The 115,343-nt window shown below is 40.8% G+C and carries 98 protein-coding genes and 5 tRNA genes (1 of these 103 running past the window's edge); 63 read left to right on the plus strand and 40 right to left on the minus strand.

Translation table 11 applies throughout. The annotated features are described in order from the left end of the window. Positions 1 to 24: 24 nt before the first annotated feature. From hpaR to M1F05_RS04015, 4 genes are all read left to right on the plus strand, one after another. A complete protein-coding gene (hpaR, locus tag M1F05_RS04000; protein ID WP_206084687.1) occupies positions 25 to 480 on the plus strand; it encodes a homoprotocatechuate degradation operon regulator HpaR in 456 nt (151 codons plus the stop codon). 1,062 nt (positions 481 to 1,542) lie between these two features. Next, a complete protein-coding gene (locus tag M1F05_RS04005; protein ID WP_206084688.1) occupies positions 1,543 to 3,216 on the plus strand; it encodes a ShlB/FhaC/HecB family hemolysin secretion/activation protein in 1,674 nt (557 codons plus the stop codon). 24 nt (positions 3,217 to 3,240) lie between these two features. Further along, positions 3,241 to 8,415, plus strand: a complete 5,175-nt coding sequence (locus M1F05_RS04010) for a DUF637 domain-containing protein (RefSeq protein WP_206084689.1) — start codon at positions 3,241 to 3,243, stop codon at positions 8,413 to 8,415. Continuing rightward, entirely contained in the window at positions 8,390 to 8,674 is a 285-nt protein-coding gene (locus M1F05_RS04015) for a hypothetical protein (protein ID WP_206084690.1), read from the plus strand. Before M1F05_RS04010 ends, M1F05_RS04015 begins: the two co-directional genes overlap by 26 nt. Before the next feature lie 195 nt (positions 8,675 to 8,869). On the opposite strand, the gene M1F05_RS04020 is transcribed toward M1F05_RS04015, so the two are convergent. The 4 genes from M1F05_RS04020 to M1F05_RS04035 form a co-directional block, all read right to left on the minus strand. After that, the gene (locus M1F05_RS04020) at positions 8,870 to 10,876 is read right to left on the minus strand and encodes a BCCT family transporter (protein WP_206084691.1); all 2,007 of its coding nucleotides are present in this window, start codon (positions 10,874 to 10,876) and stop codon (positions 8,870 to 8,872) included. A gap of 430 nt (positions 10,877 to 11,306) precedes the next feature. Further along, positions 11,307 to 11,573: a DksA/TraR family C4-type zinc finger protein gene (locus M1F05_RS04025; protein WP_206084692.1), complete on the minus strand. Its 267-nt coding sequence runs from the start codon at positions 11,571 to 11,573 to the stop codon at positions 11,307 to 11,309. Between the two features lie 73 nt (positions 11,574 to 11,646). Further along, positions 11,647 to 12,087: a GNAT family N-acetyltransferase gene (locus tag M1F05_RS04030; protein WP_206084693.1), complete on the minus strand. Its 441-nt coding sequence runs from the start codon at positions 12,085 to 12,087 to the stop codon at positions 11,647 to 11,649. 192 nt (positions 12,088 to 12,279) lie between these two features. Next, on the minus strand, positions 12,280 to 12,603 hold the full coding sequence (locus M1F05_RS04035; protein WP_206084694.1) for a hypothetical protein: 324 nt from the start codon (positions 12,601 to 12,603) through the stop codon (positions 12,280 to 12,282). Positions 12,604 to 12,897: 294 nt separating this feature from the next. Here M1F05_RS04035 and M1F05_RS04040 point away from each other — a divergent pair, with 294 nt between their 5' ends. Then, positions 12,898 to 13,584: a DUF421 domain-containing protein gene (locus M1F05_RS04040; protein WP_206084695.1), complete on the plus strand. Its 687-nt coding sequence runs from the start codon at positions 12,898 to 12,900 to the stop codon at positions 13,582 to 13,584. Between the two features lie 49 nt (positions 13,585 to 13,633). Here M1F05_RS04040 and cptA read toward each other — a convergent pair whose 3' ends face one another. Beyond that, a complete protein-coding gene (cptA, locus tag M1F05_RS04045; RefSeq protein WP_206084696.1) occupies positions 13,634 to 15,343 on the minus strand; it encodes a phosphoethanolamine transferase CptA in 1,710 nt (569 codons plus the stop codon). 360 nt (positions 15,344 to 15,703) lie between these two features. Here cptA and M1F05_RS04050 point away from each other — a divergent pair, with 360 nt between their 5' ends. The 6 genes from M1F05_RS04050 to M1F05_RS04075 all read left to right on the plus strand — a co-directional run bounded on the left by M1F05_RS04050 (position 15,704) and on the right by M1F05_RS04075 (position 32,448). Next, positions 15,704 to 16,882: an ion channel gene (locus tag M1F05_RS04050; protein WP_206084697.1), complete on the plus strand. Its 1,179-nt coding sequence runs from the start codon at positions 15,704 to 15,706 to the stop codon at positions 16,880 to 16,882. Positions 16,883 to 16,906: 24 nt separating this feature from the next. Further along, a complete protein-coding gene (gene ccmA / locus M1F05_RS04055; RefSeq protein WP_206084698.1) occupies positions 16,907 to 17,539 on the plus strand; it encodes a cytochrome c biogenesis heme-transporting ATPase CcmA in 633 nt (210 codons plus the stop codon). Further along, positions 17,524 to 18,189, plus strand: a complete 666-nt coding sequence (gene ccmB / locus M1F05_RS04060; protein WP_206084699.1) for a heme exporter protein CcmB — start codon at positions 17,524 to 17,526, stop codon at positions 18,187 to 18,189. The genes ccmA and ccmB overlap by 16 nt, the downstream gene beginning before the upstream one ends. Before the next feature lie 425 nt (positions 18,190 to 18,614). Beyond that, positions 18,615 to 20,324, plus strand: coding sequence for a ShlB/FhaC/HecB family hemolysin secretion/activation protein (locus M1F05_RS04065; RefSeq protein WP_206084700.1), 1,710 nt, complete (start codon positions 18,615 to 18,617; stop codon positions 20,322 to 20,324). 11 nt (positions 20,325 to 20,335) lie between these two features. Continuing rightward, positions 20,336 to 32,116: a hemagglutinin repeat-containing protein gene (locus tag M1F05_RS04070; RefSeq protein WP_206084701.1), complete on the plus strand. Its 11,781-nt coding sequence runs from the start codon at positions 20,336 to 20,338 to the stop codon at positions 32,114 to 32,116. A gap of 2 nt (positions 32,117 to 32,118) precedes the next feature. Next, positions 32,119 to 32,448 (plus strand): hypothetical protein, encoded by a 330-nt coding sequence (locus M1F05_RS04075; protein WP_206084702.1) that lies wholly within the window; start codon positions 32,119 to 32,121, stop codon positions 32,446 to 32,448. 41 nt (positions 32,449 to 32,489) lie between these two features. Here M1F05_RS04075 and M1F05_RS04080 read toward each other — a convergent pair whose 3' ends face one another. Further along, positions 32,490 to 32,684, minus strand: a complete 195-nt coding sequence (locus M1F05_RS04080) for a SymE family type I addiction module toxin (protein WP_318825973.1) — start codon at positions 32,682 to 32,684, stop codon at positions 32,490 to 32,492. A 105-nt stretch (positions 32,685 to 32,789) separates the two neighbouring features. Here M1F05_RS04080 and M1F05_RS04085 point away from each other — a divergent pair, with 105 nt between their 5' ends. The 3 genes from M1F05_RS04085 to M1F05_RS04095 all read left to right on the plus strand — a co-directional run bounded on the left by M1F05_RS04085 (position 32,790) and on the right by M1F05_RS04095 (position 34,099). Then, positions 32,790 to 33,017, plus strand: a complete 228-nt coding sequence (locus M1F05_RS04085; RefSeq protein WP_206084703.1) for a hypothetical protein — start codon at positions 32,790 to 32,792, stop codon at positions 33,015 to 33,017. A gap of 109 nt (positions 33,018 to 33,126) precedes the next feature. Continuing rightward, positions 33,127 to 33,507, plus strand: a complete 381-nt coding sequence (locus M1F05_RS04090; protein WP_206084704.1) for a hypothetical protein — start codon at positions 33,127 to 33,129, stop codon at positions 33,505 to 33,507. Between the two features lie 184 nt (positions 33,508 to 33,691). Further along, entirely contained in the window at positions 33,692 to 34,099 is a 408-nt protein-coding gene (locus tag M1F05_RS04095) for a DUF3597 domain-containing protein (RefSeq protein ID WP_206084705.1), read from the plus strand. A 49-nt stretch (positions 34,100 to 34,148) separates the two neighbouring features. Here M1F05_RS04095 and M1F05_RS04100 read toward each other — a convergent pair whose 3' ends face one another. Beyond that, positions 34,149 to 35,024 carry a leucine-rich repeat domain-containing protein gene (locus M1F05_RS04100; protein WP_318825974.1) on the minus strand — a complete coding sequence of 292 codons (876 nt, stop codon included), beginning with the start codon at positions 35,022 to 35,024 and terminating at the stop codon, positions 34,149 to 34,151. Between the two features lie 172 nt (positions 35,025 to 35,196). Between M1F05_RS04100 and M1F05_RS04105 the strand changes: the two genes are divergently transcribed. The 3 genes from M1F05_RS04105 to M1F05_RS04115 all read left to right on the plus strand — a co-directional run bounded on the left by M1F05_RS04105 (position 35,197) and on the right by M1F05_RS04115 (position 37,649). Beyond that, positions 35,197 to 35,544 carry a thioredoxin family protein gene (locus M1F05_RS04105; RefSeq protein ID WP_206084707.1) on the plus strand — a complete coding sequence of 116 codons (348 nt, stop codon included), beginning with the start codon at positions 35,197 to 35,199 and terminating at the stop codon, positions 35,542 to 35,544. Positions 35,545 to 35,598: 54 nt separating this feature from the next. Then, positions 35,599 to 36,393, plus strand: coding sequence for a sulfite exporter TauE/SafE family protein (locus tag M1F05_RS04110; RefSeq protein WP_206084708.1), 795 nt, complete (start codon positions 35,599 to 35,601; stop codon positions 36,391 to 36,393). A gap of 248 nt (positions 36,394 to 36,641) precedes the next feature. After that, positions 36,642 to 37,649, plus strand: a complete 1,008-nt coding sequence (locus M1F05_RS04115; RefSeq protein ID WP_206084709.1) for a LacI family DNA-binding transcriptional regulator — start codon at positions 36,642 to 36,644, stop codon at positions 37,647 to 37,649. Positions 37,650 to 37,811: 162 nt separating this feature from the next. On the opposite strand, the gene M1F05_RS04120 is transcribed toward M1F05_RS04115, so the two are convergent. From M1F05_RS04120 to M1F05_RS04145, 6 genes are all read right to left on the minus strand, one after another. Further along, on the minus strand, positions 37,812 to 38,789 hold the full coding sequence (locus M1F05_RS04120) for an ABC transporter permease (RefSeq protein ID WP_375084037.1): 978 nt from the start codon (positions 38,787 to 38,789) through the stop codon (positions 37,812 to 37,814). A gap of 4 nt (positions 38,790 to 38,793) precedes the next feature. Further along, entirely contained in the window at positions 38,794 to 40,278 is a 1,485-nt protein-coding gene (locus M1F05_RS04125; protein ID WP_206084711.1) for a sugar ABC transporter ATP-binding protein, read from the minus strand. 156 nt (positions 40,279 to 40,434) lie between these two features. Continuing rightward, positions 40,435 to 41,295 carry an ABC transporter substrate-binding protein gene (locus tag M1F05_RS04130; RefSeq protein WP_370661211.1) on the minus strand — a complete coding sequence of 287 codons (861 nt, stop codon included), beginning with the start codon at positions 41,293 to 41,295 and terminating at the stop codon, positions 40,435 to 40,437. A 149-nt stretch (positions 41,296 to 41,444) separates the two neighbouring features. Continuing rightward, a complete protein-coding gene (locus M1F05_RS04135; RefSeq protein ID WP_206084712.1) occupies positions 41,445 to 42,518 on the minus strand; it encodes a zinc-binding dehydrogenase in 1,074 nt (357 codons plus the stop codon). 731 nt (positions 42,519 to 43,249) lie between these two features. Next, positions 43,250 to 44,551 carry an anaerobic C4-dicarboxylate transporter gene (locus M1F05_RS04140; protein WP_206084713.1) on the minus strand — a complete coding sequence of 434 codons (1,302 nt, stop codon included), beginning with the start codon at positions 44,549 to 44,551 and terminating at the stop codon, positions 43,250 to 43,252. A gap of 78 nt (positions 44,552 to 44,629) precedes the next feature. Beyond that, positions 44,630 to 45,361 carry an aspartate/glutamate racemase family protein gene (locus tag M1F05_RS04145; protein ID WP_206084714.1) on the minus strand — a complete coding sequence of 244 codons (732 nt, stop codon included), beginning with the start codon at positions 45,359 to 45,361 and terminating at the stop codon, positions 44,630 to 44,632. Between the two features lie 580 nt (positions 45,362 to 45,941). Between M1F05_RS04145 and hypT the strand changes: the two genes are divergently transcribed. Continuing rightward, entirely contained in the window at positions 45,942 to 46,850 is a 909-nt protein-coding gene (gene hypT / locus M1F05_RS04150; protein ID WP_206084715.1) for a hypochlorite stress DNA-binding transcriptional regulator HypT, read from the plus strand. 71 nt (positions 46,851 to 46,921) lie between these two features. Here hypT and M1F05_RS04155 read toward each other — a convergent pair whose 3' ends face one another. From M1F05_RS04155 to M1F05_RS04165, 3 genes are read right to left on the minus strand one after another with little or no spacing between them, the layout of a single operon-like run. Then, positions 46,922 to 47,635 (minus strand): MgtC/SapB family protein, encoded by a 714-nt coding sequence (locus M1F05_RS04155; RefSeq protein ID WP_206084716.1) that lies wholly within the window; start codon positions 47,633 to 47,635, stop codon positions 46,922 to 46,924. A 23-nt stretch (positions 47,636 to 47,658) separates the two neighbouring features. Further along, a complete protein-coding gene (locus M1F05_RS04160; RefSeq protein WP_206084717.1) occupies positions 47,659 to 48,906 on the minus strand; it encodes an MFS transporter in 1,248 nt (415 codons plus the stop codon). A gap of 12 nt (positions 48,907 to 48,918) precedes the next feature. Then, entirely contained in the window at positions 48,919 to 49,740 is an 822-nt protein-coding gene (locus tag M1F05_RS04165; protein WP_206084718.1) for an MBL fold metallo-hydrolase, read from the minus strand. A gap of 344 nt (positions 49,741 to 50,084) precedes the next feature. Here M1F05_RS04165 and M1F05_RS04170 point away from each other — a divergent pair, with 344 nt between their 5' ends. Then, positions 50,085 to 52,295 carry an extracellular solute-binding protein gene (locus tag M1F05_RS04170; protein ID WP_206084719.1) on the plus strand — a complete coding sequence of 737 codons (2,211 nt, stop codon included), beginning with the start codon at positions 50,085 to 50,087 and terminating at the stop codon, positions 52,293 to 52,295. 102 nt (positions 52,296 to 52,397) lie between these two features. Here M1F05_RS04170 and M1F05_RS04175 read toward each other — a convergent pair. The 4 genes from M1F05_RS04175 to mutY all read right to left on the minus strand — a co-directional run bounded on the left by M1F05_RS04175 (position 52,398) and on the right by mutY (position 55,110). Beyond that, positions 52,398 to 52,473: transfer RNA gene (locus M1F05_RS04175), tRNA-Phe, on the minus strand. 176 nt (positions 52,474 to 52,649) lie between these two features. Continuing rightward, on the minus strand, positions 52,650 to 53,723 hold the full coding sequence (gene mltC / locus M1F05_RS04180; RefSeq protein WP_206084720.1) for a membrane-bound lytic murein transglycosylase MltC: 1,074 nt from the start codon (positions 53,721 to 53,723) through the stop codon (positions 52,650 to 52,652). A gap of 54 nt (positions 53,724 to 53,777) precedes the next feature. Further along, a complete protein-coding gene (locus M1F05_RS04185; RefSeq protein ID WP_206084721.1) occupies positions 53,778 to 54,047 on the minus strand; it encodes an oxidative damage protection protein in 270 nt (89 codons plus the stop codon). A gap of 10 nt (positions 54,048 to 54,057) precedes the next feature. Then, positions 54,058 to 55,110 carry an A/G-specific adenine glycosylase gene (mutY, locus tag M1F05_RS04190; RefSeq protein ID WP_206084722.1) on the minus strand — a complete coding sequence of 351 codons (1,053 nt, stop codon included), beginning with the start codon at positions 55,108 to 55,110 and terminating at the stop codon, positions 54,058 to 54,060. A gap of 294 nt (positions 55,111 to 55,404) precedes the next feature. Here mutY and trmB point away from each other — a divergent pair, with 294 nt between their 5' ends. The 5 genes from trmB to M1F05_RS04215 all read left to right on the plus strand — a co-directional run bounded on the left by trmB (position 55,405) and on the right by M1F05_RS04215 (position 59,399). Beyond that, the gene (gene trmB / locus M1F05_RS04195) at positions 55,405 to 56,124 is read left to right on the plus strand and encodes a tRNA (guanosine(46)-N7)-methyltransferase TrmB (protein ID WP_206084723.1); all 720 of its coding nucleotides are present in this window, start codon (positions 55,405 to 55,407) and stop codon (positions 56,122 to 56,124) included. Continuing rightward, a complete protein-coding gene (locus M1F05_RS04200; RefSeq protein WP_206084724.1) occupies positions 56,124 to 56,453 on the plus strand; it encodes a YggL family protein in 330 nt (109 codons plus the stop codon). Before trmB ends, M1F05_RS04200 begins: the two co-directional genes overlap by 1 nt. Positions 56,454 to 56,557: 104 nt before the next feature. After that, a complete protein-coding gene (gene glsB, locus M1F05_RS04205; protein WP_206084725.1) occupies positions 56,558 to 57,484 on the plus strand; it encodes a glutaminase B in 927 nt (308 codons plus the stop codon). 27 nt (positions 57,485 to 57,511) lie between these two features. Then, positions 57,512 to 58,243, plus strand: a complete 732-nt coding sequence (locus M1F05_RS04210; protein WP_206084726.1) for a DUF2884 family protein — start codon at positions 57,512 to 57,514, stop codon at positions 58,241 to 58,243. A gap of 205 nt (positions 58,244 to 58,448) precedes the next feature. Then, positions 58,449 to 59,399 (plus strand): siderophore ABC transporter substrate-binding protein, encoded by a 951-nt coding sequence (locus tag M1F05_RS04215; RefSeq protein ID WP_206084727.1) that lies wholly within the window; start codon positions 58,449 to 58,451, stop codon positions 59,397 to 59,399. A 141-nt stretch (positions 59,400 to 59,540) separates the two neighbouring features. On the opposite strand, the gene hemW is transcribed toward M1F05_RS04215, so the two are convergent. The 9 genes from hemW to rsmE form a co-directional block, all read right to left on the minus strand. Next, the gene (hemW, locus tag M1F05_RS04220) at positions 59,541 to 60,680 is read right to left on the minus strand and encodes a radical SAM family heme chaperone HemW (RefSeq protein ID WP_206084728.1); all 1,140 of its coding nucleotides are present in this window, start codon (positions 60,678 to 60,680) and stop codon (positions 59,541 to 59,543) included. After that, positions 60,673 to 61,266 carry an RdgB/HAM1 family non-canonical purine NTP pyrophosphatase gene (gene rdgB, locus M1F05_RS04225; RefSeq protein ID WP_206084729.1) on the minus strand — a complete coding sequence of 198 codons (594 nt, stop codon included), beginning with the start codon at positions 61,264 to 61,266 and terminating at the stop codon, positions 60,673 to 60,675. Before rdgB ends, hemW begins: the two co-directional genes overlap by 8 nt. A gap of 16 nt (positions 61,267 to 61,282) precedes the next feature. Beyond that, on the minus strand, positions 61,283 to 61,867 hold the full coding sequence (locus M1F05_RS04230; RefSeq protein ID WP_206084730.1) for a YggT family protein: 585 nt from the start codon (positions 61,865 to 61,867) through the stop codon (positions 61,283 to 61,285). 18 nt (positions 61,868 to 61,885) lie between these two features. Beyond that, positions 61,886 to 62,707 (minus strand): pyrroline-5-carboxylate reductase, encoded by an 822-nt coding sequence (proC, locus tag M1F05_RS04235; protein ID WP_206084731.1) that lies wholly within the window; start codon positions 62,705 to 62,707, stop codon positions 61,886 to 61,888. A gap of 13 nt (positions 62,708 to 62,720) precedes the next feature. Further along, positions 62,721 to 63,413: a YggS family pyridoxal phosphate-dependent enzyme gene (locus M1F05_RS04240; protein ID WP_272516354.1), complete on the minus strand. Its 693-nt coding sequence runs from the start codon at positions 63,411 to 63,413 to the stop codon at positions 62,721 to 62,723. 147 nt (positions 63,414 to 63,560) lie between these two features. After that, positions 63,561 to 63,980 (minus strand): Holliday junction resolvase RuvX, encoded by a 420-nt coding sequence (gene ruvX / locus M1F05_RS04245; protein ID WP_206084733.1) that lies wholly within the window; start codon positions 63,978 to 63,980, stop codon positions 63,561 to 63,563. Then, positions 63,980 to 64,543 carry a YqgE/AlgH family protein gene (locus tag M1F05_RS04250; RefSeq protein WP_206084734.1) on the minus strand — a complete coding sequence of 188 codons (564 nt, stop codon included), beginning with the start codon at positions 64,541 to 64,543 and terminating at the stop codon, positions 63,980 to 63,982. The genes ruvX and M1F05_RS04250 overlap by 1 nt, the downstream gene beginning before the upstream one ends. Before the next feature lie 75 nt (positions 64,544 to 64,618). After that, positions 64,619 to 65,566 (minus strand): glutathione synthase, encoded by a 948-nt coding sequence (gene gshB / locus M1F05_RS04255; protein WP_206084735.1) that lies wholly within the window; start codon positions 65,564 to 65,566, stop codon positions 64,619 to 64,621. A gap of 9 nt (positions 65,567 to 65,575) precedes the next feature. Further along, a complete protein-coding gene (gene rsmE / locus M1F05_RS04260) occupies positions 65,576 to 66,307 on the minus strand; it encodes a 16S rRNA (uracil(1498)-N(3))-methyltransferase (RefSeq protein WP_206084736.1) in 732 nt (243 codons plus the stop codon). A gap of 428 nt (positions 66,308 to 66,735) precedes the next feature. Between rsmE and M1F05_RS04265 the strand changes: the two genes are divergently transcribed. After that, positions 66,736 to 67,395 carry a prepilin peptidase gene (locus M1F05_RS04265; RefSeq protein WP_241016856.1) on the plus strand — a complete coding sequence of 220 codons (660 nt, stop codon included), beginning with the start codon at positions 66,736 to 66,738 and terminating at the stop codon, positions 67,393 to 67,395. A gap of 40 nt (positions 67,396 to 67,435) precedes the next feature. Here M1F05_RS04265 and M1F05_RS04270 read toward each other — a convergent pair whose 3' ends face one another. Then, entirely contained in the window at positions 67,436 to 68,080 is a 645-nt protein-coding gene (locus M1F05_RS04270) for a DsbA family protein (RefSeq protein ID WP_206084737.1), read from the minus strand. Positions 68,081 to 68,218: 138 nt separating this feature from the next. Further along, complete coding sequence (locus M1F05_RS04275) at positions 68,219 to 69,091, minus strand: MBL fold metallo-hydrolase (RefSeq protein ID WP_206084738.1); 873 nt, start codon at positions 69,089 to 69,091, stop codon at positions 68,219 to 68,221. 132 nt (positions 69,092 to 69,223) lie between these two features. On the opposite strand from M1F05_RS04275, the gene M1F05_RS04280 reads away from it, so the two are divergent. Continuing rightward, a complete protein-coding gene (locus tag M1F05_RS04280; RefSeq protein WP_206084739.1) occupies positions 69,224 to 70,144 on the plus strand; it encodes a LysR family transcriptional regulator in 921 nt (306 codons plus the stop codon). On the opposite strand, the gene M1F05_RS04285 is transcribed toward M1F05_RS04280, so the two are convergent. Next, a complete protein-coding gene (locus M1F05_RS04285; RefSeq protein WP_206084740.1) occupies positions 70,118 to 71,053 on the minus strand; it encodes a LysR family transcriptional regulator in 936 nt (311 codons plus the stop codon). The genes M1F05_RS04280 and M1F05_RS04285 overlap by 27 nt on opposite strands. Before the next feature lie 125 nt (positions 71,054 to 71,178). Here M1F05_RS04285 and lysA point away from each other — a divergent pair, with 125 nt between their 5' ends. From lysA to M1F05_RS04310, 5 genes are all read left to right on the plus strand, one after another. Continuing rightward, the gene (gene lysA, locus M1F05_RS04290) at positions 71,179 to 72,438 is read left to right on the plus strand and encodes a diaminopimelate decarboxylase (RefSeq protein WP_206084741.1); all 1,260 of its coding nucleotides are present in this window, start codon (positions 71,179 to 71,181) and stop codon (positions 72,436 to 72,438) included. A gap of 245 nt (positions 72,439 to 72,683) precedes the next feature. Continuing rightward, complete coding sequence (locus tag M1F05_RS04295; RefSeq protein ID WP_206084742.1) at positions 72,684 to 73,247, plus strand: sel1 repeat family protein; 564 nt, start codon at positions 72,684 to 72,686, stop codon at positions 73,245 to 73,247. Positions 73,248 to 73,264: 17 nt separating this feature from the next. Beyond that, the gene (locus M1F05_RS04300; protein WP_206084743.1) at positions 73,265 to 73,549 is read left to right on the plus strand and encodes a hypothetical protein; all 285 of its coding nucleotides are present in this window, start codon (positions 73,265 to 73,267) and stop codon (positions 73,547 to 73,549) included. Further along, positions 73,546 to 74,499, plus strand: coding sequence for a hypothetical protein (locus M1F05_RS04305; protein ID WP_206084744.1), 954 nt, complete (start codon positions 73,546 to 73,548; stop codon positions 74,497 to 74,499). Before M1F05_RS04300 ends, M1F05_RS04305 begins: the two co-directional genes overlap by 4 nt. Beyond that, complete coding sequence (locus M1F05_RS04310; protein WP_206084745.1) at positions 74,496 to 75,188, plus strand: hypothetical protein; 693 nt, start codon at positions 74,496 to 74,498, stop codon at positions 75,186 to 75,188. The genes M1F05_RS04305 and M1F05_RS04310 overlap by 4 nt, the downstream gene beginning before the upstream one ends. Before the next feature lie 77 nt (positions 75,189 to 75,265). Here M1F05_RS04310 and fadE read toward each other — a convergent pair whose 3' ends face one another. Further along, positions 75,266 to 77,731, minus strand: a complete 2,466-nt coding sequence (fadE, locus tag M1F05_RS04315) for an acyl-CoA dehydrogenase FadE (RefSeq protein ID WP_206084746.1) — start codon at positions 77,729 to 77,731, stop codon at positions 75,266 to 75,268. A 391-nt stretch (positions 77,732 to 78,122) separates the two neighbouring features. Between fadE and lpcA the strand changes: the two genes are divergently transcribed. Then, positions 78,123 to 78,701 carry a D-sedoheptulose 7-phosphate isomerase gene (lpcA, locus tag M1F05_RS04320; RefSeq protein WP_206084747.1) on the plus strand — a complete coding sequence of 193 codons (579 nt, stop codon included), beginning with the start codon at positions 78,123 to 78,125 and terminating at the stop codon, positions 78,699 to 78,701. 27 nt (positions 78,702 to 78,728) lie between these two features. Further along, positions 78,729 to 79,496: a class II glutamine amidotransferase gene (locus M1F05_RS04325; RefSeq protein WP_206084748.1), complete on the plus strand. Its 768-nt coding sequence runs from the start codon at positions 78,729 to 78,731 to the stop codon at positions 79,494 to 79,496. On the opposite strand, the gene M1F05_RS04330 is transcribed toward M1F05_RS04325, so the two are convergent. Further along, the gene (locus tag M1F05_RS04330; RefSeq protein ID WP_206084749.1) at positions 79,467 to 80,204 is read right to left on the minus strand and encodes a L,D-transpeptidase family protein; all 738 of its coding nucleotides are present in this window, start codon (positions 80,202 to 80,204) and stop codon (positions 79,467 to 79,469) included. The two genes, M1F05_RS04325 and M1F05_RS04330, sit on opposite strands and share 30 nt — an antisense overlap. A gap of 415 nt (positions 80,205 to 80,619) precedes the next feature. On the opposite strand from M1F05_RS04330, the gene M1F05_RS04335 reads away from it, so the two are divergent. From M1F05_RS04335 to nqrM, 8 genes are all read left to right on the plus strand, one after another. After that, a complete protein-coding gene (locus tag M1F05_RS04335; protein ID WP_206084750.1) occupies positions 80,620 to 81,963 on the plus strand; it encodes a Na(+)-translocating NADH-quinone reductase subunit A in 1,344 nt (447 codons plus the stop codon). Between the two features lie 4 nt (positions 81,964 to 81,967). Then, complete coding sequence (locus tag M1F05_RS04340; protein WP_206084751.1) at positions 81,968 to 83,206, plus strand: NADH:ubiquinone reductase (Na(+)-transporting) subunit B; 1,239 nt, start codon at positions 81,968 to 81,970, stop codon at positions 83,204 to 83,206. Next, positions 83,199 to 83,993: a Na(+)-translocating NADH-quinone reductase subunit C gene (locus tag M1F05_RS04345; RefSeq protein ID WP_206084752.1), complete on the plus strand. Its 795-nt coding sequence runs from the start codon at positions 83,199 to 83,201 to the stop codon at positions 83,991 to 83,993. Before M1F05_RS04340 ends, M1F05_RS04345 begins: the two co-directional genes overlap by 8 nt. Beyond that, positions 83,986 to 84,615 (plus strand): NADH:ubiquinone reductase (Na(+)-transporting) subunit D, encoded by a 630-nt coding sequence (locus M1F05_RS04350; RefSeq protein WP_047756757.1) that lies wholly within the window; start codon positions 83,986 to 83,988, stop codon positions 84,613 to 84,615. Before M1F05_RS04345 ends, M1F05_RS04350 begins: the two co-directional genes overlap by 8 nt. A 4-nt stretch (positions 84,616 to 84,619) precedes the next feature. Then, positions 84,620 to 85,216, plus strand: a complete 597-nt coding sequence (gene nqrE, locus M1F05_RS04355; protein ID WP_206084753.1) for an NADH:ubiquinone reductase (Na(+)-transporting) subunit E — start codon at positions 84,620 to 84,622, stop codon at positions 85,214 to 85,216. 15 nt (positions 85,217 to 85,231) lie between these two features. Beyond that, positions 85,232 to 86,458, plus strand: a complete 1,227-nt coding sequence (gene nqrF / locus M1F05_RS04360; protein ID WP_206084754.1) for an NADH:ubiquinone reductase (Na(+)-transporting) subunit F — start codon at positions 85,232 to 85,234, stop codon at positions 86,456 to 86,458. A 242-nt stretch (positions 86,459 to 86,700) separates the two neighbouring features. Continuing rightward, positions 86,701 to 87,732 (plus strand): FAD:protein FMN transferase, encoded by a 1,032-nt coding sequence (locus tag M1F05_RS04365; protein WP_206084755.1) that lies wholly within the window; start codon positions 86,701 to 86,703, stop codon positions 87,730 to 87,732. A gap of 18 nt (positions 87,733 to 87,750) precedes the next feature. Beyond that, complete coding sequence (gene nqrM / locus M1F05_RS04370; RefSeq protein WP_206084756.1) at positions 87,751 to 87,978, plus strand: (Na+)-NQR maturation NqrM; 228 nt, start codon at positions 87,751 to 87,753, stop codon at positions 87,976 to 87,978. A 139-nt stretch (positions 87,979 to 88,117) separates the two neighbouring features. Here the strand turns inward: nqrM and M1F05_RS04375 are convergent, their stop codons facing one another. From M1F05_RS04375 to M1F05_RS04385, 3 genes are all read right to left on the minus strand, one after another. Beyond that, on the minus strand, positions 88,118 to 88,483 hold the full coding sequence (locus M1F05_RS04375) for a hypothetical protein (RefSeq protein ID WP_206084757.1): 366 nt from the start codon (positions 88,481 to 88,483) through the stop codon (positions 88,118 to 88,120). Positions 88,484 to 88,653: 170 nt separating this feature from the next. Next, entirely contained in the window at positions 88,654 to 89,010 is a 357-nt protein-coding gene (locus M1F05_RS04380) for a hypothetical protein (protein WP_206084758.1), read from the minus strand. A 183-nt stretch (positions 89,011 to 89,193) separates the two neighbouring features. Next, a complete protein-coding gene (locus M1F05_RS04385; protein ID WP_206084759.1) occupies positions 89,194 to 90,090 on the minus strand; it encodes a glycerophosphodiester phosphodiesterase family protein in 897 nt (298 codons plus the stop codon). 287 nt (positions 90,091 to 90,377) lie between these two features. Here M1F05_RS04385 and dinB point away from each other — a divergent pair, with 287 nt between their 5' ends. Next, positions 90,378 to 91,433, plus strand: coding sequence for a DNA polymerase IV (gene dinB, locus M1F05_RS04390; protein ID WP_206084760.1), 1,056 nt, complete (start codon positions 90,378 to 90,380; stop codon positions 91,431 to 91,433). Positions 91,434 to 91,479: 46 nt separating this feature from the next. Here dinB and pepD read toward each other — a convergent pair whose 3' ends face one another. Continuing rightward, positions 91,480 to 92,940, minus strand: coding sequence for a beta-Ala-His dipeptidase (pepD, locus tag M1F05_RS04395; protein ID WP_206084761.1), 1,461 nt, complete (start codon positions 92,938 to 92,940; stop codon positions 91,480 to 91,482). A 439-nt stretch (positions 92,941 to 93,379) separates the two neighbouring features. On the opposite strand from pepD, the gene gpt reads away from it, so the two are divergent. The 18 genes from gpt to luxS all read left to right on the plus strand — a co-directional run bounded on the left by gpt (position 93,380) and on the right by luxS (position 110,827). Further along, positions 93,380 to 93,844 (plus strand): xanthine phosphoribosyltransferase, encoded by a 465-nt coding sequence (gene gpt, locus M1F05_RS04400; RefSeq protein WP_206084762.1) that lies wholly within the window; start codon positions 93,380 to 93,382, stop codon positions 93,842 to 93,844. Positions 93,845 to 94,028: 184 nt separating this feature from the next. Next, positions 94,029 to 95,279, plus strand: coding sequence for an esterase FrsA (gene frsA / locus M1F05_RS04405; RefSeq protein ID WP_206084763.1), 1,251 nt, complete (start codon positions 94,029 to 94,031; stop codon positions 95,277 to 95,279). 71 nt (positions 95,280 to 95,350) lie between these two features. Beyond that, positions 95,351 to 95,752, plus strand: a complete 402-nt coding sequence (crl, locus tag M1F05_RS04410; RefSeq protein ID WP_206084764.1) for a sigma factor-binding protein Crl — start codon at positions 95,351 to 95,353, stop codon at positions 95,750 to 95,752. A gap of 116 nt (positions 95,753 to 95,868) precedes the next feature. Next, on the plus strand, positions 95,869 to 96,972 hold the full coding sequence (gene proB, locus M1F05_RS04415) for a glutamate 5-kinase (RefSeq protein WP_206084765.1): 1,104 nt from the start codon (positions 95,869 to 95,871) through the stop codon (positions 96,970 to 96,972). 2 nt (positions 96,973 to 96,974) lie between these two features. Further along, a complete protein-coding gene (gene proA, locus M1F05_RS04420) occupies positions 96,975 to 98,228 on the plus strand; it encodes a glutamate-5-semialdehyde dehydrogenase (protein WP_206084766.1) in 1,254 nt (417 codons plus the stop codon). Positions 98,229 to 98,340: 112 nt separating this feature from the next. Next, the gene (gene aroL / locus M1F05_RS04425; protein WP_206084795.1) at positions 98,341 to 98,838 is read left to right on the plus strand and encodes a shikimate kinase AroL; all 498 of its coding nucleotides are present in this window, start codon (positions 98,341 to 98,343) and stop codon (positions 98,836 to 98,838) included. Positions 98,839 to 98,986: 148 nt separating this feature from the next. Beyond that, positions 98,987 to 101,134 (plus strand): bifunctional acyl-ACP--phospholipid O-acyltransferase/long-chain-fatty-acid--ACP ligase, encoded by a 2,148-nt coding sequence (aas, locus tag M1F05_RS04430; RefSeq protein ID WP_206084767.1) that lies wholly within the window; start codon positions 98,987 to 98,989, stop codon positions 101,132 to 101,134. Between the two features lies 1 nt (position 101,135). Beyond that, the gene (gene lplT, locus M1F05_RS04435; protein ID WP_206084768.1) at positions 101,136 to 102,338 is read left to right on the plus strand and encodes a lysophospholipid transporter LplT; all 1,203 of its coding nucleotides are present in this window, start codon (positions 101,136 to 101,138) and stop codon (positions 102,336 to 102,338) included. Positions 102,339 to 102,353: 15 nt separating this feature from the next. Continuing rightward, on the plus strand, positions 102,354 to 102,857 hold the full coding sequence (pncC, locus tag M1F05_RS04440; protein WP_206084769.1) for a nicotinamide-nucleotide amidase: 504 nt from the start codon (positions 102,354 to 102,356) through the stop codon (positions 102,855 to 102,857). A 104-nt stretch (positions 102,858 to 102,961) separates the two neighbouring features. Further along, positions 102,962 to 104,029 carry a recombinase RecA gene (gene recA / locus M1F05_RS04445; protein ID WP_206084770.1) on the plus strand — a complete coding sequence of 356 codons (1,068 nt, stop codon included), beginning with the start codon at positions 102,962 to 102,964 and terminating at the stop codon, positions 104,027 to 104,029. A gap of 326 nt (positions 104,030 to 104,355) precedes the next feature. Next, on the plus strand, positions 104,356 to 106,983 hold the full coding sequence (gene alaS, locus M1F05_RS04450; RefSeq protein WP_206084771.1) for an alanine--tRNA ligase: 2,628 nt from the start codon (positions 104,356 to 104,358) through the stop codon (positions 106,981 to 106,983). Positions 106,984 to 107,214: 231 nt separating this feature from the next. After that, positions 107,215 to 107,400 (plus strand): carbon storage regulator CsrA, encoded by a 186-nt coding sequence (csrA, locus tag M1F05_RS04455; protein WP_004264815.1) that lies wholly within the window; start codon positions 107,215 to 107,217, stop codon positions 107,398 to 107,400. Between the two features lie 435 nt (positions 107,401 to 107,835). Continuing rightward, positions 107,836 to 107,928, plus strand: a tRNA-Ser gene (locus M1F05_RS04460). A gap of 11 nt (positions 107,929 to 107,939) precedes the next feature. After that, positions 107,940 to 108,016: transfer RNA gene (locus tag M1F05_RS04465), tRNA-Arg, on the plus strand. Between the two features lie 145 nt (positions 108,017 to 108,161). Then, positions 108,162 to 108,238, plus strand: a tRNA-Arg gene (locus tag M1F05_RS04470). A gap of 90 nt (positions 108,239 to 108,328) precedes the next feature. Continuing rightward, a tRNA-Arg gene (locus tag M1F05_RS04475) sits at positions 108,329 to 108,405 on the plus strand. Between the two features lie 186 nt (positions 108,406 to 108,591). Further along, positions 108,592 to 110,157 carry a glutamate--cysteine ligase gene (gshA, locus tag M1F05_RS04480; RefSeq protein WP_206084772.1) on the plus strand — a complete coding sequence of 522 codons (1,566 nt, stop codon included), beginning with the start codon at positions 108,592 to 108,594 and terminating at the stop codon, positions 110,155 to 110,157. A gap of 154 nt (positions 110,158 to 110,311) precedes the next feature. Then, a complete protein-coding gene (luxS, locus tag M1F05_RS04485) occupies positions 110,312 to 110,827 on the plus strand; it encodes an S-ribosylhomocysteine lyase (protein WP_206084773.1) in 516 nt (171 codons plus the stop codon). Between the two features lie 66 nt (positions 110,828 to 110,893). Here luxS and M1F05_RS04490 read toward each other — a convergent pair whose 3' ends face one another. Together M1F05_RS04490 and M1F05_RS04495 are read right to left on the minus strand one after the other, a co-directional pair. Next, a complete protein-coding gene (locus M1F05_RS04490; protein WP_206084774.1) occupies positions 110,894 to 112,180 on the minus strand; it encodes a CNNM domain-containing protein in 1,287 nt (428 codons plus the stop codon). Positions 112,181 to 112,220: 40 nt separating this feature from the next. Then, positions 112,221 to 113,012, minus strand: coding sequence for an inner membrane protein YpjD (locus M1F05_RS04495; protein ID WP_206084775.1), 792 nt, complete (start codon positions 113,010 to 113,012; stop codon positions 112,221 to 112,223). Between the two features lie 376 nt (positions 113,013 to 113,388). Here M1F05_RS04495 and ffh point away from each other — a divergent pair, with 376 nt between their 5' ends. The 3 genes from ffh to rimM all read left to right on the plus strand — a co-directional run. Then, positions 113,389 to 114,750, plus strand: a complete 1,362-nt coding sequence (gene ffh, locus M1F05_RS04500; RefSeq protein ID WP_206084776.1) for a signal recognition particle protein — start codon at positions 113,389 to 113,391, stop codon at positions 114,748 to 114,750. Positions 114,751 to 114,886: 136 nt separating this feature from the next. Next, positions 114,887 to 115,135, plus strand: coding sequence for a 30S ribosomal protein S16 (gene rpsP, locus M1F05_RS04505; RefSeq protein WP_004924887.1), 249 nt, complete (start codon positions 114,887 to 114,889; stop codon positions 115,133 to 115,135). A gap of 18 nt (positions 115,136 to 115,153) precedes the next feature. Beyond that, positions 115,154 to 115,343, plus strand: partial view of a ribosome maturation factor RimM gene (gene rimM, locus M1F05_RS04510; protein ID WP_047757188.1) — the beginning only. Its footprint extends 356 nt past the window's final position; only the first 190 of its 546 coding nucleotides appear in the window; the start codon lies at positions 115,154 to 115,156; its stop codon lies beyond the right edge, outside the window.

Consider the following 115,343-nt stretch of genomic DNA (forward strand, 5'->3'; position numbering starts at 1 on the left):
AATTAAGTGATGAGTTTTAAGCTTATGCATGAATCATTGACAATTGCATTATTGCAAGCGAGAGAAACCGCAATGGGGTTCTTTCGGCCCATTTTAAAGTCGTATAATTTGACTGAACAGCAATGGCGTATCATTCGCGTTTTAGCTGATAACCGTTCAATTGATTTTCATGAGTTATCGGTTCAAACCTGTATTCTCCGTCCAAGCCTAACGGGGATCTTAACCCGTATGGAGCGCGAAGGTTTAATTTTTCGCTTAAAACCACTGAATGACCAACGTAAACTCTACGTTTCGCTAACGCCAACAGGGCAAGAGCTGTACGATAAAGCTCGTCAGGAAGTCGAAGAAGGCTATCAAAAAATCGAACTGGCATTTTCTCCAGAGAAAATGCAACAACTGACCGCCTTGTTGGATGAGCTTATCGCTTTAGAGAGCCCAGATTATAGTAGTATCGTTGCTGATAAGAAAAAGAGCGCCTAATTTTCGTCATATTTCGAGCTCTAGCTGTGTTGGCTTCTTTCGGCTATTTGGGTCACATACTGGTGTATGCTCCCCAAACTATCCTCAATTGCCGCCTTGCTAGAGTTCGAACTATTTAGAAAATTAGTTTGCCTTCGTCATATTTCGCACTGTGACGTTGTTGCTGGCACTTGGTTAGTTGGGCCATATGTTGGTGTATGCCCCCCAAACTATCCTCAATTGCCGCCTTGCTAGAGTTCGAACTATTTAGAAAATTAGTTTGTCTTCGCCATATTTCGCACTGTGACGTTGTTGATGGCACTTGGTTAGTTGGGTCATATGTTGGTGTATGCTCCCCAAACTATCTTTAATTACCGCCTTGCTAGAGTTCGAACTATTTAGAAAATTAGTTTGTATCTAGGAAATTAGTTTGTCTTCGCCATATTTCGCACTGTGACGTTGTTGCTGGCACTTGGTTAGTTGGGCCATATGTTGGTGTATGCCCCCCAAACTATCCTCAATTGCCGCCTTGCTAGAGTTCGAACTATTTAGAAAATTAGTTTGTATCTAGAAAATTAGTTTGCCTTCGTCATATTTCGCACTGTGACGTTGTTGATGGCACTTGGTTAGTTGGGCCATATGTTGGTGTATGTTCATCAAACTATCTTCAATTACCGCCTTCCTGCAATTCGAATTATTTAGAGTATAGCTATTACTTAAATGATTTATTTTCCCTGTAGATTCACTGAAGTCGAGCTTCACTTATACTTATTAGATAAGCTCTAAATCCCTTACTGTCATATCCTTTTTGGCATTGTGAAATTACCTGTAGAGTGACTTGTGACAAATTCTTCAACGAAATCATTCTCAATAAAATCAATCAATTGATTTCTAGCATTTGACATTGATTTTTACGATTAAGGAGGGGTTAAACGAAATAATTTAATGAAAAAATACAAAAAACCGTATTAAACATGAAAATATTCAATTTTAGTTATGGTGGTTCTTTTTTATCTAAAAACAGATAATGATAATGAGTTACATTACGTAAAATTTACTATTAATGACGTAAACTCAAATAAAATGACAAATAATCAGGTTTTATGGTGTTTATTATTCTCAACGTTATTCATGATTTCGCCTTATGGCTATACAGAAAATCAACTGCTACCCTCGACACAAGAAAGCATTCAATTTGAACAGAAACAACGATTGGAGTCGGAGCTAAGCCAACGTAATTTATTGGAAAAACAAACTACCATCCCCATTGAGGGTGTTTTGCCTCCTCCTTCCCAAGATGAAATATGTTTCCCTATCAGCGAGATCCAATTTGTTGGTGCAACACGGCTTAGTCGCACAATACAAACCCAATTAACTTCACCTTACTTAAAACGCTGCCTCACGCTGGGTGAAATATACGAGCTCACCAAGCATGTGACTAATTATTATATGGAACAGGGGTTTATTACCTCTCAAGCCATCATTCCTGAGCAAGATTTATCCTCACATCAATTGCGCTTACAAGTCATTGAAGGGCATATTGAAACTATTGAGATTGAAAATTCCCCTGAGCGCTTAGTTCATCAAATATTTCCTCATCAACAAGGTAAAATATTAAATTTACGGAACATTGAACAGGGGTTAGAGCAACTCAACCGATTATCATCTGCCAAATACACTATCGATATCCAGCCAGGAACCCAGAATGGCTACTCTCGGATTATTATTCATCAGCAAGGGAAAAAATGGCCTATCACGGGCCAATTGAGCTTTGATAATTCAGGCATGAAAGCAACGGGAAAACAGCTACTTACTGGCAGTTTAACGGTGGACTCCCCTTTAGGGTTTGGTGAACAGTGGTCAGCCTCGGCCAATACAGATATGGATGGAAGCCCATCCCACCATAATCGTTATATTGTTGCGAATTTGAATGTGCCTTATGGCTATTGGTCTTACCGTTACCAATTTTACCGTAATAGTACGTTACAACCGTTTCAGGCATCGGGCCAGCAATACCGTTATGAAGGCAAAAACACCAATCAACAGTTTGATATCAGCCGCTTAGTTTATCGCGATGGGAAGCAACGGCTTACACTACAAAGTAGCTTAAAACATAAAAATGCGACTACGCAATTAGCGTCCCAAACCTTGACGATTAGCAGCCCAACCTTAACCGCCCTCTCGTTTACTCCGCAGTACAGCACCACGCTCGGGCAAGGTTACTTCACGTTTAACCCTGCGGCTGAATGGGGAATATCGGCCTTTGGCGCATCACCAGATACTCTCGCGAAAGACTCGCCACGCAGCCATTACTGCAAATTCAGTCTAAGCAGCAGTTATCAGTATTTTTTTCCCAATGGTTTGACCTATTTAACCTCATTTTACGGCCAATATTCCCCCGATAACTTATACGGTATTGAACGCATCAGCATCGGCGGGCAGTACTCTGTCCGTGGCTACCATGAGCAGTCTTTAAGCGGTAACCGTGGCGGGTATTGGCGTAATGAAATTAACAAAGACATCGCCAATACAGCAATTGGGCAATTGCGTTTTATCGGTGCATTAGATTACGGGTTTATTGGCTCAGATAAATACCAGGTTGAACATGACACTTTAGCAGGCGGAGCCGTTGGTCTCTCTTTTACCGGCAATAGCCTGTTTTATTCTCAGTTTCTACTCAGTAAGCCTTTGCATTATCCGTCACAACTTAAACCAGACAATTGGTCGGCCTATTGGTCTGTCTCATTTTCTCTGTAGCTTTACGTTTTTAAAGGATTATTTATGCTAAATGAACAGTTGCCTTCGCGCCCTAAGCGGCTATTAAGTTACACCATTATTTTCTTAACCGCTGTCTACCCCTTACATCCCGCTTGGGGAGCCGCCATGACAGCGGCAGATAAAAATACCCAAGTCAGCCAACAAAATAACGTCCCGATTATTAATATCGCCACACCAAATGGGGCAGGGATATCGCACAATAAATTTCAACAATTTAATGTTGATAAGCAAGGCGCGGTACTCAATAACGCCACTGCCAATGTGAATTCTCAAATCGCGGGGCAAATCAAAGCCAATGCCAATTTAAAGGGAAATGCTGCCAATCTGATTATCAACGAAGTCACAGGCAGTAGTCGCTCACAACTGCAAGGCAAATTAGAGGTTGCTGGCGCTAAAGCAAACGTCTTAATTGCCAATCCGAATGGCATTACCTGCAATGGCTGTAGCTTTGTGAATACCCCTGCGATTACCTTAACCACGGGGAAACCCATCCTGGATAACAAGGGTGCCTTGTCCGCGGTTGAAGTGAAAAAAGGCAGTGTGGTTATCGGTGCCAATGGCCTAAATGCCGAAGCACAAACCTATGCCGATATTATCAGCCGTGCCACCGAATTGAACGGGCAAATCAAAGCCAAGAATCTGACCTTAATGCAAGGCACCAACCGTGTTGATTTTCAAAAAGGCACCGTGACACCGATAGCAGGTGAAGGGGCAAAACCCAGTATTTCCGTAGATACCAAAGCACTGGGTGGGATGTATGCCAATCAAGTGAAATTGGTCAGCACCGAGGCTGGGGTGGGGATTAATCTCAGCAATGTGCAAACCAACCAAAATGACCTGACGTTAACCGTCGATGGCAAAATTACCCTTGCAGGCAATATTCAAGGGAAAAAAGACATCAATGTCAGCACCAAAAACCTACAAATTAACGCCAATGCCAACGTGAATGCCGCCAAAGACATCACATTAGCCACTAACACCCTGACCAATAACGGAAAAGTGACCGCAGGCAAGGATATGCGTGTCTTTGCTGACAAGGTCAGTAATACGGGTAATGGCGCTCTTATTCAGGCTCAAGATAATTTGTGGATGCAAAAGAATGCCAAGGGGGATTTGAGTACGCTGATTGAGAATAAATCGGGGACGATAAAGACCAATGCAGGGGATTTGGTTGTTAGAACCAAGAAATTGACCAACATGGCGCTAAATACGCACTACAAGGAAAATACGATACAACCGACCTCCACAAGTAAGAACTTATTAATAGACCGAGTTAGAGAAGGTGGCGGGAATTATGATGTGGTCATGAATGCAAAGTTGGTTGATCCACTTCCTAATAAGTGGTTTGGTGTAGCTGATTTTTCAAATGCATTTGATAAAGAGGGGGTATTAGTCAATACAGGTCAAAGTATTTACTTTGATGATGGTTCAGTTCGAATCGGAGAAATAGTTAGCGGTGGAAACGCTTATATTAATGGAAATGAAATTACTAACGATAACGGTATTATTTCAGCTAAGAAAAATTTAATTTTAACTGGTAATACTTTAGATAATAGGCAAAATATTGGCTGGAAAAAATACAACTATAAAAATTATGTCATTGATACTTCGAAAAATGGCAGTGAAATAGTTGATATTAGAAATATCAAAGAATTAGTTTTAGAAATAAATTATAAAACACAAGATTATGTGCTTGTTTTGGAACAGGTTGATAATTTAAAAACAAAAAAAGGATTACATTCAGGTGCTAATCTCATCCTTGATTTTAAACATTCAATTAACAGTGAGAATAAGCTACCTATCGCCTTATCACTAATATCAAAAACAAATCAAATTGCTGTACCTGCTTATTTAATGACAGCAAAAAACATTATTTTAAATTCTAATAATATAAATATTTCCTCCAACTTACAGTCTGGAAATGACCTGTCTATCATAGCAGGTCAAAATATCAATATTAATCATGCACAGCTCGTTGCAAAACAATCACAAAGCCTAATTGCCAACAACGATCTTACTCTCAAACAAACCAATTTAACGGCTAAAGACAGCACTTTAATTGCGAAAAATGGCAATCTTCAATATAGCTTAAATCCCGTCTCAGCTTTTAAAGACAGTGTATTATCCCCTCCAGTTATTAATGCTGCGAATTCGTTACATATTCAAGCAGGTAAAAACATCACATTCGATAATGCGCAATTAGCCAAAACGAATAAACTCACCCTCAGTGCTAATGGCAATATTGTTATTCGTCGCGATGAATCCAATTTAATGAAACTCGCGGCTTCAGAGCCTACCCAAAATATCAATGAGTTACTCACGAAAACAGGAAGTTGGGTGAGTTCAGGGGAAATAAACCTCACTGCAGGTAAAAATATTGAAGCGCGTGGCATTGCCTTCAACAGTGGAAAATCACTGACATTCAATGCAGGCCAAGATATTTTGTTAGGCTCAAAAGCGATTAAAGATGCCGACAATGTATTCAAGACCAATCGCTACCCAGAGCTACGCTCTCAACTTATTGCGAATGGTAATATTACGTTAAATGCCGCACGTGATATTGACTTGCAATCTGCTAATCTTCAATCCAAAGACAAAATTACTGCATTGTCAGGTCGTGATATTAAATTAACCGCTACCGCCTACTCTGCCATTCCCAACCCCAATGAAGATAACCAAGATGTACGTTATGTGACCTCGACACTTTCTGGTGATAAAGGCGTTACGCTGGCCACCAATGGCGCACTCACCGCACAAGGCAGCACAATCAAATCCCTAGGTGATATCACATTATCAAGCGGCGGAAATGTGCGCTTAGAGTCGGTCAAAACGAATTATCGAAAACAGTCAGGGAAAAAATTTGAAGAGCTATATCGCCAAATTGGAACTGAAATTAATAGTGGTAAAACCCTGACCATTTTGTCTGAGGGGAGCATCCTTTTCCAAGCGTCTCGTCTCGTTGCCAAAGGTGCGATGGATATTGCGGCAAAAGGTGGGTATCTCTATGCCCAAGCCATGGAGGAAAGCAGTTACTTCGAAGAGTATAAAAAGAAATGCAATAGATGGACGCTTTGTATTACGAAAAAGGAAGTGAGAAAAACACGCAGTGATAAAACTAATAAAGTTACTGAGTTTACCGCAGGTGGCGATATTAATTTATTGGCAAAAGATGATGTGACATTAGAGGCCACAAAAATAAATACAGGGAAAAATGCCAAAATTACCAGCCAAACGGGCAAGGTCAATTTTAAAGCTGTCAAAAATTCGCAATTTGAACAAGTGATTACAAATTCTAACGGTTTTTATATTACACAGCGCAATAAAGGATATACCTCAGATAAATGGGTTTTACCTGCATTGCATATTGGTGGAAAACTGACTGTTGATGCGAATAAAGGGATTACTGCGGATGTTAAAACCAAAGAAGGCAAGTCATTTGAGCAGGCATTAGTAATATTAAGTCGCACTCCTGGGTATGAGTGGCTCGGGGACGTTAAAAATAACAAAAACGTCAATTGGGCTGTTGTAAAAGATGCTTATAGCCAGTGGGATATAAAAACTGAAAGCCTTAATCCAATCGTAGGTGCTGTGATTGCCATTGCTGTAGCGGCTGCTACTTATGGGACCTCTACAGCCGCCAGTGTTGGTGGATTAGCGAGCTCGACTGCTACAACCATGGGCGCTTCAACGACAGCAGCGTCAATGGCTTCTGCTGCGGCACAGGCGGGGTTTGCCTCACTCGTTTCTCAAGCTTCTGTCGCGTTAGTCGAGAACAAAGGAAACCTGTCAAAAACCTTATCCAGCCTAGGGCAAAGTGATACTGCAAAATCAATTGTAACCAGTATGATTATTGCGGGTTCACTTGAAGGGTTTGATATTGCGTTATATGGCAAAGTCACTGATCCAGCCAAAGTGACCTTACCAAAACTTAGTGATGGAAATTGGACTCAAGTCGCGCAGCGTGTGGCAGGACAAAGCGCTATCAGCTCAACTATCGGAACAGCGATTCAAGGTGGGAGCTTCACGGACAACTTTAAAACAGCTCTACTCAGTAATGTGGCTGGGCAAATTCAAGCCGAAGGGGCTAACCTGATAGGCGATAAATTCCAGTATTTATATGTAGATAAACAGGGAAATATTCTAGGGCATACAGGGAAAGCTCTAAGTCATGCAGGGTTGGCGGCGCTAAGCGCAGAAATTAGTGGTGGTAATGTAAAAGGTGCCGCAATTGGCGCATTAGCCGCTGAATTGGCTGCGCTATCTCTTGATAACAAAAGTAAAAATAATTTAAATGCAGATACTCAAATAATCAAGGTGGTTGGGGCTTTATCCGGTGCTATTTATACAGGTGAAGCAAGTGGTGCATACAGTGGTGCTAATGCCGCGGAAAATGTATTTCTTTTTAATCACCATTACCATAACTTTTTTGGGAATACGGGCGATAACTTTTTCGCAAGTGGTTTTGAACTTGAAAAAGTATTAGCGAGTGATAGCAGCCTTACGGAGCAAGAAAAACGTAGTATTCGAAAAAATTATCTTAACGGTGCTGGGGGAGAAGACCCTGTAAAGTTAATATTAGAGCATCTTCCCGTTTCAGATACTATGATGGCATTAGCACAGGCCAAGGATACTAAAGATTACGCAATTGCACTATTAACATCGTTACCATTAGAACGAGCTGTAGCTGTTATGGGGCGATTGATCAAAACAACAGGCACGGCCCTTCAGCGGAAACCATTAAAAGGAGGGGCTGGAGGTAACTGGAATGTAATGAATGAAATCGTTGACCCAACTGTAGTGAAACAGGTGACTCCGACTAGTTGTGGCGCTGCATGTGGGGAAATGATATTAAAAGATCGTAATATTTTCACATCTCAGATTAAATTAGGTACAGAATTAACATCAATGAATTCACTTGCCAATAAACTAAATAAAGTTGATAGCGGTTGGGTTGCTAATAATGTTTCTTCCTCAAGTTTTGAGTCATTAAATCGTACCGGTTCTTGGAGCGCAATGATGTGGGACTCAGGTAATAAAGTTGGTCATTGGGTTGTTGTTAAAGGCGTAGACAATGGAGGTAATGTAATAATCAACGACCCATTTAAAGGAACACGGTACACAATGAAAGTTAACGAATTTAAGGATGCATGGAATGGACATAGTGTCTACAAACCATAATATAGTTTTATTATCAATAGATTATGATGATGAAATGAGAACTATTAGCTATGGTTTTAGTTTCAATAAAGAAACTAAATTTTTCATGGCAAGTATATTTGAGGCTAAAGGAATAAAAGGTATAAATTATACGGATGAACTCGATAAGTTAATAATGTCTATAATGCCATATAAACCAGAAATATCTAAATTTTTAAGTGAGATAACTTGGGATTATATCGAAGGCAGAAATATATCTCTACCAGCTAATTTAATTTAAAATATGGTTCTATGCTAGAATCATAAATCAATATAAAAAATCAGGTAATAACAATCAGTAAGCCCCAATGATAGGGTGTAGGTAGTTCTAAGTTCAATAGAATTGAGCAAAAAAGATGGAAAAAACAGGCGGCTATATTTTTAGCCGCCTGTGAATTTTTATCGACACATTTTAGGTAACGCTTCTCTTTTTAGGCTACTTACCCAACAAGTGTAAGAAGTGAATATGTTTTTCATATTGGTCGAGAATATCGTGGATGATCTGTTCTTTTGCCCAGCCCATCACATCGTAGTCTTGGCCGCCTTCTTTTAGGTGAATTTCGGCGCGGTAATAACGTTGTTCTTCACTCTTTTCTTCATCACTTTCTGTGCCCATACCGGCTAAGGCAAAAGACGGCTGAATATAATAACGGAGGCGAACTTCGTAGAAAAAGTTCATATCGTCGCCTAAATCCACTTCAAAACCAATACGGTCATCTTTGTCTGTGTGAATATGGCAAACTGTGCCTTGCTTCGCTAATTCCTCAGAAACCATCTCCATTGACGGCTTAACGGACTCTTCCATAAAGCGCTTCACATGGGCACGCTTAGGGAAATAGACAATATTACGTAAGCGGCGTTGCCATGGGATTGGGTTACGGCTTGCCGTAGGTGCAATGGTGGCTAATTGTTGGCTATCCCGTTTATAAGCATCTACTCGCAGTGCTTTAAATAACCCATAAATAGAGGCAAGCAAGACCATTGCAAACGGCAAGGCACTGGCAATGGTTAAAGTTTGCAGCGCTTGTAGCCCCCCCGCCAGCAGCATGGTGATGGCGACGACGCCCATTAATCCTGCCCAGAAAATACGTTGCCAAATTGGGGTATTGGAGTCGCCGCCAGAAGCCAATGTATCGACCACCATCGCCCCTGAATCCGCAGAAGTGACAAAGAACACCACAACCATCAACATGGCAAAAAATGATAGCACTGAAGAGAATGGGAAATAATTTAGGAATTCAAACAGGGCAAGGGAGACATCCGATTGCACGGTTTCGGCAAGCTTTACTGCCCCTTGATTTTTGATAAGGTCAATGGCGGTATTACCGAAGAATGTCATCCACATTAATGTGAACCCAGCAGGCACGAATAACACGCCCATAACAAACTCACGGATAGTACGACCACGGGAAATTCGGGCGATAAACATCCCCACAAACGGTGACCATGATAACCACCAACCCCAATACAGTAACGTCCAGCCACCTAACCAATCGCTTGATTTAGGTTCATAAGCGTACAAATTAAAGGTTTTGGTCACAATTTCAGAAAGATAACCACCTGTATTTTCCACAAACGATTTTAATAACAGAACAGTCGGCCCCAGTATCACAATCAGCAGTAGCAGCAAGAACGCGAGACCTAGGTTAAGTTCTGATAAAATGCGAATGCCTTTATCCAGCCCAGAGACCACAGAAAGCGTTGCCAGTGCGGTAAAGGTGACAATTAGCCCAACTTGTACCATCTCATTTACTGGCAACCCAAATAAGTGATTTAAGCCTGCATTGACCTGTAATACACCAAAGCCTAATGAAGTAGCGACACCAAACACCGTACCAACAACCGCAAAAATATCAACAGCATGGCCAATAGGGCCATAGATACGTTCACCGATAATAGGGTACAGAGCAGAGCGTAAGGTCAGTGGTAACCCGTGGCGATAGCTAAAAAACGCTAAAATTAAGGCAACAATGGCATAAATCGCCCAAGCGTGTAACCCCCAGTGGAAGAAGGTCAAACGCATGGCTTCCTTAGCTGCCTCAACAGTTTGTGCATCACCCACTGGTGGGTTGAGGTAATGCATCACGGGTTCAGCGACCCCAAAGAACATCAAACCAATTCCCATACCTGCGGAAAACAGCATGGCAAACCACGACACATAACTAAAATTTGGCTGCGCATGGTCTGGCCCTAGCTTTATTTGCCCATAGCGGGAGAGTCCCAGATAAGTCACACTCAGTAGGATGATGGCTACAGCAAGGATGTAGAACCAACTGGCGTTGTTAAACAAGTTTTGTTGAAGATGACTTAGATGAGATTCTGCGACTTTTGGCATTAGTGCGGCAAAGCCGACAATAACCAAAATGATAATAGCAGAGCTATAAAATACAGGGGGACTAATTTTAGAACGAACTTTTTTCGAATCAGTATCAATTTGACTCATAACAACCTTCTTTTGTTTTATTTTATTTTTGGCATACCAAGAGCGAGAACGGTATGCAACGACCAGTCCTTCTTAATGAAACAATGGATAATTGCGAAAATATTCCCTAAGGGAACGTAATAGAAAGAACAATAAAAACGCGTTATACGTGGTGTTGTTGGCAGTGAAAACGGCCGAAAAAAACATAAATGTCGAGTCTTTGCTACCTCAGTAAGTTAAAAAATAGTCGGTTATACTGCCATGATATGGATGAATGATCAACAATAGTGGGGAATAAGATTAGAAAGACAGATAAAATATCGTGTTAATTATCAATTTATTAATAATTAAGAATGATAAATTTATATGTTTTACCAATAAGTTAAAGAAGATAGATGAAAGAGGATATTAACTTGCAAAAAATAGCCAATTCTTTGATAAGAAAAGGGTGTTACCTTAATTGGCTATCCTTACTACCACGCCGATTGTAACCACTAAAGGCGGCTTGTTTTTTGTCTAGTTCATATTGGCAATTTAGACAGAGTTTCACGCCTAATACAGCCAAACGGCGCGCTTCAGGAATAGGTTCTCCACATTCCTCACAAAATTCAGCACTTTCACCTGAAGGCAACTGGCCACGTGCTTTCGCAATCGCGTCATCGAGCGTGGCATCAATTTGTTCCTGCACCGCATTTTCATTTGCCCAGCCGCTCGCCATAGTATACCTCTAATTGGTTAATAATTGACCTTATCTTAATATGGCGGCGAGAAAATTAATTTCAAGGGCAAAGTTAACGGTTTAAAGATAAGCTCATAAAAATATGATCCATGCCATCTTCATCGTACATTTCCCCTTCGGTTTGATAACCTAGGCTTTGGTAGAATGAGATAGCTGTGTGTTGGGCAGAAAGGCCGATTTTTTGATACTGGTTTGCAGTACCATATTGCTGGACAAACTTCATCATTTCACGGCCTAAGCCTTTACCGCGATGCGATTTTTGCACTGCAACACGGCCTACTTTGATCAACCCATTATCTAACAATACACAACGCAAAACGGCTGCAGGCTGCTGGTTTAAATATAAAACGACATGCAGTGCTGCATCATCATACTCATCAATATCGATTTCAGCGGGGAACCCCTGTTCTTGGGTAAAGACTTGCTGGCGTAGGTCAAAGGCATCTGCGACTAATGCAGGGTTTGCATGGCCAAGGCTGTGTTTGATTTCCATGGTGAGTCCTAGTATTGACGTCATAAAATGAAAGAAGGTTTACTATATAACGAGATAGCCGTTGGAACAGGTAGGTTTTGGTGCTTTTTAGTATGGGAATAGATAAAACAGGCAAATGCAGGCGAAAAAACCTGCATTTGGGGGAATGAGTCAGTGCGATTACAGCGTTTTACTCTCGCACTTTTTTAAACATTACTTATTCTCTGTTTTAGCATCATTTTCAGCTTTGATGGATTCTGTTTTCTCTTTCACATCAGTTGCAATTTCATCCGCTTTATTAATGGCATCAGTTTTAACTTCTTGGCTAAGATCAGAAGCATTTTGTTTCAGCTCCTCAGCTTTATTTTTTGTCTCTTCAGCAAGTTCATTGGCTTTTTGTTCACCATCAGCTTTGAGTTGCTGAGCTTTTTCTTCAGCTTGCTTAACAGTATCGCTGGGTTTAGATGAATCATCACAGCCTGTTATGACAGTAAATAGGCCGACAAAAAATAATGAAGCGATGATTTTCTTATTCATAAATATGTCCTTAGAATAAAATGAGTTTAAAACCATTTTTCAGCATTGATATTTATGCTTATATTTTAATATAGCTGGTTTTAAGATTTTTATAAAATCAATAGGTGAATTTTTGAAATATTAAAATGATGTTTGGTTGTCTGATATCATTAATTACAACCTTGTGCTGAATGTGCATGGTTTTTAATGACTAGTGAAGTCATTACATCTAAAGGGGCGTAAACAGGCTAAACTGATTGTACAAGCACAAGAAGTAAAAAATGTTTTGAATTAGATAATATAAAAGGTAGCAATATGACGTACTATTATTCGTTTATCATTTTAAAGTTCATTATTGGTTTCGCTATCGTTATTACTCATATGAATTTGTCTGGAAAAACGCAGCTCTCTCAAATGACACCAATTGATTTCATTGGTAATTTTGTCTTAGGGGGAATTATCGGAGGGGTGATCTACAGTGATACAATACCATTGTATCAATATATAACGATCTTAATAATCGGTGTTTTATTGATTAGTTCTTTGAATTTATTAACAAAGAAAGTGAATTTTTTCCGTAATGTCGCAATTGGTAACCCAATACCGATTATTAAAAAGGGGCAATTCATTATGGAAAATATATTAAAGAAAAAAAATAAAATAGATATCATCAATATCTCATCACGCATTCATGCTCAAGGTATTCATTCATTTCAAGAAATTTACTACGCACAAATCGAACCTGATGGGCAGCTCACCATCATTTGTGATGAAAAAAATATGCCTTCGGTGCTTTTAATGAAAGATGGCGTGATAAGAACCAGTGAGTTGGAATCGATAGAAAGGGATGAAGCTTGGTTAAAACAACAGATTGAATTTCAAGGTATTGAATCGCTCGATGATATTTTCTTAGCGGAGTTCTGGCGTGGTGAAGTCAGTTTTATTTTGCAAGATGGCAAAATAAACCGCGAAGGTACACATGAACTAAAAAGCATTGCTTAAGATAGGCAAGTAGATGAAATGCAATGCACTCCACCTACTTGTTATGACATTATTTCTTCAAATCATCATAAAGCATGATTGAGGATTTATTATCAGGGTCGCCGATGTAACGAGGCTGAGGTTTAAACTCTGTGCTAAACAAGCTCTTTTCTGGTTCATAACCTGTGTAGTTAAAGCCTGCTAGGTCAGACCATGCATAGATGAAATCCATCGTGCTGAATGGGCGAGTTGTTTTTTCTTTTAAATCAAACTGATGGGTACTTAACCATTCAGGTGATTGCCAAACAAGGAATGGCACATTGTAGATAACCTTGCTTGGTTTACCTTCGCTACGGCCTAACATTTCATGTGGTGGTGTATCATAGACATCTTCTCCGTGGTCAGAGAAAAAGACTAAGAAGCCATTTTCTTTAGAAGAATCAAAGTCTTTAATTAAGGTTGACACCACATAATCATTATAATGCTGTGCATTATCATACGCGTTGTAATCTTTGACTTGGTCATCTTTCAGGTTAGCAGGTACCAGGCTGTCTCTTTGCGTAAATATCGCTTTATCTTCTGGGTAGCGGAATTCATAACGCATATGTGTGCCTAGCAGGTGTACAACGATAAATTTCTTTTCCGCAGGGTCAGCAAGTGCTTCTTTGAAAGGATCAAATACCACGTCATCATAGATACGTGAACTCTGAGCCATATCATTATTGAGGTAATACTGCTTATCCGTTTGGCGAGAGAAGGCCGTCAGTAAGGTATTTCGCTCAGTCATAGTTTGCTGATTGGTGATCCAGAACGTTTTAAAGCCCGCTTGCTTCATCATATTCATGATAGAAGGGCGAGAGTTAAACAGTTCAGGCTCTGTCTGGGTGGCAAACGTCAGAATTTGTTGTAGCGCTTCAATGGTATATGGGCGTGGCGTTACCACATCATTAAATACCGATAAGTTAGCAGGATAGTCTTTTGCAAGTTCTACTAATTCTGGCGTCGTTGGGCGTTGATAACCGTATAAACTCATTCTATCGCGGCTGGTGGACTCACCAATCACTAATACAAAGGTACGTGGCGTGTTGCCATTGGCATCGACAAAGTTGGCGAGCGGTGGAATTTTACTGTTGTCTCTGATCAACTCCTCCATATTAGCTAACTGGTTTTTATAGAGAAAGTAACCACTAACAAACTGCCATGGTGCTGCATAGGCCAGTTTGCTATTTACATAAGAAGCCACATTGGCTAGTGGTCTATCTTGTTTGATGCCTTTGTTGTAATACGGCACACCAAACAAAATGATCAATATTAGCAAGGAAACAACCACGTTGCCTTTTTTCGGTATATAAACGGGTTTTAGGCGTGACCACAAGAAAATAGCCACTAAGGTGTAGGCAAGAATGATGCCGACGACTTTAAAACTAAAGTATTGTTTGAGGAATTCCCCTGCTTCATTGGTATTGGTTTCAAACATCACAAACATAACGCTCTGTGAGATTTGGTGGCCGTAAACCACAAAGTAAGCGAGGGCGACGACAGAAGATAGCCACAAGATAACCCCAATAACGCCTGCAATAAGCTTAATTTTCCGAGGGAAAAGTAGCGCGGGAATTAGCCATAAAGAGCTATACAGCAGTGAATCCCTTAACCCGATACTGTTACTTTGGCCTGTGACGACCACATATAGTTGCAATAACGACGAGAAATACCAAAAGTAGATTAATAGCCAGAGTAGTGATAACCAGCTAAATCTCTCTGTGCGTGTAGTGTTAAGCATAGTGTTTTTAAACTCTTATTTTCTTTAATCGCTAAGTAATATTGAAAAATAATTGAGAAATCGGTGTTTAGATTTACAGGTCAAACTTAAGTTCAAAATAGTTTGGCCATGATCACTAATATTTAAGTATTCTTTAATGTTTTGTTTTTTCAGCAAAATGGAAGTGAGATTAACTCATTTTAGCCCATCACCGAATGAGGTGACTTCCAATTATAGACGATGTTTTATCATTCATAATCTAAATGTCCCGATAACGAATGACGATTTGTTATCGGGCAAACGGAATTGATATTATCTTTTGTTATATTTATGGTATATAAAAAGTTTTAATGGTTTGCTAAAAAAGGATGAAAGTCAGTCATGTTAGATAACGCGTTTGTGGCTTTTTTGAGATCATCCTTAACGATCAGGATAGTGCTTTCTATCTTGATCATCATTGATGGTTCTATGATTTTAAAGCCTGTTTTAAGTGCTTATACGGACTACATTGACTGGCGTGAAAATGGTTTTACCGAGTGGTTGAAATCATTAGGGTTTATGAAATTATTAGATATTCCGCGTTTTTTACTTGGTATTTCACTCATTTTTCTTTCTCTCTTTATGTTAAATGGCGCGCGTATCGCGTGGATTTTCTCTCTATTTTTATTAGGGATCATTTCATTTGTTGATTTACGACTAGCCCAAGAAAATATTCACCAAGGTTATTTTTCTTTGGCCTTATTTGTTGCACTGGGGTTATTTTGGAAGCTTTACCATCATCACAGCTTAACCAGTGCGGGGTTTGTGGCAATTACCTGTATTATTTCATTATTGTTATATTCCATTTTCGGTACTTTATATATTGGCAATGAGTTCCTACCCGTCGTGAAAGATGGTACAACGGCCTTCTATTTCGCACTGGTGTGCATGACGACAGTTGGCTTTGGCGACATTGTGCCCGTGACGTTAGATGCTCGGGTATTTACCGTGACTGTCATTATTCTAGGTATTACTATTTTCACCACTTCAGTTGTGTATGTTGTTGGCGTATTGGCAAAAGGCACAAAAGAAATTGTGCGTAAGAGGTTTTCATATATGAAAAATCATTATGTGGTGATTGGTAGTACGCCAATGGCGGTCAATGTGTATCAAGGATTAAAAAAACGCGAGCTACCTGTAGCCGTTATTTGTCAAGAGAATCACCGTAGCCATTACCCTGAAAAAGACAATATTGTCACAGGTGATCCAACCAGTTCTGAGCTACTTGCCGCCGCCAATGTCAAACATGCGAAGTGTGTGTTGATCATGACTGACAGTGACTCACTTAGCACATTTGCTTTGTTAGGTGTGAGGGAGTTAGCGGGCAGCGATAGCACAGTAAAAACCGTTGTATTGATCAATCAAGAAAGCAATATGGATAAAATCCGCTTGCTTAAACCCGACATGTTATTTTCTCTATCCACTTTAGGCTCTGAAGTTTTGATGCAAGTGCTTTGCGGTGAAGCAATATCGAGTGACTCCATCAGTGATATGCTGTTGAACAAAATTGCCAAATCTTAGAATAAAAAACAGGAAATCAACGGCATGCTAAGTGCACAACAAGTCAGTTGCCATCGTCAAAATCGCATTTTATTTCAACAGCTCGATTTTACCGTTCAACCGAGTGAAATTTTGCAGGTTGAAGGGCCTAATGGCGCGGGAAAAACCACGCTTTTACGAATGATGGCTGGGCTACTTAAGCCTGATGAGGGCGAGGTATGTTGGCAAAATCAACCGATTGACAAACTTAAAGAAGAATTTACTCGCCATTTGCTGTATTTAGGCCACAAACCTGCTGTTAAATCGTTACTCACGCCGTATGAAAACCTCAAGTTTTATCATCAAATGCACCATAAAGGGCCTGAAGGGGATAGCATATGGCAGGCTTTAGAGGAAGTTTCGTTGATTGGCTTTGAAGATATTCCTGTGAACCAGCTTTCTGCAGGGCAGCAGCGCCGTGTGAACTTAGCACGCTTGTGGTTAAGTGAAGCACCATTGTGGATCCTAGACGAGCCTTTTACCGCAATTGATGTGGCAGGGGTTGAACGGTTAACGATGTGTTTTCATCAACATGCTAATCAAGGGGGGATTATTTTGTTTACCTCTCATCAGGCGATGTCAGGGCGATTTGGCTCATTAAAACTGACGGGTGGAGGTGAATCATGTTTTGGTTATTAATTAAACGAGAATTGAAAATTGCCTTTCGCAGTTTTTCTGAGTTAGTTAACCCACTGTGGTTTTTCTTGATTGTCATTACGCTTTTTCCGCTGAGTATTGGGCCAGAGCCACAGCTATTATCACGTATTTCTGTAGGGGTTTTTTGGGTTGCTGCCATTTTATCATCTTTACTTTCTTTAGAGCGTTTATTTAAAGATGATTACCTTGATGGCTCCCTTGAGCAGCTATTGTTGGCGCCTCATCCCTTGTTTATCACTGTTTTTGCAAAAGTGATTGCACACTGGTTAGTGACGGGTTTACCGCTGATTTTATTGTCACCAATCGCTGCATTGATGTTGTCATTTACTAGCGATACCCTAATGGTATTAGCGGGAACATTACTACTGGGAACGCCTGTGTTAAGCTTTATTGGCGCGATAGGTGCAGCACTGACGGTGTCATTAAAAAAAGGTGGTGTGTTAGTTAGTTTGCTGGTATTGCCTTTATATATTCCCGTGTTGATTTATGCGACAGGTACCATGGAAGCGCACAGTTTCAAAATGCCATTAGATGGCTATTTTGCCATTCTCGCTGCATTATTTGCCGCAAGTATTACTTTCTCCCCTTTAGCGATTGCAGCAGCGTTGAAAATCAATATTAGCAATAGCTAAAAATCACATCATTTATCTTTAAATAAGGGTGAATTATTGCCCTTATCGCCCTTTCTTAGTTATTTTCACTCATCAAGCTCTAGTTCACAATAAAATCTAAATCAATAAGATATATTTACTCATTTTTTGGGTGGCTATTAGTTATTTTTTATTTTTTTAGCGTAACAATAATGGTGGAAATAATTTTTATGCCAAGTTAATAAGGTTTATCAGTGAACTTAACGCCATTTAAATAAGCTGGTTTTTCTATTGTTTTTTTTATGAAAAACTTTTTTACAGTTTAATATTACATTTAAATCAATTCATTAAATAAAATACCAAAGGGTGTAATAAAAATGCAGGGGCTAGTCCGATTGTAATTTAAGTCAAATTGTGTAAAGTTGCGTATATTGACTTAACTCAAATCATAGTGATTAATAAAAATAATGTTTTTAAAGCGTAATTTTATCTATGGATCAATTTTATTTACCTTTTGTTTTCCTACCGTCGCAAAAGCCTCACTATTGAAGCCTGATAATACAGATAACTTATTTAATCGGCAGACGCAGCAGCAGCAAGCGCAACAACAACAATTTGACGCGAAGGCTCCTGATGTCAGCTTGCTTTCACCTATTGCAAAAACACAGTTGCAATTCCCTGAGGAAACCCCCTGCTTTGTGATTAGACAAGTTGAAATCACAGGGCAAGAAGGCTTACCTCATTGGGTTCCTGTACAACGTTTAGCCAATCAGGCGGTTGGGCATTGTATTGGTATTGATGGTATCAATCTCTTAATTACCGACGTGCAGAATCGTTTGATCAGTCATGGCTGGATCACTTCACGAGTGTTGGTACCTGAGCAAGATTTATCTACGGGCACACTTAAATTGGTGGTGCTACCTGGTAAGGTACAAAAAGTTCTCTTTACTGATAACTCATCTCAATACAGCACGTTATATACCGCGATGCCAGCGCATTCGGGAAATTTATTAGATTTGCGTGATATTGAGCAAGGCCTCGAAAATTTACAACGCTTACCAACGGTACAAGCTTCAATGGAAATGATCCCTGGGGATGGGCCAGGCGAAACGCAAATTGTGATTAATCGGCAACAATCACGCTATTGGCATGCGAGCGCATGGGCAGATAACACAGGGTCAAAAAGTACGGGTAAAAACCAAGCTGGTATCATGCTTGCCTTGGATAATCCGACCTCACTGAGCGATCTTTTCTACATTACTGCAACTCGTGACTTGAGCTTTTCAAGTAGCAAGGATACGACGAACTACAGTGCCCACTATTCTGTTCCTTTTGGTTATTGGCAATTTGCGACCACGGCGAGTGATTATGAATATACACAAACAATTGCTGGTATGAATGATGATATTCAATATCGTGGAAAAAGTAAGAGCTTAAACTTGCAGCTCAGCAATGTGTTATATCGTGATGCAACAGCAAAAACGACGGCAACGTATGATGTTAACTTACGCGAAACACGTAACTTTGTTCGTGATACCGAAATTGAAAACCAAAAGCGCCGTACTACCTCTTGGAAACTGGGTCTCAACCATCGTCAATATATCGGGCAGTCAACGATCACCGCTGGCGCAAGCTATCAACATGGAACGCGTTGGTTTGGTGCGATGCCTGCTTTTGAAGAAACGAACGATCCCAACTCAAGGGAATATGCCACTGCACTGGCAAAAGTGATGCAATTTTCAGCCTCCGCAAGTATTCCTTTTCGTGTTTCAGACCAACAACTGCGTTTTGAAACTCAATATTTACGCCAAATTAGTGACAGACAGCTAACTCCTCAAGATCAATTCAGTATCGGTAACCGCTGGACGGTTCGCGGCTTTGATGGGGAACGAACTCTCAGTGCAGACCAAGGATGGACGCTAAGAAATACCCTTTCATGGGTAACACCGCTCCCGAACCAAGAGCTCTATCTTGGGGCTGATTATGGGGAAATTGGTGGACACGGTACATACCGTAATCTTGGCAATCACCTTGCGGGGGGCGCAATTGGTCTGAGGGGAGCAATCAGTGCGGCTAACCTCAGCTACGACCTCTCTATTGGTACGCCATTCTCTAAACCTGACGGATTTAAAACGGATCCGGCGACGTTTGCATTTTCTGTTAATTGGAATTATTAAGGTATCTCAGGATGAATAAGTTATTTTACCGTTTAATTTTTAATGCAGCGCGCCAAATGGTGATGGTCGTTGCGGACATTACTCGCAGTCATCAAGCAGGGCCTGCGTGCCAAACAGAAAATCGTGTTAAAAAAACAGTAAATAGCCGAGTTCGTTGGTCAATTAAACCCATTGTTACTAGTCTTTGGTTGACGTTGGGTATGGTGAGCATTAGCGCCTCCGCATCGAACATTAAAGCGGATAGTAATGCGCCTAGTAATCAGCAACCGACGATTGTGAATACCCAAAATGGGTTACCTCAAGTGAATATTCAAGCGCCTAATCGTGATGGCGTTTCACGTAACCAATACAGCCAATTTGATGTTGATAACAAAGGGGTAATCCTGAATAACAGCCGCCACGATGTAAACACACAATTGGGTGGGATGATCCAAGGCAATGAGTGGTTGGCAAAGGGCGAGGCGAAAATCATCTTAAATGAGGTAAATAGCCGCGATCCGAGTCAATTAAACGGTTTTATCGAAGTTGCAGGGAAAAAAGCCGATGTGATCATCGCCAATCCAGCGGGGATCACCTGTAATGGTTGTGGGTTTATCAATGCGGATAAAGCTTTGCTATCGGCAGGCAAAACCTTGATTGAAAATGGCAAAATCAAAGGGTTTGAAGTTGATAAAGGCAGTATCAATATTGTTGGTAAGGGGTACAACGGTAATGGTACCAACTATACGGCGTTAATCGCCCGTTCAGTCAATATTAATGCTAAATTGCATGCTAAAGACTTAGCCATTACCACAGGGAAAAACACGGTTGCAGCGGATGGGAAAACCATTCTCAAAACGGATAATTCCACAACGGATGATAAACCTGAGTTTGCTTTAGATGTTGCTGCATTGGGGGGGATGTACGCCAATACCATCAAAATGCGTGGAACAGAAAATGGCGTGGGTGTACGAAATGCAGGGCATATTGGGGCAGAAGCTGGGGATATCACTTTATCAGCGAATGGTAAAGTGGGGAACTCGGGGGTGATCACGGCACGCCAAAACATTGCCATCGACAGCCAACAATCAATTCATAACCAAGGTACTGTTTTAGCTCAGCAAAATGTGAAGCTCAATGCAAAACAGGCAATTACCAACACCGATAAAGGCCAAATGGTTGCTGGACGTGATACGGCCTTAAATGCCGCACAAATCAACAGTGATAAAACAGCCTTGCTCGCGGCAGGGGTCGACAGCAAAGGAAAATTAACCTCGGCGGGCTCTTTAACGGTTCAAGGTGATAAAAACGTTACACTTCAAGGTGATATTGTTGCTAAAGAATCGTTAACAGCGACAGGGAGTGAACTCGACCTTTCGTTCTCAAATACCCAAGCTCAAAACATCACACTGACATCGACAATAAAAGATATTCGCACCAAAGAAGCGCATTTACAGGCAACGGATAAAGTCACATTAACGGCAAAAACAGGGATTGATAACCAAAAAGGGGAAATTGTTGCCAAAGACTTGTTGTTAATTGCCCCTGAATTTATCCATAACCAACAAGGTAAATTGGTCCAAACGGGCAATTCGAAAAACGCATTACAGACTCAACTGCTTGATAACCAAAATGGGGAAATTAACCTTGCGGGTGATACCGCAATCATCACGCAGCAGTTGAATAACCAGTCAGGGCAGCTGCTCAGCCGTGATGGCAAAGTGGATATTCAAAGTCAAAATGTGAACAACCAGCAAGGCACGATTTTAGCCTCTGGCAAACAAGGGCTATCCATCAAAACAGACAAGTTGGATGGAAAAAAAGGGGAAATTCTGACCAGTGGCGCCCTAAGCTTAACTGGGAAATCCATGAATTTGGATAATGGGAAGACTCAAGCTGAACAAATCACCTTAAAAGCCAATGCGTTCTCTCATCGCCAAGGAAATATCCTACAAACAGGCGATAAAGCCATGACGGTGGACGTTGCGACGACCTTGGATAACCATGGGGGAAGTGTGTCATCCAAAGGTGACCTGCACATACAGGCCGATAACCTTGATAACAGTGATGGTAAATTATTCACCAGTGCTAACAAACAGTTAGAGATCACTGCAACCACAAAATTGAATAACACGCAGGGCGTGATCCAAACTGATAAATATTTAGCTATCAAAGCCAATCAGCTGGTGAATACACAAGGAAAAATTAGCAGTTTATCAGGCGCTGCATTACTCACCGCAAACCAGGTGGATGGCCATAAAGGAACGGTTTTCGCACAAAACTCTTTGCACATTGAAAGTCAAGATATCAATTTAAATCATGGGCTTACGCAAGCTAATCAAATTACCATTTTAGCCAATAACTTTTCCCATCAAGGTGCAACGTTACTGCAAGTAGGGGAAGGGAAAACAGAACTACGCATTCAAAATCATTTTGATAATCAGCGTGGGGAAATCTCCAGCAATGGGCAAATTGAGATTTCAGCCAATGCGTTGAATAACCAAGACGGCAAAATTATTGCAGCGAAATTAGGGCAATTATCCCTAAATATTCAACAAGCATTGAATAATACTCAAGGCACATTATTAGGTAATCAAGGTATTAAACTTGCAGCAAATCGTTTGATTAACCAATCAGGTAAACTTATTGCGAGCTTTGGAGATAACCAGCTAACACTTAAGCAGCTAGAGGGCGAGAAAGGCGAAATACTCTCGAAAGGCAAGCTGACTTTAACGGCAGATAATCTCAACCTTAATGACGCAATTACCCAAGCTGACAATATTCAGATAGACGGGAAAAATCTTTCTCATCAACGTGGGAAAATGCTGCAAACGGGCAGTGAAAAAGGCCAAATAAAACTGACTCAAGCCCTTGATAACCAAGCGGGTAATATCAGTAGCCAAGGTGCTTTACATCTGGATGTGAACGCGTTGGCTAACCAACAAGGTACTGTCGTTGCTGCGAAAGTGGGGGCATTGTTTATTCATGCACAAGACAGCGTAGATAACACAGCAGGAACGCTGTTTGCCGAACATGATTTCACATTGAACGCCTCGCAACTCACTAATGTGGATGGCAAGGTGATTAGCAAGCAAGGAGACATGTTCATTGTTGCTGAAAATGTACAAGGCCAGCGCGGGGAAATTATCGCGGATGGGGAGCTTGTACTGCATGGACAAGACATTGACTTGAGCGCAGGAAATACACAAGCCAATCACATTCAGCTGACAGCGGAAAACCTAAACCATCAGCAAGGGACAATGACTCAACTTGGAGAGCAACAAGGTTCACTTCTCGTTTCTCAACACCTAAATAACCAAGCGGGTAACATCAGTGGTAATGGTTCTTGGCAGATAACGGCAAATACGTTAGGAAACCAACAAGGCAAAATATTCAGTGCAAGAATGGGGGCGTTAAACCTACAAATTCAACAGGTACTGGATAATACAAGCGGCACCTTAACTGGACGCCAAGGGGTATTCGCCGATACTCAATTACTGATTAACCGTACAGGTAAAGTGATTGCGAGTATGGGGGATGTTACCTTAAACAGCCAATCTCTTGATGGTGATAAAGGCGAGCTACTGGCTGCAAATACCTTGAATATTCAAGGTGAAACGCTGTCATTAAACCAAGGGGTTACTCAGGCAGATCAGGTTTTTCTCACGGCAAACACCCTCGAACACCAAAATGGCAAATTATTACAAACAGGTGATAAAGCAGGAAAAATCACGCTGCAAGGGCGGTTAAACAACCAAGCAGGTGAAATTGGCAGTAATGGCCACTTTACGATAACAGCGGATTCCCTTGATAACCAAGATGGCCAGATTTTAACAGCAAATAATGGTCACTTATCCATTGATGTAAAAAATGAGTTAGTTAACCAAAATGGTGCTTTGGTCGGTGAAAATGGCTTGAAAATCACAGCGAGTGAACTGAATAACCAGCAGGGTAAGGTTGTCGCACGCCATGGGAATAGCACATTAGATATTGCGGGTCATATCAATAACCAAGCGGGACTTATTGCGGCAGAGCAAGTATTGCAGATGCGTAACCAAGCACTGCAAAACCAGCAAGGGTACATTCAGGCCAATAGCATCAATATCAATACCCAAAACCAGTTATTTGATAACACACAAGGGGCATTGTTAGCGCAACAAAAACTCACGTTAAATAGCGGTAAAATTGAAAACCAGCAGGGCACCATTCAGTCAGGTAGTGACATGCTGATTGATACTCATGGTGAGCAATTAAACAATACACAAAGTGATGATAATAAAGGTATTTATGTACAAGGCGGGCTAACGTTAACCACGGGGGGGCTCGATAACGAAAAAGGCCGTATTGTGGCAAAAGGCCAGTTGGCGCTTAATAGCCAAGCGTTAACTAACCAGCAAGGTTTGATTGGCAGCCAATCTGCTATCTCGATGAAAACTCAGCAGTTGGATAACATCGAAGGCACGATTAAGGGGCAATCTATCACCCTTGATACTCAAGGCCAACGTTTAACCAACACCGCAAAAACAGACGATCAAGGGATTTTTGCTAGCCAAAAACTGGCGTTAACGGTTGGTGAGCTGATTAATCAACAAGGCCATATTCAAGCGAGTGATATTAGAATCGATACACAGAAAAACCGTGTCGATAACTCCCAAGGGGAAATTTTAGCCAGTTTCGGGTTAAGCCTGAACAGTGGGGAGTTTGATAACCAGCAAGGGCGGGTTCAAGCAGGTCTGCAGTTAGCCTTGGACACTCATGGGCAGCTTCTCAACAATAGCTACACACAAAAAAGTGGTGGGTTGTTAAGTGGTGGGAACCTCACGCTCAACAGCGGCAAATTAACGAACCAGCAAGGGCAAATCCAAAGTGCGGGGGTAAATGTATTAACCTCTCAGACCTTGGATAACCAGCAAGGGCGGATTTATTCGGGTGGCTTATTGGATATCAATACTCAGAAAAATGATGTATTGAACCAAGAGGGCGTGTTAGCGAGTGAAGAAAAACTCACCCTAACAGCCAATGATCTGAAGAATCAGCAAGGGTTCGTGCAAGGTAAACAAGGCTTAAATGTCGATGTTAATCATATCGATAACCAAAAAGGCACACTCTTAAGTCAATCTTCAGCGAAAATCACAGGCACCACCCTGAATAACCGCGAAGGAACATTGCAATCACAGGGAAATAGCCACCTGACGATTACGCAAGGTGTTGATAACCAACAAGGGCAAATTTTATCAGGGGCAGATTTACAGGTTGCTAGCCAATACCTGAATAACACCAAAGGCACTCTTCAAGGGCTAAACAACGTTGAATTGCTTTTAGTGCAACAGCTTGATAACCAACAAGGCTGGATTAAAGCTAATGGTAACCTGAATATCACCGCAAAGAATATTGATAACCAAAATACCGCCCAAGCAGGGCAAGGGATTGAAGGGCAAAATACCACGCTAAAAGCGACTGAATTGAATAACCAACGTGGCGCAGTGCGCGCAGGGCAAGCTATTCAGGCAAATATCGCTCAATCCTTAAATAATAACCAAGGCATGGTATCCGCAGGGTCAGATTTGACCATTACTGATAATGTGAAAGGAAAAGCTTTAACGCTGACAAACCAGCAAGGGGTCATCGTTAGCAATGGTTCTGCGAGTGTATCAGCGAACACATTAACAGGCGAAGGGAAACTTATTGCCCAAAAAGCACTGACATTCGCTATTAATCAAGCATTTGAAAATCATGGGCGTATTCAGGCGGGCGAACGCTTAACCGCTAATTTTGCCCAAGGTTTCACAAATTATGGGCTAATGTCTAGCCTTGGTGAGCTTGCTTTAAGCACGACGGCTGTCATTAATCAGCTATCTGGGGAAATTAGTGGGCAAAATACGCGAATCAAGGCCAGTGGCAACGTCCTCAATACTGGGATAATTGATGGTACCTTGACCCACATTGTTGCAAAAAATCTCAATAACGTAGGTACAGGGCGTATTTATGGCGATTTCTTATCAATAGCAGCCAATGCCTTATTGAATGATAAACAAGGGGATAAATCGGCGGTTATTGCAGGGCGTAAAGAGGTTAATCTCGCAGTTTCTGAGCTGGTAAACCGCGATCACGCTTTAATTTACAGTGACGGTGATTTAGCCATCGGCAATGTGCTCAACGACAAGCTACAAGCCACAGGCCATGCTAAAAGTGTGAAAAACCACAGTGCAAATATTGAAGCGGATGGCAATCTTACTCTCAAAACTGATCTACTGGAAAACAAAGATATTCACTTAGAGCTGACTGAAAAACCAGTTGAAGTTAGCCGCGAGCACTTTGATTGGTACGATTACGGTAATGGTAAGCGCTATAAAATTCAGCCACGTAATGGTAACCAAACCCGTTATGCGATTAATGACGATGGTACGCTCAACAAAGAAGTGGGTATTCACTATGAAAAATCCAATCGCTGGCGGATGTTTGAGTATGGTAATTGGACTAAAAATTTCTATGAATATGATTACGACCGTATAATTTATGAAACGCAAATCATCAAACGCGATGCAGCATTAATCACCAGTGGTAAACACTTAACGATTGATGGACAGCAACTGAATAATGAAAATTCACGCGTTGTTGCGGGGCAAAACCTGATCTTAACAGGCTATGAGCTAAACAATAAAGAAGCACAAGGTGTTCGCCATATTTTTGAGGATGGAAATACGATTTATCGCTATAAAGGCGGTGGTAAATGGAAAACGCGTACTAGTACGTCAAAATACCAAGGTATTAATAGCGAAGAAGATTTACCGCTACATTTACTGGAGGTAAAAGAGCAAGCGGGGGGAATTAATAAAACTCACTTGGATGGTGTGAAAGTCAATCCGCTCGATGGCGCAGCGGATACCGTGTCTGAGTCAACGATAACGGATAACCAAGGGGCGTTGCTGGCGGAAACTACATTAAAAGACAGTCAAAATACGCCTCTTGAGCTTACAGCAGGCCAACAGGCTGAAGTAACGCAATTACCTTCGGTTTCGGCGAAAGCTGACGTGAGCGATGATAAAACTGTTGGCGCGACAGCGCAGACAGGTGATGCCAATGTGGGGAATGGTACTGATATTCAAGGCCAAACTGACGTAGGTAAAGGGCAAAATATCACGGCAGAAAAAGCGCCCCAAGGTAAAGACAACCTCGATACCGTGATCAGAACCGTTGGGCCAAGTACCCAATTGCCAGATAACAGCTTGTTTAACGTCATACCAGGCACGGATAGCCAGTTCTTAATTGAAACGGACTCTCGCTTCACTAATTACAAAAAATGGTTATCCAGCATTGATATTGTCACTAATGAGCAGCTACATAAGCGCTTAGGTGATGGCTATTATGAGCAACGCTTAGTTCGCGATCAATTGATTGAAACTACAGGGCAGCGCTTATTAGGCAACTACAATAGTGATGAAGAACAATACCGTGCGCTGCTGACGAATGGTGTTGCGTTTGGTAATCAATTTAACCTGACTCCAGGTATTGCATTATCACCAGAACAAATGGCGAACTTAACAACCGATATTGTGTGGATGGTAAATAAAGAAGTCACCTTGCCAGATGGACGTGTTGAGATGGTAAGTGTGCCCCAGGTGTATGTTCGTGCACGCCAAGGCGATCTAAACGGCAATGGCGCACTACTTGCAGGGCGCAATGTGTCTGCCAATATTACGGGTGATTTGCTCAATAGTGGTGAAATTAACAGCCGCGAATTAACAGATTTACGCGCAGAAAATATTGAAAACAGCGGGCGTATTCAAGGGAAGGATATTCAGCTCAACGCATTGAAAGATATAAAAAATGTGGGTGGTGAAATCCGTGGTTTAGATAGCGTATCACTCTTAGCGGGGCGCGATATTCTCAGCGAAACCGCGCAGCGTGGAGATGGCCAATCACAATGGCTCGACCGCCCTGCCAGCATTTATGTTACGGGTGATAACGGTCAGCTTACCTTAAAAGCCGTGCAAGATATCAACCTGATCGCTACAGATGTTGGCAATTTAGGCGTTGATGGTAAAACCTCCATTATTGCGGGTCAGGATATTAGTTTAGAAACGCGCGATGTTAGCTCAGCGTTTGATTACACACATAATTCAAGCAATTACTATCGTGGCGCTAATAGCACAGAAGTGGGCACACAAATCCAAACTCAAGGGGATTTAACACTGTCTGCAGGGCAAGATCTCTCCGCTCGCGCAGCGAATGTGTCCAGTGGCGGCGAATTAGCTGTGAATGTGGGGCGTGATATTAACCTGACCTCAGGGGTGGAAAGCAGTGACTATGCTAAGCACACCAAACACACGGACAAAGGTTTTCTATCGAGCACCACAAAAGAAACCCATGATGAAGTCAACGCGCGTACTGCGATCAGCAGTACATTAAGTGGCGATAGCATCAAAATGACCGCAGGTAATGACGTGAATATTCAGGGCAGCAATGTTCTGGGAACTAACGATGTTGCCGTCAATGCAGGTAACCAGCTGAATGTCACTACGTCTGATGAGGCGTTACATGAAACTCATATGTCCAAGACGAAGAAATCAGGGCTGATGAGTACAGGCGGCTTGGGTTTAACTGTCGGATCAACGTCTCAAAAAGTCACGACTGATAGTGACAGTAACTTGAAAAAAGGCAGCGTAATCGGCAGCTCCGCAGGTGATGTGACACTGGAGGCTGGTGGTTCAGCGAACATCCATGGCAGTGATGTAATCGCCGCGAAAGATATTAATATCACAGGCAGTGACGTGAATATTACGGCCGCTGAAAATAGCCGAACCGATATCACGACGGTGGAAAGTAAGTCCAGTGGCCTCACGGTGTCATTAGGTGGTACTGCGGGCAGTATGTTAGACGGTATGGCGCAGACAGCGAAATCGGCGAAACAGGAAGACGATGGCCAATTAGCGGCACTTAAAGGGATGAAAGCGGGTCTGCAAGGTGTTCAAGCAGAACAAGCCGGTGAGTTGGCTGGGCTGAAAAAAGGCGGCAGTGTCACAGATGCCTTTGGTGTGAACGTGTCTTATGGCAGTAGCTCGTCAAAATCCACGACAAAAACGCAGCAAAATACCGCATCTGGTAGCAGCCTGAGCGCTGGGGATAATATTAACCTTACAGCCACGGGCAAAAAAGAAGGCAGTCAAGGCAACTTGGCAGTACAAGGCAGCCAGTTAACCGCAGATAAAGACATCACCTTAACAGCCAAAAATGATATCAACCTGACCAGTGCCACCAACAGCCAAACCGTGGATGGTAAGAACGAAAGTAAAGGCAGTTCAATCGGTGCGGGTATTAGTACGGGCGGTTGGAATGTTAATGCGAGCGTGAATAAAGGCAATGGCTTTGAGAAAGGCAATAGCCAGTTCTATACTGATACAGAGGTTAATGCGGGCAAACAACTGACGCTTAACAGTGGTAAAGACACCACGTTAACCGGTGCGCAGGTGAGCGGTGAAACCGTGAAAGCCAATGTGGGTGGGGATTTGACCCTATCTAGCCAGCAGGTGACGGACAAATATGACTCGAAACAACAAAGTGGCAGTGTATCTGGCAGCATTGGAACAGGGTTAAATACCACGGCTTCGGTGAATGCCAATAAAACCGAGATGCACAGCGATTATCAATCGGTGGATAAACAAACGGGTATCAATGCCGGTAAAGGTGGCTTTGATATCATGGTCGGCAAGCACACTCAACTCGACGGCGCGGTGATTAGCAGTACGGCAGAGGCTGAGAAGAACAAACTCGACACGGGCACACTGGGCTTTGGGGATATAAAAAACAAAGCGGAGTACAAAGTGGAAAGCCACAGTGGCGGGTTTAGCACAGGTGGCTCGCCATTTGAAGACCAGTTAGCGGGTAATGCGGCAGGTTCGTTATTGACCAATGTGAATAACAAAGGGAAAGACAGCAATAGCACGCATGCGGCGGTGTCGGGAGGTGAGATTGTTATCCGCGATAAGGATAATCAGAAACAGGATGTCAATACGTTAAGCCGTGATACTGATAATGCCCACGAGAAGCTGAACACGATTTTTGACAAAGAAAAAGAGCAGAAACGGATAGAGAAAACGCAGCTAGTCGGCGAGTTAGGTAAGCAGATTACGGATATTGCGGTGACGGATGAGACCATAAAAGCCACGAAGGATGTAGATAGAGCGCACCCTGAGTTGAGTGGCAAGGAAAGAGAAGATGCTATTCAAGCTCAAGTTAACAAATCTGAATGGGGCGTGGGAGGCGATAAACGCCGCATAGTGGAGTCGGGCACAGCGTTAATCCAAGGCTTGGTGAATGGGGATGTAAATAAAGCGGTGGCGAATGCGAGTGCGCCGTATATCGCGAATCAAATAGCGCAACATATCCCAGCTGAAAATAAAGAGGGTCGTATAGCGGCGCACGGTATTGCGAATGTTGCATTAGCACTGGCAAAAGGTGAAAATGCAGGAGCACAATCGTTAGGTGCGATGACGGCAGAAGCGGTGGGAATGCTGTCGCAAGAGCTGTATAAGAAAAAGCCAAGTGAGCTAACGGAAGATGAAAAATCGACGGTAAGTGCGTTTGCGAGCCTGGCCGCGGGTATAGCGGGAGGGCTAGTTGGCGGGGATACGTCGAGTGCGGCAAATGCCGCAGAGGCAGGGAAGACCACGGTTGAGAATAACTTATTATCGAATAAATTTGGTGTTGATAAGTTAGATGATAAAGGCAAGGCTCTTCAGAAAAAGCTAGAAGACGCTGGTATTGGTGGCGTTGATGATTTACAAACCAAATTTGTCGGTTGTAATGGAAATGCTGACTGTGAACGTAATGTTCGTAACGAATACCGAAATCAAGAAAAAGCCGCAGGTGAAAAACTCGTTGGTCTATATCAATCAGGTCAGTTGAGCAAAGACGAATTTAATTACCTTGTCACCGAATACACAACCGCGATGCTTTTAGGGATAGAGCAAGGCGAAAAACTCAGTGATACTGGATTTGATTGGATTGGTGATATTTACCGCCTGTCAGGAAGTGACTGGACAGTAGCAGGACAAATAAATAACCCTTATTTCAATGAAATTAGAACCACTGAACTCATTGTAGAATGGAAAGCTCAAGGGATGAGCGATGAAAAAATCCAAGAAAAACTACAAAAAGATAGTACATTTGGCGGTTTGATAGCTCCTGTTGATGTCAAAAGTATCCTTAATTTAGTGGATAATGGGGCGAGTAAAGAAGATCTGGCTAAGGCAGCTACAGGGATAGCACTTGCTAAGGTTCTTCAAGGAAAGAAAAATAATACAAGCAAGCCTGATACAGGGGAACATAAGGTTGTTGAAATAAAGTCAGGCGGTAAAGGTGACTGGAACAAACAGTTAAATAAACCTGAGCCAAATACGATTTATAAAGTAGATGGTAACAACACCTATAGAACAGACTCTCAAGGAAGAGTGCAAAGTGTAGAGGCAAAACTTTCATTAAATACAAATGATAGAAATAGCTATCAGCAGTGTAAAGCTGGAAAGTGTGGTATTGCAGGGGATGAAGGTGGACACTTAATTGGTACCCGATTTAATGGACCAGGAGAGAAAATTAACATTGTTCCAATGAACTCTAATTTAAATAGAGTGGAATGGAAAAAAATGGAGAACTCGTGGGCTGAAGCGTTAAAGAACGGTAAACAAGTTAATGTTAAAATAGAGCCGGTATATTCAGGAAATAGTGCACGACCAACTAAATTTAATGTTAAGTATACGATTGAAGGGGAAAGACCAGTGATCAAAAACTTTACTAATACTCAAGGAGGAAATTAGATATGAATGATCAGATTATATATCAAAAAATTGGACAAATACTCGTAAGTTCAGGCCCATCAAATGCTAAAAAAGTTATTGTAAGAGCTGATCTTTTTCGTGAAAGAGATGGTTGTACTTATGAATTTGATTATATAAATAAAAGCAATGAATTAAATTGGTATGACCCTGATAGTAAAGCTGTTAGTGAGTTAACAGATGCACTAGAAGAACTGAGAAGCTTTTACATTGATAACATACAGCCTAGAAAAAAATCATTTTGGAGCGGCTGTGAAATTACTTTGAATCTAGAAACAATGAAAATAAACATAGATTTTAAGTATGAAGACTAAATAAGAGGTCCCAGCCCCACACTGGGATCTCCTTAGCCGCTTTACTCCCCCTCAGCCAGCCGGATGATCAACTGTCCGGCTTGGCGCGTGAGGGTATAGTGACTACCGACCTCAAAGCCCATCTCATTCAGCCACTTACCGCTTAAGGTGAGTTGTGGGCTGGGGTTGGGCTTACCGCGGTTGGGGGCGTAACCCACTGTATATTGTCTGGTTTTGCCCCCTTCTTCTTTAATCACCCATCCAAATATTGCAAGCCTATCGTGTTATTTCCGTTTCTTTTTTTGTTCAAAAACACCGAACAAACCACCGACAAATACGATTCGAAGCAAAAAGGCGGTAGCTTGTCGGGTAGCATTGGCACAGGGTTGAATACCACGGCATCGGTGAATGTGAATAAAACCGAGATGCACAGTGATTATCAATCGGTGGATAAACAACCGGGTATCAATTCAGGCAAAGGCGGTTTTGATATTACGGTGGGTATATATGAAGTCGCGCCGTTTGTAGGTAAACTCATTTTTATTTTGAATTATTGCAAGAAAAGACATTGTCTGAGATTGACGATATGATTGGCGTTACAGGTTTTTACAGCTAGTTGATATCACAGTGATACTGGCTAATTTTAAAAAGATATGTGAGAAATAAACGCTGAATTAATAGTTTTTGGAGTAAAAGTTTATGGACCTTAGTTGGCTGGAAAAAACAAAAAACTATTTAATAAGTCATGAGGGTGGAGATCTCTATTATTTGGTTGAATCATTGATTAAAAGGGAAAAAATAACATATAGACAATTTCTTTATGATGCATCTCATGGCATTAGTAATGGTGAAGGTGAAGGATTCGATTTTGCATTGGATGGTGATTATGATGATCCAAATGACTTTAATTCTGTTGAGTTTTACGTTGGTGGGCTGGAAAGTACCGAAATGACAGTGTCTATTTTTATAGAGTTAATGCAATATATATCAGACAATTATGTCATTGATAATCCTACGGATAAAATATCAGTTGAGAAATCAATGCTAAGAATTAAGCAACGTTATTATAAATTTTTATAAAAAATAATTAATTTATTTTAACCTTCTAGTGAGCGATTTAGTCTGTAGCTAATACTGTCATCCAACTTTGATTACCTAAAAATATCCACATTAGCGTATAAGTAGAAAAATAGATTTATCAGCGTAGGGTGCTATAGTTTATGTGAAGAATATTATCCTTTAGCACAATATGAGAGAGGGACTTATGAGCTTTTTCCAAGAGATTTTAACTAAGGTCTTTAAACCCGCGGATGCCAAAATAGAAAATAGTGCAGACCCTGTTGCTGCAATGACGGAAGCGATTAGAGCCAATATTAATATCAGTAATGATGCTATTTCAGATAATAAAATTGATGCCATAGCTGTGTTAGAAGGCTTGGCAAAAAGTTACCCGCAAAAACTTAATTGGAAAGTGTCTATTGTTGATTTGTTAACATTATTAGGTTTGGATAATAGCTTAACGGCGCGGAAAAAGCTTGCTGCAGAGCTAGGTTATCAAGGTGATACAAGTGATACTGCAACCATGAATGTATGGTTAATTAAAGAAGTGATTAAGCAGTTAGAGCAAGCGGGTGGTAATGTGAATGAGCTCGTGAATCAACTCAAAAAATAAGTCTCAGTGGTGCCGTAGCGTTTTGACTACGGCACGCTTAAAGTCACCATTAAATAAAAATAGTACAGCCTTTATTTCTCAGCGCTTTAATCACTTTTGGTTCCTCAGTAAAGCTATTCCACCGTAAATCGAGTTTAATGAGGTCAGTTAAATTTATTAAACTGTCGGGTAATGTTTGAAGTTTATTGGCACGTAAATCCAAGTATTGGAGAGATAGCATTTCACCTATGGATTCAGGTAGTTGAGTTAACTGATTAAACCTTAAATTTAAAGTATGCAATTTCTTAAGTGCAGATATTGCAGGGGAGATAGTGTGAATTTTATTTTGATTTAGATCCAAAATACGAAGAGAAGATAGGGCCGAAATATTATCCGTAAGCTCTGAAATACAGTTATTCATCAAGTGTATTTCATGCACATTGGATAATTGAGAAAGTGAGCTGGAAAAACGCTCTATTTGGTTATTATACAGACGCAGTTCCTTAAGATTTTTTAACTGAGAAAACCAAGAGGGTATCTGCGTTAACAAGTTATCCGTTGCATTGAAATAAACCAGATTTTTTAACTGAGATAATGAATTTGGTAAAGTGTGAATGCCATTATCGCTCAAATAGAGGAATTGTAATTGATGCAGGTTACCCACTTCATCGGAAATTTCAACAATATGGTTATGCCCTAAATCTAACATTTTGAGCCGCGTTAACTTTGCTATTTCTGCGGGGATCGATTGAATTTGATTACAAGAAAGATTAAGCACTTTTAGGTTTTCACAGTGAGTTACTCGGTAGGGAAATGCACTGAGATTATTGTTATAGGCGCTTACCAAGCTGTAATCAAAAGGCGCTAAAATAAGCGTATCAATTTCTTCTCGACAGCTTGAATCCAGATTGAGTTCAAACTCAGAGTTGGAATGTTGGTGTAGCATCGCCTTCCTCACTTTAATAGAACGTATTATGTGCAGTTTATCTGTAAAAAATAGAATAATGAACAACATAATAAGATTGAATTGAATGGCCTTTTAAGTCATTAATCATGCTGCTACCTATGATACAGTTTAAGCAATTAATAGGATTCCAATACTAGCCAAGGCGGTTTAGATGCCTAATATTTTATTGTTAGATAGCGAAAGTTTCTCACGCACATTGTATAACCCGCAAGAGCAAGACTCACCCGTTGTTGTTGTCTATTTTTCAGCGTCATGGTGTATCCCTTGCAAAAAGATGAAGCCTGTTTTTGAACAATTGGCGAATCATTTTGAAAACAGTGCGGTTAAATTCGGTATGGTTGACATCGCTCAGTCCCCCATATTAGCGCCTAAATATGGAATTAAATCTGTCCCAACAATCGCTATTTTTAAAGAGTCTCGATTGATAAAAGTGATTGCGGGAGAGGTTTCTTTCACTCAAGCCGTAGAAACGTTAAACCAAATATTTTGTGTTAATTAGGCGTTCGGTTTAAAGTGGCTTTTTCCTCTTTATAACAATAATAAGCTCATCGTTATGCTGCTATTGATTTTTGAAGGTTTACTGATTGGATGCTTGCTTGGGTTAACAGGGGCGGGCGGTGGTATTTTAGCGGTTCCTGCGTTGATGGCAAGCCAAAATTGGACGGTGGCGCTTGCTGCACCTGTTGGACTTCTAGCAATAACATTAGCTGCTTTTATTGGTGTTATTCAAGGGCTTATTAACAAAACAATACGATATAAAGCCGCTATATGGATAGCGATAGTCAGCATTCCTTTTGCTAAATATGGTATTTTTCTTGCTCAAATAATTACGCCTGTTTGGCTGACTTTAATCTTTAGCTTAGTGATGCTTTATGTTGCATATCGTACTTTTTTTGCTCAAATGGCTGAATTAAATGATGCGCCGTGCCAAATTAGCCAAGAGACGGGGAAGTTTATTTGGAATATAAAAACAGCGTCGATATTAGGTGGTATAGGAATTATTGCAGGGCTTTTAACAGGGGTATTAGGTGTTGGTGGTGGCTTTGTGATTGTTCCTGCGTTACGAAAGGTATCCAATTTAAATATAAAAAGTATTATTGCAACATCATTGATGGTGATTTTTTGTATCGGTAGTGTGAGTATTTTAATCAATATTTTAAATGGATTTCAATACCCTAAGGAAATTAGCTTAATATTTATCACATCCTGTGTCATTGGTTTACTAATAGGGAGAGTCATCATAAATTATATTTCAATAAAATTAGTTAAAAATATATTTGCAATCCTAATTATTATTGTTTCTTTTAGCTTAATCTATTCAGTCTTAGATGAGTTAAATATTTTATGAAATTGTGCTTTAAAGGTAAATGTTAACAAATTAGATTATTCAACTAGCAATTTAACTGTTTTTATATTCTATAGTGTATAACATGATTTTCATATTGACGGATTATTGTATTGTTAGTGAATAAAACGATTTATCTTCACCTTCAATGCGGTATAATGAACAATCGCATTTCATCTTCTCTGATAATAGCTTAAAAGGATTTTTGATTATATCAATCAGGGGGGCACTAAAGGTTGACTAATATAATTATGACAAAACAAGATAGCTCAACAACAATAATTGATATAGCTAAACGTGCAAATGTTACTGATATTACCGTTTCACGTGCATTTAATCATCCCGAAATGGTAAAGAAAGAAACAAGGGATAAAATATTAGCGATTGCTCAAGAACTCAACTATGTTCCCAATCTTTTTGCACGAAATCTGAAAAATAAAAATAGCCGCATAATTGGTGTGGTTACTGACAGTACATTTAACCCTTTCTATGTTGTTCTCATTCAAACCGTTTCTCGTTTAGCAAAAGAGAAAGGGTATCAAGTGATGATTTTTGATTCAGATAGTGATGAAAAAGCGGAGAAAACGGCAATCGAAACACTCGTTAGCTATAAGGCGAGTGGCATTTTACTATCACCAGTGCGTGATGATAAAGACTACCAGCCTAGTTATCTTTCATTAATCGACCAACATAATGTTCCGTTAGTATTTGTCGACCGTGCGATTTATGGCTATGAGAAAAAATATTCTGGGTTATTTTTGAAGAACTTTGAAATTGGTGCATTGACAGGAAAATTCCTTAATGAACAAAATAGCGAAAATACGTTAATTATTTCTGGCCCTAAAAATTCAGAAATCAGCTTGTCTCGTTTGTCTGGAATATATGCAAGCTTTCCAAATAGAAAAAACCTTAATGTCTTATATAGTAGTTATATGTTTAATAAAAAAGATGAAGCGTATTTAAGACAAAAAGTTCAAGATCTATACACTCCAGGCATGTATATTGTTGGGCTAAATGGAATTATTACCGCGGGAATGTATAAAATCATTGCGGAATTAGGGCTATCTTGCCGTTATTTTTCAGTCGATTTACCACCTTATGCAGATACCTATCATTTATCTATTTCTGGTGTTCATCATGATTCCGTTTACCTTGGGGAATTAACCACAGAATTATTATTCTCAGAAATAGAGCGTGATACAAATAAAGGCCATGAAACGAAACAAATTTTTGTTGATGGTAAGCTTGTTATTTATTAATAATATATAATTGCCTCGTTAAGGGGCTCTTTTATCCGATTATCTTTCCTTCATAATACCTTTACTATTTTATATTTCACTTTAATTTGTGATTAAAAAAATCGGTTAATTGACAGTCATAATCTACAGGCAATTAACCGATAAGGTTGAATTATGAAAAATCTAGCGTTTCATTGAGCTAATAAATGTTGCACCCCAGATAATTAAGCCTTTCACAATGTATTGAACGTAAGGGGAAATACCTAGTAAATTCAATCCATTATTTAATACACCGAGGATCATGGCTCCAATTAATGTACCGATGATCATACCACGTCCACCCGCAATGGAAGCGCCACCCAAAACCACTGCGGCAATCGCATCTAGTTCAAAGCCGACTCCTGCATTAGGTTGCCCACTCATGACGCGTGATGTAAAAATTAAACCCGCAAATGCAGCAGTAAAACCACTTATTACATACACCAACATTTTGTAGCGTTCAACGCGGATACCACTTAAGCGAGCGGCTTCTTCATTACCACCAATAGCGTAAATATAACGACCAAATGAGACGTGGTTTAAGACGACGTAAAAAATAAGATAAAGGCCAAGCATTAATAAAATTGGCACTTGAATGCCCATTAACTCTTCACGGCCCCAGAAGGCAAATTCTTTGGGTAATCCTGATATTGGATAGCCACCGGTATAAATTAACGCTAAACCTTTCGCAATAATCATCGCGCCTAATGTGACGATAATGGGAGGCATTTTACCGTAAGCGGCTAAAATTCCATTAATAAAACCAAATGCAATCCCTGATAATAAACCCAGAGCAATGGCTGCATATGGATCCATACCATAATATTTCATTAGGCCAGCCATCAAGGTGCCCGATAAAGCCATAACGGCACCAACAGATAAATCAATTCCGCCAGTTAAAATGGCAAACGTCATACCAATAGCAATAATGGCATTAATTGAAACTTGTCGTGCAATGGTAGAAAGGTTATTTACCGTTAAAAAATGCTCATTAAAAATGGACATGCAGGTAAATAAAAGAATTAAACCAACAAGTGGTAAGAATGCAGGTATTTTTGTTAATTTAGAAAAACTAAATTTAGTTTTAGTTAGTGGAATTGCACTTTGATTAGACATAGTCATTATCCTATATAATATTGCCAGCTGCATGTACCATAATCTGAGTTGAGTTAATATCCTCTCCACTTAACTCAGCAGCAATTTCACCATCACGAAAGACCAAAACTCTATCACTTACACCAATAACTTCGGGTAATTCAGAGGAGATCATAATAATGGAGATCCCTTTTTCAGTGAGTGAGCGCATTAGCTGATAAATTTCTGATTTTGCCCCAACATCAATACCTCGAGTGGGTTCATCGAAAATAAGAATTTTGGCTTGTTTATTTAGCCAGCGAGCAATAACAACTTTTTGCTGATTACCACCACTTAATGTGGAAACCGCAGTGTGAGGTTCTGGTGTTTTAACTTTTACTTGAGAAATTAAATCAATAGATAAAGTGAGTTCTTTTTTATTTTGGATTAAAAACAATTTTTGCGCATGGTTATTTAACCAAATATTTTCATTGACTGAGAAAGGTAAAACTAAACCTTGGGTTTTACGGCTTTCAGGTAATAAGCCGATACCTAATTGCAGTGCCGCCGCCGCAGATTTAATTTTGACCTCTTTGCCTTCTAAAGTGACTTTTTTCTTATACGCTTTATCCGCGCCAATCATGGCGAGAATAGTTTCAGTTCTCCCTGAACCAACAAGGCCTGCTAGCCCTAAAATTTCACCTTTTTTCAATTGAAGATGGTTAACAGGGCTATTTGAGCAACGTTGAATTTCAGCGTCAAGAATAATGTCCTGTTGGGAGAATTCGCGCTTATGTGGATAAATATTTTCTACTTCTCGGCCAACCATCATTTCAATAATGACATCTAAGTCTGTTTCATCGACTTTGCGTGATCCAATATATTGCCCGTCACGTAACACGCTGATGGTATCGCATATTTCATAAATCTCTTCTAAGTGATGAGAAATAAAAAACATGCCAACACCTTTAGCTTTTAGATCGCGCATAACATCGAATAAATGATTTGCTTCATTAGGTGTTAATGTTGCAGTCGGCTCATCTAATACCAAAATTTTAGCGTCTAAAGAAAGTGCTTTGGCAATTTCAACAAATTGCTGCTCTGCAATACTTAAATGGATAATGGGTTCATCAATATCAATATTAACACCAAGCTCTGTGAGTAAAGCTTGAGATTTTTGGCGCATAAGTTTTCTATCTAATAAACCAAATTTATTTTTTAATTCACGATTTAAAAAGATATTTTCAAACGCATTTAAATAAGGAATTAGAGAGAATTCTTGGAAAATAATACCTACACCAGCTTTGATAGCATCTCTGTAGTTATGAAAAATATGTTCTTTGCCTTCTATCAGAATTTTTCCACTATCAGGTTTATGAATCCCACATAAAACTTTCATTAGCGTAGATTTACCTGCGCCATTTTCACCTAATAACGCGTGAACCTCACCCTTTTCAAGGGAGAGATTAATATTATCCAACGCCTTAACTCCAGGGAAAGTTTTGCTGACATCTTGTAATGCTAATAATTGCATCATATTGCTTCCCTATATTTCTTAACCGCTTAAAAATGGGTAACAAAGTCATCTGGAATAAAGTGATTCCAATATGCATTTAATTATTAATTGTTATGAGAAGGTATTGCACCCAATACATAGGTACAGGTGCAATACAATTAATGAGTCAATATTCGATTACCAGTGGAAATCTTTCGCATTTGTTTTGTCGATTAATTTAACATCAATCGGAACTTCTTTCGGTACGTTAGCACCCCAATATTTTGCCAAACCCATTGCTAAGCCGATACGAACTTGGTCACGTGGGAACTGTGCAGAAGTTGCGATAAACGGTGAGTTACCTTTCGCAATTTCAGCAACGGCTTCAGGCGAACCATCAACACTGACAAGTTTTACGTCACGGCCTGAAGATTCGATAGCCGCTAATGCACCAAGTGAGCCCACATCGTTAACGCTGAAAATACCATTCAAAGTTGGGTTAGCTTGCAGCATGTTTTCTGTGACATTCATCGCTGTATCACGCTCTTGCTTACCATTCAGCTTAGTAACAATTTTAATATTTGGATATTCTTTCATTGCCGCTTCAAAGCCACGAACACGTTCGAGGATTGGCACAACTGGAATACCATCTAAAATGGCGACTTCACCTTTTCCACCCAGTGCTTCACCTAAGCGTTTACCCGCCATTAAGCCAGCATCGTAGTTTTTAGAACCGACGAAGGAGTCAATTGGGCCATTCGCTTGTGCGTCGATAGCGATAACCACAACCCCCGCTTTTTTCGCTGCCAGTACTGCCGTTTCTGCACCAACACTATCCGCTGGGTTGATTAGCAGGATATCGATTTTTTTCTGTAACATATCTTCGATATCACTGGTTTGTTTCGAGACATCATGTGCCGCATCGGAAATATACAGCTGAGCACCCATATCGCCAGTTGCGCTCTCCAGAGCTTCTTTCATCGTGACGAAATATTCGTTGTTTAATTCTTGAAACGACATGCCAACTGAAACAGGTTTTGCCGTAGCGTTGAACGCCATACCTAAAGTCAGGACACTAGCTGCTACAGCTAACTTTTTGAATTTACTCAACATAAGATGTTCTCCTAAAGAGCGTTTAATTATATGTAGGGTCTTACTCGTCTAGTATTTATTTAAATTATTAATTATTACAAACAGTTAGTGCATGTCTATGGCTTGATGACGACTTTAATTGAGTCGGCAGATTTCGCCATGACAAAGGCTTCTTCCCAATCATCGATGGAGTAGAAGTGGGTAACGATATCATCAGCATTGACTAAGCCACGGCTAAAGAGATCGATAGCAACCTCATAGCTATATGGGCCTAAGTGCGCACCGCGGATATCAAGTTCTTTACGGTCACCAATAATTGACCAGTCAACTGTGGTTTCTTTACCAAATACGCTAAATTCAACGAAACGGCCAAGTTTACGGATCATTTCTAATCCTTGGGTTACGCCAACAGGGGCACCTGTCGCTTCGATATAAACGTCGCAGCCGTAACCTTCCGTCATCTCTTTGACTAACTTGATGGCATCTTCTTTCAGTGGGTTGATCACCACGTCAGCACCAAATTTTTTCGCTAATTCAAGGCGTTCGTCGATAGCATCGATCACGACTAATTTTTTTGGTGTTTTGAGTTTTGCAACTTGGATCATACACAGACCAAGCGGGCCAGCACCTGCAATGACGACGACGTCATTTAAATCAATATCACCACGGCGAACGGTGTGGATGGCACAGGCCATTGGTTCAATTAATGCGGCGTCTTTATCGGAAAGTTCATCTGGGATCTTGTGAATGATAGCGCGCTCAGAAAAACGCATATACTCAGCCATCCCACCATCGGCAACTTCTTTTTGGAAACCGTAGATATCATGGGTTTCACACATCCAGTATTTACCTGATTTACAGAAACGACATTCCCAGCAAGGGACGATTTGTTCTGCGAGGATACGGTCACCCACTTTTAATTTGTATTTTTCAGCGGACCCTTCGCCCAATTCTGCGACTCTGCCATAGAATTCGTGACCAGGTACGACAGGGGCTTTGATCCATGGGTCATCCCCCCAGAACATTTGTGCGCCATCATTGGCTTTGCAGTCACCCGCACAGATCCCACAGCCATCGACTTTAATGACAACTTCTCGAAAGCCAGCTGTAGGTCTTCTAATATTTTCAAAACGATAGTCATGGGGACCATGACAAACAACGGCTTTCATTTTTTCAGGTAGGTTACTCATGTTCTAAAACCTCTTTCTAGTTGTTAGCCCTAATGTTGACGTCAACATTAAGCGTTTTTTTATCTCTAAATGGCTTTAATTTTTACGCTTAACGATAAATTTGGATACGAATGTAAGAAAAATGGTTCTTTAATGTTATAGATAAAATAATTTATTTTTAATATGACGACGTCGTCATTTTTGAAGGTGCAGAGAAGAAAAACTAAGATTTGTGATTTAACTCTTAATTTTAATTGCTTTTAGAGCACCGTCAAAGGGGTGAAAAACGTCAATCATAGGTATCTAACACGATGAAAAATAAGTAATAAAATAAAATTCATTCCTCGTGTTAGGGTTATTAAGAAATGAATATGAAGCCGAGTATAATTATTTTAACTGTTTTCAGAAGTGGATAATTCATGCAAAAACATTTCAGCTCACATTTTTATATGAAAGTTAATTTCATTTTCATTGAATAAGGTGATTAAAAATCGAAAATCAGTATAAATTTTATTTATTAAAAATTATTTTATGGTTAGACATGAAAGTAATAAGTGCTGCAAATTAAATTTTTATCAAGATTGAGTATGAATAAATAAGATTTGAAAGAAAAAAGGCTCTATTCTGTAGAGTATTTAATAAATTCAACTAAGAATAAAGCCAAAAAAATACCAATTAATAACTTCATTTTGTAAGGAAATAGGTGTTTTTATTTATAGTAATGAGTGAGGGATTAGACCTAACTCATCAAGTTAAACAATCATCGGTGCGATAATAAATCCAAAGGCAACCCCAGCAATAATTCCACCTAACCCTGGTAGCATGAAGGGATGGTTAAGAATATATTTTCCGACACGGGTTGAACCTGTGGAGTCAAATTCGATTGCTGCTAATGACGTTGGGTAAGTGGGTAAAACAAACACGCCAGTGACAGCAACGAACGACGCTAAAATAGCCCATGTTGGTACATCCAAAGCAATGGCCAGTGGAATGATTAGTGGTGTTGTTGCCCCTTGGGAGTAGAGCAATGCACAGGTAAAAAACAGTACGACAGCTAACAATATAGGGTAGGCAGATAATACATCCCCTGCGATAGCTTTGATTTGATCCATGTGGGCATCAACAAAAGTGGTGCCTAATGTCACAATTCCCAATATGACAGCAAGAGAGCTCATTCCTGAACGGAACGTTGGTGCTAAAACGATAGAGTTTGGTGATGTTTTACAGAAAATAACCATCAAGCAGGCTGCACTGAGCATGCAGATGATGATGATATCACGGGTACCCATCGGTTTGCCGATATCAAAACCTGGGCGTAATTGAGGGAAAGCTGCCAATATCACAATCGCAACGGTTGCAATAAGAAAAACGACAACTGAAAATTTCTCACGGGTAGTACTTTCGCCTTTTTTCTCTTCGTATTTATGGACTAACCCTTTTTGTAAGCGGTCTAAATAAACTTCATCATCTTCCAATTCACAACCTTGGCGTGACGCAATAAATGCAGCAACCATTGCAGCCACAAAGGATGCAGGTAAACACACTGACATAACAACAATAAAGGTAACGCCATTACCTTCCATAATGGTTAACATTGCCGCCATTGCGGCACTTATCGGAGAACCTGAAATGGCTATTTGTGAAGCAACAACGGAGCCTGCCAGTGTACGAGAAGGGCGGATACCCGAGTCTTTGGCTATTTCAGCAATGACGGGAAGCATTGAAAATACGATAAATCCCGTACCAGCCATAATGGTCATCACCCACGTGGTGATTGGCGCAATAATGTTTAGGTACTTCGGATTTTTACGCATAAATGTACTGGCGAGGCGCACTAAATAGTCCATTCCTCCAGCCGCTTGTAATGCTGATGCAGCGACAACAACGGTCATAATAATTAAAATAACATCAACAGGGGGAGAACCTATTGGCAAACCAAATCCAATGGTTAATACTGCCAACCCCAATCCTCCGCATAAGCCAATACCAATTCCGCCCATGCGTATACCGAAGAAAATAGCACCTAGTACAACAATGATCTCTAGCCAAACCATAATCGTCTCCAATAGACAATATATTGTCATTAGTAATAAAATTTCTAAAATTGATTGTTTTTAATAATGATTAAATATTTACTTTAAATTTTCGGTTATTATTAAATGCGATTTTCCAACTCTATTTTCATACCAATGAATACTAGCCCTAACTAAAGAACCTGTTGAATCTATATACTTATTAGGGTGTTTTTTAACTTCATTGGCTAAAATAACAGGGACTTCAGTACAACCTAAAATAATGACTTCAGCTCCATGTGAAAATAATAATTCAGCTTGCGACTTCATAATTTCTTCTGCTGCATCTTTATTTCCAGATTTTAATAAATAAATGCTTTTCATGACTAATTTCTGGCTTTCTTCATCGGGAGTGATGCAGTTTAATTTTTTTTGTTCAATACTTTTTTGATAAAGCCCCATATACATAGTTGCGTTAGTTGCTAATAAGCCAATATTTTTTTTCTTAGTTAGTAGAACCTCTTGCATGGTGGTTTCAACAATACTCAGCATATCCACATGGCAAGTATTTTTTAGTTCATCGAACCAAAAATGTGCAGTATTACAAGGGATAACAATGCATTCTGCCCCTGCATCTTCAAGTTTTTTTAAGTAATTAGTCATTAAAGGGAGTGGTGAAACTCCGTGATTTAGCAATGCTTCTGTACGATCTGGAATATCAGGAATAGATGAAATAATTAATGGAATATGTTCTTGGTCTTTATTAGCAATAGTATATGTTACAAATTTATTAAATAAATCGACGGTTGCTGCTGGACCCATTCCACCTAATACACCAATTAAACCTTTCATTATTACACTCCTGCGATTTTTATCTTTTTTGATTTAAGATAAATTAAACGCGATATTGCTTAACTTATTTAACATGAGATACATATTTAATTAATTATTAACGATTACTTCTAATTAATCGGTGTCTAATTTTTAGCAATGTTTTTTAGGTAAGAGAAATGCAAGTAAGTATGGGATGATGCAAGATATGCATTAAGATTTTAATGTTAACTCGAAGAAGCTCAATGAAATGAAAGGCAAAGCCTGAATATAATTGGCTTTGACGATAATGCTCTAGTTAATAGAAAATAAATTTTGATTTTTATTAATGTTTAAAACGATAACCTTATGCATAATACAAATAATAGACATACAATCCATGAATGATAATTTAACTGACAGTTAACTAAATATACCAATAAGAATATCATTATTATTTTATACGCGTCATCCTTCAAGCTGCATGGGTGTTGACTGCATTCAGATAGCCGAATCACATACTTTTGTATGCTCATCGGTCTATCTTCACTTGTCGCCTACATGCAACTCGAATGATTTAGCGTATATATTTTAACAGCGAGTCTGCTTAAGGCTTAATAACATGAAAAATATAGAAACAAAGTGGTTGTACGATTTTTTAACCTTGGAATCTTGTCGACATTTCTCCCATGCTGCTGAGCAGAGAAACATTTCTCAACCCGCTTTTAGTCGGCGTATTAAAGCGTTAGAGGAGGCGATCGGTGTCGAATTGTTTGATAGAACCACGTCCCCCTTGCAGTTGTCTGAAGAAGGCAAAGTTTTTCATTCTCAAGCCCGTAGCTTGTTGCAGCAATTAGAGTGTAATTTAAATGAGCTCTCTGGGCATAATATTTTAAGTTTACCTAATATTAAAATTGCGGCGGCACATTCTTTATCATTAACACTGCTACCCAAACTAGTTCACGCATTGTCTGGTTTCGGGGAAGAATTTGTCTATCATGTTGAAGCCATTGACGTGGTACAGGTGGTTAATGCACTAAGAGAAGGGAAAAGTGATTTTATCATCTCATTTTATGATGAGGATTTAATGCAATCGCCATTTTCCTGCTTGAATGTTTTTGAGTCTGAGCTTTACCCTATCTGTGCCGCAGATGAATTTGGTAAACCGTTATTCGATATTTACCAACCCCAAGTTCCCTTGTTGAATTATACGAGTGCTTCTTATATGGGGCGGTTAGTTAATCGCAGGTTAAGCGAGTTCGGTGCAATTAGTTCAAAAACGTTGTTTATGTCTTCCATGAGTGAATTATTGAAAAATATGGCATTGGATGGTCATGGCATCGCATGGCTGCCGATTTACTCTGTGGTCAATGAGCTGAAAGAAAAGAAATTGGTTTGTCTTGATACCCCAGAATTGACGATTCCAATTCAAGCTTACATTTACCGTATGGACACTCGCTTAAATAAAACCGCAGAGGATTTTTGGCGTATTTTGAAGAAAAATATTCCAGAGGATTTAAAGCATTTGTAAAACTTAATAGAAATCCTATAACGAGAAAACCCGCTTTAGTCGCGGGTTTTGTACCATATAGTCATTGAATATTAGTGATCTAAAGAAACAGAATGAACATAAGATAGCTGTTTTAACGAGCAATAAAATTCAGGCAATGTGGTTTTTTGGCGAACCACCAGTTTTAAATTGACTTCTACTCGCTCTTTTTTTATGTCACGTATTGTTAGGTTTTCAATAATGTCTTTATGTTGTTTTAAATACTCAATGAGTAAGGGGACGCCATCTTCATGGGTAAACAACATTCGAACTTTAATCTTGCCTAATTTTTGATTTTTCATCTGAAACAATGCCACTTGTGGGCTCAGTTGAATTGCCAAGAAAAAAAGAATGGTGACAATTAATGCGTGCCAATAAAAGCCAGAACCACATGCAATTCCAACGCCAGCTGAAGCCCAAACAATCGCTGCGGTTGTCAGTCCTGAAATAGCATCATCACGACGATGTAAAATAACGCCCGCGCCTAAAAAGCCCACTCCGCTGATTATTTGCGCCGCTAATCTCATTGGGTCACTGCGAATATTATCTGAAATATTGGCGTAATATTCGGCAGACTGAATAGAAACGATGGTTAATAAACAGCTAGCAACAGCAATAATGACACAGGTTTTAAAGCCGACAGGTTTTCCCTTTGATTCACGTTCTAAGCCAATAAAGCCGCCTAAAATAAAGGCGGCGAGTAATTTAGCAATACTTGATAGTGACAAAGGGCCAATGGTGTCGACAAACTGCATAAGAGCATCCATGGCTTACCTCTGTATATTTCGAATTACGGTGCTACAGCGCCCTCTGGTGCTTTTTTATCGTCGTTATTTTTCTTTTTAGAAACATCATCTTTAAAGAAGAAGATAAAGAACACACTGACAACGGCAGCGACGATAGCAGGGTAATGCCAGAAGGTTTCCCATTGTGGTAAGGACTCGCTACCTTTTTCCGTGACTGTTGAGTTAAATATTTGCCCGCAAATCGTGGAGGCAAATAATAAACCGAAGCCGTTTGAAACAATAAAGCGTAATCCTTGAGCTTGTGCGCGGATTTCTGGTTTTGCTTTACGGTCGACATAAATATCGCCAGCGGTAAAGAAGAAGTCCCAACATAATCCCTGAAGCATCAACCCAAAGACAATAAAATATAAACTGGTATCGACCGCAGCATAGGCAAATAATGTTGAGCGAATAATCCAGCTAATTGCACCTAATAATAAAGTGATTTTAAAACCGAACTTCATCAAGAAGAACGATAGGAAGAACATAAACAGCACTTCACAGGCAATACCAATTTGCATAATAGAAGCAGCATTATCAAACCCAAGCGTTTTAATAAACACAGGGATATAGGCGGAATAAGCTGTTTTTGGAATCATTAATACAAAGATGCTAAACATTAAAATAGCGAAATAGCGGTCTTTAAATAATGACAATGCGTCTAAGCATAAAATATCGCGTGTGGAGAACGGTTTGCCTTTAGCTTTTGGTGGCGTATTTGGCAGTGTAAAACAGTAAAAGCCTAATACGACTGCAACTGCAGATGCGATATACCATGTCATGGTACTGCCCGAGAAGCCCATTTCCCCTAAAATAAATCCGATAGCCATAAAACCAAACGTACCGAATACACGAATGATAGGGAAATATTTCACACCATTAATATGGGAGAAGCTGATGCTATTAGAAAGTGCGGTTGTTGGGTAAAACAGCAGGCCAATAATAAAGATCAAAAATAGGGTCATGCCACTGTTTTGTGCCTCAATAAATTGAGGAACACATAAAATGACGGCGGCATTAATTAAGTGAAGGATCCCCATCACTTTTTGTGATGCAAAGAAACGGTCAGCAACCATACCAATAAATAACGGTGAAATAATGGTCGCGACACCTAATAACGCATAAGCATTACCAATAATATGTGCCATACCATAGGTGCTTAATACCAGTCCCATCGTCATATTCCACGCACCTTGCATGAAATATTGCACAAACATCATGATCAGCAAGCGGGAAGTGATTTTCATATCCATTTTATTTCCCTCTTAATGTGTTTCTAACGTTAGTCCGTCATATGCGACACGGATATTATAAGGAGCACAAACCGCCACTAATTCTTCATGCAGTAATTTACCACTGTGTGAAATATGAGAAACGGCAATTTGAGTATTAGAATGCAAACAACCTTGTTGTTGCAGCTTTTCTTGTGCTGCAAAGACGGTTTCTAGGCTCATATGGTTATCGGTACGGTTATTGCCATTTAGTCCATAAGTGCATTCGAATACAACAATATCTAGCGGTTTGTTTTCAAGCCATTGCCAAGTCAGTTCTGGGAACCAGCCTGAGTCGTGGCCATAGAAAATCGCTTTGCCATCTTTTTCAATATGATAGACATAACAGAGCTCCCATTTCGCATGGTTTGCTAGTAATGGGGTAATTTTATATCCATTTCTTTCAACGGTGACAAAAGGGATTAAACAATGAAAAGCGAAACGCTCTTTGCTGTACCCCGGTAGCACTTCAAGGCAGCCATTGATTGCACGATCGTTGCCAAATATATGAAGTGGATGGTGAATTTCAAAGCCATAACCTTCCATTCTACTGAACAGATCGCCCACATTAAAATGGTCAGGGTGAGTGTGAGTGAATAGCAGGCTTTCAAAATGGGTTGCATCCATTCCATCACGCATGAGTTGATAACTAAATGTGGGAGACACGTCGATCAACATGAGATCATCCACAATAGCAGAGGAGTGAGTTCTGATATCTTTACCACCAAGTTGCCTTGCTTTTTGGCAGTGCTCACAACGGCAAAAAGGGTTTGGTATACCCTCTGAAGCCGCAGTGCCTAAAAAATGAATTTTCATGATAATTTCCTTTATCTTATTGTTTTATTTCGGGTTATTAAATCCCTGGTGCTGGTGTTAAATCGATAAAACTATTATTTGAACGTTCCAATAATAATTTGGTGGGATTAGTTTGCCAATGACAGATATTCAGATCAGTGATCTCATTCAAATTAAAATAATTATCTATTTGATTAATAGTTATATTTTTTATTTTTTGCTTTGTGTGTATCGAATGTTAATACTTTCCATTATTTGATTGTTTTATCTACATATTTATTTTGGAACGTTCAAATTAATTATCGGTGGTCGTGATAAATAATTCAGGTATGCTATTGCGAGAAGCAATTAAGGTGAAAAGACAAATGGCAACAATTAAAGACATTGCAAAATTGGCGGGTGTTTCTCATGGAACGGTTTCTAACGTTTTGAATAAACGTGGAAATGTGAGTGTAGAGAAAATTGAGGCTGTCTATAAAGCAGCAAAGCAAATGGGGTACCAGCTCAATACACAAGCGCAATTGTTGAGAACCAATAAAAGCCACAAAATCGCGATACTATTACCGCAGTTAGTGTCCGATAAATACGCAATCTTTTTTAATTCATTTAGGCAATCAATCTCTTTGTACCCCGAGATAACCTATGATCTATTTTTGACGGATGATCTTGAAACAACAGAGTTAGATGCATTACAAAAAATTGCAGCGGGTGGATATAAACAGGTGGTTGCTGTGAGTTGTTTGCAAGACGCGAACACTTATTTTGATACATTAAAATTACCTGCTTCTCAGGTTGTGTTTATTTATCGCCAACCAGCCAATGCCCATCATTTTTTCACGTTAGATTTTTCTCAAGCAGCAGAGGCGATTTGCCAACAAATTGCGACCAGCCGCAGTCAACTGGTGGGGATTTTCAGCGATGAACATGGTGAGTTAGAACATTCAACGTTTGTGAGTGAGTTACAAAAAAGCCTCAAGCAGTGTGCACCAAATAAAAAATATATTGTGATCCGAGCATCGAATGATGAATCCTATAAAGCTGCATTTGATTTTTTCACCTTAGACCAAACACCAGACTTTTTTGTTGCTGAAGATATTGAAAAGGCAAGTTTTTTAACTCAAGCCAGTTTTTTTGGTAGCAACAGTGATTGCCCTGCTATTTTTGCCTTAAGTGGCAATATTCCCCCAATATTAAAAGGGCTACACTGTTTTCCGATGAATTATGCGCAGCTAGGGTTAGAGGTTGTTGATGAGCTAATGAAAGAGGATGAACTGGAAAGCGAGAATCTGGGGGCAAACACTGTTTATGTGCGTAACCAAAGTGGCAACCTTTATACTGCAACACCAGCACTTAGTACTGTTAATAAAGATGAGCCGAGTTTGAATCTCCTTATTTTGCCAAGTCCTTCGACAAATGCACTCAAAAAGCTCTTACCCCACTTTTATCGCCAAACGGGCATTAAGGTTAATTTAGCCATACATCCTTATGACGAAGTCTACCAAATATTGGGACAGCTCCATTTACATCCTTATTATGATTTATTGCGGATTGATATGGCCTGTTTTCCTTGGTTTGCAGAGCGAATATTACAGCCACTAGATAATGTCGGGAACGGCTTAACGGATTTATTAAGCAGCTTTTCCAAACCAACCCAACAAAAATTTAGTTTAGTCGGGGACACTGCTTATGCTATGCCATTTGATGCTAGTGCCCAGTTGTTGTTTTATCGAAAAGATTTGTTTGAAGACCCGATCCTAAGGCGTAGGTATTACGAGAAAACAGGCAATGAATTGGCTGTGCCGACGAGTTTTCACGAATACGACCAAGTCACACAGTTTTTTACAGAGCAGCATGAAAAAGGGCAATTTTCTCGCCCAATTGGTGCATCAACAACATTGGGAAGTGCTGGCTTAATAGCAAGTGAATATTTGCTGCGCTACTATGCAGAAGGTGGGCGGTTAATTGAGGGTGATGGTATCCCTCGATTAGAAATGCCTTTGGCGGGCAAAGTGTTAAGCGATTATCTACACCAAGTTTCTGTCACTGAAAATATCCATGAAAAGTGGTGGAGCGAATCCGTTAGGCAATTTGAGCAAGGTGAACTTGCTATGTTAATTGCTTATATGAATCTGTTTAATGATGTGGCTCATAGCGATATTTTTCCAAAAATTGGTTATGCCTCTGTGCCAGGTGGGCTTCCACAACTCGGGGGAGGCGCGCTCGGAGTATCTCGTTATAGCCAAAAATCACATTATGCAGAGCAATTTTATCGTTGGCTCTATTCACCTATCGTGATGGATCATCTTATTTTATTGGGTGGGAATAGTAACCACCAAGATTTCAGCCATAACCAAGAAATCTGCCATCGCTACCCTTGGATGCCACTGGCTTATCAAGAGATTAACCGCGGGATCCGCGAATCCTCCATTCCAAACGGTAAGTTATTTAATTTGCGCCAAGCTGAAGTGATCATTGGTCAAGGGATTACTAATGTGGTGAATAAGATCATGACAATAGAAGAAACCATTGAATACATTAATCAGCGTTTATTAGTGGATACCCAAGGGGAACGATAGAGTGGGGGGATTGGTGAGCGCAATGTGGTAAAAGTTGCATTGTTAATTTTGATAAGCGTTACAAAGCAAAAAACCAGCCTTTAGGCTGGTTTCTTTAAATAGTGGTGCCCGGACTCGGAATCGAACCAAGGACACGGGGATTTTCAATCCCCTGCTCTACCGACTGAGCTATCCGGGCAACGGAACGTATTAAACCTGATTCCATCAGTTGAGTCAAGGCGCATTATAAAAACTTTCGACCGTATGCGCTTTTTTTCAACACCTTAGCTACTTTTTAAACGAAATGCCCTAAAAATATCTGGGTAATGAAGAACACCCGCTGTTTAACGGGTGATTTTCATCTGTTCGCCAATGTTAGCGCAAATATTTTTTCTGTGCCTTGTTCACTTTAATGAGGTAATTACGTGACTCAGCAGCTGGGTGCTTAGTGGACAATGTTTCATACACTTCACCTGGTTCTAAATTGTTAATACGCTGAGCTGCCTGCTTTTTATCACTATGGAACACTCGCAGGACACTGCCTGCGCCGCCATTGTATGCGGTAATAACAGCATAACGGCGAGAGGTTTGATTGCGAATATCGCCTAAATAGCTGTTTTGCAAGATAGCCAAATAGGCAGTCCCCGTATCAATGTTCTTTTCTGGATCAAACAAATAGCTGCGACTAGGCACACCGGACTTTCCTTGTGAGCGGAAAACGTCTTTACCTGCCGTGTTTGGCATTATCTGCATCAAACCAAGTGCATCTGAGCGGCTTACGGCATAAGGGTTAAAGCTCGATTCAATTTGCATAATTGCAAGGATTAATGACTCATCAACGCCATATTTTGCTGATGACTTTTTAATATACGGCAAATATTTGTGGGCGCGTTTGTCTAGGTGGTTAGGCACTAATTGCATCGTGACTGACCAAACGATATTCATGCCAGATTGGCGGCGCTGTATTTTGTTTTCTATCAGATAATCTGCAAATTTTGTTGCTCGCCACTCCCAACGAATCGCTTCTCCTGTGTTATCGAGTACTTGGCCAAATAAAAATGGTTCTTTACTGTAGGGGATATCGTTAATATCAGAATAGAGGTCGATGGAGTTAGGGTCATCGCCCATCAATAAGGTGGTGACAATCGCTTTTTTGAGGTGTTGCGATGGCTCTACAGCGGAAATGGTTTCAACTGTAATCGTCCCTGCATCGAAATTAATATGACTACGTGTACGGTATTCATCTGTATATTTAACGTAATCTTTTGGCCCCGCAATGAGGACTTCCTTAATTCCCCAAATATTTTCGATATTATGGGCAAATTGGCCCATTAAAATATCAAATCCATTGGTGTCTTTGACATAATCAGGGTTGAAGTCCGTTTTTTGGTTGCTGGAACACGAAACAAGTAGCGGGATCAATAAACTCAGCGCAAATAGTTTTTTCATACGATTCACAGTATTGGTGCAAAAGTCTACCTACAGAGTAGGTAGACAGACAGATTATTTTTCAGGTGTATAGCCGTCAATGTGAATATCATGGCCTTCAAATAAGAACTTGACCATTTCTTGTTCTAACATCTTACGATCGTCTGGATTCATTGTATTGAGTTTCTTTTCATTAATTAGCATAGTTTGCTTCGTCATCCACTGGCTCCATGCTTCTTTAGAAATCTCATTAAAAATACGTTTCCCTAACTCACCTGGGTAAAGTTGAAAATCTTGCCCATCTGCGTCACGTTGTAAGAATGTACAAAAAATCGTTCTACTCATTAAAATTTCCTCAAATATCAGGTAGTAAGGCGAGCTGTTTTAATAAACTTTCAACTGGGGCGGCAAGGCCGATAGTTGCGCCTAGGTGTAAGTTATACCAGAGTCCTTTGCCTTCATCCATGGCAGAATTAAATGCCTGAATCTTAACTTTTACAGGGATAATATCTAAATGGAAATGGCTAAACGTGTGGCGAAAGGCAATTAACTGCTCAGGAGCGTCATAAGAAAGGCCTGATTCCGCTAACCATGCTGTTAATTGTTCTGAAGACTCAAACTGTGGAAAGGCGAATAACCCACCCCAAATACCAGAAGGGGGACGCTGCTCTAACCAGACATTGTCTTCATGTTGCATAATTAAAAACCAGGCGGTTTTTTCAGGGATTTTTTGTTTCGGTTTTTTCCCTGGGTAGTTTTGCCATGAATGGTTGGCATAGGCAACACAGCCAAAGTTAAGTGGGCAAAGCTCGCATTTTGGTTTACTGCGGGTGCAAACCATCGCGCCTAAATCCATCATTGCTTGGTTAAAATATTCTACGCCATCATTGGGCGTGACATCGGTGCTAATTTCCCACAGGCGGTTTTCTACCTCTTTTTTCCCGGGCCAGCCATCAACGGCATAAGCACGAGCCAGCACGCGTTTTACGTTGCCATCTAAAATAGGGTAATGTTGCTGTTGGGACAGAGATAAAATTGCGCCAGCCGTAGAGCGACCAACCCCGGGCAAAGCCAACACTTCATCAAAAGTGGTTGGGAATTTCCCACCATACTGATCAGCAACGACTTTTGCTGCCTTGTGCAAATTGCGGGCACGGGCATAATAGCCAAGGCCTGTCCATAAATGTAAAACCTCATCCAATGGCGCGTTGGCAAGGGCGGTAATATCTTCAAAACGAGAAATAAATTTCTCAAAATACGGGATAACGGTACTGACTTGGGTTTGTTGCAGCATCACCTCAGATAGCCATACGTGGTAAGAGGACTTTTCCTGCTGCCACGGTAATGTTTTGCGTCCATATTTGTGATACCAGTCGAGCACTGCATGAGAAAATTGTTGAGCTTCCATTGAACACTTTATTTTTTTATCGATTTTTTAATAATGCTAAGGATTGCAACATAGACGCGGTAGGCTGTAAACCGCTTATTGTGTGGTTTAGTGTAAAGTTAGCCAATTATCAACTGCATCCTTGTTGAAGTTTTGCTAAACTCCTACTCTTACCCTGCGATTACTGTTAGGTAATTAATCTAATGGTTTGAATTAGCAAGGGTAATTTAAACATAATTGCTATTTACTAGCCTTATAGAACTTGATCGTTGGCACATTAACTTAATTGGGCAACTATTTTTTAGAACCTTTATTATGATCAATAATGTTATCTCCCCCGAATATAATGAAGAAGGGCGGGTTATGCGCCGTGTCCGTAGTTTTGTCCGCCGTCAAGGGCGTCTGACAAAACGTCAGGAAGACGCATTAGAAAAAGAATGGGCTGAAATGGGGATTGATTTTATCAATGAACCCTTTGATTTCGCCAAAGTATTTAGTAACTCAAACCCAGTGACGCTGGAAATTGGGTTTGGTATGGGCGCCTCATTGGTGACTATGGCATCGCAAAATCCACAGCAAAACTTTTTAGGCATTGAAGTTCATGCGCCAGGTGTGGGCGCATGCTTAGCATCGGCAAAAGAAGAAAACGTCAGTAATGTCCGTGTGATGTGCCATGATGCGATTGAAGTCTTGGATTGCATGGTGCCCAATGGAAGCCTTGCGATGGTTCAGTTATTTTTCCCTGACCCATGGCATAAAGCAAAACACAATAAACGCCGCATTGTTCAAGTGCCATTTGCTGAAAAAATTCGCAGTAAATTAGCGGTTGGTGGTGTTTTCCATATGGCGACCGACTGGGAGCCGTATGCAGAACATATGCTTGATGTCATGAAGAGTGTCGAAGGGTATAAAAATTTATCACCAACAGGTGATTATGTTCCTCGTCCAGAATCAAGACCAGAAACAAAATTTGAAAAGCGCGGCCAGCGGTTAGGGCACGGTGTATGGGATTTAATGTTTGAGAGGACCAAATAATGGCTAAACAACCACGTAGTCGTCGTTTACGTAAAAAAATGCGTTTGGATGAATTCCAAGAGTTAGGTTTTACGGTTAAATGGAGTTTTAAAGAAGGTACACCGATCGAAGAAGTTGACACTACCGTTGACCAACTGATTGCTGAAGCTATTGAACCAAACGGTTTAGCATTCGAAGCAAGCGGCTACTTGAGCTGGGAAGGGATTGTTTGCCTACAGCAAATTGGGAAATGTACCGAAGAACACCGTCAAATCGTTGAAAATTGGTTAAAAGCAAAAGGGATGAACGATGTTGTTGTTTCTGAACTGTTTGATGTTTGGTGGGAATAATCACTTTTTGGTTGATTAAATCACACTAAATAAATAGGCTGAGTTTCTCAGTGTTTGAAGAGGCATCCAAGTTTTGGGTGCCTTTATTTTCTGGAGTAAAAGTTTTGAGTGCTATGTTTTCTAACCAGCTACTTAACGACATTCTAGACCAAGTTCGGCCGCTAATAGGCCAAGGTTGTGTTGCCAACTATATTCCTGCGCTAGGTTGTGTGCCTTCTCATCATCTTGGTATCGCCGTTTCCACCATTGACGGTGAGGTTTTCACCGCAGGGGATGCCTATCAACGTTTTTCCATTCAGTCTATTTCAAAAGTGTTGAGCCTGACATTGGCGATGACGCGCTACGAAGAAAATGAAATTTGGAGCCGTGTTGGCAAAGAGCCATCAGGGCTACCATTTAACTCATTAATTCAAATTGAAATGGAAAAAGGTATCCCACGAAACCCGTTTATTAATGCAGGTGCGATTGTGATTGCAGATATGTTGCAGTCGCGTTTAAGTGCGCCAAAACAACGTATGCTAGAGTTTGTTCGAAAATTATCGTGTGAGCCTGATATTACCTACGATACAACCGTTGCTCGCTCTGAAATGGAACATGCAAGCCGTAATGCAGCAATCGGCTATTTAATGAAATCATTTGGTAATTTTGAAAATGATGTTTTGACGGTGCTCGAAACTTATTTTCATTATTGCTCTCTAAGTATGAACTGTGTTGAATTAGTGAGATGTTTCTCCTATTTAACATCGCAAGGAATGTCATCTTGCTCCATAGACCCCATTATTACCCCATTACAATCAAGGCAAATCAATGCATTGATGATGACATGTGGAATGTATGATGGCTCTGGTGAATTTGCATTTCGTATTGGAATGCCAGGGAAATCAGGTGTTGGCGGCGGTATTGTTTGTGTTGTCCCTAACCAATTTACTGTGGCGGTATGGTCACCTGAACTCGATGCAGCAGGGAACTCTCTGGTGGGTTGCGCTGCTTTAGAGCTATTATCGAAACGAATTGGGCGTTCTGTTTTCTAATTAATTCAACGCCTTCTAGGAGATGTTATGTTACGCCGTACATTAATTGCATTTTCACTGTTAGCGAGTGCAGCGAGCCAAGCTGCGGATTATAACTGCTCAGTGACACCGAACGATGATATTTTCATGACGCCAGAAAGCGTGCGAGTGGTTGGTCGCAGTGGCGATTTAGTGATTACACCTAATGGTGAGATCACGTTAAACGGCAAAAATATTGCGGCGACTGAGGCTCAAAAACAGCAAGCGATCCGTTATCAAGCGGCAATTCGTAATGATTTACCTTGGATAAAACAAGAGTCTGAGAAAAAACTGGCAACGTCACGTGAAACGGTAGATAAAGTCGTTGTTAAGGTCATTGGCAGCGACAGTAATGTACGTAAACGTTTGACTAAGCTAGAAAAAGACCTGAATAGCCAAATCAACCAAATTATTGAAACCCGTCCGAATGGCTATGCTTTTCATCATGAAGCGATGAAAAATGCGGAAACAAAAGGCAAGCAGTTGGTGAATGAAAGCTTGGGCGGTATTTTACAAGATAGCATCAACGAAATGGGGCGCAAGCAACTGTTATCAGGTGGTGATGCTAACCAAGCGCTACAAGGCATGCTGGGCAATCTAGGTGGTTTGCAGCAAGAGCTTGAAACAGAATGGAAAAAACAAGAGAAAAGCTTCCAATTGTTTGGTGTTCAAGTGTGTTCAAAAGTCACTGGCATTGAGCAACAACGGGTTTCTTTATTGAATTCCTTAAAAGCCAAATAATCCATTTATCTATATTTCTTAAAAACAGCCCTGTATTAACTGCATGGCTGTTTTTTTATTTATGATGGTTATTATGTGGATTTATAAATGTGATTTTAGTTCCATTAATGGGAATGAAAATGAAATTGATTCTTATTTGATTGACATGTAGGCCTCTCTCTTTACAATGCGAGTTTGGCTTAATGACTTAATTGGGATCGTTTAAATGAAAAAGTTCATTCCTGCTTTACTTGTTTCTGTATTGTCACTCTCTGCTCCTTTAGCGCTTGGTGCTGAATCTGCTGCTTTCGCTCCAAATGCTGTCACTGCGCAAGGCGTCGAAAAAGTGACAATTAAGCATTTATCGGGTGAAACAGAAGTTATTAAAAAACCTAAAAAAGTGGTTTTATTTGACTTCGGTGTATACGACTCAATGCAAAAACTGGGTTTAGGCGATAACGTGGTGGCTTTACCGACGGCAAATGCGCCTGCTTATGTGAAAGGCAGTATTCCAGCATCAATGGAAAATGCAGGTGGCATGAAACAACCTGATTTGGCTAAAATTGAGCAATTAAAACCTGATTTAATCGTCATCACAGGGCGTCAGGGGAAATCATACGAAGCCTTATCCAAAATTGCACCGACCATTAATTTAGGTTCTGACAGCAAACATTATATTGAATCAGTAAAAGCAAACTTAGCCGTACTTGGTGATTTATACGGTAATCAAAAAGCCGTTGATGAACAGCTCGTTCAGTTAGACAAAACCATTGCAGATGCTCAGAAAAAAGCGGCTGATTCTAAGAAAAAAGTCTTAGTACTGATGCACAATGACGGCAAATTAATCCCAAATAACCAAGCCGTGGTTTATGACGTGGTAAAAGCACAGCGTGCAGAATTGCAGATTGATGAAAATGCGGATAAATCAAAACGCCGTGTTGTCGATACCAAAACCATTGCGCAAGCAAATCCTGATGTCATCTTAATTGTTGACCGCAGTGAAGCTATCGGTGCTGGGAAATTAGAAAAAACGGTCTTTGAAGACAGCAATATCCAAGAAACCAAAGCATACAAAGACGGTAAGATCACTTACCTGCAATCTGATCTGTGGTATTTATCAGGTGGTGGCTTTGTCAGCTTAACAGAACAAGTTAATGCTGTTGTTAACGCGCTTTAATGAATATCTGCCGTTGTCCTAGCGATAGCGGCAATATGAAATACCCTTATTGTTATTTTTGTCGATCTCATTTTTATCTCTAATAAAAAGCCCGCAGAATGTTATCTCTCGCGGGCTTTCATTAGTTCACTGATTTGGGTATTATTCCTCGCCTAAAAATAGCTCCAACAGCGAGTTTAAGAATAACTTTCCATGTTCTGTAATTTGCCATTCATCATCAGTTTCTGTGATGTACCCTTTGGCTAAGGCCTCATTAAGAGCAGGCCTTACAGTTGATTCGGGCAAACCTGTGTATTGGGTAAATTCTTGACGGGGCATGGCCTCAAGTAACCGAAAGCGGTTCATGAAATATTCAAATGGTTTATCTTCGGCTTCTACATCATAAGACTGCTGAAGATACCGACCTTCCATATAACCTCGAGGATGTTTGGTTTTTACCGTACGTAAAATCCGCCCATCCTCAAAGGTAATTTTGCCATGAGCACCACAGCCAATACCGAGATAATCACCAAAGCGCCAGTAATTGAGGTTGTGTTCACACTGATAACCCGATTTTGCGTAGGCAGAGGTTTCATACTGTACATAACCCGCTGCACTGAGTAGCTTGTGACCCTCGGTATAAATGTCCCACAGGGTATCGTCATCAGGCAGCGTTGGTGGCCTTGAACCAAATTGTGTATTGGGCTCGATAGTTAGCTGATACCAAGACAAATGTGGCGGCGCAAGTTCAATCGCTTGTTTTAAATCTGACAAGCCTTCATCGCGCGTTTGTGCGGGTAAGCCATGCATTAAATCGAGATTGAAGCTGCGTAAGTTGAGGTGAGTGGCCAATTTTGCTGCACGTTTCGCCTCATCAGGGCCATGAATACGGCCTAAAGTGATCAGCTTATCGTTACCAAAGCTTTGTACGCCGATTGAAATACGGTTGATTCCCGCAGCCTGGTAGCCTGCAAACCGGTCTGCTTCTACGGTTCCAGGGTTGGCTTCCATGGTGACTTCTGCGTTTGGGTCTAATTGAACTCGTGCGCGAACACCATCCATCAATGCTTGCATGGCTTCAGCCGTCAGCAAACTCGGTGTTCCCCCTCCAATAAAAATCGTTTTAACAGGGCGATCAGCAATTAATTTGGCATCAATATCTAAGTCCGCTAATAAGTGCTCAACATACTCTTTTTGTGGGATCTCTCCTTTTAGAGTATGCGAATTGAAATCACAATAAGGGCACTTTTGCACACACCAAGGAATATGGATATACAAGCTCAGTGGTGGCAACTTATGCATTCTTCAGAGCATCCAGCATCATTGCTAAGGCTTTACCACGATGGGAAACAGCTTGTTTTTCTGCTTTGCTTAACTCTGCAGAGGTACAGCCAAGCTCTGGTACGTAAAAGATAGGATCGTACCCAAAACCGCCTTGGCCTTTGCGTTCGCGGGTAATAATACCGTGCCAACGGCCATGGAATACTAATGGCGTAGGGTCTTCGGCGTGGCGCAAATACACCAGCACACAGTTAAATTGCGCCTGACGTTGGTCGTCAGGCACATTTTTCATTGCATCCAATAGCTTAACGAGGTTTTGCTCGTCAGTTGCTTCCTCACCAGCGTAGCGGGCAGAGTAGATCCCTGGCGCGCCACCAAGGGCATCAACCGAAATTCCTGAGTCGTCAGCAATAGCGGGTAAACCCGTTTGTGCCGACGCGTGTCGAGCTTTCAGGATGGCATTTTCAATAAAGGTTAAACCTGTTTCTTCTGCAGATTCAACACCCAATGAAGTTTGTGCAACGATATCCATACCGAAATCGCGAAGTAAGTCGGCTAATTCATTTACTTTGCCCGGATTCCCGGTCGCTAAAACAACTTTTTGCATCGTTTAAAACTCGTTTTTACATAATACCAATGGAATACATCATTGCGGTCAATGATGGGTCAATCATCAGGGAAATATCCACACGCAAATAATTCAGGGCGATTAAGATAAACATCACAATCATTGCTGAGAAATCTAACCCACCCATTGCTGGGATAATACGGCGAATTGGCGCCATTAGCGGTTCAGTTAATTGGTATAATAAATAATCAACAGGATTACGGCCTTGGCTTACCCAGCTGAGGATGGCGCGGATCAAGATCATCCAGAAGATCAATTTACCTGCATACGTTAGTAATAAAATGATTCCCATTGGGAGAATCGTTACGCCTAAGATAGGCAGTAAGTTAGTTGCCCACATGCCAAAAATAATTGCGGCAATGGCTAAAACAAAAGCAACAACAACAGACGCCGTATCAATTGAACCAATCGCAGGGATCACACGGCGTAGCGGCGCGACAATCGGTTGTGTGGCTTTGACCACAAATTTGGAAAATGGGTTATAGAAATCCGCACGAACGCACTGCATCCAAACGCGGAGCAATAACACAAAAATATACAGCTGGATCAGAGTGGTAACGACAAATACTAAAGTCTGCATGGCAAGTTCCGCGATTAATTAAAAAAGTTTTTCCATTTCTTCTGCTCTGTTGATGGCGCTTTGCATCGCGTTAGCAACAGTTTGCGGAAGGTTTTCGTTGTAAAATTGCTCTAAAGCCATCGCGGTGGTACCGCCTTTAGAGGTGACTTGTTCACGTAAGGTTGAAAAAGCCGTGTCGTGCTGGGATTTCGCCAGTTCAACGGAGCCTTCAATGGCATTCAACACTAATTCACGTGCTTGTTCTGCATCATAACCGAGTTGCTCTGCTTTTTGTTGCATCGCTTCCATAAATAAGAAGAAATAAGCGGGGGAGCTACCTGTAATTGCAATAATATTATTGATTTCTTGCTCTTTCTGGCACCAAATCGTTGAACCGACACTTTGCATTAATTCCTGCGCAAATTGTTTGTCTTGCTCAGTCACTTTGGCTTGCGCAAATAACCCACTTACGCCTTTACCAACCAAGGATGGGGTATTTGGCATGATGCGCACTAAATTCAGTTGATGTGCAAAGTAATCGTTATAGCGCTCTGCTGGGATGCCTGCGGCAATGGTTAACACCAGTTTGTTATCAAAATCAGTGGCATTTTGCAGGGGTTCGCAGACTTCTTTCATCATTTGTGGTTTTACTGCTAATACAATGACATCGGCCTGTTTAACGGCAGCAAGGTTATCATCACTGCTAATAATGCCATATTGTGCGGCAATTTTATCGCGGCGCACGGGGGTTGGAGAACAAACGGTGATCATTGATGCGGGGTAACCATTGCTAACAAGCCCTGCGACGATAGCGTGAGCCATATTTCCAGCGCCGATGAAAGCAATTTTACGGTGTTGCATTCTGTTCTCCTTATTATTGATGATATTGGCGCGCACCAAAAATCGCGGTTCCTATGCGAACAAGGGTTGAACCGCAGTGAATAGCGGCGCGCATATCGTCAGTCATTCCCATCGATAGGGTATCGACTGTTGGGTAAGTAGTTTGTAACTGTTTAAATGCGTTGTCCATTTGACGAAACGCTTCACATTGACGGTCATAGTCTGATTCAGGGGCGGGGATCGTCATCAAACCTCGTAATACAAGGTTTGGCATAGTTGCGACTTCAGCAGCAAGCTTAGCAACCTCACCTAATGTTATGCCCGATTTGCTGTTTTCATCGCTAATATTAATTTGGATGAGTACATTTAGTGGCGTTTTATTGCTAGGGCGCTGGTCATTCAGACGCTGAGCAATTTTAGCTCTGTCAAGCGTGTGGAACCAATCAAAGTGTTCAGCGACTAAACGGCTTTTATTGGATTGTAATGGGCCGATAAAATGCCAAATAAGGTCAGTTCTATTTGCGAAATATTGGATTTTCTCAACGCCTTCTTGGACGTAATTTTCACCAAATTGGCGCTGGCCTGCTTTGATGGCTTCTAAAATGGCCTCACAAGGCTTGGTTTTACTGACAGCCAGCAGCGTAATGTCTTGGGGTGAACGATGACATTCTTCGGCAGCAGTTTGAATACGTGCGGTAACATCAGAGATATTATTTTGAATGGTCATGTATTTATTCATTATGGTTTAATTCAAAACTATTTTATTCACAGAGTGCATGAATAGTGACTGTTGACCATAGTGTAAAGCAATTCGCGTTAGAACGGCACCTTTGCATGAGATTTCCGTGAAAAATAACCTCAAAACTGTGCAAAATTAACTATGTTGCTCAAACCAGCTTTCAAGGATCACCACAGCGGAAGCCGAATCCACTTTTCCTTTGCTTAATGCGCGGTAGCCACCTTGCTCAAATAAGCCTGCTTTTGCTTCAACCGTGGAAAGTCGTTCATCGTGCAATTCGACTTTAACACCAAAACGGCCATGAATACGATTGGCAAAATTACGCGCTTGGCTGGTGACCAGTTGCTCGGTGCCATCCATATTAAGGGGTAGGCCGACAATAACCAACTGAGGAAGCCATTCTTTAAGTAACTTTTCGATTTGTTGCCAATCAGGGCGACCATCACTGGCTTTAAGTGATGTTAATGGGCGTGCTGTACCTGTGATCTCTTGTCCAATAGCAACACCAATACTTTTTGTTCCGAAATCAAAGGCTAATAGCGTTCTTCCTGACATTATGCATGCCCCGCTTGCATGGAAATCGTATGAATATTGACACCAATTAAATTGGCAGCCGCAGCCCAACGTTCGTTAATTGGCGTATCAAAAATGAGTTTAGGGGATGCTTCAACTGTCAACCAGCTATTTTCCATGATTTCTCGCTCTAGTTGACCTGGCTCCCAACTGGAATAACCTAAGGCGACTAAAGAGTTTTCTGGCGAGTGATCGCTACCAAGAGTTTCTAAAATATCTTTCGACGTAGTGACCATCACTTCATCATTAAGATGCAAGCTAGATAAAAAGCCGCTAATTGGTGTATGTAAGATAAAACCATGTTCTTCTGCAACCGGGCCACCAGCAATCACGGGGCGTTGTAGGTTACGTTTATTGACTTTATCGGATACCGTAATTTCAAGCTTTCTTAACATGGTATCAACTGAAAAGTCATCAATGGGTTTATTAATGACTAAACCCATTGCGCCTTTTTCGTTGTGCTCACACACATACACTACAGATTGCTCAAAATAAGGATCTGTGAGGGATGGCATGGCAATAAGAAAATGGTTTTGTAGATTCAAACTTAAACTCCATTCATTTTTATTGAATTCGTTGGCTAAAAAGGCAGAAATCGCCTTTTTAGCCTGTTTTATTGCTTATTTTTTCAAGCGACGTTCAATGGCATCCATCAACATACCTGTGATAGAAATATCAAAAGCCGCTTCGATTTCACGAGCGCAAGTTGGGCTTGTGACGTTAATTTCAGTCAGGCGATCACCTATAATGTCTAACCCAACGAACACTAAGCCTTTTTCTTTCAATGTTGGCGCGACGGCACGCGCAATTGCCCAATCACTTTCTGTTAAAGGACGCGCTTCGCCACGGCCACCTGCGGCCAAATTACCACGGGTTTCACCTTGCGCTGGAATACGCGCTAAACAGTACGGCACTGGCTCACCATCAACCACTAACACACGCTTATCGCCCTCTTTAATGGCAGGTAAAAAGTTTTGAGCCATACAATAGCGGGAGCTATGTTCTGTCAATGTTTCGATGATCACGCCCACGTTAGGGTCATCTTGTTTTAAACGGAAAATCGATGCACCGCCCATGCCATCAAGGGGTTTGAAGATCACATCCCCATGTTTTTGATGGAATTCTCTTAATTTTTGCGGGCTGCGAGTCACTAACGTATCTGGCGTTAATTCAGGGAACCAAGCAGTGAATAATTTTTCATTACAGTCACGCAGGCTTTGCGGTTTATTCACAATCAAGGAACCTGCTTGTTCTGCGCGTTCTAAGATATAGGTTGCGTAAATGAACTCGGTATCGAATGGCGGATCTTTGCGCATCAAAATCGCATCAAGGGAACCGAGGGCGATATCTTGTTCACCATGGAATTCGTACCATTTCGCAGGATTTTCTTCGACGGTGACAATTTTAGTCTGTGCGCGAGCCTCACCTTGGTGCAAATAAAGGTCATTCATTTCCATATAATGGATTTCGTAACCACGACGCTGAGCTTCCAACATCATTGCAAAACTGGTGTCTTTCTTGATTTTGATGGATGAAATAGGATCCATCACTATACCGAGCTTGATCATTTTTTCTCCTTAACCCAGATCACCTAAGCGCACTTGCAGTGCAGTGATAGCGGTTAGCGCAGTCGTTTCTGTTCTAAGTACTCTAGGGCCTAACAGTATATCGGTAAATTGATAATTGGCTGTCATGGCGATTTCATCCGCTGAAAGCCCGCCTTCTGGGCCAATCAACAGTCTTACTTTTTTCAATTGAGTCGGCAGGGTATTGATGCTTTCTGTCGCTCTTGGGTGAAGATTTACCTTGAATGCACCGTCATCCTCCGCACACCAAGTTTCAAGGCTTTGTACGGGGCGAATTTCAGGGATACGGTTTCGGCCACATTGTTCACATGCAGCAATCGCAATTTTTTGCCATTGCTGTAATTTTTTTTCGAGTCGCTCGGGGTCTAAACGCACACCACAACGCTCTGAAATTAAAGGGGTAATGGTATTAACACCCAATTCAACAGATTTTTGGATGGTGAATTCCATTTTTTCCCCGCGTGACATGACTTGGCCTAAATGGAGATCGAGGGGGGACTCTCTATCATCAAGATTGCCACTTTCAATGTAGACCAAAACATGCTTTTTCGAAGCTTCCGTAATTTCAGCACTAAAAGTTTGGTTGCTACCATCAAACAGCTCAAGCTTCTGACCAGGAGCCATACGGAGGACTCTGCCCACATGGTTTGCGGCATCATCACCAAGAGAAATGGTTGTATTGGTTTGTATTGGCTCAGGGTGATAAATGCGTGGAATGCGCATGGTGTTTCCTTAGTACAGACTCGATTAATAAATAGGATAGCTTTGGTGAATATGGGGATTGAATCGCAAAACTCAAGCTTTGCTATCTAGTTTATAACGAAAAAAAACGTATTTATAGTACGTCTGTGCCATCGCCGTTAAATTAGACGCAATTGATAAATAAATAGAAAAAATTTGAGCTCGAATAAACTGATTGTATTGAACGGAATTAAAGTGTTTAGGTTGGTTATTTTTCTGCGTATATTTATTTTTTCTCCATAATGGAATAAGGAGTTAATATGCTCGACTTATGGTGTGCAGTTTTAGAAAAATTTGTTTTTATCTTTAATGAAATAATGAATCTTTTATTTAAATTGAAAACAAAGTGGAGCTGTTTTTATATTAAATTCAGTAACATTATGGTCAATAAGGAAGTTTATTTGATTTTAATGCTTTTAGTGTTATCTGTAATAATGACCTTTAAGCTATTGAAATCTATTCCTGAAAAATATTTTCAATTACCTTCCATTGAGGTTAATTATTTTTCATTGTTTTTTATTTATTCAGTGTTGGGTCTTATCGTTTTTTATTCGTTGAGTTATTGGCTTGTCATCTTATTTTTATTCGTATTTTTAAACTTCACTGTGTTGTTGTTTATTATTGATTATAAAACAGGGTATTTACCGAATATATTAACTTACCCATTCTTAGGGGCTGGGTTGTTGTATCAAATAAGCTCTCCAAACGGTAATGTGATTTCGGCTATCTATGCCATTATCGTGGCTTATTTGGCCATTATGTTTATCACAACACTGGTGGAAAAAATCAAAAAACAGCCGCAAATGGGAAGGGGAGATTTTAAATTGATTGCTGCGTGTGCATCATGGCTTGGTGTACTGAATTTACCGCATTTTTTAGGTCTAGCAGCAGTGCTAGGGCTTTTGCACTACAGTGCGAGTTATTGGCTATTACCTAAGTTCCATGGCGTTGGCGGAAAATCGTATTTGAAAAGTGGAGAAGGTATGAATATGGGGGGCCCGACTATTCCTTTTGGGCCAGCGATTTTGGTTAGTGCGAGTATTTGGCTGTATTTATCACTTATTCAATGATAATAAATGAATAACACAGCCAAATGATTTGCTCGTTTGGTTATTTAGCAGCATTAACCATGGTATCTAAGAATTGTTGCCATTTATCTGGCGCGCCAAGGTAGTTTTGTAGTGGGACTCGTAGCCACTGGCCTTGTTGCTGAATCAGTAATGTAGGGAAGCCAGATGCACCTGATTGCGCTAATAGTGTTTTACTGTTTTGAATGTGGGTCTTAGTTTCACTTAGCTCACTCTGTGCGTAGTCAGTCGTATATTGAGCGACATCCAACCCAATGCTTTGTGCTAAATCTAACAGGACAGCGCTATCATTAATGTGGCGCCCTGCAATATAGTGGGCTTTTTGAATCGCTTTTAGCATTTCTAAGCCTTTACCTTGTTTTGTTGCTGCCAGTATTGCGGTTTGCGGTATTGCTGAGTCCATTACAAAGTTAGGCTCATGTAACATTGTAAGGTAGTCATCACCAAAAACTTGCTCTGTCATTGACGCTATGCGTTTATCTGATTGGATAATGTGTTGGCGGAAATTATCATCTAAATGTAGTCGAGAGCTGCCTGCGAGCATGCCACCACCATGCATTTCGATATGAATATTTGGGTGTTTCGCAGCAACTTCAATTAACGGTGCAGCAGCATAACACCAGCCACAATAAGGGTCATAAATATAGTGTAGGGTAATATTGCTCATAATAATGTCTCGCTGAATTATTTTTAAGATACTCAAGGTGATAGCATAAACTATCCCCCTAGATCATTTTGTTTTTAATGTGTATCCACAAGTTACAAAAAGTACCAAAACAAATGAAATAGGGGGCAATTTATCGGCTTACTGAGGCCACTGCATTTCGCCTTTAATCACTTTGGCGCTGAGCTCTAAGCTCGATTTTTCATCTAAGTTAGGGTATTGCGTTTCTACTTTTTTAATCAGTTCATCCGCGTTTTTGCTTGCTTTTGTCGCAGTTTCAAAGTCATTTAAATATTGCTGAGTAAATGTAACGGTTCCAATATCAAACTTAGAATTGCCGGTAAAATGCCCTGGTACAACGGTTTCGGGTTTTAGTGCTTTAATACTCTCTAAAGCTTGTTTCCAGTTTTGGCGTGAGGTTTCAGTTTGCGTATCTGCAATCCACACATGGAGATTATCGTAAACTAATACGCCACCCACGACTGCTTTTAAAGAGGGTACCCACAGATAAGTTCTGTCTGGTGAGGCACCATCTAGGCCTTTAATCTCTAATTTTTCACCATCAACGGTAAAGCTATTCCCTTTAATGACTTCAGGAACAATAACATGGCTTGGTGCTTCATTTTTTAATTCACCGCCCCAATAGGCAAGTTTGCCATCTTTAGTTGCATTAATGGCGTTGACGGTTTCGGCAGTTGCAACCACTTTGGCTTCAGGGAAAGCTTTTGTCAGCGTCTCTAAACCAAAATAAAAATCAGGGTCTGAATGGCTAATATAAATGGTGGTTAATTTCTTATTCAGCTTTTGGATTTTATCGACTAATTTTTGTGCGTCGTTGTTTTGAAATTGAGCATCAATTAAAACCACTTCAGTTGGGCCGCTAATAATTTCAGATGAAACAGGGAAAACACTGTTATGGCCTGGGTTATACACATCTAATGTTAGCTTTTTAGCCTGTGCCATGTGCATAGTTGTTGCGAATAATGTCGTTGCTGCTAATAAGGTAAGTTTCATTTTTATATCCTAAAATTAAGTGATGCAGGTAAATGTTGTTTGGCTTGGCGTGTATATTAGATTGTAATAATGATGGGAAAAACAGCATAATTAGGCTTTATTTGTTGCATAAATCGGTCGAATTGGTGGGGTATGGATAGATTAAAAGCGGTAGAAGTGTTTATCACCATTGTGGAGAGTGGCAGCCTAAGCGGTGCGGCAGATAAGCTAGATATGTCTCGTGCGATGGTAACTCGCTATTTATCTGAGATGGAACAATGGGCGGGTGTTCGGTTATTAAACCGTACAACAAGGCGGCTTAGTTTAACCTCTGCAGGGGAAGGGGTTTACCAACAATCGTTACAACTAAATGCGATTTCACAAACGGTTCCTGTGCAGCAAGAGCATGATAATCAAGCATTATCAGGGTTGGTACGTATTAGTTGCTCACAATCTATCGCCCAAAGTGCGCTTTCCATGGCAATGACCGAGTTTATGCAACAGTACCCTAATATGGCTATTGATATGCAGATCTCGAATAAATCAGTGAATCTTATTGAGGAAAGAATTGATTTAGCGATCCGTATTACTAATCAGCTAGAGCCAAGTCTGATTGCGAAGCCTCTTTCGACCTGTTATTCCGTGATCTGTGCATCTCCCCGTTTTTTGGAAGGAAAAAAGCACCCTACAAAACCCGAGGATTTAGCATTACTGGATTGTCTAACTTATAACTTTTTTGGGCGTAGTTTATGGGTGTTTGAAAAAGAAGGCGAACAGCACACAGTGTTAGTGGATGGAAGGTTGAGTGCTAATGAATCTGTTTTTATCGCCGAAGCGACCTTAAATGGCGCAGGGGTTTCTATGCAGCCTTATTATTCAGTTGCAAAGTATTTGGATTCAGGCGAATTAATCCAATTATTACCTGATTACACACCAATGCCATTAGGTATTTACGCTGTGTATGCCAGTCGACAAAAAATGCCAACCTCACTACGTGCGGTGATCGATTATCTTGCTAACTGGTTTACTACCTCACCCCATTGGTTATCACTGATGCAGCAAGGCCAGCGCTAAATGTTGTTCAATCTGGTTAAATTGTTTTTTTAAATGTTTGGTAAATATATCAGTGAGTTGTGATGATGGGCGGTGAATAGGTCTAATTAAGCTCACCGTAAAGGGTATTGAAAAGCTTAAAGGACGCAGCGCTAGTTTACCCGAAGATTGCTGGTGAAAATCCAACGCTGTTAGTGGGTTAACAATGGAAATCCCAATACCTTTTAGAGCCATCGCACAAATAGAAGAAGCTGAATGTGTTTCCATCACCATTTTTCGGTCAATTTGCTGCTCCGCAAAGGTTGAGTCAATTAATTGGCGGTAGCTGTCAGTTAAAGACAAACTAATAAAGCGTTGATGCTGAAAATCACTGGGGGTTAAGACCTTTTTTTGAGTGAGAGGATGCCCTGTAGGTAACACACACACTTCATTTAAACTTCCAAGCGTTTGTTGCTCAGTACCTGGCGGCATTTGCAAATGTTCTGTTAAACCAAAATCATAGCGCTGGGCAGAGAGCCATTCTTCGAGCACAGGAGATTCCTGAGGGATTACGGTGATACTGACATCAGGATAGCTTTCCATGAAAGAGTGGCAGACTGACGGTAAAAGGGATTGGGCAAAAGCGGGTAAGCAGGTGACAGAAATTTGGGCATGTTCAAAACGGCGTATTGTTTCTGCTGAGTTTTTGATGCGCTCTAACCCATAGTAAGAGCGTTCAACTTCTTCTAAAAATCGCAGCCCTTGCGCGGTGGGTTGCAAGCGCCCTTTGACGCGATCAAAAAGCTTAAATTGTAGTAAATGCTCAAGGCGTGCCAGTTCACGGCTGATGGTAGGCTGTGAAGTATTCAACAATGCAGCGGCTTCCGTCAAATTCGGTGCGGTCATCACTGCACGAAATATCTCAATATGTCGCCACGAAATGGCCTGCATTTTTCACCTCAAAACCAAAGTTATATCAAATATGAATAGACTTTAGCAAAATGGATATTTTTTTTCCCATCTTTTCTCTGAATAATAGACTTTAATATAATAAAAACTTGCAAACGAGAAACATAATGACTTCATTCGCAACCACTTCAAGCCAGTATTTAACCCCTGAACATTTACGTGCGCTACCTGCACAATACGGTACCCCTGTTTGGGTATATGACAGTGCAGTCATCATTGAGCGTATTAAGCAATTACAAATCTTTGATACGGTGCGCTTTGCTCAAAAAGCTAGTTCAAATATTCATATTTTGCGCCTTATGAGAGAGCAGGGCGTTAAAGTCGATTCAGTTTCTTTAGGGGAAATCGAACGTGCGCTGGTGGCGGGCTTCAAGCCAGGTCGTGAAAAGTCAGAAATCGTGTTTACTGCGGACGTGCTTGATAGAGCAACACTGGCTAAAGTGACGGAGCTGGATATCCCTGTGAATGCAGGGTCAATTGATATGCTTGAACAAATTGGCGAACAAAAACAAGGCCACCCTGTGTGGTTGCGTATTAACCCGGGTTTTGGTCATGGTCATAGCCAAAAAACCAATACGGGCGGTGAAAATAGCAAGCACGGTATTTGGCATGAAGATTTGCCTTTAGCCTTAGAAAAAATTCGTCATTATAATTTGTCGTTAATCGGTATTCATATGCACATTGGCTCAGGCGTTGATTATCAACATCTTGCAGATGTATGTGATTCGATGGTGGCGCTGGTGACAACTGCTGGCGTGGATCTTCATGCTATTTCAGCGGGTGGTGGGTTATCGACACCTTACCGTGAAGGCGATGAATTAATCGATGTGCAGCATTATTATAGTTTATGGGATAACGCGCGCCAACGCATAGCGCAGCATCTAGGACACGCGATTGAACTTGAAATCGAACCAGGTCGCTATTTAGTGGCTGAATCGGGCGTTTTGCTGGCGGAAGTGCGTGCTGTTAAAGATATGGGAAGCCGTCATTATGTCTTAGTCGACAGTGGTTTTAATGATTTAATGCGCCCAGCGATGTATGGCAGTTATCATCATATTTCTGTTTTACCTGCAGACGGAAGTGCTGCGGATGAGTCACAACTAAAAGACACCATTATTGCCGGCCCTTTATGTGAATCTGGGGATGTGTTTACTCAGCTTGAAGGTGGGCTTGTGGTGACTCGCGCATTACCTGAGGTCAACGTGGGGGATTATTTGGTTTTCCACGACACAGGAGCCTACGGCGCATCTATGTCTTCAAACTATAATAGCCGACCATTATTACCAGAGGTGATGTTTGTTGAGGGGAAACCGCAATTAATTCGCCGTCGTCAAACGATTGAAGAACTATTGGCATTAGAGCTGTAGTTTAAATCATTCTTCAAAAAAATTAATGGGTCCAGCTATTGAATAAATAGCTGGATTTTTTTGTTTTTAATTAAGGTTAAAATTACTCTTTTAGGTTATTTACAATATTTTCCCATCTGTAAAAATAAATTGATTATTTCTAATGGTTTATTTTATTTAAAGTGAATAATATGAAATTGATATTTTTTATACTTAGCCTCGTCTTTTTAGAGTGTAAAGCTCAAGATTTGAAAAGAGGTGTCATTATGCCATCATATAGGATGCTGTCATTTAATTATGATAGCAAATATTTAATATATGAACCGTCTATTAATGATGAGTATCCACCACCAAGAAATGAAAAAGATTTTTTCTTGTTAGTTGAAAAGGCAGCATCAGGAGATTCCAATAGTAATTTATTATTGTTTAAATTATTTCTTAAAGATTCTAATTGTAAGTATTTTGATTTTAAACCTGCCATGCCTAATTTTATTTGTAAAAAAGCCGTTAATTACTTAATTGAATCGGTTAATAGAAATCCTGATAATAATATAGCGTTATTTGAAATGAGTAAACTTTATTATAAAGGGGTTGTATTAGATGAAAATATAAATAAAGCAAATTTAATTCTAGATAAGATAATAGAAAAAGGAGGACGAGATTCTGTATTAGTCTGTGATTATTTAGTTGAAATTACTCTTTTTGATGATGAAAGAAACATAAAAGATATTGATAAAGCACGATATTATGCAAATCTTGGCTCGAAAAATGGTAGCGATAAATGTAATAAATATCTCAATGATATAGATAACTACATGAAAAACAAATGAAGATAATAGGAGGGGGGATGGAAGTTAAAGAATATATACCGGAACATTATTTACAAAGCGTGAATGAAGGTGATAGTCGGTTAATCGAACTAGATGATAATGGTTTCTCTAGCTATGGAGGTCCTAGTTTTACTATATTTATTGCTCCGCCAGATAGCCAATATATAGATGTTGTAGGTGATAATACAAGTATAGGGGATTCTTCTTTGGGTCATGTATTTATTGGTCTTAAAGGTACAAATCCGGAAAGTAACCAATTTGAAAGTGTATCAATAGGCTTTAGTGCGGGTAATAGTATTTGACAAATACGGATAATATTTCGTTCGATGACCATAATAAATATTCAGAAGCATCATCTGTGACAATTGTGGGGCAAGGGCCTATATTCCACAATGATTTAAATAATTTGTTTAATACATATAACTCAATTAAAAACAACCCGGATGGTAATGAAAATTATAATTTGATATCAAACAATTGTATTGACTTTGTGAGTGATTTTCTTGAGAAATCTGGCGTCAATGGTATAAAACTAGAAGAGACGCCAAAGAAAAATTTAAAGAAAATAAAGATGATAGCAAAAGAATATAGAACACCTTTAATTATTGATTTAAATAATAATGGTGTGGAAACTTTATCATATGATCTTGGTGTATTATTTGAGTTCAATGGAAAGCTAAAACAAACCGGATGGGTTTCTCCTAGTGATGCATTATTAGTTATAGATAAAAATAGTGATGGTATTATTAATGATTCTAGTGAGTTATTTGGGGATGATTATCTGAAGGAAAATGGTTGTTTTGCATTAAATGGTTTTGATGGTTTATTGGATTTTGATAGCAATAATGATGGGTTTATTAGTAATGATGACTTTTACTGGGAATATCTTAAATTATGGCGAGATGAGAACAGTGATGGTAAAACTCAGCCTGAAGAGCTACTAGGTTTAAGTGAAATAGGTATTTCATCAATAAACTTAAATTATTCATTTTCTGACTATGTGGATGAAAATAGTAATGAACATAAATTAATATCAGAGGTAACTTGGATTGATGGAAAAAAAACAGATGTTGTTGATGTGTGGTTTAAACAAAAAGAAATATCCCATCCTGAAGACCAACTAGTTGAGTTTATTTCATTATTTAATAATGAGCCATCCATAAGCTTAAATAACAAACTAGTTACTTCAATGACAAGTACATTCCCATTTTTAATATCAAATAACGCCCGTTTATTTAATGGAATAATATGAAGTGGTTATTAATTGTGCTGGCTTTTATTTTCAGTGGATATGAGTCATATTCCTACAATGAAAGCTTTTTTAAAAGTAGTGACGTAAAACCGCCGTCATATAGAATGCTGGCTTTTTCTACTAATAATATGAAGTATGAAGAAGAGAAAAAACTTTTTCAGGCCATGATACCAATTAAAACAGCGGGGAAATTTTATCTACTTAAAAATAGTGCTGGTGAAGGTGATGCCAAAACCAATTATCTTTTGTTTTTATTATATTTTGATGATTCGAACTGTTCTGAAAAAAGCCTAGTCAATTTAAAGCGGATTGCAGATGAAAATTGTTTGATTGCATTAGAATATTTACATAAAACTGTGATGATTGAACCTAATTTTCAGCTGGGTTTATACCGATTAGCTTACTTCAATAATTATGGCATTGGTATGGAAATTAATTTAGAACAATCAATGAAATATTGGGAAATGTTAATAAAAACTAAAGGCTATTACCGTTTATTAGCGCTAGATGCAGCAGCTGAAATATATTTTTATGAGTTTAATGAGCTTAATAAAGCAAAAGAGTATCTAACAATTTGTGCAAATGAAGGTGGGGAAATCTGTCAATTTAAACTGAGTGATTGGGATAATAAAATTAAATTACGACCTTATATATTAGAGGCTAAACAACGAGAACCCCCGAGTACGTAGAAAATTGATGTATAATTTGCACTAACAAAAAACTCAAGGAGTAGGATGCTCCTTGAGTTTTATTACTTATCTATAAACTAAGCAGCTTTCTTTTTCTTGCTAGCGTCTTCGTTTGACGGTTCATCAGGAGACTTTTTTGACGGAAGCACTCCTAAGTCATCAAATTCAAACTCATCGACATTAATTGTGCGTAATCGGCTCGCTTCTGCTTTACGTAGGATATCGGCTTCTTCCTGCGTGATGACATTTTCAGGCAGCATTTGATCAGCCAGTTTGTCTAAACGGGTAAAGCTGAGTTTACGCTCTTTCAGGCGGCAGATGCGTTCAAAAATGGGTTCCGCAGCAATAATATCCAGTAATGCTTGGTTAACTAAGCCATGAGGGTTATTTTCCGTTGGCGTTAAGTATTGACCACGGCCTAATCTGTCACGGGTTTCTGATGGCTCCATCAACAGCTGTGCCAATTTATGATCAAGTCTGTCTGATGGCATGGACATCGCACGTCCTGTAGGGAATAAAGTTATTCGCATAATCGCTGCCACCATTTTGTTCGGGAAGTTTTTCAGTAGATCATCAATTGCCTTTTCAGACTGATATAAACAATCTTCAACAGCCCATTTTACCAGTGGTAAATCCGCTTTTTGGCGACCTTCATCTTCATAGCGTTTCAAAGTTGCAGATGCAAGATACAGGTTGCTGAGGATATCCCCTAAGCGAGCTGAAATACGTTCGCGACGTTTTAAGCTGCCACCTAACACGCCCATTGCGACATCGGATAACAACGCTAAGTTAGCACTATGACGATTTAACATCTGATAATAGCGGCGTGTTTCATCTTTGGTTGGTGCGTGACTACCTCGACCGTTAGTTAAACCTAACCAGAAGCTGCGGAATTGGTTACTAATGACATGACCAATGTGACCAAATACGGCTTTATCAAATTTGTGCAGATTGTTATCTTGCGCAGCCGCCATTTCGTCTAAGACGAAAGGATGGCAACGAATTGCACCTTGACCGAAGATAATCATACTGCGAGTCAGAATATTAGCACCTTCAACCGTAATTGCGATAGGCGCACCTTGGTAAGCCCGTGCAACAAAGTTGGAGTCCCCTAAGCAGATACCTTTACCGCCTGTGATATCCATCGCATCAATAATGGCGCGCTGACCGCGGTGGGTACAGTGGTACTTAACGATAGCCGAAAGTACTGCGGGTTTTTCGCCTAACATAATACCTGAGGTGATTAATGTGGCTGCTGCATCCATCAAGTAAGTATTACCTGCGATGCGTGCTAAGGGTTCTTCGATACCTTCCATTTTACCAATCGGTAATTTGAATTGGCGGCGAATATAAGAATAGGCACCTGTTGCAATAGCGATACTTTTCAAGCTACCTGTTGAGTTTGATGGTAGTGTAATACCACGCCCTACAGACAGGCATTCCACTAACATTCTCCAGCCTTGACCAGCCATTTTGGGCCCACCGATGATGTAATCGATAGGGACAAAAATATCTTTTCCGCGAGTCGGGCCATTCATAAATGGAATATTGAGTGGGAAGTGACGGTGACCAATTTCAACGCCTGGCGTGTTGGTTGGAATTAACGCACAGGTGATCCCGAGGTTTTTCTCACCGCCCAATAGTTTGTCTGGATCTGACAATTTAAACGCAAGGCCAAGTACAGTGGCGATAGGTGCTAAGGTAATATAGCGTTTATTCCATGATAAACGCATACCTAACACTTGTTCACCCTGCCATTCTCCCATACAGACAACACCAGAATCGGGAATCGCACCTGCATCGGAGCCTGCTTCAGGGCTGGTTAAGGCAAAACACGGAATTTCTTCGCCTGTTGCTAAGCCTGGTAGGTAGCGTTGTTTTTGCTCATCAGTGCCATAATGTTGTAATAATTCACCTGGGCCTAATGAGTTTGGTACACCCACCGTGATGGCTAAAATACCTGATACACCTGCGAGTTTTTGTAATACTTGTGATTGCGCGTAAGCTGAAAACTCAAGACCACCATATTCTTTTTTGATGATCATGGCGAAAAAGCGGTGATCGCGAAGGTATTGCCAAACTTCAGGCGTTAAGTCAGCAAGCTCATGGCTAACTTCAAAATCATTTACCATGCCACACACAGTTTCTACTGGGCCATCAATAAACGCTTGTTCTTCCGCCGTTAACTGTGGTTTTGGATAATTATGCAGTTTGTTCCAATCTGGTGCACCACGGAAAAGGTCGCCTTCCCACCATGTTGTTCCTGCGTCAATAGCCTCTTTTTCAGTTCTCGACATTGGCGGCATGACTTTTTGAAACATTTTCATGGCTCGTGATGAGAAAAGAGACTGGCGTACAGGAGAAAAAACAAATGGGAATAAGACCAGAGCTACTGGCAGCAACATCCAGTAACTCCAAATATTTAACATGCCCATGACGACAGTATAGGCTAATAGCAGTACTGTACTGAGTACAAGGGAGGTTCTGTGATAACTAAGTACGCCAATTAAGGCGAGAAATAACACAATGCTAAGAAGGATCATAGTGGATCTCCTGTCGACTTGTAAGAGGTCTGACCTGTTTGATAACTCAATCTATACCTAGCAATAAAGAATTAGCAATATATTTACATCTTAATTACAACTTAGTTCACAAAAAAATCAAATAATGGAGGGGATAGTTGAAATTAAAATTATTACCATTAAATAAAATAAGGTTATTAAGTATAACAAAACGTTATTTTTGTCGACGAGCTCAAGACAGCACAATCAAAAGTAGAAACAAAAAGCCCCCTGTGCAACAATCTGAGTATTAAAGCTTAATGACTGATATCCATCTGAATTTGTGTCCTAGTGAGATCGATTTACTGTAAATCATTTTGGATGTAAGTTGGCTATATTCTCAATAACGTATTCTTAATTAAGGGGAAACCTCATGTACCAAGATTTGATCCGCAGTGAATTAACTGAAGCGGCCGAGACGTTATCAAATTTCCTAAGTGACGAAGCGAATATCGAAGCCATTCAACAAGCGGCGGTGTTATTAGCGGATTCTTTTAAAGCCGGCGGCAAAGTCTTATCTTGTGGCAATGGTGGGTCTCACTGCGATGCGATGCATTTTGCTGAAGAATTGACAGGCCGTTATCGTGAAAACCGTCCAGGTTACCCTGCTATTGCGATCTCAGATGTGAGCCATTTATCCTGTGTGAGTAATGACTTCGGTTATGAGTTTGTTTTCTCTCGTTTTATTGAAGCAGTTGGCATGAAAGGTGATGTGTTACTGGGAATTTCAACATCAGGTAACTCAGGAAATATTATCAAAGCGATTGCCGCTGCACGTGAAAAAGGTATGAAAGTCATCACATTAACAGGAAAAGATGGTGGCAAAATGGCAGGCACGGCAGATATTGAAATTCGTGTACCTCATTTTGGTTATGCGGATCGTATTCAAGAAATTCATATCAAAGTTATCCATATCCTTATTCAATTAATTGAAAAAGAGATGGTGAAGTAACGATTTAGCCGTTGTAGGAGCTTTTAAATGTGCGAGTTACTTGGCATGAGTGCCAATGTTCCAACCGATATTACCTTTAGTTTGAGTGGGTTAATTTCTCGTGGTGGTCAAACTGGGCCACACAAAGATGGCTGGGGAATCACGTTTTACGAAGGTCTCGGGTGTCGCACATTTAAAGATCCACAACCGAGTTTTACATCCCCCGTTGCGCGTTTTGTGCAGGAATACCCCATCAAGTCTGAAAGTATTGTGGCGCATATCCGCCAAGCTAATCGAGGGGATGTATCGTTAGTGAACACTCACCCTTTCACCAGAGAGCTATGGGGACGTAATTGGACTTATGCTCATAATGGACAACTTAAGGGATACCGTTCCCTTAACACAGGGCGTTATTGGCCTATTGGGGAAACAGACAGTGAATGGGCATTTTGTTGGATTTTGCAACAGCTGAGTGAAAAATATCCACGAAAACCGTCAAACTGGAAAAGTGTCTTTCGTTTTATTGCAACTTTAGCTGATCAATTGCGGAGTAAAGGTGTCTTCAATATGTTGTTGTCTGATGGGCAATATTTGATGGCGTTTAGCTCAACGAAATTACATTGGATCACGCGTAAAGCGCCGTTTGGCATGGCTAAGTTGCTCGATCAAGATATTGAAATTGATTTTGCACAGTGCACAACACCAACAGATATCGTCTCTGTGATTGCAACTCAACCTTTGACAGGCAATGAAGACTGGCAAAAGATTGAGCCAGGTAATTTTGTGTTATTCCACCTTGGTCAGCGCATACTGTGATTTCATCCCTAACAATTTTGTTGGGGTATCAGGTAGGCCCATGACTGCATATTTTCCTGAATTTACAGAGACCTGTGCGAGTCTTCCTGTTTGGTTGAAATACTCATAGGCAGGCTGTAGTTGCTGCCAAAACGTGTAATGGCTTGAATTTCGGTAGCGCAGCATATTTTCTTTCGTCATTTTAAACGGATAGATATTTACGCTAATCGTCGATTGGCCATTTAGCAAGGCAGTTTCTACCGTTTGGTAGATTTCGCCCATGTACTTATCGGTCATCGCATAACAACCCACCGACACGCAGCTGCCGTGGATCATCAGGTAACTTCCGCTATACCCTTGGGCTTTATCGAACTCATTAGGGAAACCTATATTGATAGATCGGTAATACCGACTATTAGGGTTGAGTTGCTCTGCTGTAATTTGATAGAAACCTTCGGGGCTTTTAAGATCCCCCTCTATTTTCTTTGGCCCTAACCCACCAGAAAACTTACAAATGGGATAGGTTTTCGACAAGGTATATTTGCCTGATGGTGTTTTTTGGTAGAGTTCAAGTACACCTTCTTGCTTAAATATTTGTATAAATATCGATGAATCTGGATTTGCTCGTGATTCATTCTTTAGCAAAAATGAAGCGTTATTTGCCTGAGCAACCAATGTATACATGAGTACAAATGGAGATATGGCACAAAGTAGTTTACTTTTTTTCATGCTTAAGCCAAATATTGAAGGTGGAGTTGATTAAAAATAACACATATTTTACACATTTTAGACGAGCTGTTTAAAAATTAATATAGGTTGTTAATAGTTTTTAAATGAATCTTTATTGGCTAAATAATAAACAGTCATCGATAAACATGAGTTTATTGCTCGGCAATATCGAATTGTTAATGGAAAAAATTAAATAATAATGCAATTTGCTTGAACTATATCACTTCTCTAGACGGACAGCGTGAGCTGAAACTGATAAAATTACGACTGGCAGAAGACAGGAATTTAGTAACAATTTTGTGAGAATACTCGCTCAAGTCACGAAGGTGACTTGAGTAGTTTTTATGACTGAGTCGCTATCATTCATTGCTGAATCGTTAGCTTAGGGTTTAACTGATAAACTTGTGCAGATCTTATGATTAAAATTAAAAAAGGCCTCAACCTTCCCATCGCAGGTGAGCCAGCCCAAGTGATAGAAGACGGCCCGAAAATTCAACACGTAGCATTGCTAGGTGAGGAATATGTCGGAATGCGTCCTTCGATGCTGGTTAAAGAAGGTGAGCGTGTAATAAAAGGGCAGGTTCTCTTTGAAGACAAAAAGAACCCAGGGGTCGTATTTACGAGTCCTGCCTGCGGAAAAATTGTTGCTATTCATCGTGGTGAGCGTCGTGTACTTCAATCTGTAGTCATCGAAATTGAGGGGGATGAGCAAGTCACTTTTGCTGCATATACCCGTGATGAACTACCTGCATTAACTCGTGAGCAAGTCGAAGATAACCTAATTAAATCAGGTATGTGGACCTCTTTAAGAACGCGTCCATTTAGCCGTTCTCCGCAACCAGGCTCTTCACCGATTGCTATTTTTGTGACTGCAATGGATACCAGCCCATTAGCTGCTGACCCTGTTGGTATTATTCGCGAAAATGAGCAAGCATTTAATGATGGCTTATTGGTTCTTAGCCGCTTAACGGAAGGTAAAATCCATGTATGTCATGGAGAGGGAGATTTGCCAAAGGTTAACAGCCAATCACAAATTACTTATACCCAGTTTGGCGGGCCACACCCTGCGGGGTTAGCTGGTACTCACATTCACTTCTTGGAGCCCGTTAGCATCAAGAAAAAAGTGTGGAGCTTGAATTATCAAGATGTTATCGCTATTGGGAAGCTATTTGTTACGGGTCACTTATACACTGACCGTGTGGTTTCCCTTGCAGGGCCTCAAGTTGAAAAACCGCGCTTACTCCGCACCCGCCTTGGGGCTGATTTATATGAATTGACTCAAGGACAACTCAAAGCAGGTGAAAACCGTATTATTTCGGGTTCTGTGCTTTGGGGGGTTACCTGTGATGAAGCTCATCACTATCTTGGTCGTTTTCATAACCAAGTTTCTGTTCTCGCAGAAGGTCGTGAAAAAGAATTATTTGGATGGATTATGCCAGGGGTAAATAAATTCACTATTACCCGCACAACGATTGGGCATTTTTTGAAAAATAAACGCTTTAACTTCACGACGACGATGAATGGTGGTGAGCGTTCAATGGTACCAATTGGTAACTACGAACGTGTGATGCCACTGGACATTATGATTACGCACTTGTTGCGCGATCTCCTTGCGGGGGATACCGATACATCACAAGAACTAGGCTGTTTAGAGCTGGATGAAGAAGATTTGGGGTTGTGTACCTACGTCTGCCCAGCGAAGTATGAATACGGTCCGGTGCTACGTGATGTGTTGTCCAAGATAGAGCTAGAAGGGTAATTCCATGGGTCTGAAACATTTATTTGAAAAATATGAGCACCATTTTGAGCCCGGTGGAAAGTTAGCGAAATACTATGCACTGTATGAAGCAGTTTCGACTGTTTTCTACACGCCAGGTACAGTCACTAAAGGTCGTTCTCATGTCCGAGATACTATCGATCTTAAACGTATGATGATCTTGGTGTGGCTCGCCGTTTTTCCAGCGATGTTCTGGGGGATGTATAATGTGGGAAATCAAGCGATCCCTGCATTACATCAACTATATAGTGGTGTTGAATTACAGCAAATTATTGCGAGTGATTGGCATTACAGCTTAGCGCAGTTCTTAGGCGCATCATTGTCGATGGACGCGGGATGGGGAAGCAAAATGCTGCTAGGTGCAGTGTATTTTCTTCCTATTTATGCAGTTGTTTTCTTGGTTGGCGGGTTCTGGGAAGTTTTATTTGCCATGATCCGCGGCCATGAAATCAACGAAGGTTTTTTCATCACATCCATCTTATTTGCATTGATTGTTCCACCTACAATTCCACTATGGCAGGCTGCACTAGGGATTACCTTTGGTGTGGTTGTTGCGAAGGAAATCTTTGGGGGAACAGGGCGTAACTTCTTAAACCCTGCATTAGCGGGTCGTGCATTCTTATTCTTTGCTTACCCTGCACAAATTTCGGGCGATTTAGTTTGGACTGCGGCGGATGGTTTTTCAGGTGCAACGCCATTGTCCCAATGGGCAACGGGCGGTGAGCACGCACTGATGAATACCGTGAGTGGCGAACCTATTACATGGATGCAAGCGTTTTTAGGTAACATGCCTGGGTCTATCGGTGAAGTATCGACACTGATGCTGTTTATCGGTGGCGCGCTGATTATGTTCTTTCGCATCGCATCATGGCGTATTGTGGCTGGCGTGATGCTAGGCATGATCGCGATGTCTTATGTGTTTAATCTTATCGGTTCAGACACCAACCCATTATTTGCGATGCCATGGTGGTGGCATATGGTGTTAGGTGGTTTTGCATTCGGTATGATTTTTATGGCGACAGACCCTGTATCCGCGTCATTTACAGATAAAGGTAAATGGGCTTACGGTATTCTGATCGGCGTAATGTGTGTTCTTATCAGGGTGGTTAACCCAGCTTACCCAGAAGGGATGATGCTGGCTATCCTGTTCGCCAATCTGTTTGCTCCTCTGTTTGACTATCTGGTCGTTCAGGCAAATATTAAGCGGAGAAAAGCTCGTGGCTAATGAAAAAACAATCAATAACGATGGCGTCGGCAGAACATTTCTTGTTGTGTTTATTCTATGCCTCGTGTGTTCAATTATTGTTGCTGGGGCCGCGGTTGGGTTAAAACCACAGCAACAGGAACAAATCCAATTAGATACTCAACGTAATATTTTGAGTGTTGCGGGGCTTTCAACGCCGAAAATGAGCGCAGAAGAAGTGCAGAAAGTGTATGGCGAGCGTATCGAACCTAAGCTTTTAAACTTCAAAACAAATGAGTTATCTGATAGCACTGGGCGTTTTGTGTTAAATGATGAACTGCGTAGTGATGAAACGAGTATTGCACTTTCACCGCAGGAAGATATTGCGAAAATTCGTCGTCGTGCGAATAGTGCTGAAATCTACTTGGTAAAAGATGATTCTGGCAAAGTCTCGCAAATCATTTTACCTGTTTACGGTTCAGGCTTATGGTCAGTTATGTACGCTTTTATTGCGGTTGATGTTGATGGTGTGACATCTCGAGGTATCACTTACTACGCACATGGTGAAACACCAGGGTTGGGTGGGGAAGTGGATAACCCGCAGTGGAAAGCGCAATGGCCAGGTAAAAAACTGTTTAATGAACAAGGTATCCCAGCAATTAAAATTGTGCGTAGTGGTGCAACCGATAGCCCTTATGGTATCGATGGACTTTCGGGGGCGACGCTGACATCAAACGGTATTCAGCACATGTTTGATTTCTGGTTAGGTGACAACGGCTTTGGTCCGTTCCTGAAAAAAGTACGTGAAGGAGCGCTGAATAATGGCTGATTCAAAAGAAGTAAAACGCGTCCTACTTGGGCCGCTATTCGATAATAACCCAATCGCCTTACAGGTGTTGGGTGTGTGTTCTGCATTAGCCGTCACGACAAAACTAGAAACAGCGTTGGTGATGACCATTGCGGTGACACTGGTTACTGCATTTTCCAACTTTTTTATCTCATTGATTCGAAACTACATCCCAAGCAGTGTGCGTATTATCGTGCAAATGGCCATCATTGCTTCACTGGTTATTGTGGTGGACCAAATATTGCGTGCTTATGCCTATGAGATATCAAAACAGCTTTCAGTATTTGTTGGCTTAATCATTACTAACTGTATTGTCATGGGGCGTGCAGAGGCTTATGCCATGAAATCACCTCCGATTGAAAGCTTTATGGATGGTATTGGTAATGGCCTTGGCTACGGTGTCATCCTTGTTTTAGTTGGTTTCCTGCGTGAGCTTTTTGGTTCGGGTAAACTGTTTGGTATCACCGTATTTGAATCACTGCAAAACGGTGGTTGGTACATGCCAAATGGCCTGTTCTTACTGGCTCCAAGCGCATTCTTTATTATCGGCATGCTGATTTGGGGGTTACGTACCCTGAAACCCGCTCAAGTAGAGAAGGATTAATCAAATGGAACATTATATAAGCCTATTTGTTAAATCCATTTTTATTGAGAATATGGCGTTAGCCTTCTTCTTGGGGATGTGTACATTCCTTGCGGTATCGAAGAATGTGAAAACCGCGTTTGGTTTAGGGATTGCCGTTACGGTCGTTCTTGGAATTTCTGTTCCTGCCAATAACTTGGTGTACAACCTTGTGCTGCGTGATGGTGCGATAGCCGAAGGAGTGGATTTATCCTTCCTAAATTTTATTACCTTTATTGGGGTGATAGCGGCGCTGGTTCAGATCCTCGAGATGATTTTGGACCGTTATTTTCCATCGCTGTATAACGCATTAGGTATCTTCTTGCCATTGATTACCGTTAACTGTGCAATTTTTGGTGGCGTTTCTTTCATGGCTCAGCGTGATTATAACTTTAGTGAATCCATTGTTTATGGGTTTGGTTCAGGAATCGGCTGGATGCTTGCTATCGTATTGATGGCTGCTATCCGTGAGAAGATGAAATACTCTGATATCCCAGCAGGTCTAAAAGGGTTAGGTATCACCTTTGTGACGACCGGTTTGATGGCATTGGGCTTTATGTCCTTCTCCGGTGTGCAGCTATAAAGGCGAGAAGAATTCATGGAAATTATTATTCTAGGTGTAGTGATGTTTACCCTGATTGTCTTGGTGCTGACAGGTTTAATCTTGTTTGCAAAATCCAAGTTGGTCAATACAGGGAACATCAAAGTTGAAGTTAATGGCGATCCTGATAAAAGCTTTGAAGCCCCTGCGGGTGACAAATTGCTTGGCATGTTATCGAGCCAAGGTATTTTTGTTTCTTCTGCATGTGGTGGTGGTGGTTCATGTGGTCAGTGCCGTGTGAAAATCAAAGAGGGCGGTGGTGATATTTTACCCACTGAACTTTCGCACATAAATAAACGTGAAGCCAAAGATGGCTGTCGTTTAGCCTGCCAAGTTAACGTGAAGCAAGACCTTAAAATTGAGCTTCCAGAAGAAATTTTTGGTGTGAAAAAATGGGAGTGCGAAGTTATCTCTAATGATAATAAAGCGACTTTCATTAAAGAATTAAAACTGAAAATTCCAGAAGGCGAAGTTGTTCCTTTCCGTGCTGGTGGTTATATTCAGATTGAATGCCCAGAACATATTGTAAAATATGAAGATTTTGATGTTCCTGAGGAGTATCGAGAAGATTGGGATAAATTTAATTTGTTCCGTTATGTCTCTGAGGTTAAAGAGCCAACGGTGCGTGCATATTCAATGGCTAACTACCCTGAAGAGCACGGTATTATTATGCTGAACGTACGTATTGCAACACCTCCACCACGTAATCCTGACGTTCCACCTGGGATCATGTCATCTTATATTTGGTCATTAAAAGCCGGTGATAAAGTGACAATTTCAGGTCCATTTGGTGAGTTTTTTGCGAAAGAAACGGACGCTGAAATGGTCTTTATTGGTGGTGGTGCAGGTATGGCACCAATGCGTTCCCATATTTTCGACCAATTACGCCGTTTGGATTCAAAACGTAAAATCAGTTTCTGGTATGGTGCGCGTTCTGTTCGTGAAATGTTCTATACAGAAGACTTTGATGAGTTGGCGGCAGAACATGAAAACTTTACGTGGAATGTAGCACTTTCAGATCCATTACCAGAAGATAACTGGAATGGCTATACAGGCTTTATTCATAATGTTCTGTATGAGAATTATTTGAAAGACCATCCTGCACCTGAAGATTGTGAGTTCTATATGTGTGGACCACCAATGATGAATGCTGCAGTGATCAAAATGCTGAAAGATTTGGGCGTTGAAGATGAAAATATCTTACTGGATGATTTCGGTGGTTAACTAATTTTATTGGCTTTATTGTACTTACCAAGTAAAGTACGGACAGTAATCAAATAAAGAGGGAAAAATTTTCCCTCTTTATTATTTATATTAATACCGTTAGTTGCTAATTATTTTATTGGTTATTAATAGGTTGAGAGTTATTTTGACTTGAACATTCTCTGCATGGGTGACGATGTAAAGTGTGTTAATAGTCTGAGCGAATCTAACAATACGCGCTCATGATTGACGCGGAGAAAATTATGCTGAACAAAAAAATTTATACCTCAGTCTTGTTGTTTGTTGCTGCGCTGTTCTTGACCGCTTGTGGTGGCCCAGAGCAACAAAATTTGCAGGGGCAAACAATGGGGACTTATTATACTGTAAAATATGTCACTGATTCTTCAGAACAAAAACCTGAAGCGATTCAAGCTGAAGTTGATAAGCGTTTGGAGGAAGTTAACGACCAGATGTCAACCTATCGTCCAGATTCTGAATTAAGTCGCTTTAACCAATTCAAGGAAGTGAATACCCCTTTTCCTGTATCAGCGGCGACAGCAAAAGTGGTAAATAAGGCCATTGAAATTAATAAACTGACGGATGGTTCTTTGGATGTGACTGTTGGGCCATTAGTGAATTTATGGGGCTTTGGGCCAGAAGGTCGTGTGACGAAAACACCTTCAGATGAAGAACTCGCCAAACGCCGTGCATGGGTCGGGATTGAAAAACTTTCAGTACAAGATAACAACTTGATTAAAACCATTCCAGAGCTATATGTTGACTTGTCTTCTATTGCTAAGGGGTATGGTGTTGATGTTGTTGCTGAATATTTAGAGTCACAGGGTATCAATAACTATATGGTCGATATCGGTGGCGAAGTGCGCACGAAAGGTAAAAATGGCAAAGACGCGCCATGGCGTATTGCTATTGAAAAACCATCAACGGATGGTTTGAGCCAAACAGCACAAGAAATTATTGAACCAGGTGACCGTTCTATTGCTACATCAGGTGATTATCGTAATTATTTTGAACAAGATGGCATTCGTTTCTCTCATACCATTGATCCCAAAACAGGGAAGCCAATTACGCATAACCTAGTGTCTATCACTGTGATCGCAGACAATTGTATGAGTGCAGATGGCTTATCAACTGGGCTAAATGTTTTAGGTCCAGAAGCGGGCTTTGCTTTAGCTGAGAAAATGAATGTGCCTGTTTTTATGATTGTTAAGACAGATAAAGGTTTCGAAGAGCGTTATACTAAGGCATTCGAACCGTTTTTAACCAAAAAACAGTAGTTGTAGGAGGATAAAGGAATGCTGAATGTTTTTATTGCTGCCTTTGTACTGTTTTTACTGGCCTTTTTAGGCATGTCGCTTGGGTACATTATTAAACGTAAGAGTATTCAAGGTAGCTGTGGCGGGTTAAGCAGTATTGGTGTTGAAAAGGTGTGTGATTGCCCTGAGCCTTGCGATGCACGTAAAAAACGTATGGCTCGTGAAGAAGCCCGCCAAAAAATACTGGATAAAAACCGTATTATTTGAATAGTAATATTTAGTGGTTGTATAACTAGTAATCAGTTGGAGGTGTCTAAACATAATTATTAGACATCTCCACATATTATTTTATCTTGTATGAGCAAGAATATAATCAATATTTACTAAGAATAAGTCATAAACAACTTCATGACATCCGTGTTAAAGCCATTGAGCAAGAACTAGATGAAGGAAAGGCAACATACAAGCGTTTGGAATCACCATTAACACCTATGATTGCTTTCCCATTATCTGAGGTAGCGAAGTTACAAGGAAGAAATGAAGCATTACCCCAAGTTTCACCGCTTTCTGTTATAAACGTGACTCGCCAAGATATTTGTTTTCCATAGGAAAAAACAAAACTATAGGCATCCTTTAAAACTTGTTTATCTTTTATATCATTAAAAACTTTATAGGTTTTCATAAAATCAGATGTATTAATGACTAATTCAAGTTCTTTGATGTTTTCATTCCAATAATTTTCAACAGTGACTAAACCTAATGGAGCTACCATATTAACCTCTTAATATAAATTTACTCTATTTTTAATATAGAGTTTTGAATGTAATTAAATTGACGTATTCTTAGCTAAGAATAAATAATAATAGAAATAAGATGAGTTTTATTTTTAAATTAAGATAATTTAAAATACGCTATTGTTATCTTATTTTTCTATTATATGGTCTAAATTAGCTGCATTTTTTTAGCACATGAAGCAGAGACAGGGTAATTAACATGCATGCTTTTTGTATTGCCATCAAATCTAATCGTAACCTTCCCATTATCACTGCTGTTAATTTGGCAAGGTAAAAAGTCACCACTACTCCACAGTTCATTATTTTTCGTTGTAATTTTAGCTTTCCAAGCACTTTTACCTGTTGTTGAGTAAGAGAATGAATTAGAGCTAGATGTGGTGTCTCCTAGATTATAAAATATAAAGACACTATCATAGGGGTTATCACTATTATGATAGTGTATTTCAATTTTTCTTAATGTTTCATTCCAATAATTTTCGACAGTCATTGTTCCAAATTTTGACATATAAAACCTTTTTTTAATTTATTTTAAATGGAATTTTTGGGTGGGTTAAATATATCAAGTTTTATATAGAGGTAAATTAAGAACAATTATTATTAATTGATGAAAAGAGATAAATACTTTTAGGATATAATTTAATACCTAAGCTATTAATAAAGTAACAATAGCTTAGGTAATGTTAGTGGATTATTTTTTAAATGCTTTAGGTGAATCAACCATTACAGCATCCACACCAATTTCTTTTGCGAGTTGGTAGTCATTGTCAGTATTAACGCCAAAGACAATGATATAGGCATTGCCATTTTTTCTAAAACAGTTGATGGCTTCTTTATCCCATGAAAGGGTAGCCGGTGAACGTGCTTCACCTAAAGTGTATTTCTCGACGACTTCGACTTTACGATGTAGCTCAAAACCATACCAACGCGTTTTCGTGGTGTCATTTTCCACGGAACATTGATGGTTCATCACAATATTTGCCAACATAGTACGGGTCTCATCGCGGCTTTCAAATAGCGGTATCTTTGCTGAAAGAGATTTAAGTGCTGTTAAAAACTCATCATTGGTGGAATAAAAGCGTACCTGATTGAATGTGTTGGTTTTATTTAAAAGCGCCAGAATTGCTTTTGCTTGAACGTCAGGGTTGGCATCAGGCGATTTTAAATCAATATAAAAAGTGGTATCAGGGTATTTTTGTAGAATAGTTTCTAAGGTATTGATGGTGGTCTTTTGTAATGGAAGCTGTTGATTATGTTTTTTACTGAACTGGTAGCCTGCATTAATTTTACTCAGTTGCTCAGCAGTATAAGCGGACACATTCCCCTTTTTATCTGTTAACGAATCAAGGTCGCTTGGGCGGTATAGAACCAATTGATTATCTTGGCTCAACTGTACGGTAAGCCAAATCGCATCAGCTTTATTTTCTTTTGCTAAATCGATGGCATAAATTGTGTTTTCTGGGGCGTCAGCGGTTCCTGCTCGGTGAGCAACAATTTTAGGTGATAAAGCGAAAGCGGTCTGACTTGCAAGCAAGAGTACGAGTGTTGCCATAAATTGAATATATTTTGATGTTGATATAATTGCCATAGGTGTGATCCATAAATAATTTGTCAAAGTATTGTTGTTGGGGAAATAACCCTTTTTATTACGTTTTTATATAAAAGTAAGTATTTCTACTTGTTTTTAAGACAAACTTTAAATTGAGTCGTCAGTTAATGAGCTTGGCAGATGATTGTTGCAGTAAGATGAATGAGTTAATTATCATTAAGTTAACCCTTTTTTTATTAAACAGCTTTTAGGAAAAGGGACATTAATTGCATGGCTAATAAAAACACTGTATATTTAATCAGGTGTTTGATTTTCAGGGCTAGCTCGTGCGTAAAATTATTCATATTGATATGGACTGCTTTTATGCGGCAATAGAAATGCGTGACGACCCAAGCCTACGCAATGTACCTATTGCGGTGGGAGGAAGTGCTGATCGCCGAGGGGTCATTAGTACCGCAAATTATGAAGCTCGCCGCTACGGTGTTCACAGTGCCATGTCTACAGCCGTCGCACTTAGGTTATGCCCGCACCTTAAAGTCGTCCCAGGGCATATGGCGTTATATAAAGAAACTTCCCTTCATATTCGCCAAATATTTGCGCGTTATACCGACCTTATCGAGCCACTTTCTCTTGATGAAGCTTATTTGGATGTGACTGATTGTACGCAGTTACATGGTTCTGCAACGCTTATTGCAGAGGCTATTCGCCAACAAATTTTTGATGAGCTCCAACTGACAGCTTCTGCGGGGATCGCACCCGTTAAATTCTTGGCCAAAATTGCTTCAGATATGAACAAACCAAATGGGCAATTCGTGATCACACCACAAAATATGGATCAATTCATTCTTAATTTGCCCCTTAGAAAGATCCCCGGGGTGGGTAAGGTAACGTCACAAAAATTGGCTGATATGGGGCTGATAACTTGTGGTGATGTGCAAAAATATGATGTGGTCACCCTGATCAAAAGTATGGGTAAATTTGGGCAGGTACTTTGGGAACGTTGCCATGGTATTGATGAACGTTCCATCAACCCGGATAGACTTAGAAAATCGGTGGGAGTTGAACGTACGCTCGCTAAAGATATCCATGAATGGCATGATTGTCTGCTACTGTTAGATAAACTGTATGATGAGCTACAGCTCCGTTTAGCCAAGGTAAAACCCGATCTGCGTATTGCACGCCAAGGTGTTAAATTTAAGTTTGCGGATTTCCAACAAACAACACAAGAACATGTGTATCCCATTCTAAATAAGCAAGACTTAGTGCAACTCGCACAGCAAGTTTGGGATAATCGTCGGCTAAAGCGAGGCGTTAGGTTAGTGGGACTACATGTGATGCTACAAAGCCCACAATTAGAGCGGCAGTTATTACTTGAACTTTAAAAAAATGCTCACCACAAGGATGAGCATTTTATTCAGTATTAGTAGATTAACCTTTCACTGGAATCGCTTTTAACACCGCAGTTAACAGTTTCCAATACTCGCCAACACTGGCGATATGAACGCGTTCGTCTGGCGAGTGAGCACCACGAATGGTAGGCCCAATGGATACCATGTCCATGTCTGGGTAAGGTTTTTTGAATAAACCGCACTCAAGGCCAGCATGGATCACCATCACATTCGGGATTTTACCAAATAATTTGTTATAGGTTTCGCTCACTAAATGCATTACTGCAGAGTCAGCATCTGGCTGCCAACCTGGGTAACTACCTTCTGCGCGGTATTGTGCTTTCGCTAATTTACTGATAGAAGTTAGCATGTTAACGACGTAGTTTTTACCGCTATCAATCAGTGAACGGACGAGGAAGATAATCTCTGCTTTGTCTTCCGTCATGCGTACCACGCCTTCATTCAGTGAGGTTTCAACAACACCTTTTGCGACATCACTCATACGGATAACGCCATTTGGCGCAGCGTTTAAGAAGAAAACAAAACGTTGTTGGCAGTCATCAGACAGTGCTTTTAAGTCGCTTTGTGTTTCATCTAACAACAGCACTAAGTTAGGTTCAACAACCGCTAACTCATTTTTCAGGATGCTTTCGTAACGAGCTCTTAATGCAGTCAGTTCAGTAACTTTATCTGCTGGAACAGAAATAATGGCATGTGCTTCACGTGGGATGGCATTACGTACTGTACCACCTTTAAACTCTAATAGTTTTAGGCTGAGATCTTCTGCGTGGCCAGCAAGGAAACGTGCTAATAGTTTGTTTGCATTGCCTAAACCTAAATGAACGTCACCACCCGAGTGACCACCTTTTAAACCTTTTAAGGTCAAGGTAAAGGTTTGGTAACCCTGTGGTAATGCTTCACGAGTTAGGTCAAAAGTGGTTGTGAAGTCAACACCACCAGCGCACCCCATGTAGATTTCGCCTTCTTCTTCAGAATCTGTATTGATTAAGATATCTGCTTGTAACCAGCCAGCTTTCAGACCAAATGCGCCTTCCATCCCAGCTTCTTCGGTCATGGTCAGCAACACTTCCATTGGGCCGTGTTCAACGCTATCATCAGCTAAAACAGCCAGTGCAGAAGCCAAACCAATGCCGTTATCGGCACCTAATGTCGTCCCTTCAGCAGTTACCCATTCACCGTTCACATACGGGCGGATTGGGTCAACTTTAAAGTCATGCACAGTATCGTTATTTTTTTGTGGCACCATGTCTAAGTGGGCTTGCAGCACAACAGCTTTGCGGTTTTCGTAGCCAGCAGTCGCTGGTTTACGGATCAAAATATTGCCGACTTCATCACGTTCAACGTGGAAGCCTTTTTGTTTTGACCAATCAACGATATGTGCTGCTAAGGCTTCTTCGTGGTACGAAGGATGTGGAATAGAGCAGATGGTAGCGAAGATGTCCCACAGTGGTTGGGGGGATAGTTTGGATAATTCAGACACGTTTATCTCCTATGATTTTCCCGTTATATTTCAAGCTATAGCGTTGTTGGCTACACTCACAAACCTGCGTCACATACTAATGTATGCTCCTCGGATTTGTTCATTTGCCGCCTAGCTATAACTTGAACTATTTAGGGAAAATTCCCTGAATCATCTAGACAGCAGCCGATTGACAGTCAACGCGAGTTTCAGCTTCAATTTTTAAAAGGGACATTGCTGTAATTATGACCTAACAGCCTGAAGTTTCGAATTAAAGGCCGCCTCTTTTATAAAATCAGGATAACACTTTCTTTTGAATAATGGACAGTGTAAATGATAATAATTAATGGCGAATGATGCTTTTTACTGGTTTTTAGCGCGCCGAATCACTATAATCTCGCGCAACCTTTTTTCCGCAAGACACATTTCAGATTTACTCAGCAGTCGGGACCCGAATTTTATGAGCGAAAAATATGTCGTAACGTGGGATATGTTGCAAATACATGCCCGTAAACTCGCACAACGTTTATTACCAGTAGAACAATGGACCGGTATTATCGCGGTTAGCCGTGGTGGACTTGTTCCAGGTGCACTTCTTGCACGTGAACTGGGTATTCGTCACGTTGATACCGTTTGTATCTCTAGCTATGATCATGATAACCAACGTGAATTAACGGTTATCAAGCGCGCAGAAGGCGATGGTGAAGGCTTTATCGTTATTGATGATTTAGTCGATACAGGCGGCACTGCCCAAGCGATCCGTGATATGTATCCAAAAGCTCACTTCGTGACCATTTTTGCAAAACCTGCAGGGCGTCCATTAGTTGATGACTATGTGGTTGATATTCCACAAGATACATGGATTGAACAGCCTTGGGATATGGGCGTTGTCTTTGTTAAACCTTTGTGTGAACAAGATAAATAAATCTGTTTGTCACTTAGCGTTAGGTAAAAATATTGTAATAATAAAGTCTTATGGATTTTATTGATGACGAGAACACATTAATACCTAAAGTTTTTGAGATAAACACGATATAATTTGGGGAGTGCATTATGTGCATTCCCCTTATTTTTGGGTTCCATTCAGCGACGGTATACAGGTAATTGGGATGACTCAACAAAATTTATCCGAAAAACTCTTTAAGCCTAAAGTCAGACAGATTGAAACATCGACACTGGTTTCTTATTCCGCCCAAACGCTGCCTCAAATCAAAGAGCACAGTGTGCTGAGTGGTTCACATCATACGGGATGGTATCGCATGATTAACCGCTTGATGTGGATTTGGCGCGGAATAGATGCATTAGAAATTGAAGACGTGCTTAGTCGTATTGCGATTTCTAATGCGCAACGTAGTAATGAGCGTCAACTAGATACCGTCATCGGTAATCGTTCAGGTAATTGGTGTTTTGAATGGTCTCAACAAGCGATGCATTGGCAACAAAAAGCCTTAGAGTTCGAACAAGGTATTGATGCAGGTAATGCATGGCTGCGTTCAGCAAATTTATACAGTATTGCAGCCTATCCGTTTATCAAAGGTGATGAGCTGGCGGATCAAGCGATTCTACTGGCTAACAAAGCCTATGATAGCGCCGCAAAGTTCTCCGAATATCGTTTAAAGAAAATTCCTTTTAAAGTGGATGGCGGTAAAGAAGTTTACGGTTTTTTGCATATCCCATCTCATGGGCAAGGCCCTTATCCAACGGTGATGATTTGCGGTATGCTAGATAGCTTACAGATTGATTTCTGTCGCTATTTTCGTGATTATCTTGAACCATTAGGGATAGCGATGTTAACACTGGATATGCCATCCATTGGTTATTCGGTCAAATACAAGTTAACCCAAGAAACCAGCACATTACATGAGCAAATTGTTCGCCAAATCGATGATATAGCATGGATTGACCATACGCGCTTTGGCATCGTAGGAATGCGCTTTGGTGCAAACATAGCATTAAGGTTAGCTTATATGTGTCCCGAGAAAATTAAAGCGGTCGCTGTGATAGGTCCAATTGTGCACAGTTTATTGCACGAAGAGAAATATCAACGAGATATTCCTCGGATGGTTTTGGATGTGTTCGCCAGTCGTCTGGGAATTTACCAAGTTGATGGCTCCGCGTTGCGTCATGAACTTAGTTGTTATTCTCTTAAAAATCAGGGGCTTTTGGGTAGGAGAAGCAAAGTTCCTATGTTGGCGGTCAGTTTAAAAGATGATATTTATAGCCCGAAGGCGGAAGCGGAGCTAATTAAACGCTCTTCTATCGATGCGGACGCTATTATGTTACCAAGTCATCCCGTATTCGCCAACTTTGAGAAAGCACTAAGTGAAACAACGTCTTGGTTGAAAACAAAAATACTTTAAAATAATTTAATAACTTGCTTATTTTTTCCCATTTGTTAAAAAGGGATCTTCCCAAGAAGGAGATCCTTAACATGGCTTTACCGACTGATTACACAAATGGAAAATATTTAAAGAAATTTGCAGCGATAGGTCCGTATTTAAGAGAAAAACAATGCTTAAATGGTTGTTACATATTTGATAGCTTGGTTGTGTGTGTGAATGCCAACATAGCACCTGAAAAACGTGAATTTTGGGGATGGTGGTTAAAGTTAATTGCAACTGATGCAGGTTTTGAATTTACTTACCATTTAGGGCTGTACAATGGGCATGGCAGTTGGCAGGTTAAAGCATTAAAAGACAATGCAACCACGGAAGCTGTCGAAAAGAATTTGGTCTCTTTTCACCAAAACCTCACTAAGCAATTATCTGACCTTGAATTAAGCCTCTTTCCTTCACCGCTAATGTTAGAATTAAAATTGGAATTAAGCGCATAAATTTGTTTTAAACCAACTTTTGTTGAATTTTGCGTTATGCCTGTTGGCATAACGCGCTTCTCCTGATAAAAATGATACCTACTTTTTGTTTTATTAATCCTAATGGCAGAAAAATGATGAAAAATAGCCAGACGCTGGTCGTTAAGTTAGGTACCAGTGTACTTACAGGGGGCTCGCGTCGTTTAAATCAAGCTCATATTGTTGAGTTGGTCAGACAATGCGCGCAGCAATATGAAAAAGGGCACCGTATTATTATCGTGACATCTGGGGCAATTGCCGCAGGTCGCGAGCACTTAAATTACCCCGAACTGCCAGCGACCATTGCATCTAAGCAGTTGCTCGCGGCGGTTGGTCAAAGTCGCCTTATTCAGTTATGGGAAAGGTTATTCTCTATTTATGGTATCCATATCGGACAAATGTTGCTAACTCGTGCGGATTTAGAAGACAGAGAACGTTTTTTAAATGCGAGGGACACCTTACAAGCGTTGCTTGATAATGGAATCATTCCTGTTATCAATGAAAATGATGCGGTTGCAACTGCGGAAATAAAAGTGGGCGATAATGATAACTTATCTGCCCTCGCTGCAATTCTCGGTGATGCAGATAAATTGTTATTACTGACAGATATTGAGGGGCTGTATGACGCGGATCCTCGTAGTAACCCAGATGCAAAATTGATCCCTGAAGTGTATGGTATTAATGATGAACTCAGGGAAATGGCGGGTGGTAGCGTAAGTGGCTTAGGAACGGGTGGAATGGCCACTAAGTTGCAAGCTGCGGATGTTGCAGGCCGTGCGGGTATTGATGTGGTGATTGCTGCGGGCAATAAGCCTGATGTCATTAATGCAGTCATTGAAAATATTCCAGTGGGAACCCGTTTTTACGGGCAGAAAAACCCCATGGAAAACCGTAAACGCTGGATTTTTGGTGCACCAGCGGCGGGTGATGTGTACATTGATGACGGTGCTCAACTGGCGATTATGGAAAAAGGTAGCTCATTATTGCCAAAAGGTATTAAGAAAATCGAGGGGGATTTCTCTCGTGGCGCAGTGATCCGCATCCGCAATATGGCGGGGAAAGACCTTGCTCATGGCGTCACCCATTATAATAGTGACGCACTCAGAATGATTGCAGGTCAACATTCTCAAGATATAAACAAGATACTTGGCTATGAGCACGGCTCTGTGGCTGTTCATCGCGATGATATGATAGTGAGTTAATTATGTTAGAAACAATGGGCAAAGCAGCAAGGGCTGCATCATGGCAATTAGCTCAGCTAAGCACCAAACAAAAAAATGCAGCATTACTGCAAATTGCGGATTTATTAGAGCAAGAAAGTGCAATAATTTTGGCTGCAAACAAAAAAGACATGGAACAAGCAAGAGCGAGTGGCATGACCGAAGCGCTGCAAGACCGCTTGTTATTAACACCAGAGCGCTTAAAAAATATCGCTGATGATGTCCGAAAAGTATGCCAACTTGCAGACCCAGTAGGCCAAGTGATTGATGGCAGCAAGCTAGATAGTGGTTTAAATTTGCAGCGTCGTCGTGTTCCATTGGGTGTGGTTGGCGTTATCTACGAAGCGCGTCCTAATGTCACTGTCGATGTGGCTTCTTTGTGCCTAAAAACAGGCAATGCGGCGATTATGCGTGGTGGGAAAGAAACCCATAATACAAATCTGGCAGTTGTCAGTGTGATCCAAAAAGCCTTAAAAAATAGTGGGTTGCCAGCAGAGGCGGTGCAAGCGATTAATAACCCTGATCGAGAACTCGTGGCGCAATTACTGAAATTGGATCGTTACGTCGACATGCTAATCCCTCGCGGTGGTGCAGGGTTACATAAGTTATGCCGCGAACAATCAACTATTCCTGTGATCACAGGCGGAATTGGTGTGTGCCATACTTTTGTTGATGAGTCTGTCAATTTTGATAAAGCCATCAATGTCATTATTAATGCAAAAGTACAGCGCCCAAGTGCCTGTAACTCACTTGAAACATTGCTCGTTCACAAAAATATTGCCGCTGAATTCTTGCCATTACTCAGTGAGAAAATGGCAGAGCAACAAGTCACTTTACATGCCAGCGCACAAGCGATGCCATTCTTACAACAAGGCCCAGCAAAAGTGGTTGATGTTAAACCTGAAAACTTAGTTGATGAGTGGTTGTCGCTGGACTTAAATGTGGAAATTGTTACCGATGTGGATGCGGCTATCGACCACATTCGCCATTATGGTACCGCACACTCAGACGCTATTTTGACAGAATCGATCAGCCAAGCGGATTATTTTGTACAGTGTGTTGATTCAGCAGCAGTTTACGTGAATGCGAGCACACGCTTTACGGACGGTGGGCAGTTTGGTTTAGGCGCTGAAGTTGCGGTGAGTACGCAAAAATTACATTCACGGGGCCCTATGGGGCTGGATGCATTAACAACCTATAAGTGGATTGGTTATGGCGATTTTTTAAATCGCCCATAGAAGTTGATATACAAAATGAGAAAGCCACACAAGTGAAGTGTGGCTTTCTTTTTTATGGTTTGCCATGTTTGGCAACATTTTATTAGTATTCATGATGATGGGATGGAAATTAATGTTTTACATTATCGGTCCAAGAGGTTCAGGTAAAACAACAATTGGGAAATTATTTGCCGAATCTAAAGGCTACCAATTTGTTGATACAGACAAGTTAATACTTGAAAAAGCAGGTAAAAGTATTGCAGAAATTGTTGAGCAGCATGGTTGGGATTATTTTCGACAGCTAGAAAGTGAAATTTTAAAATCAATTGCACAAGATGATGTGATTATTTCTACAGGGGGAGGGATAATCCTTGCTGACGAAAACCAAAAAGTGATGCGAGACAATGGGACGGTGATCTATTTAAATGCCAAGCCTGAAATTTTGGCTAAACGCCTTGCCGCAGAGCCCCAAGCAGATCAACGGCCAAGCCTAACGGGTAAATCTTTAGTAGAAGAAATTGCAGAGGTTATGCAGCAACGGGAGCCTATTTACCGCGCGACTGCTCATTATATTATTGATGCGACCCAACCTATTGACGAAATTATCGCGCAACTTAATGATTTATCTTAAACTCATTATAGAAAGCGGCTTTTCCATATCGGGTGTTTTCGGATTATACCCCTAGTGGAGAGCATATTGGTCAGTAAGATAAGTGTTATTACGGCATAACAATATTTTGGTAGCATACAAAAATATAATCATAATATAGGGATTCATTATGTTGGTGAAAATAATCAAAGCCATCCTTACATTTTTATTTCGTGTTGAAGTTATTGGTGATGCGAAAGAGTTTGATCAAGATAAATGCTTGATTACACCCAACCACGTCTCTTTTTTAGATGGTGTTTTGATCGCGCTTTTTCTCCCTGTAAAACCTGTATTTGCCGTTTACTCAACCTTTGCAACACCTAAAATGGTGAAGCGCCTTAAGCCTTATGTTGATATTGTCCCTCTTGACCCTGCCAATCCATTGGGTATTCGCCACCTCGTTAAAGAGGTAGAAAAAGGGCGCCCGATCGTTATCTTCCCTGAAGGGCGAATTTCGGTGCATGGCTCTTTAATGAAAATCTATGAGGGCGCTGCGTTTGTTGCCGCTAAATCTGCAGCAAAAATTGTCCCTATTCGTATTGAAGGTGCAGAACGCAGTCACTTTGGGCGCTTAAAAGGAATTATTCCGTTAAAATGGTTCCCAAAAATTACCTTGCACATTTTACCTGCGCAAACTATTCCGATGCCAGAAGCGCCAAAATCGGTTGAGCGCCGTGCACTCGCGGGCGAACATCTGTATCAAATCATGAAGTCTGCACGTATGGCTTGTTTGCCACAAGTGACGCTGGTTGAAGAGTTTATCGGCAGTGTTCAACGTTTTGGTCGCCGCACACCTTGTATTGAAGACATTGCATTTAAAGAAGACTCGTACCAAACATTGCTGAAGAAAACGCTAGGGGTAGGGCGTATTATTGAGCGTTATACCCATGAAAATGAGCGTGTTGGTCTTTTGCTACCGAATGCAACAGTGACGGCAGCCGCAATTTTTGGGGCATTGATGAGAGGTCGTGTCCCTGCGATGTTAAATTACACTGCGGGTAGTCATGGGATTAGTAATGCACTTAAAGCTTCAGCAGCTAAAGTGGTGTTCACTTCGCGACAATTTCTTGAAAAAGGGAATCTCACCCATATTCCAGAGCAAGTTCCTGAAGCTAATTGGATTTACCTTGAAGATTTAAAAGATACAGTGACTTGGCAGGATAAGCTATGGATTGTTAAGCACTTATTCAATCCACATAAAGCCATTATTCCGCGAAAAGCATCGGATGAAGCCATTGTCTTATTTACCTCTGGTTCTGAGGGGACACCAAAAGGTGTGGTGCATAGCCATGCCAGTTTGATGGCAAACGTTGAGCAAATTAAAACCATCGCTGACTTTACGCCGCGGGATCGTTTTATGTCATCCTTGCCATTGTTCCACGCATTTGGTTTAACCGTTGGTTTATTTATTCCTCTATTTTCGGGCAGTCGCGTTTTCCTGTACCCAAGCCCATTACATTACCGCATTATTCCTGAACTAGTGTATGACAAAAACTGTACAGTCTTGTTCGGTACATCAACATTCTTAGGGAATTATGCCCGTTTTGCTCACCAATATGATTTTGCTCGTTTACGTTATGTCGTTGCAGGCGCTGAAAAGCTTTCAGATAAAACGAAGAAAATTTGGTTTGAAAAATTCGGTATTCGTATCCTCGAAGGTTATGGCGTGACCGAATGTGCACCAATTGTCTCTATCAATGTTCCAATGGCGGCAAAAGAAGGCACGGTAGGGCAAATTTTACCTGAAATGGAAGCGCGTATTATCCCCATCTCTGGTATCGAAAATGGCGGTAAACTGCAACTTAAAGGCCCTAATATCATGAAAGGGTACTTACGTGTTGAAGCGCCAGGCGTGCTTGAAACGCCAAGGGCTGAAAACGCACAGGGCGAGGTAGAAGAAGGCTGGTACGATACAGGGGATATTGTTGAGTTGGATAATAAAAACTTCTGCACTATCAAAGGCCGTGTGAAACGTTTTGCGAAACTGGCAGGGGAAATGGTTTCCCTTGAAAGCATTGAACAGATGGTTGCCGCTTTGTCGCCAAATGCAAATCATGGCGTAGTGACAAAACCAGATAGTAGCAAAGGTGAGGCGCTAGTGTTGTTTACTACCGATAAAGAGTTAGATAGAAGTGCGTTATCGGCGGCGGCGAAAAGCAGAGGATTAACTGAGCTTGCGGTTCCCCGTGATATTCGTTTTGTGAAAGAGTTACCTGTGCTAGGTAGCGGAAAAACGGATTTTGTCACACTGAAACAAATGGCCTTAAAGGATGCCTAATATGCAAGAAAGTACCTCGAATTTACCGTTGATGAGCCGAGGAATGAAGGCCGTTTTAGCGTCTCAGTTTCTCTCTGCATTTGCGGATAACGCACTGTTATTTGCTATATTAGCGCAACTCAAAGCTGAATTTTATCCAGAATGGAGTCACCCTATTTTACAAATGGTGTTTGTGTTTACTTACATCGTTTTAGCCCCATTTGTTGGGCAAATTGCCGATAGATTCTCCAAAGGGCGCGTGATGTTGTTCTCCAATATTTTTAAATTTATTGGAGCGCTAGGGATTTGCTTTGGGTTAAATCCGTTCCTTTGTTATGGATTAGTGGGGATTGGTGCCGCATCTTATTCACCTGCTAAATACGGTATCTTAGGCGAATTAACAGGGGGAGATAACCTTGTTAAAGCCAATGGTGTGATGGAAGCCTCGACAATTGCGGCAATCTTAGTGGGTTCTGTTGTTGGGGGAATGCTTTCCGATATCAATCTCTTATTAGCGTTAGGGACATGTGCGATTTTATATGCACTGGCGGTTATTGCTAACGTCTTTATTCCACATCTTGTGGCGGCAAGGCCAGGAAAAGGCTGGGATCTCAAATTACTGGTCACAGATTTTTTTCAAGCATGCCGTATTTTATGGGCGAATCAGGAAAGCCGTTTTTCGCTAGTTGGAACCAGCCTGTTCTGGGGCGCTGGGGTCACATTACGTTTTTTATTAGTTGCTTGGGTACCTGTAGCTTTAGGTTTACAAGATAACACAACACCAACTATCTTAAATGCGATGGTTGCTGTGGGGATTGTTGCAGGGGCAGGGCTTGCGGCTAAATTTATTACCTTGAAAACAGTTTACCGCTGTATTCCAGCAGGGGTTATTATCGGTGTGATGGTGGTGTTACTTTCCTTGCAAACTAATATTATTCCATCCTACTTTATCTTGATTACTTTAGGGGTATTTGGTGGGTTATTTGTTGTGCCCCTAAATGCTTTACTACAAGATAAAGGAAAGGAAACCGTTGGTGCAGGAAATGCCATTGCAGTACAGAACTTAGGCGAAAACAGCGCGATGCTGATTATGCTAGGCTTATATTCATTGGCAATTAAGGGCGGCTTATCTGTGGTGAATGCAGGTATTGGTTTTGGTGCCGTATTTACGATTGCGATTGCAGGCTTATGGATCTGGGATCGCGCTCGTAAAAAAAAGATGTAAAAGGCGGATTACATAATGGTAGATGAGACGCGACTCGAAACATTAAGTATTCAGATTGGGCAAAAACTGAAAGCGCAAGGTAAAACAGTCACTACTGCAGAGTCTTGCACGGGGGGTTGGATTGCAAAGGTGCTGACCGATATTGCTGGAAGTTCGGATTACTTCCAGCGTGGCTTTGTCACTTATAGTAACGAAGCTAAACATCAAATGATTGGTGTGACTGACGCATCTTTGCAACAATTTGGCGCTGTTAGCCAGCAAGTGGTAGAAGAAATGGCATCAGGGGCACTGAAAGAAGCAACAGCCGATTTTGCGATTTCAGTCAGTGGTATTGCAGGCCCTGGTGGCGGTAGTATAGACAAACCCGTTGGAACTGTATGGTTTGGTTTTGCCCAAAAACAGGTAGATGGTGCGGTGTTGGTTATCGCTAGGCATCGTGTATTTCAAGGTGATAGAAATCAAATTCGTTTTCAATCAACAGGTTATGCTCTAGAAACGCTTTTGAGTCTGTTAAATTAAAAATTTCCTTGATACTGTATGATTATACAGTATAATTAGTTCCAACAAATCAAATTCAATCGTTTTATTCGCAGTGGCAAGGCCATTGCACTTAGGGAGTAAACATGGCTATTGATGAAAACAAACAAAAAGCACTGGCTGCGGCACTGGGTCAAATTGAAAAGCAATTTGGTAAAGGTTCCATTATGCGTCTTGGTGAAGACCGTTCAATGGATGTTGAAACCATTTCAACGGGTTCTTTATCTCTTGACGTTGCATTAGGTGCTGGTGGCCTGCCATTAGGTCGTATTGTTGAAATCTACGGTCCAGAATCTTCAGGTAAAACCACCCTAACCTTACAAGTCATCGCTGCTGCACAACGCAGTGGTAAAACCTGTGCATTTATCGATGCCGAGCACGCACTTGACCCTATCTACGCGAAGAAACTCGGCGTTGATATCGATAACTTACTGTGTTCTCAGCCAGACACTGGTGAACAAGCGCTCGAAATCTGTGATGCTCTGACTCGGTCAGGTGCTGTTGACGTTATTATCGTTGACTCCGTTGCTGCATTAACCCCTAAAGCGGAAATAGAAGGTGAGATTGGTGATTCTCACATGGGGCTTGCTGCACGTATGATGAGCCAAGCAATGCGTAAATTAGCAGGTAACTTAAAAACCTCAAATACGCTTCTGATCTTCATCAACCAAATTCGTATGAAAATTGGTGTAATGTTCGGCAACCCAGAAACAACAACGGGTGGTAATGCACTGAAATTCTACGCATCTGTTCGTTTAGATATCCGTCGTATTGGCGCGGTGAAAAATGGTGAGGAAATTGTCGGTAGTGAAACTCGCGTTAAAGTGGTGAAAAATAAAGTTGCGGCGCCATTTAAACAAGCGGAATTTCAAATTCTTTACGGTGAAGGGATTAATACCTTTGGTGAACTAATTGACCTGGGTGTTAAACACAAGCTAATTGAAAAAGCGGGTGCTTGGTATAGCTATAACGGCGATAAAATTGGTCAAGGTAAAGCTAACTCAACGACTTATTTAAAAGAACATCCTGAAGTTGCGCAAGAAATTGACACAAAACTGCGAGAAATGTTACTCAATCATACTGGTGAGTTTAGCAGTGCTGCAACAGACTTTATCAGTGATTCTGATGAAGAAGAAACACCAGAAGAATTTTAATTATTAGCTAGTGACTTGATTAATCATTAGATTATAGGCGCCGCTCTTATTGAGTAGCGCCTTTTTTATTTTTTCCAATCGTAATAATAGTTTATTCAACAGTTTTTCTGTGGAAAAATACGCTGGCCAGAGGTATAAACATACTTTCAGAAAATATCTAGACGCTTTACAATGAAAGCCACGAATGGATGTAGCTATAATTTTACTTCTATGCAAAGAGACTTTATCTTATCAGTCACTTTTTAATCGGAGAGTTGATTAGAGGTGATGTTACACTCCATCTCAACAATTCATAATTCTGTTTCCAGCTTGATATCGGGATAAATATGAGTAAAAGCACCGCTGAGATCCGCCAAGCGTTTCTCGACTTTTTTCATACAAAAGGTCATCAGGTGGTCACCAGCAGTTCGCTAGTGCCTAACAATGACCCGACACTATTGTTCACAAACGCAGGGATGAACCAGTTCAAAGATGTATTTCTTGGCCTGGATAAAAGAGCATATTCCCGAGCGACAACTGCACAACGCTGTGTGCGTGCAGGTGGTAAACATAACGACTTAGAAAATGTAGGTTATACAGCTCGTCACCACACATTCTTTGAAATGTTAGGTAACTTCAGCTTTGGTGACTACTTTAAGCACGATGCAATTCGCTTTGCTTGGGAATTACTGACAAGTGAAGCATGGTTTAACCTGCCAAAAGAAAGATTGTGGGTCACTGTTTATGCAACAGATGATGAAGCCTATGATATTTGGAATAAAGAAATTGGTGTTCCAGCAGAGCGCATTATCCGTATCGGTGATAACAAAGGCGCACCTTATGCTTCAGATAACTTCTGGCAGATGGGTGATACAGGTCCTTGCGGCCCTTGTACTGAAATTTTCTATGATCATGGCGATCATATCTGGGGTGGCCCTCCAGGAAGCCCAGAAGAAGACGGTGACCGATATATTGAAATCTGGAACCTTGTCTTCATGCAGTTTAACCGTCAATCAGACGGTACCATGGAACCATTGCCGAAACCTTCTGTCGATACAGGAATGGGCTTAGAGCGTATCTCTGCGGTACTGCAACACGTCAATTCAAACTATGACATTGATATTTTCCGTGAATTAATTGCAGCGGCAGCGAAAGCGACAGGTGCTACCGATCTGGAAAATAAATCACTGCGTGTTATTGCTGACCATATTCGTTCTTGTGCTTTCCTTGTTAGTGATGGTGTTATTCCATCAAACGAAGGTCGTGGCTATGTTCTGCGTCGTATTATTCGTCGTGCCGTTCGTCATGGTTACATGCTCGGTGCTAAAGAAACGTTTTTCTACAAATTAGTTGCTCCATTGATCAAAGTGATGGGCTCTGCTGCTGAAGAACTTCAACGTCAACAAGCCATGGTTGAAAAAGTTCTGAAGACAGAAGAAGAGCAATTTGCACGTACTTTAGAGCGTGGCTTGCAATTATTAGATGAAGAATTGGCATCTTTAAAAGGGGATACCCTGGATGGTGAGGCTGCATTCCGCCTCTATGATACTTACGGTTTCCCAATCGACTTAACCGCTGATGTGTGCCGTGAGCGCAATATCAAAGTGGATGAAGACGGTTTTGAGCGTGCGATGGAAGACCAGCGTCGTCGTGCAAGAGAATCGAGTGGTTTTGGCGCTGACTATAACTCATTAATCAAAGTTGATAAGCACAGCGAATTCTCAGGTTACCAATATGATGAGCAACAAGCGACCATCACCGCATTATATAAAGATGGTCAGCCTGTTGATAGCTTAAATGTAGGTGAAGAAGGCTTAGTTATTCTTGATAAAACCGCATTTTATGCCGAATCAGGTGGTCAGGTTGGGGACATTGGTTTCTTAAATAATGACAATGCTCGCTTCAATGTGACAGACACACAAAAATATGGTCAAGCAATTGGGCATATCGGTAAAGTCGAATCAGGCTCATTAGTTGTTAACCATCGTATTACCGCTGTGGTTGATAGCGCAAGGCGTAATGCTATTCGTTTGAATCACTCTGCAACGCACTTATTACATGCTGCGTTACGTCAAGTACTTGGCGAACATGTATCTCAAAAAGGTTCACTTGTTAATGACAAGTACCTGCGTTTTGACTTCTCACATTTTGAAGCTATGACCCAAGCGCAACTCCGCCAAGTTGAAGACATTGTAAATGCTCAAATTCGCCAAAATTCAGAAATTGAAACTGAGTTGATGGATTTAGAGGGGGCGAAAGCGAAAGGGGCTATGGCATTATTCGGTGAAAAATACGAAGAACGTGTTCGCGTATTGAGTATGGGCGATTTTTCTATTGAATTGTGCGGTGGTACACACGCAAAACGTACTGGTGATATTGGCCTGTTCCGTATTCTGAGTGAATCAGGAACAGCTGCGGGTGTTCGCCGTATTGAAGCAACAACAGGTGTAATGGCGATTGAAAGTGTTCACCATCAATCAGAACAGCTTTCGGCAATCGCTCACCTATTAAAAGGTGATATTAATAGTCTCGTTGAGAAAGTGAAATCTACGTTAGACAAATCTCGTCAGCTAGAAAAAGAGATTTTGCAACTAAAAGATCAACAAGCTTCTCAAGAAAGTGCTTCACTAAGTAGCAAAGCAAAAGATGTGAAAGGCGTCAAATTGTTAGTGAACCAATTAAGCGATACTGATCCTAAGCTATTGAGAACTATGGTTGATGATCTGAAAAATCAGTTGAAATCAGCGATTATCGTGCTTTCAACAACAAGTGGTGATAAAGTCAGTATGATCGTTGGTGTGACTAATGATTTGACTGCTAAAGTTAAAGCAGGTGACTTGATCTCTTATGTTGCACAACAAGTAGGTGGTAAAGGTGGTGGGCGGCCTGACATGGCACAGGCAGGCGGCACTGATGTAAGTGCATTACCTGCTGCAATGGCTAGTGTTGAAGAGTGGGTTGAATCACGACTGTAAGTACTTACCAAAAGTTGCCTTGTAGGAATATAAGGCAACTTTAAATCTGTTGCGGCATTGTTAATGTATTACTTGTAGTGCTATATTTTGCTTGTAAATAATTAGAATGATTGCCTTGATGGCATCAATGCTTTAGGTGCATGTCATTACTTTACGTTTTCACGGTGTGTGATGGACAATAGCGGGGGATACCTAGAGACCCGACTCTTTTAATATTTCAAGGAGCAAAGAATGCTTATTCTGACTCGTCGAGTTGGTGAAACACTCATGATAGGCGATGAGGTAACAGTTACTGTATTGGGTGTTAAAGGCAACCAAGTTCGTATTGGTGTTAATGCCCCAAAAGAAGTTTCTGTTCACCGTGAAGAAATTTATCAACGGATCCAGGCCGAAAAGACTCAACCAGATAATCAATAATAATGAATAAGCGTCCAATGATTGATCACACAGCAAGAATGGGCGCTTGTCTTACTGCGTTTTAAAAAATTTTACGTTCTCAAACTTCGTTTTATTTGCTTCACTCACTTATTTTGTTGAGCGTGATGAGGCATTGTAAACAAACACCTTTTCATCTTTGTTTATAATTGCGCCGTATCATGGTAGCGAGCAAATAATTTTTTGGTTCAAAAGCAATTTTATCTCTCTCATTTTTATTCATAAAGTAAGTTATTTAAGGGCTGAAAAAGTTCTTTTTCGGTGTTAAACTAAGCATCTTGCTTGTGAAATGTGCAAACAGACTGCGGAATGCAAAAAGTTTGGAAAAATTGTTTGACTTCTAAGTCTAGGAAAGTAATATGTGCGCCACACAGAGACGAGATGTTTGAAAAAACAAATCGTGTGTAACTAAAATATGGTGAGGTGGCCGAGAGGCTGAAGGCGCTCCCCTGCTAAGGGAGTATGCGGTCAAAAGCTGCATCGAGGGTTCGAATCCCTCCCTCACCGCCATTTTAGATTATGCATCCGTAGCTCAGCTGGATAGAGTACTCGGCTACGAACCGAGCGGTCGGAGGTTCGAATCCTCCCGGATGCACCATATTAACCCTACAGGGAAACCTAGTTGGGTTTTATTTTGGTTCTACTTAGTAAGCAATCAAAATAGTGTAGTAACGAAGAAACTGATTTACAGAAGTAGATGTTGATAAGAAGTTTGAGAGAGAAGCACGTCTTGCAGTAACTATGCATCCGTAGCTCAGCTGGATAGAGTACTCGGCTACGAACCGAGCGGTCGGAGGTTCGAATCCTCCCGGATGCACCATCTCTTAGCTAATTAGTTAGCGTATCAATAATCCATTTAGTGTAGACATTCTCAGTTATTGAATTAATCGATATTTGTCGACAGAATTTTGCATCCGTAGCTCAGCTGGATAGAGTACTCGGCTACGAACCGAGCGGTCGGAGGTTCGAATCCTCCCGGATGCACCATCATAAGAAAGACTCCTCAATTTGAGGAGTTTTTTTTTGCCTGAAAAGTCAATTAAATAACATTTCCGATGCATCTTTTGTTTTAATCCCTCCTAAACCACACATCTAGACAGCGACAATTTATGTGATTTAAGCTAAAGTAATTGCCTTAATAAAATAAATTAACATCACAGGCGGGAGGTCGATTTGATCCCGGACGTATCGAAAGCGCTCTCATGGTTAGAGGCGCACCCAGAAACACTAAATGGTATTCAACGTGGTATTGAGCGCGAAACATTGCGTGTGACGCCTACAGGCTCAATTGCAGAAACGTTGCACCCTGAAGGGCTGGGACAAGCTTTAACACATAAATGGATCACGACAGATTTTGCGGAGTCCTTACTCGAATTTATTACTCCTGTAGATAAAAGCATTAGCCATAACTTGGCTTTTCTCAGGGATTTACATCGCTATACTGCACGTCACCTTCAAGATGAAAGAATGTGGCCACTCAGTATGCCGTGCTTTATCGAAAGTGAAGATAAAATCACTCTTGCTCAATATGGTACTTCTAACGTCGGGCGCTTTAAAACCCTGTACCGTGAAGGCCTTAAAAATCGTTATGGCGCATTGATGCAGACGATAGCAGGGGTGCATTATAACTTTTCTTTGCCAACTGAGTTTTGGCAGGCATGGGCTGGTGTTGACGATCCTGAAAGTGAAAGCGGTAAAGAAAAAATTTCTGATGGCTATTTACGCTTGATCAGAAACTACTATCGCTTTGGCTGGGTGATCCCATATTTATTCGGTGCATCTCCTGCCATTTGTGGCTCTTTCTTAAAAGACAGAGATACCACGTTAACATTCGATAAAACAGAATGTGGAACTTACTATTTACCTTATGCGACATCTTTACGCATGAGCGACCTTGGTTATACCAATAAATCACAAAGCGATTTGAATATTACATTTAATAAGCTGGGTGAATACGTTGAAAATTTGAAAAAAGCCATTCATAAGCCTTCCGCTGAGTTTGAAAAGCTAGGTGTGAAAAAAGATGGTAAATACGTTCAGCTTAACTCTAACGTGTTGCAAATTGAAAATGAACTCTATGCCCCAATAAGACCTAAACGCGTCCCTAAAGGCACTGAGTCGCCTTCTGATGCGTTATTGCGTGGGGGCATCGAATACATTGAAGTGCGCTCTTTAGACATCAACCCATTCAGTGCGATTGGTGTAAATGAAACCCAAGCGCGTTTTGTTGATCTATTCTTAATATGGTGCGTGCTTGCCGATGCGCCAGAAATGAATGCTCAGGAACTTGATTGTTGTCGTCAAAACTGGAACCGAGTGATCCTCGAAGGGCGCAAACCTGGCCAAGTGATTGGTTTTGGTTGTGGTAGCGAAGTGAAACCTTTAGTGGAAGTTGGCCAGCAGTTATTTAATGATTTGATTCGTGTCGCTGAAGTGCTCGACACTTGTTGTGACGCGAAATATCAAGATGTTTGCCATCAGTTTGTTGCGATGTTTGAAGACCCAACCCTAACATACTCTGCGTTAGTTATGGATGAGATGTTAGAAAAAGGCATCGGTGGTTATGGATTAGAATTAGCTGAAAAATATTTTGAACAGTTAATCAATGAGCCGTATGAAGTGATCACGGAAGAACAGTTTGAACAAGCAAGGTTAGCTTCTATTGAGAAACAAGCGGCGATGGAACAGAGCGAAACTGAATCCTTTGAAGACTATCTACGCATTCACGCAGGACGCTAAAAGAAAGTGGCCACTCAAGGTGGCCAAATAAAAATCTCTTAGAGAATTAGGGATGATAACAAATTGCGCGTCTTTCATTAATTAAGACTCCGCATTTTCAAAATAGTTTCATTTATTTTAAAAATATATTTTTAATTTTTGAGGAGGTCACGAAATGCCATTATTAGATAGCTTTACTGTCGATCATACTCGCATGGCAGCGCCCGCTGTTCGTGTGGCAAAAACGATGAAAACGCCAAGTGGTGATACCATCACTGTTTTTGATTTGCGTTTTACCGTGCCAAATGAAGAAGCGATGACGGAAAAAGGGACTCACACATTAGAACACTTGTTTGCAGGTTTTATGCGTGACCACCTTAACGGTAACGGTGTCGAAATTATCGATATCTCCCCGATGGGCTGTCGTACAGGGTTTTATATGAGCTTGATTGGTCAGCCTGCTGAGCAGCGTGTTGCTGATGCATGGAAAGCCGCAATGGAAGATGTTTTAAACGTCAAAGACCAAAATAAAATCCCTGAGTTGAACGTATATCAGTGTGGTACTTATAAAATGCATTCACTGGAAGAAGCTCAGCAAATCGCACGTAATGTGTTGTCCTCAAATATTGGTATCAATAAAAATGACGATTTAGCATTACCTGCAGATAAGCTGGAACAGCTTCACGTTTAATCTCTTGGTGTGCTCTTATGAACAAAGCGCCTTAAACATGTTGGCGCTTTATTTTTGGTGAAAAGTTTATAAGTCGGGGACTTGCGAGCTAAAAGTGAGCGGTGTGATCCTCACTTGCTTGATGGTATTTTCATTCATCGCTAACACTTCAATCATGTAATGACCCACCACGATTTGCTCTTCAAGCTGCGGAATATCTCCAATGACCTCTAACACCATGCCGTTAACCGTCCTAGGGCCGTCTACAGGCAAATTCCAATCAAAAGCCTTATTTAGGTCACGGATATTAGCAGTGCCGTCCACCAGGACGCTACCATCACTTTGAGGTAGAACCTCTTCTGCTAAAGACGGTGACATCGATGTGGTAAAATCACCAACAATTTCTTCTAATATATCCTCTACTGTGATAAGTCCTTGAATTTCGCCATACTCATCCACAATAATCCCTAACTTTTCTTTTTTGTGTTGGAAATTAATGAGCTGAACATTTAGTGGTGTACTATTTGGGATGAAATAAATGTTATCTGAGGCTTTTATCAGGTTCTGTTTATTGAATTCTCGTTTTTCCATCATCAATCGATAAGCTTCTCGGACACGCAAAATCCCTATCGAATCATCGAGAGAATCGCGATAAAGCACAATTCGACCGTGGGGGGAATGTGTAAGTTGTCTTATAATTGACTTCCAATCATCATTAACATCAATGCCTACAATTTCATTTCTTGGCAGCATGATGTCACCCACCGTCACTTTGTCTAAATCCAGTATTGAAATCAGCATGTCTTGATTGCGGCGGCTAATTTTATGCTTTGATTCATTGACAATAGTACGCAGCTCTTCTTTGTTTACCGCATCTGTGCGAGCCGTTAAGGAGCGAATGCCTAAACAACGCAAAAGTAGTGAGGAAATAGTATTAAAGGTCCATACCACAGGCATCATAATGATTTGCAATGGCTTGAGAAAGTAGCTACTGGGGAAGGCGATTCTTTCTGGATAGAGCGCAGCTAATGTTTTTGGCATCACTTCCGCAAAAATAAGGATCACAAACGTTAAGATCCCAGTTGCCATCGCGACACCCGCGTTACCATATAAGCGAATACCAATGATGGTGGCTAAGGCTGAGGCGACGATATTAATTAAGTTATTGCCAATCAGGACAAGACTGAGCAGTTTGTCAGGGTGTTTTAGCAGTTTTTCGACTCGAATTGCCGAACGATTACCTTGTTTTGCCAAGTGTTTTAAACGATAGCGATTCAATGTCATCATCCCCGTCTCTGAGGCAGAGAAGTAGGCTGACATAAAAATTAAAACAATCAGTATGATGATTAGCGTACTGGTAGACACATCATCCAAAACAAGGTTCCTTATTACAATATGGAAAGGTTAGAAAAACTCAAGGTACCATAAACTGTTGGAGTAGACGGTTACCAAAAAAAGCCATCGTTAAAATGATTGAGCCAGCAACATGGAAGAATAAAACACGTTTTCCGCGCCAGCCGCCGTGGAAATGGCCCCAAAGTAAAGTAATGTAGACAAACCAAGCAATCACTGATAGCACAGATTTATGGATATTTTCTTTATCAAAGATATTATCCATATAAATAAACCCTGTACATAAAGTCAGAGTTAGTAAAATGACACCCACTTGGGTGATGTGAAACATTTTACGCTCTACCACCATCATTGGCGGCATATCAGGGCTAAATTTTAAGGTTTTATTTTTGAGTTGGTGATCAATTAACGCAACTTGAAATGCATACAAGGCAGCAATGAGTAGCGTGGCATAGCTTAATAAGGCCAAGCCAATATGTACAAATAGAGGCACGCTGGCTTCTAGGTGAGTAATAAACTCACCAGGCATAATGGTAGAAAGCATTAAATTAATGATAGCGAAACTGTACACTATCGGGGTTAAATACCACGCTTTTCCCCAATAGGCGACAACCGTCATAATTAAGCACATCAGTAAACTCACCGCTGAACCAAGGTTTAATAGGGTGAGATTCTGCCCTTCGGCCTCACTAAAAATGAGTAATTTTAGTGTGATGGCGTGCGTCACTAATGCAACAATCGCAAGTAGTATCGCCAAACGGCGATAAAGGGGTTGTTTACGCACTTGGCCTGGGACGATCAGCAGTAGGCTAATCATGTATGTACAAACTGCTATGACTGCAAATACTGGCATAGTATAGTGTCGATATTCATTTTTAGTGGAAAGTTATTTTATAGTATAACGTGTACGGGAGCAGGCTCCAACTATTGGCCGAGCCAATAGCGGTATATTCACGATAGATAGCATTTCATGTACCTATAGGGTTGTACAGATAACAATGAAACTAACGCTATCATAGCTTGTATAATCTGTTTCAAACAGAGGGCAGCGAAAAAATAGCGGATGTGGTACAATCGGGAAAATATTTTTTATCGTGCTTTTTCCTTCATTTGATTGAAGGTTTGCTACTTATAATTCAACTTGTTGACACTAAAACACTTGAAATTAGGTGTATTAGCAACCAGATTAGGCTAAACATCGGCCCATCAACAGAATTGAGCTAAGACATATGTTTGATAATTTAAGCGACAGACTCTCGCGCACGTTGCGCAATATCAGCGGACGTGGACGTCTCACTGATGACAATATTAAAGATACATTACGTGAAGTTCGCATGGCATTGCTGGAAGCCGACGTAGCGTTGCCAGTTGTCCGTGAATTTATCCAGAAAGTCAAAGAAAGTGCCGTTGGTCAAGATGTAAATAAAAGCTTAACACCAGGCCAAGAGTTCATCAAAATTGTTCAAAATGAACTGACCCGAGCGATGGGGGAAGAAAACCATCAACTCAACTTGTCGGCTCAGCCGCCTGCGGTTGTCTTAATGGCGGGTTTACAAGGTGCGGGTAAAACAACCAGCGTTGCGAAACTAGGTAAACACTTAAAAGAAAAGCAAAAGAAAAAAGTTTTAGTGGTCTCTGCTGACGTCTATCGCCCAGCGGCGATCAAACAGCTTGAAACCTTAGCTGAATCTGTTGGTATTGATTTTTTTCCATCAGATGTGCAAGAAAAACCCGCGGCTATCGTGCAAAAAGCGTTAAAGCACGCTCAACTTCAATTCTACGATGTATTATTGGTGGATACCGCAGGTCGCTTACACGTTGATGAAGCGATGATGGAAGAAATCCAAGAGGTCCATCGTATTATTAAGCCTGTGGAAACCTTGTTCGTCGTCGATGCGATGACGGGGCAGGATGCAGCGAACACCGCAAAAGCGTTTAATGAAGCCTTACCACTGACTGGGGTTGTATTAACCAAAGTTGATGGTGATGCGCGTGGTGGTGCTGCGCTGTCGATTCGTGCAATTACAGGTAAGCCAATTAAATTCTTAGGGGTCGGTGAAAAAACGGATGCCTTAGAACCGTTCCACCCAGAACGTGTTGCATCCCGTATCCTTGGGATGGGTGATGTGATTTCTCTGATTGAAGAGATTGAGCACAAAGTTGACCGTGATGAAGCAGAAAAATTAGCGAAAAAACTAAAAACGGGTGATGGTTTTGATTTAAATGACTTTTTAAGTCAATTAAAACAAATGCGTAACATGGGGGGCATGGCGAGCATGATGAGCAAAATGCCTGGAATGTCCCAGTTACCAGATGCTGTTAAATCCCAAATGGATGATAAAATCACGGTTCGTATGGAAGCGATGATTAATTCCATGACGCGCAAAGAGCGCGAAAAACCAGAGATTATTAAAGGTTCTCGTAAACGCCGTATTGCGGCAGGTTCGGGAACGACCGTGCAAGAAGTTAACCGTCTTTTAAAACAATTTGATGATATGCAACGCATGATGAAGAAAATGAAAAAAGGTGGCTTAGCCAAGATGATGCGCGGCATGAAGGGTATGATGCCTCCGGGTTTTCCGGGGCGTTAAGCAATAAAGCCTCAAACAAAACGCACTTTTGATTGATTTTTGCGTCAAAGTGAGTAAACTTTTCGGGCTTTTTATATGACAGCCGGACTCTATCCCTCGATGGAGTCTGGTTGTTTTGTTAACTAATGAGGATGTTATGGTAACAATTCGTTTATCTCGTGGCGGCGCTAAAAAACGTCCGTTCTACCAAATCGTTGTAACCGATAGCCGCAATGCGCGTGACGGTCGTTTCATTGAGCGTATCGGTTTCTTCAACCCGATCGCTTCAGGTCAAGCAGAAGAACTGCGTTTAGACTTGGACCGTGTTGAGCATTGGGTTGGCTTAGGCGCAACTATTTCTGACCGTGTTGCACAACTGGTCAAACAAGCTAAGAAAGCAGCTTAATCTGTCGCGGTGGTAACAATGAGCAAGCAAACTAAACTACAGCCACCTGAAAACCCAATCGTATTGGGGAAATTAGGTGCGGCATACGGTATTCGTGGTTGGCTCAAAGTTTTTTCGTCCACCGAACATGCTGAAAGTATTTTTGAGTATCAGCCTTGGTTTATCCAACGTTCAGGTCAATGGCAACACATTGAAATTGAAGACTGGA

Source organism: Providencia sp. PROV252, from assembly GCF_033676005.1.
Taxonomy (GTDB): domain Bacteria; phylum Pseudomonadota; class Gammaproteobacteria; order Enterobacterales; family Enterobacteriaceae; genus Providencia; species Providencia vermicola.

Bases quoted from the DNA above. Each gene is read 5' to 3' on its own strand.
- hpaR (WP_206084687.1), top strand. From the start codon at position 25: ATGCATGAATCATTGACAATTGCATTATTGCAAGCGAGAGAAACCGCA.
- M1F05_RS04005 (WP_206084688.1), top strand. From the start codon at position 1,543: ATGACAAATAATCAGGTTTTATGGTGTTTATTATTCTCAACGTTATTC.
- M1F05_RS04010 (WP_206084689.1), top strand. From the start codon at position 3,241: ATGCTAAATGAACAGTTGCCTTCGCGCCCTAAGCGGCTATTAAGTTAC.
- M1F05_RS04015 (WP_206084690.1), top strand. From the start codon at position 8,390: ATGGACATAGTGTCTACAAACCATAATATAGTTTTATTATCAATAGAT.
- M1F05_RS04020 (WP_206084691.1), bottom strand. From the start codon at position 10,876: ATGAGTCAAATTGATACTGATTCGAAAAAAGTTCGTTCTAAAATTAGT.
- M1F05_RS04025 (WP_206084692.1), bottom strand. From the start codon at position 11,573: ATGGCGAGCGGCTGGGCAAATGAAAATGCGGTGCAGGAACAAATTGAT.
- M1F05_RS04030 (WP_206084693.1), bottom strand. From the start codon at position 12,087: ATGGAAATCAAACACAGCCTTGGCCATGCAAACCCTGCATTAGTCGCA.
- M1F05_RS04035 (WP_206084694.1), bottom strand. From the start codon at position 12,603: ATGAATAAGAAAATCATCGCTTCATTATTTTTTGTCGGCCTATTTACT.
- M1F05_RS04040 (WP_206084695.1), top strand. From the start codon at position 12,898: ATGACGTACTATTATTCGTTTATCATTTTAAAGTTCATTATTGGTTTC.
- cptA (WP_206084696.1), bottom strand. From the start codon at position 15,343: ATGCTTAACACTACACGCACAGAGAGATTTAGCTGGTTATCACTACTC.
- M1F05_RS04050 (WP_206084697.1), top strand. From the start codon at position 15,704: ATGTTAGATAACGCGTTTGTGGCTTTTTTGAGATCATCCTTAACGATC.
- ccmA (WP_206084698.1), top strand. From the start codon at position 16,907: ATGCTAAGTGCACAACAAGTCAGTTGCCATCGTCAAAATCGCATTTTA.
- ccmB (WP_206084699.1), top strand. From the start codon at position 17,524: ATGTTTTGGTTATTAATTAAACGAGAATTGAAAATTGCCTTTCGCAGT.
- M1F05_RS04065 (WP_206084700.1), top strand. From the start codon at position 18,615: ATGTTTTTAAAGCGTAATTTTATCTATGGATCAATTTTATTTACCTTT.
- M1F05_RS04070 (WP_206084701.1), top strand. From the start codon at position 20,336: ATGAATAAGTTATTTTACCGTTTAATTTTTAATGCAGCGCGCCAAATG.
- M1F05_RS04075 (WP_206084702.1), top strand. From the start codon at position 32,119: ATGAATGATCAGATTATATATCAAAAAATTGGACAAATACTCGTAAGT.
- M1F05_RS04090 (WP_206084704.1), top strand. From the start codon at position 33,127: ATGGACCTTAGTTGGCTGGAAAAAACAAAAAACTATTTAATAAGTCAT.
- M1F05_RS04095 (WP_206084705.1), top strand. From the start codon at position 33,692: ATGAGCTTTTTCCAAGAGATTTTAACTAAGGTCTTTAAACCCGCGGAT.
- M1F05_RS04100 (WP_318825974.1), bottom strand. From the start codon at position 35,024: ATGCTACACCAACATTCCAACTCTGAGTTTGAACTCAATCTGGATTCA.
- M1F05_RS04105 (WP_206084707.1), top strand. From the start codon at position 35,197: ATGCCTAATATTTTATTGTTAGATAGCGAAAGTTTCTCACGCACATTG.
- M1F05_RS04110 (WP_206084708.1), top strand. From the start codon at position 35,599: ATGCTGCTATTGATTTTTGAAGGTTTACTGATTGGATGCTTGCTTGGG.
- M1F05_RS04115 (WP_206084709.1), top strand. From the start codon at position 36,642: ATGACAAAACAAGATAGCTCAACAACAATAATTGATATAGCTAAACGT.
- M1F05_RS04120 (WP_375084037.1), bottom strand. From the start codon at position 38,789: ATGACTATGTCTAATCAAAGTGCAATTCCACTAACTAAAACTAAATTT.
- M1F05_RS04125 (WP_206084711.1), bottom strand. From the start codon at position 40,278: ATGATGCAATTATTAGCATTACAAGATGTCAGCAAAACTTTCCCTGGA.
- M1F05_RS04130 (WP_370661211.1), bottom strand. From the start codon at position 41,295: ATGGCGTTCAACGCTACGGCAAAACCTGTTTCAGTTGGCATGTCGTTT.
- M1F05_RS04135 (WP_206084712.1), bottom strand. From the start codon at position 42,518: ATGAGTAACCTACCTGAAAAAATGAAAGCCGTTGTTTGTCATGGTCCC.
- M1F05_RS04140 (WP_206084713.1), bottom strand. From the start codon at position 44,551: ATGGTTTGGCTAGAGATCATTGTTGTACTAGGTGCTATTTTCTTCGGT.
- M1F05_RS04145 (WP_206084714.1), bottom strand. From the start codon at position 45,361: ATGAAAGGTTTAATTGGTGTATTAGGTGGAATGGGTCCAGCAGCAACC.
- hypT (WP_206084715.1), top strand. From the start codon at position 45,942: ATGAAAAATATAGAAACAAAGTGGTTGTACGATTTTTTAACCTTGGAA.
- M1F05_RS04155 (WP_206084716.1), bottom strand. From the start codon at position 47,635: ATGGATGCTCTTATGCAGTTTGTCGACACCATTGGCCCTTTGTCACTA.
- M1F05_RS04160 (WP_206084717.1), bottom strand. From the start codon at position 48,906: ATGGATATGAAAATCACTTCCCGCTTGCTGATCATGATGTTTGTGCAA.
- M1F05_RS04165 (WP_206084718.1), bottom strand. From the start codon at position 49,740: ATGAAAATTCATTTTTTAGGCACTGCGGCTTCAGAGGGTATACCAAAC.
- M1F05_RS04170 (WP_206084719.1), top strand. From the start codon at position 50,085: ATGGCAACAATTAAAGACATTGCAAAATTGGCGGGTGTTTCTCATGGA.
- mltC (WP_206084720.1), bottom strand. From the start codon at position 53,723: ATGAAAAAACTATTTGCGCTGAGTTTATTGATCCCGCTACTTGTTTCG.
- M1F05_RS04185 (WP_206084721.1), bottom strand. From the start codon at position 54,047: ATGAGTAGAACGATTTTTTGTACATTCTTACAACGTGACGCAGATGGG.
- mutY (WP_206084722.1), bottom strand. From the start codon at position 55,110: ATGGAAGCTCAACAATTTTCTCATGCAGTGCTCGACTGGTATCACAAA.
- trmB (WP_206084723.1), top strand. From the start codon at position 55,405: ATGATCAATAATGTTATCTCCCCCGAATATAATGAAGAAGGGCGGGTT.
- M1F05_RS04200 (WP_206084724.1), top strand. From the start codon at position 56,124: ATGGCTAAACAACCACGTAGTCGTCGTTTACGTAAAAAAATGCGTTTG.
- M1F05_RS04210 (WP_206084726.1), top strand. From the start codon at position 57,512: ATGTTACGCCGTACATTAATTGCATTTTCACTGTTAGCGAGTGCAGCG.
- M1F05_RS04215 (WP_206084727.1), top strand. From the start codon at position 58,449: ATGAAAAAGTTCATTCCTGCTTTACTTGTTTCTGTATTGTCACTCTCT.
- hemW (WP_206084728.1), bottom strand. From the start codon at position 60,680: ATGCATAAGTTGCCACCACTGAGCTTGTATATCCATATTCCTTGGTGT.
- rdgB (WP_206084729.1), bottom strand. From the start codon at position 61,266: ATGCAAAAAGTTGTTTTAGCGACCGGGAATCCGGGCAAAGTAAATGAA.
- M1F05_RS04230 (WP_206084730.1), bottom strand. From the start codon at position 61,867: ATGCAGACTTTAGTATTTGTCGTTACCACTCTGATCCAGCTGTATATT.
- proC (WP_206084731.1), bottom strand. From the start codon at position 62,707: ATGCAACACCGTAAAATTGCTTTCATCGGCGCTGGAAATATGGCTCAC.
- M1F05_RS04240 (WP_272516354.1), bottom strand. From the start codon at position 63,413: ATGACCATTCAAAATAATATCTCTGATGTTACCGCACGTATTCAAACT.
- ruvX (WP_206084733.1), bottom strand. From the start codon at position 63,980: ATGTCAGGAAGAACGCTATTAGCCTTTGATTTCGGAACAAAAAGTATT.
- gshB (WP_206084735.1), bottom strand. From the start codon at position 65,566: ATGATCAAGCTCGGTATAGTGATGGATCCTATTTCATCCATCAAAATC.
- rsmE (WP_206084736.1), bottom strand. From the start codon at position 66,307: ATGCGCATTCCACGCATTTATCACCCTGAGCCAATACAAACCAATACA.
- M1F05_RS04265 (WP_241016856.1), top strand. From the start codon at position 66,736: ATGCTTTTAGTGTTATCTGTAATAATGACCTTTAAGCTATTGAAATCT.
- M1F05_RS04270 (WP_206084737.1), bottom strand. From the start codon at position 68,080: ATGAGCAATATTACCCTACACTATATTTATGACCCTTATTGTGGCTGG.
- M1F05_RS04275 (WP_206084738.1), bottom strand. From the start codon at position 69,091: ATGAAACTTACCTTATTAGCAGCAACGACATTATTCGCAACAACTATG.
- M1F05_RS04280 (WP_206084739.1), top strand. From the start codon at position 69,224: ATGGATAGATTAAAAGCGGTAGAAGTGTTTATCACCATTGTGGAGAGT.
- M1F05_RS04285 (WP_206084740.1), bottom strand. From the start codon at position 71,053: ATGCAGGCCATTTCGTGGCGACATATTGAGATATTTCGTGCAGTGATG.
- lysA (WP_206084741.1), top strand. From the start codon at position 71,179: ATGACTTCATTCGCAACCACTTCAAGCCAGTATTTAACCCCTGAACAT.
- M1F05_RS04295 (WP_206084742.1), top strand. From the start codon at position 72,684: ATGCCATCATATAGGATGCTGTCATTTAATTATGATAGCAAATATTTA.
- M1F05_RS04300 (WP_206084743.1), top strand. From the start codon at position 73,265: ATGGAAGTTAAAGAATATATACCGGAACATTATTTACAAAGCGTGAAT.
- M1F05_RS04310 (WP_206084745.1), top strand. From the start codon at position 74,496: ATGAAGTGGTTATTAATTGTGCTGGCTTTTATTTTCAGTGGATATGAG.
- fadE (WP_206084746.1), bottom strand. From the start codon at position 77,731: ATGATCCTTCTTAGCATTGTGTTATTTCTCGCCTTAATTGGCGTACTT.
- lpcA (WP_206084747.1), top strand. From the start codon at position 78,123: ATGTACCAAGATTTGATCCGCAGTGAATTAACTGAAGCGGCCGAGACG.
- M1F05_RS04325 (WP_206084748.1), top strand. From the start codon at position 78,729: ATGTGCGAGTTACTTGGCATGAGTGCCAATGTTCCAACCGATATTACC.
- M1F05_RS04330 (WP_206084749.1), bottom strand. From the start codon at position 80,204: ATGAAAAAAAGTAAACTACTTTGTGCCATATCTCCATTTGTACTCATG.
- M1F05_RS04335 (WP_206084750.1), top strand. From the start codon at position 80,620: ATGATTAAAATTAAAAAAGGCCTCAACCTTCCCATCGCAGGTGAGCCA.
- M1F05_RS04340 (WP_206084751.1), top strand. From the start codon at position 81,968: ATGGGTCTGAAACATTTATTTGAAAAATATGAGCACCATTTTGAGCCC.
- M1F05_RS04350 (WP_047756757.1), top strand. From the start codon at position 83,986: ATGGCTGATTCAAAAGAAGTAAAACGCGTCCTACTTGGGCCGCTATTC.
- nqrE (WP_206084753.1), top strand. From the start codon at position 84,620: ATGGAACATTATATAAGCCTATTTGTTAAATCCATTTTTATTGAGAAT.
- nqrF (WP_206084754.1), top strand. From the start codon at position 85,232: ATGGAAATTATTATTCTAGGTGTAGTGATGTTTACCCTGATTGTCTTG.
- M1F05_RS04365 (WP_206084755.1), top strand. From the start codon at position 86,701: ATGCTGAACAAAAAAATTTATACCTCAGTCTTGTTGTTTGTTGCTGCG.
- nqrM (WP_206084756.1), top strand. From the start codon at position 87,751: ATGCTGAATGTTTTTATTGCTGCCTTTGTACTGTTTTTACTGGCCTTT.
- M1F05_RS04375 (WP_206084757.1), bottom strand. From the start codon at position 88,483: ATGGTAGCTCCATTAGGTTTAGTCACTGTTGAAAATTATTGGAATGAA.
- M1F05_RS04380 (WP_206084758.1), bottom strand. From the start codon at position 89,010: ATGTCAAAATTTGGAACAATGACTGTCGAAAATTATTGGAATGAAACA.
- M1F05_RS04385 (WP_206084759.1), bottom strand. From the start codon at position 90,090: ATGGCAATTATATCAACATCAAAATATATTCAATTTATGGCAACACTC.
- gpt (WP_206084762.1), top strand. From the start codon at position 93,380: ATGAGCGAAAAATATGTCGTAACGTGGGATATGTTGCAAATACATGCC.
- frsA (WP_206084763.1), top strand. From the start codon at position 94,029: ATGACTCAACAAAATTTATCCGAAAAACTCTTTAAGCCTAAAGTCAGA.
- crl (WP_206084764.1), top strand. From the start codon at position 95,351: ATGGCTTTACCGACTGATTACACAAATGGAAAATATTTAAAGAAATTT.
- proB (WP_206084765.1), top strand. From the start codon at position 95,869: ATGAAAAATAGCCAGACGCTGGTCGTTAAGTTAGGTACCAGTGTACTT.
- proA (WP_206084766.1), top strand. From the start codon at position 96,975: ATGTTAGAAACAATGGGCAAAGCAGCAAGGGCTGCATCATGGCAATTA.
- aroL (WP_206084795.1), top strand. From the start codon at position 98,341: ATGTTTTACATTATCGGTCCAAGAGGTTCAGGTAAAACAACAATTGGG.
- aas (WP_206084767.1), top strand. From the start codon at position 98,987: ATGTTGGTGAAAATAATCAAAGCCATCCTTACATTTTTATTTCGTGTT.
- lplT (WP_206084768.1), top strand. From the start codon at position 101,136: ATGCAAGAAAGTACCTCGAATTTACCGTTGATGAGCCGAGGAATGAAG.
- pncC (WP_206084769.1), top strand. From the start codon at position 102,354: ATGGTAGATGAGACGCGACTCGAAACATTAAGTATTCAGATTGGGCAA.
- recA (WP_206084770.1), top strand. From the start codon at position 102,962: ATGGCTATTGATGAAAACAAACAAAAAGCACTGGCTGCGGCACTGGGT.
- alaS (WP_206084771.1), top strand. From the start codon at position 104,356: ATGAGTAAAAGCACCGCTGAGATCCGCCAAGCGTTTCTCGACTTTTTT.
- csrA (WP_004264815.1), top strand. From the start codon at position 107,215: ATGCTTATTCTGACTCGTCGAGTTGGTGAAACACTCATGATAGGCGAT.
- luxS (WP_206084773.1), top strand. From the start codon at position 110,312: ATGCCATTATTAGATAGCTTTACTGTCGATCATACTCGCATGGCAGCG.
- M1F05_RS04495 (WP_206084775.1), bottom strand. From the start codon at position 113,012: ATGCCAGTATTTGCAGTCATAGCAGTTTGTACATACATGATTAGCCTA.
- ffh (WP_206084776.1), top strand. From the start codon at position 113,389: ATGTTTGATAATTTAAGCGACAGACTCTCGCGCACGTTGCGCAATATC.
- rpsP (WP_004924887.1), top strand. From the start codon at position 114,887: ATGGTAACAATTCGTTTATCTCGTGGCGGCGCTAAAAAACGTCCGTTC.